Genomic DNA, 103335 nt, shown 5'->3' on the forward strand with positions numbered 1-103335 from the left:
CAAACAGTGGCATAATGATTCCTAAAACTATCATTAGCACAATAAAGCCGATGGAAATGCCACTCGTTGTTTTTGGTGGAGCCGAGAGATTTCCATTCCGTTTTCTTGATAGCCACATCTTGAAACCATAGAAAATCAAGGACAAGAATGCTAGACAGACGACAAGGTTAATGATTTTATTCGGCCAGCCGAACAAATGACCTTCATGCAATGGGATTCCCCACGTGAACCATTTTGCCAAAATCCCATAATCGCTGTAACCGACCTTTGAAATCGGATCGCCGCTGTATTGATCAAAATAAGAAGTCATTTCTTCTGTAGGGCTTACATCTAATCCAGTGACACCTGTATTACTTCCTTTTGACACAGTAAATACTCCATCTTCAGAAAAAGGATATACGATTGAATACGGCTTAGAAATTCCAGAGTCCTTCGCTTTAAGCATCAGTTTTTCAACTGGAATTCCAGTATTGCCCATATCCATTCCCGGCATATTCCCGTGCCCGGCATGATTTGCATGAGGATCCGGCTTATCTGACTCCGGCGCTTTCTCTTTGCGTGTCGCCCATGGAATTTCACTCATATCTGAAGTCGGTGGTTGTTGCTGTAGCAACGGCGTCCCGATAGAAGGGTGTTCTTGTGATGCTGTGTAGATGAAGTTCCCCATAAACGCAGACCAAGGAAGACCAGTAAAAATGAGGATAATCATAGGAATCGTAATAATTGTCCCGATGAGTGCGTGAATCCTTTTAAATTTTAAGCGGGGTGTCTCTTTTTTAGATTTCTTTAGCGCACGACTCTTGAAAGTCATATATAGTCCGGAAAATAGTAAGAAGATTGCCCAACATGCTGCTAATTCCACTAAGTAATTTACGACGGTTCCACCTACAAAGAGTGAACTATGAATGTTTCTCATAATATTCGCGTACGTATACTTCGAATTTTGAGAACCTACAATTTCATTATGTTCATCTAAAAATACATATTTCTCTTCGCCAGAATCTGATTCCATAGTAAGCCTAGTATTATAAGGTTCATCCATGATCATAATCTTAGCTACATCGAAACCAGTGTACGTATCCTTCACATGGGAAATCCCCTCGTCAATTGTCAGTTGTTGAGTTTCTTCACTATTGCCAAAGAAGAGATCTTTGTAAGCGACGTTTTCTACATTGTTATAAAACAAGTATCCAATTCCACTAAGTGTCAGCGTAATCAGAAGAGGTGCCATGAACAATGCACCAAAAAAGTGCCATCGCCAAAATCGATTATACGTGCCTTTTTTCATCTTGTTTCCTCCTCTTTCAGTTGGTCGTCATTTTAATAGCTAACGCAATCAATCTCACTTTGGATCAATATTTTTTCATAATAATGAGATGATCACAAAAGACAAAGAAAAAGTGGTTGCTTGCTTCCAGAATATCCGCCTAGAATTTTATAACATTCAATTGTGAACTATGAATGAACAGAAAAAACATTTTGTGATTCTTAACAGCTCATTAGAAAAAAACTATGTATTCTACTTTATAATCCTTTTGGGAGTACCCATGTATGGAATTTGCTCTATCCACTGATAAATGTAAGCGCTATACTAAAACAAAATGGTTGTGGAAGTGATGTCCATGTTGCGCTCTAAACTTCAAAAGAAAATTTTACGAATCGTAACGTCACTTATTATTTTTATAATGAGTCTGATGCTTGCGGTATTTGTCATTACAGACTATCTCAACTTATTTGAACGCAGTTACGCAATCAGTTTACAAACTGCTAAAATGCTGTCCTATATGGATACCGTACAAAAAGGGGTATCGGGGGATATAGGTGCTGAACAGGCTGGGGATTTGGAAGCAATTATTGACCATTATCAGAGTCAAGTGGATGCAACGTTCATCGTTATACACGATAAGAATGGTCGAATTCTTGCATCTCCTGAAGACAATCATGTAGGGCGGGTACAAGCATATGATGATGGGTTCAAAGCGATTGTTTTTGGGGCGAATTATTCTATGATTTCAAGTGAAATTCTTGGACCTTCGGTTATCAGTAAAGCACCGATTTATGCTGCTAATGGACAAATTATCGGCGTGGTTACCGTTGGATACCTCATTTCAGATTTACGGAAAATCGTCTACCATCGGGTTGAAAAGCTTCTTTATATTTCGTTATTCATCCTTGCTATAGGGATTTTGCTAAGCTTTTGGTTAGCACGTTCCATTCGAAAAGATATATTTGGGATGGAACCCGAACAAATTGCGGAGTTCTATATGGAACGTAAAGCAATTTTAGCTTCAATTGATGAAGGAATTATTGCGGTTAATCGTGAAGGTGAAATGACGTTGATTAATACTGCTGCACGGCACATTCTAGGCGTTTCAAGCAGTCGGAAAGGGGATTCCATCGATACTATTTTTCCAAATCTACCTGATGTTAAAGCATTTCAAAATCCTGCTGTGCAAGCAGTTGAACTGGCACGGGAGGACAAGCGTCTAGTTGTGAGTACTATGCCATTACGATTGAATGGTCAACACCGGGGGGAAGTCATCACATTTCGGGATAAAACGGAAATGACAGAAATTGTGAATACTCTTTATGAGGTTCGTAAGTATTCAGATGATTTACGTGCACAAGCACATGAATTTACGAACAAACTTTACTTAATTTCAGGTTTAATGCAGCTAGGGAAGTATGATGAAGCAATTCGTACTATACAGGCTGAAATTAGTGTTACAGACGAAACGAACCAATTTATCTTTGATTATATTAAAGATGCCCACGTCCAAGCAATCTTGTTCGGGAAAGTTGGGAAAGCTTCTGAAATGAAAGTTGGCTTTGATGTTGATGAAAACAGCAGTTTAGAATCACTTCCAGATTGGATTGGTACCGGAGCATTGACTGTCATTCTAGGCAACTTAATCGACAATGCTCTTGAAGCTGTTGCAAATGACCCCAATGGAAAAGTTTCGTTCTTCGCTCTCGACCTTGGGGAAGATATCATTTTCGAATTTTCGGATAATGGAAGTGGCATCAATGATGAGCATATGACAACTATCTTTCAACAAGGTTTCTCAACAAAAGAAATGGTCGGAAGAGGGTTTGGATTATCGAATGTCGAGCGAGCTGTGAATGCGCTTGGTGGTTATGTTCAAGTCACAAGTGATGAAGAAGGAACCGTTTTTGCTGTGTATATTCCAAAGGGAGAAAATAGGAAGAATGGGGGAATCGTATGATTCGTGCAGCTATTATTGAGGATGACTTTCGTATCGCAGCCATCCATCAGCAATTTTTAGAGAGTATAGAGGGTGTTAAAGTTGTAGGACAGGCGCTACGGGCTTCAGAAGCATGGACACTGCTTGAAAACGAGCCTGTAGATTTACTGCTCGTAGATATTTACATGCCGGATCAACTAGGAACAGATTTGGTAAGAGAGTTAAAAATGAAGTATCCACAATTGGACTTCATTATGATAACTGCAGCGAGTGATCGCGACCTTATCGCAAAAAGTATGGATGCAGGTGCATTCCATTATTTAGTGAAACCAGTTGAACTTGCTAAGCTGAACGAAGTCATGCTCCGTTATAAAGATAGAGTAAAGAAGTTGTCTGAAGGGAATTTGAATGATCAATCAGAAATTGATGCGTTATTTGGACACGGGAAGATGAGTAATGAACAAGTAATTGAACTTCCAAAAGGCATCCACCCGTTAACGCTTGAAAAAGTGATTGAACTGGTTGATCCACTAAAGGAGGGGACAAGTGCTGAGGAAATTGGGGAGCGCCTCGGTGCTTCACGAACTACAGCACGTCGATACTTGGAATACCTAGTCGCACAAGGCAAAATGCGTGCTGAACTTGAATACGGTATTGTCGGAAGACCAGAACGTAAATACTTTGCGAACTAAGAATAGCCTGCTCACTCGTATTTGTGGGTAGGCTTTTTTGTATATGTGCGAAACTCCTGTAATTAACCTTAAGGCCACGGGATCGCCAATTCTGATACAAGCGAAGGGGATCCACCAAATTATAAAAGGTAGTAAATTGTAGGCTGATGCCAATTAATTCTTCGATATTCCCGATTCTCTCAAGCCAGCGGAAGACCCCATGAACACAATGAACAAAATGCACGCAATGTAATTTAAATTTTCAAAATTGTAAACGGTTACAATTTGCGAGTTTACAAGTATGATAGCAATTAGATAAATAAAACAAAAGGGGAGAAACCAATTGAAAAAAATTCTTGGAGTGGCCGCAATGTCATTCGCACTCATTTTAGGGGCTTGTTCTTCAGATAACGCAGATGGCAAAGACGCAGACTTTCCGAAAAAGAATATTGAATTCGTAGCACCTGCAACGCCAGGCGGCGGATGGGATGCAACTGCACGCGCAATCCAGAAGATTATGAAGGAAGAAAAAATCGTTGACCAGAGTATGACGGTTGTTAACAAGCCAGGCGGCAGCGGTGAAGTGGGCTGGCAGTATCTATCTAAAAAAGACGCACACTCATTAGCAATCGATTCTAGTTTGCTTCTTACAAATAACCTGCTCGGCCAAAGTGATTTGACGTACGAAGACTTCACACCTATTGCAACACTTACAACAGAGTGGATCTCAGTTGCAGTACCGAATGATTCTCCTTATGAAGATGCAACTGCACTAATGGAGCAACTGAAAAAAGATCCAGGTTCCGTTAAGATTGGGATCGCACCTGGCCTTGGCAACAATGACCACTTGTCATTTGTAAAGGCTGCTAAAACTTTCGGTGTTGACGTAACAAAGTTGAACTTCCTTGTTTACGAAAGCGGCGGCGATGTGATGACAAGTTTGCTTGGCGGTCACGTGGATGCAGCAACTATGGCAGTTTCTGAATCACAAGAACAACACATAGCGAAAAAGTTCAAGATTGTTGCGATAACATCTGATGAGCGACTTGATGAAATTCCGGATGTACCAACATGGAAAGAACAAGGCGTCGACTTAGTATTCCCTCACTGGCGCGGAATTCTTGGACCACCGGACATGACAGAAGACCAAATCAAGTACTGGAACGATGCAATTGGCAAAATGGTGGAATCAGATGCTTGGAAAGAACTGCTTGAGAACAATGGATGGGAAGACTTCTATAAAGATAGCAATGAAACGAAGAAATTCCTAGAAGAGCAAAAAGGTATGTATACAGAGCTGATTGAAGAATCAGGGCTGAAAAAATAAGTGTTCCTGCAAAGGTAGAGTCCCGCTCCAGCGGGCTCACTTTTTTGATTTATGAAGATAAGGAGGAAGAATTTAATGATACGATACATAACCCCGTTGCTGTCCATCGTTGTTGGTATTGCCTTGCTGATTGGTGCCTTTACGTTACCGAAATCAACGTTGGGAAATCCGAACGGACCGATGTATTTCCCCGCTTTGATTGCGATTATCTTAATCCTCTCTGGGCTCGTTTACTTATTTCAAGAATTTAAAGCACGCGGTGTGAAATTTACTGACTTTACACAAATCAGACTTGGTAAATCACCAATGTATTTAGGCGTATCCCTTGTTTTGATGATTATTTACACGATTTTATTTGAACGCATTGGATTCCTATTTTCAACGATCATCTTTTTATTAGGACTTCTATTTATGTTAAATGGTCGAAAAAAATGGATCACAAATATTTTAGTCGCTGTTATTTTTTCTGTAGTGACGTGGTATGCATTCGGTACATTGTTGCAAGTAAGTCTGCCATAAGGAAGGAGGAAATCGTATGGGTACAGATATGCAAGTAGTGTTAGATGGTTTTTTAACAGCAATCCAGCCAGGGAATCTATTTTGGATTGCTCTTGGTGGTTTCCTAGGAACTGTTGTCGGTATGTTACCTGGATTAGGACCTGCGACTGCAATCGCACTTCTGATTCCAATTACATTCGGAATGGATCCAACGAGTGCGCTCATCCTAATGGCGGCAATTTACTATGGCGCGATGTACGGAGGCTCACGTAGTTCCATTTTGCTGAACACACCTGGTGATGGTTCTGCTATTGCCGCAACGTTTGATGGCTATCCAATGGCCCAAAAAGGGCAGGCGGGGCAAGCTCTTGCGATGTCAGCAATCGCGTCACTAATAGGGGGGCTTATTGCAGTCGTAGGATTCATCGTCCTTGCAAAACCACTGGCGAATTTCGCTTTGAAGTTTGGTCCAGCAGAGTATTTCTTATTGATGGTATTTACTCTATCTGCGATTGTTGCGTTGGCAAAAGGTGCGATGGTAAAAGGATTTATTTCAATGGCAATTGGTCTCATGATCAGTACGGTTGGGATAGACTTACAAACTGGTGTTTATCGATTTACAATGGGAAGTCCGCATTTAAGCGAAGGAATCGATTTCCTTGTTGTCATAATCGGTATCTATGCAGTTGGTGAAGTGTTGTATAACTTCTTGACGATAAATAAGCCAGTCGGAGAGAAAAAGAGTGTCGGCAAAAAGTGGATTACTAAAGAGCAATGGAAACGGTCGAAATGGCCAATTATCCGTAACGGTCCTATCGGTTTTGTCATCGGTGTTTTACCAGGAGCTGGTGGTGCAATCGCGTCCATGCTCAGTTATTCGTTTGAAAAACAGATATCCAAACATCCGGAAGAATTCGGTGAAGGTGCTGTTGAAGGTCTCGCTGCTCCTGAGTCTTCAAATAACGCTGCAGCTGTCGGGGCTTTCATTCCTATGTTAGCAATGGGGATTCCGGGTTCTGGAACAACGGCCGTTATTTTAGGGGCTATCGTTATGCTTGGACTAAAACCAGGTCCGTTGTTGTTTGAAAATAATCCAGATATGGTTTGGACATTCATCAATAGTATGTTTGTCGGAAACTTGTTCCTTGTAATTTTGAATATCGCTTTGGTCGGCTTGCTTGTGAAAATCTTGGATACACCACCACGCATCTTGTATCCACTCATTATGATGTTAGCGTTCATTGGAACGTATACACTTGGCTACAGTACAGTGGATTTCATCATCTTGATCATCTTTGGTTTTGTTGGATTGTTCATGAAGCTATTGAAATTTCCAGTGGCACCACTCATCCTTGCCGTCATTGTAGGCTCCGATATGGAACAGAACTTCCGTATGAGTCTTATCTCACATCCGGATATTATCGGAATCGCAACTGCATCGCCAATTACAATTGCGCTTGTGATTATGACAATCATTTCACTGGGCTTCCCGTTCCTTTCTGCTTGGCTCATGGATCGTAAAAAGGGGAAAACATCGGAAGAATCAATGTAATTGAGGATGTGTCAGTAATGACCCACACAAAACGAGTGATTTTTAGTATAAGCCTGCTGATCTACATCCTGGCGTTTCTTCCTTTCATGGAAACACCGGTTGTAGTGCAAGCAATTGCGAGCCTCATCATTATCCAAGTACTTTGGATTGGTGGGGTCTTTCCATTAGCATTTAGTTCTCTGCTGCTCATCTTATTACTTTCCGTACATTTCTTTACGTTTAAAGAAACACTCAGTTATTTCGGTTCAGAGATTGTTTGGCTGTTATTTGCCACATTCATATTAGCTGGTGCTTTCATTGAATCGGGTCTCGCGAGCAGGTTGTCTTTGAAGTTGCTGTCATTATCCAAAGGGTCCAGCCGAAAACTTGTTTTCTTCTCGTTCGTACTTATGTTTACACTATCGCTCTTCATTCCATCCAATGTCGGGAAAGCAGGGCTTGTATCCTCGATGCTAGATAGTATTGTGAAGCATTTGCAAGCGGTAGGAAAAGCGACTAACTTAGCGAAAACTTTATTTATTGGAGTTACGCTCATTGTTCCTATTTCAGGGGCTTTTGTTGCGACCGGAGCGAGCTCAACATTATACGCATATGGCTTATTGGGTGAATTAACGAGCGGTCTCGATTATAGCAAATGGTTTCTATACATGGGACCACCTATTATTGTTTTTATACTAGTACTTTATGGATTGTTTCTCATCTTGTTTCCACTGGAACAAATCGATGCTATCTTGCTAGAGAACGTTATTGAAGAGAAGTTACGCGGGCTTGGAAAGATGTCCCGTTCTGAATGGAAAGTACTTTTCATCATTAGCGTAACGGTTCTTCTTTGGATGACGGAAGGGATCCATGGCTTTCCGGTTGCACTCGTTGCATTATTTGGCGGAGTGTTGACGATTTTACCAGGGACAGGCATTTGGGCTTGGGAAGCGGCAAGTAAGAAAGTGAATTGGGATTTGATTATCTTTTTCGCTGCAACGTTGATGCTGTCGAATATGTTAATCAAAACGGGGACGGTCCAGTGGTTTGCTTCTTTACTGACGGACACGCTCGCTGAAGATTCCTATCTATTAGTAGTTCTTATATTGCTGGGCGTCACGGCGCTGCTCCGGCTGTTCTTTGTCAATGTACTCGGGTTTTTAACAATCATCTTACCTGTAGCCATTGCGATTGGAGAAGCGTTCCCAACACACGACCCGCTGTTTCTGGCAATGGGGGTGTTTCTAATGGGGATTCCAGGATTCATCCTAATCACCCAGTCACCCATTCACTTAATCAGTTATGATTACGGTTATTTCACGAAGCGGGACCTATTCCGAATTGGCTCTATCGCCATGTTCGTCTGGTTGGGTATAGTCACTGTAACCATGTACGGGTATTGGATGTTAGTTTATTAGTGGGGTCATTACTATTTTAAATATACTCTGTTGACCGGAGAGAAAGTCGTAACGAAGAACGACTTTTGCGAGTAAAAGCGAAGCGTTAGGAGCATAGCTGCCTTATTTTCTGCAAAGAACGCAGAAATACGGCTAATCGAACTCTTCGTGGTTCGATTGGCTGAGATCGAGCCCGCGGAAAGCGTCCGCCTGAAGCGCATGTCAACACCGTCTATTAGATTTCTATCACGATTAAACTAAATGAAAAGAGGAGATTATATGACGTGGTTAACACATGAACAGAAGACACAGAAGGAATTAGGGGAGAGGTTTCTTGAACTAATCCAAGCGCCGGATATTTTGAAAATCATGGGCACGCATGACGGCATGTCTGCATTGATTGCACAAAAAACGGGCTTCCAAGCACTTTACCTATCAGGGGCTGCTTTCACCGCAAGTCGTGGATTGCCTGATCTAGGAATCTTACATTCCCAGGAAGTTGCAGAGCGAGCGCGTGAATTGACGAGGGCTACTAGCATGCCATTACTTGTGGACATAGACACGGGTTTCGGCGGAGTTTTGAATGTAGCTCGAACAGCTAGAGAAATGGTCGAAGCGAACGTTGCAGCTGTTCAATTGGAGGACCAAGACCTACCTAAAAAGTGTGGACATTTGAATGGGAAAAAACTAATCTCTGCTGAAGAGATGGCTGCTAAAATCCGCGCCATTAAAGAAGTTGCACCCACTCTTGTTCTAGTTGCACGCACGGATGCTCTTGCGGTAGAAGGTCTTGATGCAGCTGTTGAACGACTGAAGTTATATGTAGAAGCTGGCGCAGATGCGTTATTCCCAGAAGCGCTTACAACAGAAGACGAGTTCCGTCATATGGCTTCTCAATTTGACGTTCCTTTGCTTGCAAACATGACGGAGTTCGGCAAAACGGATTACTATACAGCAGAACAGTTCCAAAACTTCGGATACTCCATGGTCATTTATCCCGTAACTTCACTTCGCGCTGCCGCGAAAGCAGTCGAGCGTGTCTGCCAAGAAATTTTTGAAAAAGGAACACAAGCAAACGTATTAGATTCCATGCAAACACGACGTGAGTTATACGAAACGATCGGACTGGATGACTACGAAACGCTCGATGGTAAAATTGCGAGAACCATTATTCCAGAGTGAATATAAGGAGGAGTTTGATGAAGCAGCGAGCAGTACCGTGTGTTGTCTATCGTGGAGGCACGAGTCGAGGGTTGTTTTTTAAAGAATCCGATTTGCCAACTTCCCGTGATGAGAGAAATCACATTTTCATGACGGCAATTGATGCCTACAATCCTTCTCAAGTGAATGGTCTTGGAAGTGGGACTTCTCATACGAGCAAAGTAATTACAGTGCGCCCGTCTGAGCGGGCGGATGCGTGTTTAATTTATACCTTTTATCAAGTGGGAATTGGACAAGCGATTGTCGATGCGGAAGGGACCTGCGGAAACTTGATGGCAGCTGTCGGAGCGTATGCTGTAGATGAAGGCTACGCGGAATGTCTATCCGGAAACGACTTCGTTGAGGTAACGGTGTTTAATGAGAACATCGAGAGGTTAATCCAACTAAACGTCCCAGTGGAATCGGGACGTGCTCAAGTGGAAGGAGATTACTTGATGCCTGGACTGGTCCATCCAGGGGCTCGCGTAGGTGTTTCAATTTTATCACCTGGTGGTGGAAAGACGGGAGACACGTTTCCAATAGGACGCAGAACAGAGCTAACTGTAGCCGGACAGAAAATTGTAGCAACGTTTTCTGACGTGGTGAATCCGTTCGTGTTCGTCCATTCTGAGACTTTTGGTTATACAGGTGCAGGTTCGAATACTGTATTAGGCACGGACTCTGAACTGCTGGAGCTGCTTGAAACGATCCGTGTAGCAGGTGCGGTTGCATCAGGTATGGCGGTTAGTTCGGAGATTGCAAGTCAAGTTCCTTCTATTCCAAAGGTTGCCCTTGTTTCTGCTCCGTGTGACTATGTGACAACTTCGGGGAAAACAATCCATGCTGAAGAAGTTGATATTATCGCCAGAATGATTTCTATGGGGAAGTTCCATCGTACGTTTGCAGGGAGTGGTCTCTATAATTTGGCAGCCATGACGCTTCTTGAGGGAACGGTTCCACATGACTGCTCAAGGAAGACAGTTCTGGGAATTGACAATGGAACCAAAAGATTGGTTCGCATAGGCCATCCAGATGGAGTAGCTGAAGTAATGGTTGAGTTGACGAAAGATGGTTCCGATGTTTCGGCAGTTGGACTAGACCGGACTGCAAGAAGGATTATGGATGGACAGTGTTATGTGCCGGATTGGACGTAATAGACAAGGGGTGATTAGATGAAACCTTCAAATCGTTGGAATCGAACAACTGCACAAGCGGAACTCCTGGTAGAGGGGAAGCGATATTCCTTCGTGTCGCTTACAAAACTTGAAGAACTCGGATTTTCTAAAATTGGCAGGCTCCCTCATACAATTCGACTATTGTTAGAAGCTGCACTTCGTCATGCGGACGGGACGTATATTACAGAAACACATATTCGTGAACTTGCAGAATGGACTGATGCAAGAGGAGGAAGTGAAACACCATTTAAGCCTTCTCGAATTGTCTTTCAAGACTTTACAGGTATCCCCGCTATCGTCGATTTGGCTTCTATGCGTGACGCCGTTGCAGATCGAGGCGGTGATCCAAAACGCGTGAATCCACAGATCCCTGTAGATCTTGTCATTGATCACTCAGTTATTATCGAACACGCAGGAGATGAAGAAGCTTTTGACCGAAATCTCGCAATTGAATATGAGCGAAACGGTGAGCGGTATTCGTTTGTTCGATGGGCACAAAAGAGTTTTGAAAACTTCAATGTCGTTCCTCCTTCAAATGGAATTGTTCATCAAGTGAACTTAGAGTACTTAGCGACAGGTGTTAGAACGGAAGAACACGATGGAGCGCAGTGGGTGTATCCAGATTCTTTAGTTGGAACAGATTCACATACTCCGATGATCAATGGAATCGGGACAATCGGCTGGGGGGTTGGAGGGATAGAAGCAGAAGCGGCAATGCTTGGACAACCGTTGTATTTCACAGTTCCCGATGTGCTAGGAGTAAAACTTTCGGGTTCTTTGAAAGAAGGCGTTACAGCAACTGATCTGGCATTGACGGTCACTGGGATACTCCGAAAGAAAGGCGTTGTCGGGAAGTTCGTGGAATTTTTCGGAGAAGGCGTCCGGAGGATTCCTGTAACGGACCGTGCAACGATTGCCAATATGGCTCCTGAATACGGGGCAACGATGAGTTTTTTCCCCTCCGATGCACAAACAATGGAGTATTTTAGACAAACTGGTCGTGATGAAACGGTGCCACTAACGGAAGCTTATTTACGTGCGCAAAACTTGTTTGTGGATGAACTCTCAAAAAATCCGATATTCACGGAAACTCTAGAAATCTCTTTAGATTCGATTGAGCCGACAGTGAGCGGACCAAAACGCCCCCAGGACACAAGTGCATTATCGGATATGAAACAAGAATTCCAAGAAGTTTTAGTGAAACCAGTATCTGCGGGAGGATATGGAGTAGGTGAAGCAGCTCTTGCAAAAGGCGATAAGTTGCGTAATGGCTCGGTTGTGTTAGCTTCGATTACGAGCTGTACGAACACATCGAATCCGTCTGTCATGATGATGGCAGGGTTACTTGCGAAAAACGCAGTGGAGAAGGGGCTAATGCCACCAGCTTACGTGAAGACGACGTTATCTCCTGGTTCCCGTGTTGTCACCCGTTATTTGGAGAAGGCGAATTTACTTCCCTCACTTGAACAACTTGGCTTTTGGGTGGATGGTTACGGTTGTGCGACTTGTTGTGGAAATAGCGGATCACTGCTACCGGAAGCAGAAGCTGCGATTGCAGCTAACGAGTTGGTAGCTGCTTCTATTTTAAGCGGGAATCGTAACTTTGAAGGGCGTGTACATCCGCTTATCAAGGCAAATTATTTGGCATCCCCACCTTTAGTCGTCGCGTTCGCTCTAGCAGGCCGCATCGACATTGATTTTACGAATGAACCGATAGGCATTGACCCGTCCGGAACGTCTGTGTTTCTATCGGAACTATGGCCAACCGCTGAAGAAGTTGAAAGCGTCATTGCTACTTCCATTGACGCTGACTTGTTCCGTGATGAGTACTCTTCGATTTATTCCAATGAAACATGGGAAGCCATTCCGTCATCAGAAGGCATGCGTTACGATTGGGATGAAACCTCAACGTATATTCAGCGTGCTCCTTATTTTGACAGTGCTGAAGAAATTATTTCAATAGAAGAACAAACTCAAGACATGGTGCCGTTGCTCGTGCTTGGAGATTCCATTACGACGGATCACATTTCTCCAGCAGGACACATTCCGTTACATAGTGAAGCAGGTAAATTTTTATCTTCACAAAGCATTGGTCCGCGCGAATTTAACAACTATGGGGCTCGGCGAGGGAATCATCATGTCATGATGAGGGGAACTTTTGCAAATATTCGGCTGAGAAATAAGCTTGTCGATGGAAAGGAAGGCGGCTTCACCGTCCATCGAAAAACGAAGGAAACAGTTAGTGTGTTTGAAGCGTCAGAACGGTATCGTAAAGAAAATCGCAATCTAATTGTGATTGCGGGCAAAGAGTATGGTACGGGAAGTTCAAGAGACTGGGCTGCGAAAGGAACGACTTTGCTTGGTGTGAAAGTTGTGCTCGCAGAAAGTTTTGAACGGATCCACCGCAGTAATCTTGCAGGGATGGGCGTGTTGCCAGTGCAATTTGCAGATGGATTAAGTGCAGCTGAGCTCGGATTGGACGGAATGGAAACGTATTCACTTCAAGAAGTTCGTCAAACGAATTTCCAGCCTGGCCAGCGGGCAATGATGCAAGCACTTCGCATGGACGGAAGTGAAGTCCGATTCCCAGTCATCCTTCGAATTGATAACGCGATTGAAAAGGATACGTATTTACAAGGAGGTATTTTACCAGCTATGGCTAAGAAGTTGTCTTATTGAGATAACTACGAAAGCATTGAAAAATACACTTGAGGCACCTGGTTCTTTACAGGTGTCTTTTTGTGTTTGATAAGTACGTGTGGTAACTAAAATATCCATTCAAGGAAGCTGTATAATTTTGTAGACTTTTCCATAAAAGTAATTATGATAGAAAGTAGCGAAGGGAATTCAAGTACATAGAAGTGTGATTTCAGAAGAATAGAAAGAGGGGATTCTATTGACGGAATTTATGACAGGTTTTTTATCAGGAATTTTGATCTATACAAAAATACCAATATTTTACGTGTTAATTGGATTAGTAGTTCTGAGAATGATTTATAAACTCAAACGACCTGCAATTAAAGGGGCTATCGGTGAGTGGAAGGTAAATCGAAAACTTGCAAAACTAGGGGATGACTATCGTGTTTTTGGAGATCTCTATGTCCTTAAAGTGGAAGGTGGCCACACCCAGGTTGACCACGTTGTCACTTCACGGAAAGGGGTTTTCGTCATTGAGACAAAGCATTACAGCGGGTGGATTTTTGGCAGTGATCGTCATAAGAACTGGACGCAAGTCATTTATAAACGGAAAGAGAAAATGTATAATCCGATTTGGCAAAACTTTGGTCATATACAGTCACTAAGGAGCTATTTGAACAATGAAGATCTGGACATGCATTCCATTATCACGTTTTCCAGTGATGCAACATTCAAATTCAAAGAGCCTTTCGAGACCGCACATGTAATTCACGTGAATGAGTTGGAAAAAGTGTTTGGAAAATATGAGGATATAGTAATGAGTGAGGGTGAGCTGAAGAAAATCAATGACTCACTAGAGCAATTAATTTTCACGGATAAACAAGAGAAAAAAAGAGTGAAGCAAGCACATTTAAAATCTGTGAAAAGTAAGCAAACTTCACAGGAAACTCAAAAGTCGAAGGTACCTAAATCTAAACTAAGAACTACTAAGAGCGTAAGTGAAAAAACGGAAACGGTGGTGAGTTTGAAAACTCCAGTAGACACTGCAACAAAAACAAGTTCTCCCGGAGGTTGTCCGCGCTGTGGGAGTGAACTCGTTCAACGCAAGGGGAAGTTTGGCGAGTTTGTGGGGTGTAGTGCTTATCCGAAGTGTCGATATACGTTGAAGAAGGAAGCGTAAAAGCACTGACTCTTCCTATTAAAAGATTTCCTCATTTAATCTATAACGTTTATCTCTGATCACAGTTTATTCTTATAAAAGGGGGAAGAATCATTGGAATACATACAAAATATGCGTAAGTTGATTGGACACGAAACACTCTTTACCGTTGGATGTGGCGTAATGATTGTTCAAAATGACGAACTGCTATTGCAACACCGCATTGATGAAGATAGCTGGTGTATTCCTGGGGGTGTCATGGAATTAGGAGAAACCTTTGAAGAAACTGCTAAACGGGAGGCACTTGAAGAAACAGGATTGTCAATCGATCGGATGGAGCTTTTTGGAATGTATTCCGGAGAAGATTGTTATGCCGAATACAGCAATGGAGACAAAGTCTACAGTGTCCAGGTGATTTTTAGTGCACATTCAATTACCGGAAAGTTGCTCCAAAAAGGCGAAGAAAGCAGGTAGCATCGTTTCTTTGCTCCACATAATTTACCGGATAATTTAAATTCAAGACAAAAATCGTTTATCTTAGATTGGGCTAAAGGAACAAAACTACCGGTTATACGGTAGTCATTTTCTATAACTTTCTTCAATGTTTCATCTCTCGTACTCAAAGGTACTTGAATAACAAACACTTATAAAGGATGAAACGTATGAACATTTATACGATCGGACACTATTCGCACACCAAAGAAGAATTCATTGGTCTCCTGAAACAAGAGGGGATTGAAAAACTCGTTGATATACGAGCTTTCCCAGGAAGCCGTAAATTCCCATGGTTCGCCAAAGAAAAAATGGCCGAATGGTTACCTGAATCAGGGATCGACTATGAGCATATTGAAGAACTTGGCGGCAGACGACAGTCCTCACAACTCGTCTCTCCCTTGTTGAATGATGGCTGGCAAAATCAGTCCTTTCATAACTACGCGGATTATACGTTATCGAATTGTTTTCAAGATGGTGTGAAGAGGTTGACTGAAGTCGCTTCTGAAAAACGTACAGCGTATTGCTGCTCAGAACGGCACCCTGCGCGTTGTCATCGATTGATCATTAGCAACTGGCTCACCATCCATGATTGGGATGTCACTCACATTGTTCCGAAAAGCGATGGTACAGGGGAATTGGCTCCCCATGAACTAGGAAAATGGGGAGCGATGCCGATTGTTGAGGAAGATCAAACTGTTGTATATCCGAAATTAGACTAACTACCACATGTAAACAGCCCTTCAGTCTAACAGTCTTAATAAGAGGCTGTTTTTTCTGTGTCTTAATAACCACACTGAAATTTCTAAAAATAGAACTGAGGTCTTGCCTGAATTCTTTTAATATTACTATAAAGACGCATAGTCGTATGTATAAGGGAGTGGTACGCTTAGATTGAAATTAGAATTCTACCAATAGATGGTTAGATTCTTCTGTTGAGCGAATTCATTCCAACGAGGAGTGTGAGGCAATGCACGGTCGAACGGGGAAGAAATGGTTAAACTCATTGATGGCTACAACACTTGTAGCAGGGCTAGTTGCACCAGTAGCTCCAGCTTATGCAGCAGAAGCAACAGTTGTAAAAGCAGCCGACTTACTGATTTCCGAGTATGTGGAAGGCACCGGATTCAACAAAGCAATTGAACTGTACAACGGGACAGGGGCTACCATTGATTTGAGTGGATATTCTGTTGAGCTCTATGCAAACGGAGCAGTTGTGCCGACGAACAAACTAGAGCTGTCAGGAACACTTGAAGAGGGAAAAACGTACGTCATTGTGCATAACCAAGCATCAGTCGAACTTAAAGCCAAAGCCAATATGGAAATCGGAAGCGTCACAAACTTCAATGGCGATGATGCCATCGTATTGAAAAAAGGGAATGCTGCAATCGACTCATTTGGACAAGTCGGTGCTCGAGAAAATTGGGGGACTGATGTAACGCTCGTTCGAAACGCGAATGTCACAAAAGGCGATGCGGTTGTGGATGATGCATTTGATCGGACGAAAGAGTGGACGGTTTATCCGAAAGATACGTTTTCTCATCTAGGGACCCACGAGTTGGATGGGTCTGGTTCTACGGACCCGGAAGAGCCTGAAGTACCAGTAGACGTTGTGTCCATTAAAGATGCACGTGCATTGCCAGCTGGGGATAAAGCGACAGTGAAAGGGATTGTCGCTGCAACACTTAAAAACACAATTTCAATTCAAGATGAAACTGGAGGAATCGCAGTTCGTCCAACGAGTTTAGCAGTTTCTGTCGGGGATGAAGTGACGGTGACTGGGAAGCTTGTCGACTATCGAGGGTTATTACAATTGGACGAAGCGGCAGTTGTTGAGAAGGTCGCGGGAACTAAGCCTATTGCGAAAACAGTAACTGGAGAAGCAATTGGCGAAGAGATTGAATCCCAACTGGTCACAGTGAATAATGTAACGCTTTCTGACAAAGAAGCAGGTCCAGGATGGGCTAACTTCATTGCCACAGATGGAACTGAATTCACGGTTCGGGATGAAAATGATAGCCTTGGTTTGCAAGCAGGCATGACATATGACTCCATCACAGGGATTGTTCAGCAATTTGATGATGTCTATCAAGTAATTCCGCGCGGTCCATCAGATGTTATTGCGGATGCCACAGTCGTGCAACCTGTTGTTGCAAATCCAGGAAGCGGGACGTTTGTTGAGAGTGCGAACGTGACATTGACGACTGGAACAGTGGACGCAGAAATTTTATATACACTCGATGGGACAGACCCAATCGAGAATGGCGCAACGTATGCAACGCCGCTGAAAGTCACTGATAACGTCCAGTTGAAAGCAGTTGCAAAAACGGAAGATGGACGGACAAGTGCTGTTCAAACGTTTGACTATACCATAACGGATGCACTGCAAATCCATGACATTCAAGGAGCCGGTCATGAGTCGCCATTTGCAGGACAAGTTGTAGACGGCGTTCAAGGGATTGTGACGTACAAATACGAACTGCAAGGTTCAACGTATTATCACATTCAAACACCGGATAACAAACGAGATGGTGATTTGAATACATCTGAAGCAGTCGTCTTATATAGCGGACGTGATGCGTGGAACTTGAAGAAAGGTGATTTGGTTTCCGTAACGGGACAAGTGAGTGAGTACGCGATTGATGGATTCTCTGACCGTCAAGAGACGGATTTGAAAACGACGCAAATCAACGTTCGGGAAGACCGCGGCGGCGTTGTATCCGTTGTGGATCGTAATGTTGAACTTCCTACACCGTTCGTTATTAATGAAACGAACTTGCCAAAAGATAAAATTCTTAGCGAAGGTCTAAAAGAATTCAATCCAGCGAAATATGCAGGCGATTTCTGGGAGAGCCGTGAAGCAATGCTCGTTGAAGTGGGGAATGTGAAAGCTGTCGCACCTCAGCAGAACGGGGATCTGGCAACTGTGTTAGAAACTCGTAAGACAGAAACGAAAAATGGCGGAATCTTGTTGAAGAAAGATGCTCCAAATGCAGATCTTGTACAATTTCGTATGGAACCAAACGGTCCAGCACGCGATTTTGAAGTGGCCACAGGTGATATGTTCAAAGGGCCTACTGTTGGAGTTGTTGGTTACTCCTATCAAAACTACAAGATTTACGTTGGACTCGATGACATGAAAGCGAAGTTTGTAAAAGGGAAGGCAGTTCCTGAAACGACAACAATTGTGAAGGATAACGAAAAGTTAGCAATTGCTTCGTACAACTTGGAAAACTTCTCGAACAATACAAAAACGACTTCTGCTGATAAAGCGAAGAAGTTGGCTCGTGCTTTCGCTGTGGATATGCAAAGCCCAGATATTGTGGGTGTTACTGAAGTTCAAGACAATAACGGTCCAGATGCGGGTGGTCCTGAGGCTAATCAAAGTTACGAGCGTCTAATACAGGCGATTGTAGAAGCAGGCGGCGTGAAGTATAAGTATGTCAACATTGACCCCGTAAATAACCAAGATGGTGGACAGCCGGATGCTAATATCCGAGTTGGCTTCCTGTACAATCCCGAGCGTGTTTCATTGAAAACAGGGGCACCTCATGGGGATGCAGTCACAGCTGTCGGGTATGAGAATGGTAGTTTGACGGTCAATCCAGGGCGAATCGAACCTACAAATGAAGCGTTCACTAGCAGTCGAAAGCCCCTGGCAGCAGAGTTCACGTTCCAGGGTGAGGATGTCATCCTCATTGCAAATCACTGGAATTCTAAAGGTGGAGACACACCATTATTTGGTTCAGTCCAGCCACCTGTGTATAAGAGTGAAATCCAGCGTAAAAAAATTGCACAACTTGTGTATAACTTCATCGATGATGTGAAGACGAAAAACCCGGATGCAAATATTGTATCGCTTGGCGATTTTAATGACTTTCAATTTACAGATGCGCTTAAGATCCACGAAGGTGAATTGATGACGAATCTTGTGAATAAAGTTGAAGAATCGGATCGCTATTCATATGTGTATCAAGGGAATTCTCAAGTGCTTGATCATGTACTTGTGTCGAACAATTTAGCAGAAGCTGCAGAAATTGATATGCTACATGTGAACGCAGATTATACGGATATGGCGGGCCGCGCGAGCGATCATGATCCAGTACTCGTACAGCTAGCGTTGAAGACAAAGAGCGAGCCTGACCCATTTGAGTGGGAAAAGGTGCCGGTTAGTAAGTATTACTTGTTATTGAATTACAAAAAGCCAAGTTTGACAGTCGATGCAAAAGGATCTTCGATTACGATGGATTATCGTTCTCGCGTAACGAATGGAATTACGTTGACGGGTCAGTATGCAATATTAAGCGGACTAGGCTTTGCGAATAATAAACTTATTTTGAAACCGACTGAAAAAGGCTTAACTGTTGATACGAAGTGGACGGTTCAAGGCAATGTCGTTGTCGACGGAACGAATCCGCTGCGTATTTATGGAGCTGAAAACGTTTTGAAGATTAGTTATGTGAACGGTGCAAGTGCTGCAAACGTGGAGTTCTATGACCGCTTTGGTCGTAAACTTACAAAGCCCGGCATCCAATGGCCGTGGTCTGGATTAGCAAGCTGAATAGTTTTTAAGGATAGGACGATACCTGCGGGTATCGTCCTTTTTTGCATTGTCGATCAGATGGGGGGTCCGACAGATTGGGTTGATTGTCGGACATTTATGGTGAATTCTCGATCACATCTAGTAGTTTGTCCGACACATAGCGAAATTTCTCGATAACGGGGCACAATTTAAGTGCGGAAAGGGATTAATTGGTAGCGCTGCGCTTGTTTAGGGAGGGGCTATCCCATGATGAACGTGGCTACCAAGTTGTCCAACAGAGCAGGTTGATTGTCGGACACTTATGGTGAATTCTCGATCACATCTAGTAGTTTGTCCGACACTTAGCGCGATTTCTCCGACACATGGCGAAGTTTCTCGATAACGGGACACAATTCAAGTGCGGAAAGGGATTAATTGGCGGCGCTGCGCTTGTTTAGGGAGGGGCTATCCCATGATGAACGTGGCGCGCAAGTTGTCCGACAGAGCAGGTTGATTGTCGGACACTTATGGTACATTCTCGATCACATCGAGTAGTTTGTCCGACACTTAGCACGATTTCTCCGACACATAGCGAAGTTTCTCGATAAAGGGACATAATTCAAACGCGTAAAGGGATTAATTGGCGGCGCTGCGCTTGTTTAGGGAGGGGCTATCCCATGATGAACGTGGCGCGCAAGTTGTCCCACAGATTAGGTTGATTGTCGGACACTTATGGTACATTCTCGATCACATCGAGTAGTTTGTCCGACACTTAGCGAAGTTTCTCGATAAAGAGACACAATTCAACACAAAAAAGCAGCCCCTCAATAATAATAAGGCTGCAGATAACTAATTTTTAAGAATGAGACAAAAATCCATGCTGACCCGCTGTCCACAAATCGCGAAACGCACGATTTACAGGAGAAGTTTCCAACACAGCCTGCATGCCTAGTCGGCGGAACAACTGGACCGCACAATCCGTTGCGATATTTGAGCTTTCCATGCATACAGCCGAAAGCTGATCAAGTTCATGATCGTCAAGCCTACCATTCAGGTGCATGTCCCAACGACGGTCGATGGCAGTATGAAAGAGTTGTTCAGCATCGTTAAAACGTGTTTGTTGTTCCTGCAGTAACCGCACTGTTCCAGCAATCTTTTCTGCATTCCAGCGGGACTTTGCGTGTTCTATGAACGAATAGGCTTCTTCTAAAAATCGTGCACCTAGTCCTAGACAAACAGCGGCAAATGAGACTTGTGAAAATTGAACGAATGGAAACGAATGGAAACGAATGAACAGGTAGACCGAGTGTGTTCTGGGTTTCTACGATTGAAAAAGTCCGGTCGTGTGGTACAAATGCACCTTTTACCCGGATCGTATGACTTCCTGTTCCTTTCAGTCCAAATGCATTCCAGTCTTCTATGACTTCAACTTGGTCTGGCATGAATATACACGCGCGCATTTCCTCTGTTTCTTGGCCATCGCGCCAAATAATAGTATTTGCAGTAAACATGGATGCATACGGGGCGCCACTACAATAGCGCCACTCACCCGTAACGTGATAACCGTCTTGATACGCATGCGCTACACCAGTCGCATATCCGCTACCTGCAATGACAGCATTTACTGGAGAATACAGTTCTTTTGCTTGCGTCTTAGTCATGTTTTCTAGAAATAAATTTCCTCCTGACCCGATTGTCGTTAACCAGCCAAATGAACCGTCTTCAAAAGAAGTGTCCTGGAAAACACGAGCAGCTTCGGGTAATGAGAGTGCTCGACCCCCTAACTCTTTCGGCAAAAATAGTTTGAATAACTGTTCTTCATAAGCAACTTGCAATAAGCCTTCAGGCAATGTGCCTCTCTGCTCAATTTCTGGCGAAGCAGTGCGAATAATTTTTGAAAGATCTTCAGATAACATAACAATCATCCTTTCTAAAAATAGTCTGTAAAAAAGAAGAGTGGAAGCGCTATCAACAAGCTGTCTGTTCTATCACTTCTATTCCCTATACGACAGGGATGTAAAGGGTTACAAAGATTTAAAATTAGTAGCAAAAGACATTGGAACTATCAGACAACTGTGGTATGTTTGAGTTGTATGAAAACTAAAGGTTGAAAGGGAGATGTTAATGTCATTGTTTAAAAGAATCGGCTTCAGTTTTCTTGTCGTTTTGCTGACCCTTGGTAGTTTAATTATACCTCAAGGAGCAAGCGCTGCTAAGTCAAATGAAGCAACTAGAGGAGAATTCGTCCAACAAGTTGTACAAGCACTTAATTTACCTACGAGCGATGGTTCAACGCTCAAATTTACAGATGTCGACAAACAGTTGGCCCCTTATGTGGAAGCCGCAGTGAAAGCAGGGTTGGTTCACGGACGTTCTGCAACAAAGTTTGACACAAACGGTTCACTCACTCGTGAACAGGCGTTTGTTATATCAGCACGTGCTGCAAAGACAGATAAATCTTATCCGATGACCCTCCTTGACCGTTTTAAGGACAAGCGAGACTTCGGTGCTTCGTTGCGTCCAGAAATGGTGAAAAGCATCGGTTTAGGTCTGATGAAAGGATATTCAGACCACACAGCAAAACCGCAACAAGCAGTGATGAAAAATGAAATGCGCGCAATTGTAAATCGTTTAGTAAAAATTAGTCAACAATACCCAGGTCAAACGCCAGGGACTGATGAAGCGACAGTATCCCTTCGTGTAATGGGGACAACTGATCTTCACATGAATCTGGTGAACTATGATTACTACCAGGATACGAAGGTTGAAGACTACGGACTAACTAAAGTAGGTGTATTGGTTGATGAAGCTCGAGCTGAATCAGAAAACACACTTATGTTCGACAATGGAGATTTAATCCAAGGGACTCCACTCGGTACATATAAAGTGAGTGTAGATCCGTTGAAAAAGGGTGAAGTACACCCTGCGTTTGCAGCTATGCAAGCACTTGACTATGATGTGATGTCTCTAGGTAACCACGAGTTTAACTACGGTCTGGAATATCTAGACCAAGTAATCGATGAGTCCGGTTTCCCTGTCATTAACGCAAACGTATACGATGCGAAAACAGGAAAAAACCGATACAATCCCTACATTGTAATGGATAAAGAAGTAACAGATTCTAAAGGCGCAAAACATACACTGAAAGTTGGTGTTATCGGAGTTGTAGCCCCAGGAATTCTTCGCTGGGATGGCGCAATTCTTGATGGAAAAGTGACTGTAGAAGATGGCTCAGATACAGTTAAGAAGTTCTTGCCTCAAGTTCAAAAAGAAGGCGCTGATGTTGTATTCGTAATTGCTCACTCAGGAATCGGTGATGAAGTTCATGAGCAAGGCGAAGACGATATTACATGGCAAATTTCTGAAATTGACGGAGTTGATGGAGTTCTAACTGGACACAACCACGCATTGTTCCCTGGGGACTTTGCAGACACGAAAAATGCAGACCAAGAGGCTGGTACGTTAAACGGAACTCCTGTCGTTATGCCAGGTAAGTTCGGCAGTCACCTAGGCTTGCTCGATTATGAATTGAAAATGGAAAACGGCAAGTGGAAAGTCCTATCTGGAAAAGGCTCACTCCGTGCAGTCCACAAAGATTCAGAAGAAATAAATCAAGATGTGATGAAGGCTGTTAAGGAAGCACACGAAGGAACACTTAATTACATCCGCACTCCGGTTTCTAAAACAACAGCACCGATCACAAGTTATTTCGCACTTGTGAAAGACGATCCATCGATTCAAATTGTTACAGAAGCACAGAAGCGTTATGTTGCAAGTCAGACTCCGGGTACAGAGTATGCAGACTTGCCTATTCTGTCTGTAGGCGCACCGTTTAAAGCGGGTGGCCGTTATGGATCTGATTACTATACAGATATCCCAGCAGGCGATATTGCTATTAAAAATATGGCTGACCTTTATGTATTCGACAACACCATTACAGGACTTGTCATGACAGGAGCCAATGTGAAGGAATGGCTTGAAATGTCAGGCGGACAGTTCAATCAAATTGATCCATCGAAGTCTGGTGAACAAAATGTATTGAACGAAAATTACAGATCATATTTGTTCGATGTGATTGATGGGGTTGAGTACGAATATGACGTGACTCAACCAAACAAGTATGATGGTGATGGAAAAGTAGTGAATGCCAATGCAAACCGAGTGAAAAACTTGATGTTTGACGGCAAGCCTATTGATCCAAAGCAGAAGTTCATTGTAGTGACGAACAACTATCGTGCAAGCGGGGATTTCCCAGGGGTGCGTAACGCGACAGATACAATTTCGTACCAATATGAAAACCGTGAAGCGATAGTCGACTACATGAAAGCAGTAGATCCAATCGATCCTTCTGCAGATGGCAACTGGTCCATTCAATCCGTGAGTGGAACAAACATGATCTTCGAAACATCTGAAAAAGGGAAGCAGCATATTGGTGATGATAGTCGTATTAAGTATGTTGGACCAACAAAAGATGGGTATGCGAAGTATGAATTGAAATAAGGGTAAGTTACTGGAGACGCACTCGCTGCGTCTCTTTTTTTTGATTTGTTAGCTAATAATAAGAGTTCTGAAACAGACATGATACTATATTATCTTAATATAATTTATAAATCAAAATTAATTTGTTCACCAAGTACTTTAAATATAAACAATCGAATTATTGAGCCGAAATTAAAGTGAAAGCTTTTACTACTATATAGAAATGAGAGATGCTTAGTGTCTATGGGGAAGAAGTTGTATGGTGGGTTTGGTTTGTTATTAATTGTAATTTTACTTTCATCATTCTACAGTTTTAGTCAAATTGCAAAAATAGAAAATGAATATAACTTTTTGTTAGAGAATCGTGTATCTCAAACTGTGCTGGCAAAAGACATCCAGACTGAAAGTGGTCTGCAAGGTGTGTACATTCGTGAGTATTTAATGCAAGGACGACAAAGTGATTTAGATAAATTCGATGAGCACTATGAAAAAATCAATAAATCCATTTCAAGCATGCAGCAACTAGCTAGTTCTGATGGAATGAAAAAATCATTGAGTGAAACTAAAGAGTTGAATACGAAGTTTTATGCGATTTCTCAAGATATTATTAAAATGACAAAAGAAGACGATTTAGAAGGCGCGATTCATCTAATGGATACTGAAATGCGTCCTATAAATGATGGACTTCGAGAAACATTAACTGAAATGATCAATTATCAAAACACACAATTAGGTATAGGGAATAAAAATGCTCTCAAGACAGCTAAAAATGCAAAACTAGGTTTACTTGGAGCCAGCCTCATTGCTTTAGTCTTATCTGCTATTATCGCTACAATCATTACCCGCAGTATTTCTAGACCCGTGACTTTGCTTTCGAAAGCAGTATCAGTTGTAGCATCTGGAAACTTGTCTGATGAGGATATTCATCTGAAATCAAAGGATGAACTGAATGATCTTGCGAATTCGTTTAATGAAATGAAGCAAAGCCTACGAACACTTATTGGTGGGGTGAATGATAACGCTCTGCATCTAACGGCATCCGCAGAAGAATTATCTGCGAGCACGTATGAAGTCTCCCAAACCTCTGAAGAAATGGCGAAGTCGATAGACTCTGTTGCTCAAGGTACACAATTATCTGCTTCTGCTGCAGGAGAAAGTTCAATTGCAATGGAAGAAACAGCTGTAGGCGTGCAACGTATTGCTGAATCTGCAACTCAACTTAACGACAGTGCTGAAAAAACGATGCATATCGCTACAGAGAGCGGTCAAACTATTGAAACAGCGAAAGAACAAATGGATATTATTTATCAATCATCCACTCAGACATCTGAGCTAATCCAACGGTTGAGCCACCAATCTGAAGAGATTGAAAATATTACGAATGTCATCACTGGAATTACAGAGCAAACCAACTTGCTGGCACTTAATGCTGCAATCGAAGCAGCTCGCGCTGGGGAGCATGGGAAAGGGTTCGCAGTCGTTGCAGATGAAGTTCGCAAACTGGCAGAGGAATCGAAGAAGTCCGCGAGTCAGATTGTTGAGTTAACGATGGCGATTCAGATGGATACGAAAAACGTGGAACAATCGGTCTCGGAAAGTATGGGGAATGTAGAACATGGTATCCGAGTCGTTGAAGACGCAGGCCGTACGTTCCTGGAGATCGTGAAAGCCGTTCAAATCATGTCTAATCAGATTGCAGAAATCTCCACAGCAACTGAACAGATTTCTGCAAGTGCTGAAGAAGTATCATCCTCTGTGAATGAAATAGCAGGTCAAGCTAGAAGCGCTTCTGCACAAACGGCACAGAACGCAGTGGCCATGGAGGAACAGATGGCAACAATTGAGGAAATCAATGCAGTAGCACAAGATTTGAGCAACAAAGCGGTGGATCTACAAGAAATGATTCAACAGTTTAGAGTATAATCCAGAAAGTAAAAGTCCTTTTGCCCAGTCAGATCAAACTGACTCAAGGACTTTTTTTATGAGATTCGAGAGAAAAACGAGTTTAATTAAAGAAAAAACCTTCACACTAATCCGGTGTTCCTGATCCCGGACACGAAAAAGCAGCTGTCTTCATTCGGACAGTTGCTTTTTCGTTAGGTGGAGGAACTAGGATTACGCCGCTTTCCTTGAATGGTTTGGCTATTGCGACATGTTAATGAATGAAACAAAGTAAGCTACGCTTATTCACTTCACACTTCAGTAAGTGAATAAACTCAGAACTTAGTTCTAGTTCCAGAGCTTTTACATACGATAGGATGAGCAGATCATCGGGGAGCCTGTTCACAAACACGACACCTTCTTCCTGCGTTGTTTTTATTCAATTTCCTCAAGTACGAGGAAAGCGGCTTGCTTCTAACTTATCAGATAACTAAATAAAGAACAACCGTTCGGTTATCCACATTCTTTAGTGGATAAAGTGTGGACAAGCTGTTAATAATAGCCAGCAGGTCTATTCCAATCGGTGTATAACGTGGAAAAGGTTATACACACTTGTGGACTGTGCGAATTTTGTCGAAAGGTTTTCTGGTTTCTTGAAAGAACATATTAAAACTTTTAAAAATTTTTATTGAAAAAACTGCGATGTGCAATATATCGCTTAGATAAAGCAATGTAAGCGTATACATTATCACTGTATATTCTAAATTGAAAAATTATTTCAAAAACATGGTTGACTCTTTATTTCTTTCGCTATATGATAACAACAATCTACTTCAGCGAAAGGTTGTTTGAATTACCTGGCTGTTGAAATTATTGTCCACCCGTTGGTGCCATTGTGAGGAGTGAGTTTCATTGAGAAGTGACATGATAAAGAAAGGTGTCGATCGTGCACCACATCGAAGTCTGCTATATGCGACAGGCGTCCGGTCGAGAGATATGGAGAAACCATTCATTGGAGTATGTAACTCATACATTGATATCATTCCCGGTCATATGCACTTAAACAAATTTGCGGAAGTCGTGAAAGAAGCGATTCGTGAAGCAGGCGGTATCCCGTTCGAGTTCAACACAATCGGTGTCGACGATGGAATTGCGATGGGACATATCGGCATGCGGTATTCATTGCCAAGTCGTGAACTCATTGCCGATTCTGCTGAAACAGTCATTAACGCACACTGGTTTGACGGTGTGTTCTACATTCCGAATTGTGACAAAATCACACCAGGTATGCTGATGGCGGCAGTTCGTACGAATGTACCTTCCGTATTCGTTTCAGGAGGTCCAATGGAAGGTGGGACTTCAGCTGACGGGAAGCCATTATCCCTCGTATCTGTGTTTGAAGGAGTCGGTTCTTACAAACAGGGAACTATGACAGCTGAAGAGCTGCTCGACATCGAACAAAGCGCGTGTCCAACATGCGGTAGCTGTTCAGGAATGTTTACGGCTAATTCGATGAACTCACTTATGGAAATGCTTGGTGTTACCGTGCCGGATAACGGCACAATCATCGCAACTTCGGATGAACGTCATCGGCTCATTAAAGAGGCGGCACAGCATCTCGTGAGAATGGTGAAAGAAGACATCAAACCAAGAGACATCATTACAAAAGAAACGATTGACGATGCGTTCGCACTCGATATGGCAATGGGCGGATCTACAAACACGGTCCTTCATACACTCGCAATCGCACACGAAGCTGAAATCGAGTACGATGTCCGTGATATTAATGAAGTCGCAAAACGGATTCCATATTTATCAAAAATCAGTCCGGCGTCCGATTATACAATGCACGACGTCCATCTGGCAGGTGGCGTCAGCGCCATTATAAAAGAGCTTTGCGAGATTGAAGGTGCGGTTCATCCAGATCGGATGACCATCACCGGAAAGTCACTCTATGAGAATGTCAAAGACCGGCCAATTAAAAATGATCAAGTAATCCGTCATAAAGAAAATGCGTATAGTCCAGTTGGAGGTCTTTCCGTTCTATTTGGAAATATTGCACCTGACGGCGGTGTCATCAAAGTTGGAGCGGTTGATCCTTCTATTAAAGAATTCAGAGGTGAGGCCATTGTCTTTGAATCTCAGGAAGCAGCTCAAGAGGGTATTGACGATGGTACTGTGCAAGCTGGCCACGTTGTAGTCATTCGTTACGAAGGTCCAAAGGGCGGACCTGGAATGCCTGAAATGCTTGCACCGACTGCAGCAATTGCAGGTCGTGGACTTGGAACAAAAGTCGCGCTCATCACGGATGGTCGATTCTCAGGTGCGTCACGAGGCATTTCCATCGGACACATTTCTCCGGAAGCAGCTGAAGGCGGTCCAATCGCCCTTGTGGAAAACGGGGATATCATTGCAATCGACTTAACCAATCGGACAATTGAATTGGAAGTCGATGTAGAAGAACTTGCAAAACGTAAAAGCCAATTGAAACCATTTGAACCGAAAATCAAAAAAGGGTATCTTGCCCGTTATTCTAAATTAGTGACATCCGCCAGTACAGGTGGAGTTATGAAAATTTAATAGATGAACTCGATGATGAGGTAAAAGTGTTTGGATCCTGCGTTCCCAGAGAGCCGGTGGTGCTGAAAACCGGTAATGCAGCCAACGCGATATCGCCTCGGAGTGAACAGCTGAACTAAGTAAGCTGTTTCGGGCAGTTGTGCCCGTTATGATAAAGGATGCGATTCAATCGCGTCCATGAGGCGGTGAACGTTACCGTAAACAAGGGTGGTACCATGAAAGCTTTTTCATCCCTTGCGCAATAATTTTTTGCGCGGGGAGAAAAGGCTTTTTATTTTTGAGTTAAATCGGATTCCCGATAACGCCATATAGAGATCGATGATGACAAGGAGAGATGCAAATGAGTACGGAATTGAAGTTAAATACGGCACCTGAAGTGAGGGAGAACGATGCGGCTCCAACGCGGCCAGCCAATGGAGCGGATGTACTGATCCGGTCCTTGAAAGAACAACAAGTTGAAATCATTTTTGGTTATCCAGGCGGTGCCGTACTCCCAATTTACGATGCACTGTATCAAAATCCTATCCAACACATTTTAGCCCGTCACGAGCAAGGGGCAATTCATGCTGCAGAAGGGTATGCACGAGTTTCTGGTAACCCAGGCGTCGTGATTGCAACTTCGGGTCCAGGCGCAACCAACCTTGTCACAGGTATTACAGATGCCATGATGGATTCTATTCCACTCGTTGTATTCACAGGCCAAGTCGCTAGTAGCGTCATCGGAACAGATGCTTTCCAGGAAGCGGATATCATAGGTATTACGCAACCCATCACGAAGCATAACTATCAAGTTAGTCGTGTGGAAGATCTGCCACGCATCATTAAAGAGGCCTTTCATATAGCCTCCACTGGCAGACCAGGACCCGTCGTCGTGGATATTCCGAAAGACATCGCCACAGCTTCTGCAGAAAATGTACCAGAAGCTCCAACTGAACTGTATTTACCAGGTTATCAGCCTACTGTTCATCCTAATTATCTGCAAATTCAAAAAACAATCGAATTACTCAAGCAAGCAAAGCAACCTGTGATTTTGGCAGGAGCTGGTGTGTTACACGCAAAAGCGACAGAACAATTGAAAGAATTTGCTGAAGTGAATCAGATTCCAGTTGCCAATACACTTCTAGGGTTAGGCAGTATTTCAGGGGATCACGAGCTCTTCCTAGGAATGGCTGGGATGCACGGAACGTACACCTCGAACATGGCAATCAGCGAATGCGATGTACTCATTAATATCGGCGCAAGGTTTGACGACCGATTAACAGGTAATCTAAAACGCTTTGCACAAAATGCTACGGTTGTTCATATCGATATCGACCCGGCGGAAATTGGGAAAAACGTACCTACTGCAATACCAATTGTAGCGGATGCAAAAGAAGCGCTCCTTGCATTATTAAAGCATCCAGCCTGTAAGCCAGACACCGAAGTTTGGTTAACGAAACTAGAGAGTCTGACTGAGAATTTCCCACTTTGGTATGTGGAGGACCCGGAGCATCTTCTTCCGCAACAAGCGCTTGAGTTAATCCACAAGATTACAGAGGGAGATGCAATTGTGACGACAGATGTCGGACAGCATCAAATGTGGACTGCTCAGTATTATGGACTGAATCATGCAGATCGCTGGGTAACTTCGGGAGGTCTTGGGACAATGGGCTTCGGATTCCCAGCAGCGATCGGAGCACAACTCGCAAAACCGGATGCACGTGTCATTGCAGTTGTTGGTGACGGTGGTTTCCAAATGACCGCACAGGAATTATCACTGCTGCAAGAACTACGAATTCCAGTGAAAGTCGTAATTTTGAACAACGAAGCACTCGGAATGGTACGTCAGTGGCAGCAAACGTTTTTCGAAGAACGGTATTCACAGTCATTAATTCCGATCCAACCAGATTTTGTGAAACTGGCAGAGGCTTATGATTTAAAAGGCTATCGAATTAGAAATGCGTCAGAAGCAGAAACGGTATTTACGGAAGCATTGTTATCCGATGAACCCGTTTTGATAGACTGTCGAGTAAAACGTATGGAAAACGTCTATCCGATGGTTGCACCGGGGAAAGGAATTCAAGAAATGATTGGAGTGAGTGCGCCATGAAGCGAGTCATTACAGTAACCGTTATTAACCAAAGCGGCGTGCTGAACCGAGTCACTGGATTGATGATGAAGCGGCAATTCAACATCGAAAGTATTACGGTTGGTCACTCGGAGCAATCGGGTATGTCAAAGATGACGTTTATCGTCCATGTGGAGGATGAGCAGAAAATCGAGCAACTCGTGAAACAGTTGCAAAAGCAAATTGACGTTATCAAAGTAAATGATATTACTGACAAGTCGATTGTGCTGAGGGAGTTGGCGTTAGTGAAAGTGACGTCGCCGCCGCATGCCAGGGGAGAGATGAACAGCCTGGTCGAACCGTTCCGGGCGACAGTCGTCGATTCTGGAAAGAACATCGTGACGTATCAAGTGACGGGGGATCCGGAAAAAATCGACGCATTCATTGCCTTGCTCAAGCCATATGGCATCAAGGAGCTCACACGAACAGGTACGGCAGCATTCGTGCGAGAAGTCCAAAAAGCTCCCTCTCCATTGTTATCGATTCTAAAATGATTTGTTTAGAGGACACTTTTGATACCAAGAATCTCCGTTGATTGAAGCGAAAGACGGCGACTCCTGCGGAATCAGCGAAGACCGAAGACCCTGGACTGAGCAAAGCGAGGGAAGCGGCTGAGATCGAGCCCGCGGAAAGTGTCCGTCTGTAGCGTAAATCAACACCGTCAAAAGTTTGATTTATAAATATAAAACCCACAAACCCTAGGAGGAATTCATTATGACAAACATGTATTATAACCAGGACATCAACGAGAAAGTATTGGACGGCAAGAAAATCGCGGTAATCGGCTATGGTTCACAAGGTCACGCACACGCACAAAACTTGAAAGACTCAGGATTTGACGTTGTTGTTGGAATTCGTCCAGGGAAGTCATTCGACAAGGCAAAAGAAGATGGTCTTGAAGTAGCTACAGTTGCTGAAGCTGCAGAACAAGCGGACGTGATCATGGTATTGCTTCCAGATGAACGCCAAAAGAAAGTATACGAAGAAGAAATCGCACCTGCACTGAAAGCAGGAAAGGCACTCGCATTCGCACACGGATTCAACATCCACTTCGGCCAAATCAAACCACCTGCAGAAGTTGATGTATTCCTAGTCGCACCTAAAGGTCCAGGACATCTCGTACGACGGACATTTGAAGCAGGTGCAGGCGTACCAGCACTGTTCGGAATATATCAGGATGCATCAGGTACGGCTCGTGAAACTGCTCTTGCGTATTCAAAAGGAATTGGATCTGCACGAGGTGGGGTTCTTGAAACATCATTCGAAGAAGAAACAGTAACCGACTTATTCGGTGAGCAAGCGGTACTCTGTGGTGGATTGACAGCACTTATCAAAGCAGGATTCGAAACTCTAGTTGAAGCTGGTTACCAGCCGGAACTTGCGTATTTTGAAACGCTCCATGAAACGAAACTCATCGTTGACTTGATGTATGAAGGCGGAATGGCAGGCATGCGTTACTCAGTTTCAGATACAGCAGAATGGGGCGATTTCGTTTCAGGACCACGCGTCATCGATGCAGATACGAAAGCTCGCATGAAGTCGATCTTGGAGGATATCCAGTCAGGGAAGTTTGCAAAAGAATGGATCCAGGAAAACGAAGATGGCCGTCCAAACTTCAACCGAATTGAAAAAGAAGAAGCTGGACACCAACTTGAAGAAGTCGGTGAAAAACTACGCGCGATGATGCCATTTGTTGCTAAAGGATTGAAAAAAGAGGAAGAGGTGACGGCTGGTGCGACGAATTGACTTTTTCGATACGACACTGAGGGATGGCGAACAGTCAGCAGGCATTAACTTAAATACAGCGGAAAAGCTTGAAATCGCACGCCAGCTTGAACGTCTTGGCGCAACGGTGATTGAAGCGGGCTTTCCCGCTTCGTCCCCCGGCGACTTCGAAGCAGTCGAGCGCATTGCAACAACAGTAAGAAACTCTACAGTGACGGGCTTAGCCCGTGCTGTAAAGAGTGATATCGATACTTCATGGGATGCGTTAAAAGGCGCAGAACAGCCTCACTTACACGTGTTCCTCGCAACTTCACCCATTCATATGGAATATAAATTAAAAAAGACACCAGATCAGGTCGTCGATATAGCAGTGGAAGCGGTCAAATATGCCCGCTCCAAATTCCCACTTGTGCAATGGTCTGCTGAAGATGCGTTCCGTTCAGATCCAGCATTTCTCGTCCGAATTTTGAACGAAGTCATCGCAGCAGGGGCAACAACAGTAAACATTCCTGATACCGTTGGATATGCGTCACCACAAGAATACGGAGCACTCTTTCGCTTCTTGAAAGAGAACGTCCGCGGGATTGATCGCGTTAAACTTTCTGCGCATTGTCATAACGACTTAGGGATGGCAGTCGCGAATTCTATCGCTGCAATTGAAAATGGTGCAGACCAAGTGGAAGGTACTATCAACGGCATTGGTGAACGTGCAGGTAATGCAGCGCTGGAAGAAATTGCAGTGGCACTTCATATTCGAAATGACTTCTACAACCTGGAGACGGGCATTCGTCTTAATGAAATCAAAAGAACGAGCGAACTCGTTAGCCGATTGACGGGTGTTATGATTCAACCGAATAAAGCGGTTGTTGGCAAAAACGCATTCGCGCATGAATCTGGCATTCATCAAGATGGCATGTTGAAAAATCCAGAGACCTACGAAATTATTACACCCGAACTTATTGGTGCGACGAAAGAGCCGCTTGCTCTTGGAAAACACTCAGGTCGCGCAGCATTTAAAGATCGGGCCATCACAATGGGCTTCACTTTAAGTGACGATCAGTTAAATGAAGTGTTTGTAGAGTTCAAGGAGTTAGCAGATAAAAAGAAAGAGATTACGGAAGATGATCTTTTCGTCCTCTTTACTAGACAACAACTTGAAAAAACGGAAACGCCAATTTATGACTTGGAAAATATCCAAGTGCAGTATGGAACGAATAACGTACCGACTGCGACTGTTACGAGCTCCACTCCTGAAGGAAAAACGGTCAGTGTTGCAACTACAGGAGCGGGATCAGTTGAAGCGATTTTCAACACATTGGAATTGCTTGTCAAAGGCGATGTGCACATTCTCGATTACCAAGTTTCTTCTATTGGTAAAGGGCGAGATGCACTCGGTCAGGCGGTTGTGAATTTGAACTTCAATGGAAAGCAGTTAACAGGTAGAGGGATTGCTCAAGACGTTTTGGAAGCATCTGCGAAAGCCTACTTGAATGCGATTAATCGACAACTAGTGCGACAGTCATTGGAAACTCAAAAAGAACTTGCAGTTGAAACTGTAAATTAATCCTACAAGGAGGAGACAACGATGGAAAAACGTATCGCAGTATTACCCGGTGACGGGATTGGTCCAGAAGTAATCAGTTCTGCAGTGAAGGTGCTTGAAGTAGTTGCTAGAAGATTTCATCATTCGTTCGAATTTGTCTATGGTTCTATCGGCGGGGCTGCAGTAGATGCTTTTGGCACACCGCTTCCAGATGAAACAATTGCACTTTGTGAAAAGAGTGATGCTGTGTTACTCGGCGCAGTCGGTGGTCCGAAGTGGGATCAAAACCCTGCTGAAACTCGTCCGGAAAAAGGCTTGCTTGCCATCCGTAAACATTTCGGGCTGTTTGCAAATATTCGTCCCGTAAAGGCGGTACCAGCTATTCTCCATCGTTCTCCTTTGAAAGAGGATCTTGTGAAAGACGTGGATTTAGTCATTGTTCGTGAACTGACAGGGGGACTGTATTTCGGTGAACCAAGCCGGAAAACACATGATGCTGCTGTCGATACACTCGTTTACACGCGAGTGGAAATCGAACGAATTGTACGATCTGCCTTTGACCTTGCACGAATGCGACGCGGAAAAGTAACATCAGTAGATAAAGCTAACGTACTTCAATCTAGCCGTCTATGGCGTGAAGTAGTGGAAGAAGTCCGTGCTGGCTATCCTGACATTGAAGTCGAACACCAACTCGTCGATTCCGCTGCCATGAAATTGATTACAAACCCAGCAGCATTCGACGTAATTGTGACAGAGAACATGTTCGGAGATATTTTGAGTGATGAAGCGTCAGTCATTACTGGATCTCTTGGGCTATTGCCTTCAGCTAGTGTCCGGACAGATGGTTTTGGACTATATGAACCGGTCCATGGGTCTGCGCCAGACGTAGCAGGAAAAGGAATTGCGAATCCTGCTGCGACAATTTTGTCCGCTGCCATGATGTTACGTCAATCATTCGGAATGGAAGAAGAAGCTGCTGCAATCGAGCAAGCCGTTCAGACGATTTATGAAGAAGGTCATTGTACCGCAGATCTCGCAGGACCAGGTGACCGTCAATTGTCAACAGAGCAATGGGCAGCACGCGTTGCTGAAGAAGTAGATATCCAGTCTGTTTCAAACAGTATCATGTGTTCATACGTATAACTAAACAACCGCGGCGTTTTGCATGCTGCCACTCATGGAAAGGGGAATTGGAAATGGTAAAAACAATTATTGAAAAGGTTTGGGATCGACATGTCGTGACAGAAGAAGAAGGGAAACCGGACTTGCTCTACATCGACCTCCATCTCCTCCATGAAGTGACATCTCCGCAAGCGTTTGAAGGATTACGGCTTGCGGGACGGCAAGTGCGACGACCGGAACGCTGTTATGCGACGATGGACCATAATGTACCTACACGTAATATTGAAACAGTAAGTGATCCGACCGCTCAAAAACAAATGACGACACTCGAAAAGAACTGTGAAGAATTTGGGATTGAGCTTGCGCATATGACGCATCCAGACCAAGGGATTGTCCACATTATCGGACCTGAACTAGGGCTTACTCAGCCTGGACGCACCATTGTTTGCGGAGATAGCCACACATCCACACATGGGGCGTTTGGTGCAATCGCATTCGGAATCGGTACGAGTGAAGTGGAGCACGTATTATCGACTCAAACACTTTGGCAGCGGAGACCTAAGACGATGGAAGTGAAAATTTCTGGCGAATTAGGTGCAGGAGTCACTGCAAAAGACGTGATCCTCGCTGTCATTGCAAAGTTCGGTATCGATGTAGGAACCGGACATATTATCGAATTTACGGGTGAAGCCATTCGCAACCTTTCAATGGAAGAGCGAATGACGATTTGTAATATGTCGATCGAAGCAGGAGCGAAAGCAGGATTGATCAGCCCGGATGAAACGACCGTTGAGTATTTAAGAGGCCGTCGTCATGTTCCTGAAGGAGCAGCATTTGAAACTGCTGCAGCAGAATGGTTGGCACTAGCGACAGATGAAGGTGCGGCCTATGACACAACGTTGAATCTCGATGCAGCTGACATTGAACCATTTGTAACGTGGGGAACGAACCCTGCGATGGGAACAGGAATTAGTGGTCACGTACCGTATTCATCCGATTATGCATCATCATCTGACAAAGAAGCGTTGAAAAAAGCGATCGCTTATATGGGATTGGAAGAGGGCATGCCACTATCCGATATTTCCATCCAGCATGTCTTTATCGGATCATGTACGAATGCTCGTCTAAGTGACTTACGGGCAGCTGCAGCTATTGTTGAAGGTCAACACGTCCATCCGACTGTAACGGCGATTGTCGTCCCGGGATCACGTTCTGTTAAGCGACTTGCAGAACAAGAAGGGCTTGACGAAGTATTTATAGCGGCCGGATTTGAATGGCGTGAGTCAGGATGCAGTATGTGTCTTGCAATGAATGATGACGTCGTTCCTGCGGGCGAACGTTGTGCGTCCACATCGAATCGAAACTTCGAAGGACGCCAAGGTACAGGCGCACGAACGCATCTTGTCAGTCCAGCGATGGCAGCAGCGGCAGCAATTGCAGGTCGATTTACGGATATACGGAAAGTACCTGTGCTACAGGACTGAAGGGAGGAGCATTCTATGGAACCGATTAATGTTGTCACAAGTCTCATGACCCCGTTAGACCGGAAAAACGTCGACACGGACCAGATCATATCCAAAGAGTTTTTAAAGCGAATTGAGCGTACAGGATTTGGAAAGTATTTGTTTTATCATTGGCGGTTTGATAGCGAAGGCAATGCAAATACTGAATTCATTTTAAATGATGCTAGATTTGAGAGCTCACAAATTTTAGTAGCGGATGAAAACTTCGGCTGCGGCTCTTCCCGGGAACACGCACCGTGGGCCATCCTGGACTATGGGTTCCGAGTAGTTATCGCACCAGGATTTGCGGATATCTTCTATAATAACTGTTTCAAAAACGGTATCTTACCGATTCGGCTTGCTCAAAGTGAAATCAATTCATTACTCGCAGATGGCCAAAAAACTCCGATTGAACTTACCGTGAACTTAGAGCATCAGACTGTCACTCGTATAGACACGGAAGATATCCTGTCATTTGATATCGATCCGTATTCACGTCAGATGTTGCTGAATGGCTGGGACGAAATCTCGCTTACATTCCAGTATGAAGACAAAATCACGGCATATGAAGAACGCATGGCCCGTTGAGATAACGGGCTTTTTTTCGTAATAAAGGAAATTACATGAACGATGTCGAATTTTTGTATGTACAACAATCTGATTATTGGGGGAATTTGATTGAGAAACGAAGATTTGCTACTTATACCTGGGCCAACGCCTGTCGTCGATTCAATTTACGACGCATTAGGAGAAGAAACACGCGCACACACAGACCCGCGATTTGTAAGTCGTTTTAAGAAAACAATTGAACGCACTAAACGAATTTTGAATACCGATGGGGAAGTATTTATCGTCGCAGGATCTGGAACACTTGCTATGGAAATGGCGCTCGTTAATACGATTGCCCCTGGGGAAAAGCTCTTGATCATCAGTCACGGGTATTTTGGAGATCGATTCATTAAACTTGGACAAGCATTTGGAATCCAAATTGATCTGCTGCAGGCAGAGTGGGGCAAACAAGTCGATTTAAAGCATGTCAAAGAACATTTTGAGAAAAACCAATATAAAGCAGTAACTGTGACGCATGCTGATACATCAACGGGCGTTCAAGCAAACTTAGATGAATTAATCCCGCTCATTAAACAGCACGGAGCTTTGGCTATTGTTGACGGAGTATGTGCAACAACAGCAATGCCGGAAGATATGCAACACAATTATGCAGGTCCAGATACAGCAATCGACATTGTCCTAACGGGTTCGCAAAAAGCGATTGGTGTGCCTCCAGGCGTTGGCATAGTTGCTTTCAGTCAAGCTGCATTGAAAGCGAGAAACGAAATGGAATCTGTATCTGCCTACTATTGTGACATCCATAACTGGATTCCTGTCATGCACGATCCATCCAAATATTTCGCAACACCGCCTGTCAATATGATCTACGCGCTTGAAGAAGGGTTGCGTATTGTCGAAGAAGAAGGACTTGAAGAACGTTACGTTCGACACAATGCTTATGGACGTGCGGTTCGTTCTGCATTACGAGTTTATGGGATGGTGCCGCTAGCTGAAGAGAAAGACGCTGCACCAACTCTTAGCTGTATCTACTATCCAGAAGGTGTAGACGATGCCGCATTCCGTGCGGAGTTAGCTAAAGAAGGTGTGGTTTTATCAGGCGCACTTGCACATCTTGCAGGGAAAGCGTTCAGAATCGGCCATATGGGCAACACAACTCCAGAAATGCTGGAAACCGCTATTCGAAAGATCGGTGAAGCGTTGCAAAATTGCGGGCGTGAAGTGGTAGTTGAAGAGGCAGTGGCAGTGTTACAAGAAACGTTGGGTTCGTTGTCTGTGAAATGAGTAGAATTCTTTGTATTATGTAAAAATTTTCATATGAAAAACATAACGAAAAACGCATTGGATTCCAATGCGTTTTTCGTTGTATCGTTTTTCTAGATTAAAGAATTTGTGATTACTATGAATGAGGTGGATTATTTTCTTGTTTACTAGGCATCTCCCATAACCAAAGGGACATCAAACCATATACTAGAGAACACAGTTGTAAGTTGCCCATCAAAAGCCTTGGAAATGAATTGAATGAGGTGGGGAGATGCAAGAAGAAACGGAGAAGTTTGAAGAAGCAGATGGGAAGTCATTTCCTGGACAAACTTATTCTGAAGTCCTGCTAAGACCATTATTTGATATGCAAAAGGATTATTTCTTTTACGCCATGCTAGCCGTGCATTGTGCTCATACAATTATGCTAGCAGAACAGAACATTATAAAAGAGGAAGAGGCGGAAAGAATATTAGAGGCAGTCAATGAAATTAATAATATGCATAAAGATGATTTCATTTATACTGCAGTACATGAAGATTTATTCTTCCTCGTAGAAACTAAAATCGGCGACATGATTGGTGAAGAGTTAGCAGGGAAAATGCACATTGCGAAAAGTCGGAATGATATGGGAGAAGCGATGTATCGTATTGTGTTACGCGAACACTTACAAGATACGATCGGATTGGCACGAACATTGGCTTCTACACTATTGAGTCAAGCTGAGGCTCATATTGAAACTATTATGCCAGCTCACACCCATACGCAGCCTGCACAACCAACTACGTTGGGGCATTATCTCGTAGCGATCTATGACGGTCTGTGCCGGGATATTGATCGCCTGGAGAGAGCCAGGTTAATCGTCAATCAGTCCCCCATGGGAGCGGCTGCAATTACAACAACAGGATTTCCAATCAGTCGGGAGCGAATGGTGAACCTTCTTGGATTTGAAGGGTTGATCGAAAACTCATACGATGCAATTGGTGCAGGCGACTATTTGCTGGAAGCTGCTCAAAGTTTGATCAGTTTGATGACCAACATCGGACGGTGGGTGCAAGAACTCCTGAGGATGGCATCTAAAGAAGTGGGGCTGTTACGAGTTTCGGATGCATACGTACAAATCAGCAGTATCATGCCTCAGAAACGCAATCCGGTGTCGCTGGAACACTCGCGTTCACTTGCTTCTAGCGCACTAGCAGAAGGGCTTGCCGTTCTGCATATGATGCATAACACACCTTTCGGGGATATCAATGATACGGAAGACGATTTACAACCTCATCTATATAAGGGGTTTGAAAAGGCAGATCGAGTTTTGAAGTTATTAAATGCGGTCATGATGACGATGGAGTTCGATAAGAAACGGGCGCATCAGCAAGCGAAAGAGAATATGATCACCATTACTGAACTTGCCGATGTGTTAGCTAGAGATTATGACGTATCGTTCCGTCAAGCGCATAGTCAAGCCGCTAAAGTAGCTGAAAATGCGGATGCACTTCAGAAGGAGCTATACGAAGTCCCCATCGATCTTATTAATGAATGGTTACTTGACGTTTCCCTATCTGAAGCAGACTGGCAGGCGATTATTGATCCTGTAGTTTTCGTTGAGCGCCGCAATATTACTGGTGGACCAAATCCTGAAACAGTACGTAGAATGATTACCAATCGAAAAAACAGGTTAGATTGACCGTTTTGCGTTCCGCTTCTCCAATTCAAAATAATTTCAAAGAAACCGCGCTAGTAATACAATAGCGTGGTTTCTTTTGGTATTTTTCCTGAACTTAGGCATTACGGGCATGTGAATCTTTAGAAAAGTGGTCGAAAAGTAGTGATTTATTATAGGTAAACAGATATAATCGAACTAGTCATAACTATTCAGACGATTGGTAAAGTTCATCGTTTCTGAAAAAAGAGATAAAGTGGGGTGGAATGGGTGAAGCGAACAATTGCTGGGAAGTTAAGAAACGGATTTTCGTTATTACTTGCGTTGCTAGTTGTTATTGGGGTAGCTAGCATTCTGTTGCTTGTGAAATTAAATAGTGATTATAGGAATATGCTTGATGATGAAGTGCATAAAGTGGATATCGTAGATGAATTTGTGTTGAAGCAAGAACAGATGCAAAGTGCAATCCGTGGATACATGCTCTATCAGGATGAGGCGATGCTTGAAAGGCGTCAAGAAAACTATGAGCGCTCCGAACTACTTCTAACTGAACTGGGGAAGATGATGAACGGTGCGAAGATGAAAAAAGAATATGACGCTCTCGTCGATTCGAACCAAAAGTCGATGACCCTTCAAAATAATATTGTCGATAACTTGGAACAAGGTAAAGATGATATCGCAAAATGGATGTCAGAAGCATCTAAAGATGTTGGAAATGTTGTCATGACACGTGCTGATTTGATAAAGGACAACCAATACAAAGTGCTTGAAACGAAACGGAAAGAAGTGAATCAGATGATGATGCAGTTAACGATTATCATCGCCGCAATTATAATCATTGCAGTCGTGGTAGGCATCCTGATTTCACAACGTATTAGCCGGTCCATCACTAAGCCTGTTGGCATTGTAACGGAAGGGTTGAACCAAATTGCAAATGGGAATTTCTCCATAGATCCGCTCGTTGTGCGTAGCAAAGACGAAGTCGGAGAAATGGCGAATGCATTCAACAAAATGGGCGCAGATGTAGCGAATATGATCCGTAAGATTAATGTCTCTGCGGAACAGTTGGCTATGCAATCTGAAGAGTTATCTGCAAGTTCAGAAGAGAGTCTAGCCTCGTCGGAGTTAATCTCCAGTACAGCAGAAAAACAACTCGAAGGCAGCGAACGTCAGCAACGGATCACAGACCAATCCACACAATCGATGAATGAATTGTCTGTAGGGGTTGGGGAAATATCAGAAAGCAATGAGGACATGTTGCGTTCGGCAGAAGCAGTTACACAACTTGTTCGTAGAGGCTCAGCATCCATGGATGAGGTCGTTGATGAAATGAAAACCATTCGGGAAACCATTCAAGAAACAGCGAAGATCATGAAAGAGATGGCAGATCACTCATCTGAAATCGAGAAAGTGACAGCAATCATTACAGGAATTGCAGAGCAAACGAACTTGTTGGCACTTAACGCAGCGATCGAAGCAGCTCGTGCAGGAGACGCAGGTAAAGGATTCGCAGTTGTTGCAGATGAAGTCCGTAAACTCGCGGAGCAGTCTAAAACGTCTGCATCCGAGATTGGGACTATGGTCAGCGACATCCAAGTATATTCGAAGAAAGCCACGAAATCGATTGAAACAGGCAGTGAAAAAGTTGAAAATGGCATGATAGCAACAGCAGAGTCCAACGCGGTATTCAAAGATATCCAGCAAGCAGTGGGGGATGTATCCGCTAAGGTTGAAACGGTTTCCGCGGCAATTGAAGAGATCCAAGCGATGGCCGATGAAGTGACAGATGGCGCACGCGAAGTCCAACGCTTAAGCGGACAAGCATCTGCTTCTGCGACGGAGACAAGCTCAGCTACGGAGGAACAGCTAGCTGTAAGCCAAGAGATTAGTGCAAGCGCACAGAGCCTTACACGCCTTGCTGACGAGCTCCAGCAAGAGGTTAGTAGATTCCAAGTGTAAATGAACAGTAAAAAGCGCATTCCCTTAAATAAAAAGGGAATGCGCTTTTAGTATGTTAATTAAAGGTAATCAGCATAAAGGTTTTGAAAAAATAGGTTTAATATAATAAAAACGTGGAAAACTCTATTGTAAGAGTTCCACGTTTTTTTATGTTATTTAAGGTTGTCCATAAAGCGTTGCATGTCTTGGAGTTTAACTTTATCATCTACACCGAAGTTACCGTTTGTGTAACCAGCAGTTACATCGTTTGCATAAAGTGCACCAACATATTTCAATGCCCAGTAATCAGAAGGTACATCTTTAAATGGTACATCAGTTGAAGTAGACAAGTTGAAGGCTTCCGTAAGAACTTTCGCCATTTGTGAACGAGTCAACGGATCGTTAGGGTTGAAGTTACCGCTGTTGTTTCCGCTAAAGATACCTGCTTCAGCAGCAGCCATAATTTCATTATAGTAAGGTGTTTTTGAATTGACATCAGGGAAACTCATATCACTACCAGTTCTGTGAAGACCTAGTGTTTTAACAACGATACCCGCAACTTGTCCACGAGTAGCATACGTTACAGTTGGAGCTGGTTTTGAAGCTACTGCTACTTCACCAAATGTTGCAGGACGTTTTGCGCCTACATAACGGCTCTTCCAGTAGTAAGGATCGTTAAGAGATGAGACTGTTACACCTTGACTAGTGGATGCGTGGATGAATTTGCTAGATCCGATATAGATCCCAACGTGTGAGATGCCCTTGCCGCTTGTGTTGAAGAATACAAGATCGCCAGTAGACAAGTTGCTTTTCGCAACTGCTTTACCTTGTTGGTATTGTTGACCAGTCGTACGTGGAAGTGAAGATCCACTTTTTTTGTAGACAAGTTGTGTATAAGCGGAACAATCGATACCTGAAGTGGTTGTCCCACCATAACGATAAGGAGTTCCAATATAATTCTTAGCTGTATTTACCAAGTTAGTTGCTGATAGTGTAGCGGCGGAAGCCATAGACGGTACGGACGTAGAAATTACTAAACTAGCGATTCCTAGTGCCAAAAGACGTTTCAGTTTCATAAGTTTCTCATTTTCCCCTTTCGCACCGTATCAAGGACAGTGTCTTTATCTGTGATTATCTTAGCATAGGCTAAACCTAATTTCGGTTACAGTTATATTACAATGGTGTTACAAATGGTCGGTTCATGTATAAAAGGCTGATTTAACGCGTTTTGTCGGATGTTGAATTCGATGAAAGCGTTTTTATTTTTGCACTAAATGGTTGTTCAACGTGAAAAAAAGACGAAAATGCGGTATCTTTGTAACCAAACTAATTGAAATGCTGGAACTTTGCTATATGAATCTGGCAGAACGGGGCTGACATGAAGAAAATTGTAGTATTTAGCAATATGTATCCATCCTCTGAACATCCTACGTACGGAATCTTTGTAAAAAACCAGGTTGAATTACTAAAAAAGTCTGGCTTAGTGATTGAAGTGAAGGCAATTGATAACCCAATAGGAGGGAAGTTTCAATCACTCTTAAAATATGGAAAGTGGTTTGCTAGCTCGGTTTTTTATTTGATTGGGAATCGTCAGAAAATCTCACTGACCCACGCACACTACGCGTTTCCGACAGGTCTTCTTTCATTAATAGGAAAACGATTGTTTCACCTCCCTTACGTGGTCACCGTTCATGGCGGGGATATCGACAAAATGGCGAAAAAAGGTGCTAGAATTGCTGGACTTACTCGCACCATTTTACAGGAAGCAACTCATGTCATTACAGTTGGGGAACGTCTGAAGCAAGAGGTTGTTACAAACTTCGGGGTTTCTGAAACAAATGTAACAGTGATGAGTATGGGGGTTGACCGATCGGTATTTCATCCTCTACCAAGAGCTGTGGTACGGGATGAACTTGGCTTACCAGTTCATGATCCTACAATCCTTTTCATCGGGAACTTGATTCGTGAGAAAGGGGTTCTGGAATTGGTGCAGTCATTCGCGACAATTCAAAAAAAACTACCGGAAGTTTCGTTACATCTTATAGGATCCACAAAATCTGAAGCTTTTGTGGAAGAAGTCAAACAATATATCACAATCCATCAAATAGAAGGAACACACTTCCAGGGGACGAAAACCCAGAAAGAACTTGCAAAATGGTTGGCAGGTGCAGATGTATTGGCACTACCGTCCTATCATGAGGGGTTTGGTCTTGTTGCACTTGAAGCAATGGCAGCGGGAACGCCTGTTGTCGCGTCTGATGTTGGGGGATTGTCCTATTTGTTAGTGGACGGAGCAGGGATTTTAGTTCCTGCTCGCGAAGTAGAGGGTCTTTCACAAGGGTTGCTTCAAGCTCTTTCTGGTGACCAAGTAACCAATGTTGAAAAGAGAGAACAAATCGTTCACGCACATTCCTACGAGATGATTTTGGAGAAACTACTAAAAATATATGGAGAAACAGAATATACACGTTAAAGGGGGGATAACGGAATGGCAGTCGCACAACAAATTAGAAACTGGTTTGAGCACTTTCATGCGAACCCGGAAGTGAGTTGGGAAGAAAAAGAGACGACAAAGGAAATTGAACGCATTCTAACTGAAATGGAAGTTCCTTTTAAGACGTTTGAAGATGTCACCGGAGCTGTGGCGGAGATTGGGGAAGGGGAGTCTGTCATAGCCGTACGAGCAGATATCGATGCCTTGTGGCAAGAAGTCGACGGTGTTTACCAAGCGAATCACTCGTGTGGACACGATGGTCACATGGCAATGGTGCTCGGGGCGCTCACTTATTTGAAGGAAGAGGATCTTGGGTGCAGAATACGGTTCATCTTCCAGCCTGCCGAAGAAAAAGGAAATGGGTCCAATGCGATGATTGACCGCGGAGTTGTAGATGGTGTGAGTTATATGTTTGGTATTCATCTGCGGCCTCAAGAGGAGCTCCCATTAGGCAAAGCATCCGCTGCGATTCGTCACGGTGCCGCTTATTTCGTAGAAGGGAAGATCAGCGGAGTGGATGCACATGGAGCTCGTCCGCATCAAGGTGTCAATGCCATCGATCCATTGCTTGCAATCGGTCAATTTTTGAAGACGATTCAATTTTCTCCATATGAAGCGTATTCCGTGAAATTGACGAACATTCAAGCAGGTGGGGAAAGTTTGAACATCATCCCAGGATCAGCGAAATTTGGATTGGATATCCGTGCTCAGTCTAACGTCATGTTACAACAATTACAAAAAAGAATAGACACAGGTATTCAACAGATTGCAAAACTTTACACAACTAAAATCGACTTGGAATGGACAGACTATACGCCGGCAGCTGAAGTGTCAGCTGAAGCGGCTGCAATCGCACGAGAAGGCATTCTTGGCGTCATAGGTGAAGAGGGATTGGCAGAAGACATCGTCACATCAGGTAGCGATGATTTCCACTTCTATACGATCCGCAATCCAAAGCTGAAGGCGACGATGATTGGACTAGGGGCAAATCTCGGACCAGGCTTGCATCATCCCGCAATGACCTTCAATAGGAATGCGCTCGTAACAGGTGCCGAAATTCTTGCTGAGACACTAAAACACGCAAGTTTTAAAGCACAATAAGTTGACAAAATGCCATTAATTTATAGCCTAATTCGTTAATGATAGTCGTCATTTTTATGAAGAATTGAAATATGTGTAATGAAGTGTCGTTGTTTGCAATGTGTGAAATTTAGGAGTACTATTTAGATGTTAAAACTTATTAAACACATACAAAGGAGCGGTTAAAATGGGTAGAATGCAAGATAAAGTAGCATTTATTACAGGTGGAGCTTCAGGCATGGGCGAAATGATGGTTAATTTGTTCACAGCAGAAGGCGCAAAAGTCATCGCTGCAGACATTAACACTGACGCACTTAAAGCAAAATGGGATACAAAAGAAAACGTTGAATATCTTAAGTTAAACGTAACTGACGCTGACAACTGGGAAGAAGCAATGAAAACAGCAGCAGATAAATTCGGTCAAATCGATATCCTTATCAACTGTGCAGGAATTTCTACTGAAAAAGCACCAGAAGACATTACACTTGCTGACTGGCAGCGCCTGCACGACATTAACTCGTTCGGTACTTTCGCGGGTATGCGTGCAGTCGTTCCTTACATGAAGAAAGCTGGCAAAGGTTCAATCGTCAACATTTCTTCTTACACAGCACTAGTTGGTATGGGCTTCAATCCATACTCAGCCTCTAAAGGTTCTGTTCGTGCGATTTCACGTGCAGCAGCAGCTGAATTTGGTAAAGACCAAGTGCGCGTAAACACAGTATTCCCTGGTGTTATCCAAACTCCAATGGTAGCAAACCTTGAGTCTTCTAAAGCAGCTCTTGAAGGCCTTATCAAAATGACACCACTTGCTCGTCTTGGACAGCCTGAAGACGTAGGTAACGCAGTAATGTTCTTAGCTTCTGATGAAGCATCTTACATCACTGGCGCTGAACTCGTAATCGACGGTGGATTCTCAGCACGCTAATTAATAGATGCATTAAGAAAGGCGCTTTCTCATTGAGAGAAGGCGCCTTTTGCTTTGTATAAAGTGAAGAACGTTTCAATCAACGGTGTATTGTTAGTAAAGTCATCATTTGTACGTTGGATAAAAAGATAGTGAAAAGTGATTAAAAACGATATTGTGTTAAGATGTTTTCGAGTTTCAGTGCTAAGCCGAGACTCCCTTTCACTTTCAGTTTCCCCATCATGAACGCAGTCGTGGTGTTTAACTTTCCAGCAAGTAGTTTATAGAAGTCCTCAACCTTCATCGTCAACGTACAATCCGCTTCATCCGTCTCTTTTGCAGTCACGCTTGCCTGATTGTCTGCAAACACTAATACATAATTCCCTGATTCCTCCCCAGACAAGTTAAAACCATAACTTACATTCAAGCCTTGTATAGGCGCGGAATCATCGTTCAGTTTCCGCTCAATCTCTAGCCATGTCTGTTGAAGACCTTTTTCGTATTCGATTACCAATTTCACAACCTCCTAAAAATGAATAGTGGCTCAGTATAAGTATAACAAAATAGCTAGGGGAAATGTACAGAGTTTGCAGAAAACTTTAAAGGACAAATCGTTGGTTTTGTCGAATTATATAATAATTATGAAGATGTAACGCGAACATTGATGAGAGCACACAACTACCGATATAAAGATGATTAGCAGAGCTTATTGAGGAGGTGCTTGAACATGGAAAGATCGAAGGAAGAACTCACTGAATTCATATCCAGAATGCAGGAACAGCAACAGAAATTGTTTAAACAAGCAAAACAATTAGAACTTACCCCGGAGTCCGTGAGAGATGTTTTGTACGAGCTGTGTGAAAATATTGCGCTGATTATGAAGGCTGATCGAGTGAGTATCTGGCTGTTTAATGATGATCAAACGACACTCACTGAGCACTTGACATATGCTGCAGATTCAGTAGCTATCCCAAGCATTCAGCAACTTGATGCAACCCATGCGTTGCCCTATTTTGAAGCTATTGGGAATAACCGTGTTAATTCAGTAGAAAACATTGCTACAAATAAGGCACTTCAATCACTTCCAACTAATTATTTTAGCAACTCGCCCATTACATCTTTACTCGAAGCCTCCATCATTATGAGCCGGGGAATTGGAGGGCTCTTGTGTTGTGAAACTGTGACCACACGCAATTGGTCGAAACTAGATGAAGTATTCATAGCCTCTTTTGCAGATATGTTATCCTTTGTATTTGATCGTTTGAACCGTTTGGAGATGGAGAATCGTGTTCATGAATTAGCTTATACAGATTTATTAACAGGTATCGACAATGAAAATGCATTTGTTGAAAAAGTGAATGACAAGATACATAAGATGGAACACGAGCTTTATGGAGCATTTTTATACATGAAAATTGATCAGTTCACCTCGATCCAAAGTGTGCTTGGGCCTGAAGGAACGAAGAGTTCATTAAAAGTAATTGCCAATAGAATACGCTCGCTTTTCCCGGATAATTCGATCTTTGCGCGAATCGCTTTTGATCATTTCGTTATATTTACTGAACATGATAATGATCATGAGAAAAGTAAAAGAGCAATGGAGCATATTCTTTCAGAGCTACGTAAACCAATTCTTATTAAAAGTCACGAGTTATTTTTGACGTTCAGTTACGGGGTTTCTCTTTATCCGGAGCATGTGAAAGATTCATATGAGGGGATTCATGCTGCGAAAATCGCTCTCGATTCCTCCCGTAGAATGGGAAATCGAAAAACCCGAGCAGTCTATGAGCCCCTTATGTTTGAACAATGGGAAGAGGAAATGCATTCGGAGATGAACTTAGGAAAAGGATTGGATATGAACGAATTTAGACTGTATTACCAACCTCAAGTAGAAAGTTTGTCTCACAAAGTGACAGGAGTCGAAGCACTAATCCGATGGCAGCACCCTGACAAAGGATTGCTGTTGCCAGCTGCGTTCATCAGCATTGCGGAAACGACTGGGCTCATCATCCAAATTGGTGAATGGGTCGTGAGTGAAGCGTGCCAACAATTGAACAGGTGGGAACAGATGGGACTGGGAGCATTGACGATATCGGTAAACATATCACCGAGGCACTTCCTGCATAATAGCTTTCTTCAGTTCTTGAACGATTGCATACACAACTATGGGATCAATCCTGGGAAACTGATTATAGAAATAACTGAGAATGTAGCCATCGAGGATTCGAATCTAGTAGAACTTCAAATCAGTAAAGTGCAAGAAATGGGCTTTTCAATTTCGATTGACGATTTCGGGACTGGATACTCTGCATTCATTTATCTAAAACGCTTCTCTATACAGGAAGTTAAAATTGATCGTCAGTTTGTAACTCAGATAGAAACCGATTCTAAAAGTCGGGCGATTGTCCGTGCAATCTTAACCCTTGCGAAGAGCTTGCATATGCACACGGTTGCAGAGGGAGTGGAAACGGAAGGTCAGTTGAAGAGGTTGGAAGAGCTAGGTTGCTTTGAAATTCAAGGATACTATTTCAGCAAACCCGTTCCTATTGAGGAGTTGAATAGATGGCTACTTGCCTCACCCAGATTCCCTTTCTTATATTTACCTAGGCTTCCCGCATAAAATGAAAACATCCGGACTCTAAGCATAGTCGCTTACAGTCCGGATGTTTTTTACATTCTTCCGATCGGCCATTTAAATGGAATAGATCCTGGAGGTGAATGTTTGATAATGTCGATCATTGGGATGGTATAAGCGAATGCAATCAGTGCAATCGTAATACCGATCCATAAATACCAGTTTTCAAGAATTTTAGGTGTGACTTGGGCGTCTTCATCCTCAGCAGCGATCGGGAATTCCTCGACCCCTCTAGGTGCGAAGAATGTAAGCTTGATGAAAATATATGTCATCAAGAGAATACCGATGAATAGAATAGTACCGCCGATCGCTTGAGCGAGCTGATAACCGATCCACGTATCGACTTGTGCACCACCCGCATATTCAGAGTATGCAGAACGACGTGGCCCACCTAGAAGCCCTTGAATGTGCATCGCAGTAGACATGATTGTCATACCAACTGTCCAAATAATCGTTTGAATGATGCCGAGTTTGTTCAATTGCTTCGTTAAGCGACGGCCAGTCAAGTGAGGCACTAGCCAGTAAGCGATACCGAAGTACGTCAAAATAACTGTTGTTGCTACCGTTAAGTGGAAGTGACCCGTAATCCAAATTGTATTGTGAACAAGTGCGTTCATTTGGTGAGACGCGTTAATAATACCGCCAATTCCACCTGGGATGAAGGCCACCATACCAACAAACGGTGCAAAGAAGCGTACATCACCCCATGGCAATTTCTTGAACCAACCAAAGAGGCTGCTAAATCCTTTTTTACGACCGGCAATTTCAAACGTTGCAAAGATCGAGAATGCTGTCATCAATGAAGGGATAACAACCATCATTGTAAGTACGACTTGAATGAATTTCCAAGTAGGATCAATTCCAGGCTCTGTCAACTGGTGGTGGAACCCAACTGGAATCGAGAACATCAATAGTAAGATGAACGCTAGACGGGCAAGGGAATCACTGAATAGTTTCCCACCGATAATTTTCGGAATGATTGCATACCATGCCATATAAGCAGGGAGTAACCAGAAGTAAACAAGTGGGTGACCGAAATACCAGAACAATGTACGACTAACTAGAACGTTGATCGTTTCAGTATATCCGAGTGACCAAGGGATGAACTGAACTACTACCGCAATTGCAACACCTAGGGATGCGATCACCCACATGAGCATGTTAATGACAACCATGAATGCAAGTAGTGGTGACTTTTCACCTTTATGAGCTTTTTTCCAAACATACAACTGTCTGAAGTTCGTAAATGCACCAACCCAACTGCCGATAATGACGAGTGCGAGACCAATATAGAAGGCCGGATGTGCTGCAAGAGGAGCGTAGAATGTATACAACACATTAGCTTGCCCCACTAGGATTGTGACAGCGGTCATGACTGTACCAACGAGCATCATCCAGAAGGAAACCCAGCCGGCATTCCGCTGTTTGTCCGAAATTCCGACTGTTTTCCCCATGAGAGCAAACTGGAATCCTAAAATGAAGAAAGTTGTCAACACGAGTCCAAGAATGACTCCATGAACCGTGAGAATCGTGTAGTAATTGATGTTGAAGGGAAGTGTGAACCTTCCAGACCGTACGAATGTCTGCAACAGACCCATAAGACCCCCAACTAGTAATGAAACAAACGTGACATACATAAATGACATGTAGAGTCGTGCATCTTTTTTAGGGAATAAGCGAAGGTTATTTTCAGTACCATCCATATTAATACACCTCTACCTTTCCGAACATCTGGTGGTGACCGATGCCGCAATATTCGTTACAGACGATTGTGAACTCGCCTTTATTTTTCATAACCGCTTCATAACGGCTAATATGACCAGGTTCCACCATCATGTTGACATTCGTTCCGGCCACTTGGAATCCGTGGACTACGTCTTTAGATGTAATTGTAAAGAGAACTGTAGAACCTTGAGGGACACGTATTGTTTTTACAGCCTTTTCATCTTTGTCGACACCGAAATCGTAGTTGAATGCAGATGCGACAATGTTGACTTTATATTTACCGTCTGCGACTTCTGTCAGACCTAAGTTTTCAGGCTTAAACGAATCATGTGCTTCCACATTGTTCTGATCGATAGTTTCCAAGTGACTTTGTGGATGAGTGCCTTTCCAAAATGCTGCAAATCCTATAATTAAAAGAAAAATAACTAATGATGCCATGCCGAACGTGAGCCATACTTTTTCGTATTTGTGCAAATGCATAATCTCTGTCCCCTTCTTTTCTTGTTATCTTGATATGAAAAGCCAATAAGCGCCAAACCATGCACTTACCATAAGTACCCCAAGGATCATTACCATAATAAAGGTTCCTTTTAGGTTCGAAGATTCTTCTGGTGAAGCGACTGTGTTACTTTTTTGCTTTTTTGCCATTTCAATCACCGCCTTTAAAAGCTGTTCTATATGCTCTGTAAGAACTACTTTCATCATATAAAATCTGAGAGATTAAAATACTAGGGAAATCCCTAATACTTTAGTATGTGAGGCGTATTTCACAAATTGTTCATAGTTACACCACATTTTAGACAAAAGCAAAAGTTGGAAAAATAGAAGCTTGTGAAAGAGTGGTCAGGGGAATATAGTGGGAAAAGGACTCCTGTTGACCGTAACAGCGTCACGCTTTACAATTAATGAAGAACTCACATAGAAAGTTGGTAAAATATTATGGGGAACATTCAAACAATTGTTGTTGAAAGTAAAGAACAAGGCGCGGAAAAGATAGTTGAACTTGTGCGCGAAGAACTAGAAGCGGGTCGTTTAAACGTTTTAGGACTTGCGACAGGAAGTACGATGGAGCCGGTTTATGAAAAAATAGTTGCATCTGATCTTGATTTTACAAATGTAACTGCATTCAACCTTGACGAATATGTCGGTATCCCAGCAACTCATAAAAACAGCTATGCGTATTACATGAACCATCTTTTATTCAACAAAAAGCCATTTAAAGAGACACATATCGAAAACGGGATGGCAGAAGATTTAGAAGAAGAATCTGTTCGCTATGAAACGCTATTGAAAGAAAATCCGTTGGATATCCAGTTTCTTGGTATCGGTGAAAATGGACATATCGCATTTAACGAACCTGGTACATCACCAGAATCTGTTACGCACGTTGTCGAACTAACAGAGTCAACGATTGCGGTAAACAGCCAATATTTCACAGAAGATGAAACGATGCCTGTCACTGCTTTAACAATGGGGATTTCATCAATCATGCAAGCAAAAAAGCTTATCGTTGCAGCATTCGGCGAGAAAAAACGTGCAGCACTCGAAAAACTATTCGCGGGTGTGGTGTCAACGGAGTGGCCGGTGACCTATTTGTTGGATCACCCAAATGTAGTTGTCATTACGGATTTGAAGCTGTAATAGAAGAAGTTTTAGGGAAGGCTGTCCAAAAGGGCAGTCTTTTTTGTGTGAAAGGAATTAAAAGTTGAACACAAAAATCCCTCGCACAATCGAAATTGTACGAGGGAGAACCGATTAATTATGCATTTTGCTGAGGAACACGGATTGTCCAACGCGAGAAGTCGGGCTCCTCTTTAGAAATCATTTCAGTTGGATATACAAATGTCCAAGGCTTCGTTGTATTCGCATTCACAGGAAGTGAACCGATATCAAACGAACCGCTCGCTACGACTTCACCGGTAGCGTCGATCAATTCAAGTGGCAACTTCTCGATATTAATTTGTTTGGAGTGGCCATTGCGGATGAAGACAGATGCAGCGATGCTTCCATCTTCTTGCTTTCCAACTTGGAATCCAGCGATGTTTACTTCACGCGGTTTCAACTTGGGTAAGTTCCCGACAACTTCTTCAAGTGCTGCTTTTTGCTCGGCTGGAAGGCTTGTCTCCCAAGATTCTTCAAGTTCTAACTTGTGAGGCACCATTGACTGGACGTTGAACGCAAGTTTCCAGTTTTCTTTAGGCGGTTCTTCAACAAAAAGATTTTCTTTCGTGAAGACGAATACCCAAGGGCGTGCACTACGTGGAGCGATCTCTCCAAGCTCACTTAAGTCGAATTGTTGAGATCCGAGTGTTTTACCTTCTTCATCCATCAGCATTAGTTCCACTTCACCAATTGTAATTGTTTGGTCTAATGAAGAACGGAAAAATGCTTTGACCAAAAATTCACCTGTAGCTGGTTCAACGTCAATATCGATACCAGACAACGAAATTTGGTTTGGTTTGAGAGTCTCAAGCTCGTTTGCAAGGAAACGGAACACGTATTCTTGTTCTTGCGGCAATTCCCACGATGGGTGAAGGGATAACGCTGTTTCGATATCCTCATCACCAGCGGGTCCGCCAGTACCAGCCATTAGTTCTTCAGAACCGATTGTACTGTCGCTACCTGTCTTTTCGGTCTTTTTAAACAATGAAAGAAATTTCATGAGTTAACCTCCTGTGATTGTTGTTCTTGCTGTTCTGTCAGGACTTTCATGAACTGAATGACTTCAGAAGCAATATCCCGACGCAGCTTTTGATAATGTTTGCCGAAGAGTTCTAATCCTTCACGTTGATAAATTCGCATTGGATCTTCTTGCCCGTAAGAGCGAAGTCCAATTCCTTCTTTCAACCGTGTCATCACTTCTAGATGCTTGACCCACATTGTATCGATGTGGCTCAGCATAACTTGTGGAATAAGTTGGTTCACTTGCTCATTATCCTCAAATGATTGGATGTATGCAACCAATTCGTCGAGAGGCTCAGCATAAAACTTAACAATTTGTGTTGGTTTTTCAAATGTAAGGGGCAGATGAATAGGTGTACGCAGCAACGAATTCATCGTGCGCTCAATACGCTCGTAATCCCATTGATCCGAAGTTTCCCCTTCTGGACAGCTGTCGAATACGACAAACTCAGTAGTTTCTTTCAACATCGTTTGCAAGAGTCCCATCACATCATTGCGATCTAGGACATTATCACGAAGTCCATATAATACGTTTCGCTGATCGTTTATCACGTCATCCAATTTCAAGTTGTACTCACGCATCGAGTAGTGAGCCCCTTCGACAATACGTTGGGTACGCTCTGTAAGCTCATTGACGTCTTTGTTACGGACTAAGCCATCGTCGTCGGTTTCTACTTTCTTTTCAAACTTTTCTATATCATCTTTAGCAAAGCGTTTGAACATATCATCTTCAAGAGACAAGAAGAAACGGGATTCCCCTTTGTCCCCTTGGCGACCTGAACGTCCACGTAGTTGGTTGTCAACACGTCGGCTTTCATGCTTCTCAGTACCAAGTACGAAGAGACCACCGATATCTTCTACCCCTTCGCCGAGTACGATGTCAGTTCCGCGTCCCGCCATATTTGTCGCAACCGTAATATGACCTATTTGACCTGCATTAGAGATGAGTTCGACTTCTTGCTCAACACTTTTCGCGTTCAACAAGTTGTAATCGAGTTTGTGTTCATCTAAATACTCGACAACTTGTTCCGATTGCAAAATTGAAGTCGTTCCGACAAGTACCGGTTGTCCAGATTTGTGACGTTCGGCAACTTCTTTTGCCATTGCTTTGTACTTTTGTTCAATCGTTTTAAAGACAAAGTCTTCTTGATCGACACGTTGACGAGGACGGTTTGTCGGAATTTGGATGACTTGCATGTTATAAACTTCACGGAACTCTCTTTCCTCCGTTTTCGCAGTTCCTGTCATACCGCAAAGTCTTGGGTACATGCGGAAATAGTTTTGAATGGTAATTTGTGCTTGAGCTTTGTTTTCATCTGTAATCGGAAGACCCTCTTTTGCTTCAATCGCCTGGTGAAGACCGTCAGACAACGTCCGCCCATCCATAATACGTCCGGTAAACATATCGACCAATTCAATCTTCTGGTCACGAACGATATAGTCAACGTCCCGTTTGAAAATGACATAAGCACGAACCGCTTGAATCATATAATGGTAGAGTGTCTGATGCTCGAGGTCATATAAGTTATCAACACCAAACGCCTTTTCAACTTTTTCAATACCTGTTTCAGTTAACGATGTCGATTTGGTTTCATCGTCAAAGTCAAAATCTACACCTTGTTTGAAACGTTTTGCTAGGCGAGCTGCAATCATATGGAGATCTGCATCTGCTTGCATTTTACCCGCAACAATCAATGGCGTTTTCGCTTCGTCAATCAACACACTATCGACTTCATCAATAATTGCGTAATGATAGGGACGCTGCACTTTTTGGCTAATATGCTGTGCCATGTTGTCGCGCAAGTAGTCAAAGCCAAATTCAGTACCGACTCCGTACGTAATATCCGCATTATACGCTTCTTTCTTTTCAAGCCCTTGCATCATCGGCACGTTCAATCCAACTGTTAGGCCAAGGAAACGATGGATTTGTCCCATCTGATCGAAGTCACGACGGGCAAGGTAGTCATTCACTGTAATGATATGAACGCCTTTACCTTCGAGAGCACGTACATAAGAGGGAAGGGAAGCAACAAGCGTTTTACCTTCTCCTGTTGGCATTTCTGCGATGTTCCCTTCAGTCAGCACCATGCCGCCGATTAACTGTACGTCAAAATGCCGCATGTGGAGAACTCGTTTTGAAGCTTCACGTACAACTGCGAATGCTTCTGGGATAATCGCTTGGACAGTTTCACCCTTTGTGAGGCGTTCTTTGAATTCATTCGTTTTTTCAGCAAGTTGTTCATCTGACAAGTCGACATAATTAAGTTCTATTTTATTTATACGATCAACGATTTTTCGGTATTTCTTAAGCTGTCGATCACTGGTTTGGTTTGATCGTCTAAAAATGGATAGCATATAGTTAACGCTCCTTTATATTGTCCATTCAACGGACACGACTCTATTTTATCAAACAAGAGCGGAAAAGACTAGAAGTGCTTGAAAGAACGTGTTAGATATTAGGATTAAACCGAATGAATAGCGGGTATTGGAGACTAATTCAATTGTTTTTCATAGAAAAATTGTTTCACAGAGTGCTTTCTTTCTATGGGCGTGTTATAATACGGTAGGCTTAAACTAAAATCGAGTACTACAGGGAGGAAGGACATGTTATTCCTTGCAATGGCTGCCGCGTTCGTTGGCGCCATCATACTAACTCCACTTGTCATAAAATTCGCGTTCCGTATAGGGGCGGTTGATAGACCGAATTACCGCAAAGTCCATGCTGCGGTTATGCCGCGTATTGGTGGTCTTGCGATATTTGGAGCATTTTTAATTGGGTATGCAATATTGTTACCTAAAGATGAACACGCTGTCGGAATCTTGATTGGCGCTGTGATCATCATCGCAATCGGGTTCTTCGATGATATGCTGGAAATTACAGCGAAAGCAAAAGCATTAGGACAGTTAGTTGCCGCAATTGTGGTAATGACAGTCGGAAATCTACAAATTGATTTCATTAACTTACCATTTCTCGGACAAATTGACTTTGGTTACTTGAGCATTCCAATTACGATCCTTTGGATTGTCGGTGTGACGAATGCCATTAACTTGATTGACGGGCTGGACGGACTGGCTGCAGGCGTTTCGACAATTGCGCTTATCTCCATTTCAGTCATGGCACTCATCATGGGCAATACATTCGTACTTGTTACCGCAGCAATTCTTGCGGCAAGCGCACTTGGATTTTTACTGTTCAACTTCCACCCCGCAAAAATCTTTATGGGGGATACGGGATCGTTATTCTTAGGATTCATGATTTCTGTACTGGCGCTTCTTGGATTCAAGAACGTCGCAGTCGTGTCACTCGTCATTCCAATTATTATGCTAGGTGTACCGATTTCTGATACATTCTTTGCGATTGTACGACGCATTCGTATGAAACAATCGATTACAGCACCCGATAAATCCCACTTGCATCATTGCTTGTTGCGTGCAGGGTTTTCACACAGGCAAACCGTGCTCGTCATATACGGCATTGCCATTCTTTTTGGAATTGCAGCAGTATTGTTCTCGCAAGCGACTGTATGGGGAGCGATTTTGTTACTTTTCGTCATCTTACTCGCTATCGAATTGTTCGTAGAAATCATCGGTCTCGCTGGTACAAATTACCGCCCGATATTGAACCTAGTCCGTATGATCGGAAAATAATTAAAAAAGGCTGTCCCAAGGATACTACTTGGGACAGCCTTTTTTATGGTTCAAAATCAAATTAAAACGCGAGAGGAAGGGTGCCTCTCGCGCGTGTTTGTTCATTCTTTAATTAGCATCTGTACCTTCTGAAGGGGAAATAACGACACGATTCGTCCTTCCTTCCGAAGAAGTTTCATCATCTACATTGGGTGTTAAAGAAGAAATCAATCCTAAGTGTGATTGAAGGATCAATCGCTTCTGTTGAAGATCTTCATCTTTCAACTTCCAATAGTATACTCCAGTCGACCAATCGTCATCACCTTCAAGTGTTAACGTATCGACGGATGGCATTCCGCCTTTTGCATACTCTAAGAAAGACAACATCTCTTTGTACTTCATATCCGTTTTAATATTATCTCCAAGTGCATCGATTACATCTCCAAATTTCGTAATGGCAGTAGGAGTTTTCGCTTGGTCCATCATCGCCTGGATAATCATTTGCTGACGTTTGCCGCGCTCAATGTCATTATCGAGTTTACGCGTTCTAGCAAGTGCAAGAGCATGTCGGCCGTCTAATACTTGAAGACCTGGCATTAAGTGGATCGTTCCTGCATCGGTTTCATCTTTTTCGATTCGTTCATAGGGAACTTCGACTTCGACTCCGCCGAGTGCATCCACTACATCGATGAACGCGTTGAAGTTCGTTTTGAAATAGTAGTCAATCGGAATGTCTAACATTTCTTCGACTGTTTCAATCGTGGCCTTTGTTCCACCATAAGCATTCGCGTGCGTAATTTTATCTTTATAATCGACTTCTGGAATATAGACGTAAGAATCACGTGGGATACTGAGCAGTTTGACCGTCTTTTGTTTAGGATTCAACGTAGCGACAAGCAATGCATCCGCTCGGCTGTTGCTGTCCCCCTGTTGACGGTCGTCACTGTCATCCACACCAATCAGTAACACTGAAACATTGTCTTTCGCAGGTTGGATGCTGTCCTCTTTTAAAGTCGTTCGGGGAGTGCGATCTTGAATCGGCTCATACGCTCTATCTGCAGCGAGTTCAGCCTTCTTGTGAAGTGTGACTCCGTAAGCTGCAATTGTCAAAAAAGCTGCAATCGTCAACACAAGCCCTATCTTCAAGACAAGTCTTGATTTTGAAGAGCTTCGCTTAGCTTTTTTATATTCATTTCGTTTCATATTCTATTTAGCCTCCGTTAATCCGTCCTTAATGTTGAACTCCAACATAGTGGAGCAGATGCTGTCAAATGATGGCGATGGCACTATCTGTCGAATGAGCTGTTTAGTTGCAATTATCAACAGTATACTATCTTTACGGAAGCGCGTACACCTTTTCAGACAGAAAACTCCAAGAATTTCTGTTCACCGTCAGTAATCTCGCCTTGGCCGTTCGTTAAATCTGCGATCCAAGTATGGAATGTATCTACGTCAACCACTGGAACCAATATGAATAATGTCACATGTTCTCCGTACTCGATATGCTCAAGGGGCCATGCAGATTGACGGACTTCATTTTCCACTTTCCCAAGGGCTGTGTAGTCGACTGTCACGCACATTGTATGATGAAGTACCCGTAAAACGGTACCCGCTGCTGCAACCCCTTCAGAAGTTGAACGTCCATATGCACGTATGAGACCACCGCCGCCAAGTTTAATACCGCCAAAATAACGTGTGACAACGACAGTTGTATCTTTCAAACCTTGTTTTTTTAGTACTTCCAGCATCGGGACACCAGCTGTACCTGAAGGCTCTCCGTCATCATTTGCTTTTTGAATATTATCGTGTTGCCCTATTAAATAGGCAGAGCAATTATGGTTAGCCGAAGGATGCGCTTGTTTTATTTCCTGAATGAAGTCAAGAGCCTTTTGTTCAGTTTCCGTCCGTTTTACGGATGTGATGAAGCGAGATTTATTAATGACGATTTCCGATTCACTTTGTTGTTTTACGGTCTTATAGTCCAAACTCATTGCAAGCCCTCCTTAATTTGTAATACAATTTTAATATGTTATGGGCATTAAGATGCTATACTAAATAAAGTGTATAGTGAATCCAATGTAATCGCAACAGCCTATGGATTCGAATAGGAGATTTAAGCATCGGTGGGAGTGTGAACAATGGATAAGGCGGCAATCGATATTCAAAAGCTTGAAGGTATTTTCGATAGCATGGTGAATGTAATGGATCAGTCCAAGAATGACATCTTCATGATCAGTGAGCAAAGCCGTCGAAGTTTTGAATCCATGCAACGTGAGCTCGTTCTTGTGAAGGAAGATATTTCCCGGGTAATAACCGAAGGAGATCACCTGGAAGAAATGACACGTCACTCACGCAGAAGGCTCGCTGATGTCTCGAAGAACTTTGTGGATTACTCGGAACAAGAAGTGCGAAAAGCGTATGAAGTTGCAAATGACCTTCTTGTTAGACTGTCCGTGAACAGGATGGAAGAAAAGCAATTACGTATTCAACGCGATGATCTGGACCGTCGTCTAGCGGAACTGTTGGAGACGATTGAACGAGCGGATCAGCTCGTCAACCAAGTATCCACGGTGGTCACTTACTTAACTTCGGATTTGAAGAACGTAGGGGAAGCGCTTGAGACAGCCAGACATAAGCAGGACTTTGCGATTCGGATCATTCAAGCACAAGAAGAGGAACGTAAACGGGTATCAAGGGAAATCCACGATGGCCCTGCTCAAATGATGGCCAGCGTGCTCATTCGTTCTGGACTCATCGAAAAGGTATATGAGCAAAAAGGTCCTAAACAGGCACTTGAAGAGTTTCAGGATTTAAAAGAAATGGTACGAAGTTCATTATATGAAGTACGACGTATTATTTATGATCTTCGCCCAATGGCGATCGATGATCTCGGTGTGATGCCGACATTGAAAAAGTACTTATCCACTCTTATGGAATATGAACCCGATGTGCGTATTCACTTTCAAAGCATCGGAGAAGACCGCCGATTCGAGTCGAGTTTTGAAATCGCGGTGTTCCGCTTAGTTCAAGAATCTGTAACGAATGCCATAAAACACGGGAAGAGTCGTGACATATGGGTGAAAGTTGAATGGTTACGGGAGACAATGAATGCAATTGTAAAAGATAACGGAGCAGGATTTGATCAAAACGAAGTAAAAGAAAAATCATTTGGGATTATTGGGATGAAAGAACGCATTGACTTGTTGAAAGGCGATTTTAAAATCGTTTCAGAAGTTGGTAAAGGGACAAGCGTATTCTTTAAAATTCCGATTAATCCTGGTAGTATAGGCAAATAGAGGCTTTGGAGGGAACGAACATGACAAAAATTTTGATAGTAGATGACCATCAATTATTCCGTGAAGGAGTCAAGCGTATCCTTGCGTTTGAAGATACATTCGAAATTGTCGCAGAAGGCGATGATGGTAGCGAAGTATTCACTTTGTACGAAGAGCATAAACCAGAAGTAGTACTTATGGATATCAATATGCCACGCATGAATGGGATTGAAGCAACTGAACAATTGATGACCAAATACCCGGATGCGAAAGTCATCGTATTATCCATCCATGACGATGAGTCATACGTTTCTCAAGCACTGAAAACCGGAGCACTCGGATATATGTTGAAAGAAATGGACGCGGATGCAATTGTCCAAGCCATTAAAGTTGTAGCAGCAGGCGGATCTTATTTACACCCGAAAGTTACGCATAACTTGGTGACTGAATATCGCAGATTGAGCGAACGGGAGTACAAAGGCTCGTTCCATCAACACGAAATCCGACGACCTTTACATTTGTTGACGAAGCGGGAATGTGAAGTACTTCAATTGTTGACGGATGGTCAAAGTAACCGTGCCATTGGAGAGACATTGTTCATCTCTGAAAAGACTGTAAAAAACCACGTTTCAAGTATTTTACAAAAAATGAGCGTTAACGACCGGACACAAGCCGTTGTCACAGCAATTAAAAATGGTTGGGTTGAAGTGAAGTAATACTACATGTATAAAAGGACCTCCAATCGGATGGTCCTTTTGCTATGAAAGGAGAACAATCATGAAAAAAACAACAGGACTTATCGGAGTGGCATCGCTTGCGCTACTGCTTAGTGCTTGCAGCGGTGATGATGACAGCGCCAAAAAGAATCCAGGTTCAATCGACGACGGGGAACAGACTAATGAATATGGTTCCATTGATCATGGAGTTACAGATAAGGGCGATAAAGCTAACGAAGACGGCGATGATGTTGGATTCAGTTTAGATGGTGGTAGTATTGAAGAAGCGGCAAACGTACCAGCTGAACAAAAGGAAGCGATTGTTCAAGCGTTCAATCAATACATTGATACGTTGAATGAAGGTGATGTGGATGCTTATCTTGAATCCCTTTCTTCAGATGGATATGATCTGGACGATGAAAGAGCGGCTACCGAAGAATTACTCGCTACTCGAGAACTGACACGTACACCAACAGAACTCACAATCGTGAAGTACTCTGAGGAAGAAGCACAAGTATTTACAACAATGGAAACTACAGTGAAAGATAAAGAAAGCGGCAAACAAGACGTCAGTAAAGGACGTCAAGTGACTGTGATGACAAACGAAAATGGTAAATGGAAAGCGAAAGCGGTCCATTACATTGGTGACCCGGAACCTCAATGATTAAAACAGATGTCAAACAGTGGATCAGATCAAGGTGATTACCTTTGATTTGATCCACTGTTTTTTTTGTTGCATTTATCTTTAAAGTGACATAGAATATGAAGTAAGAACATGCGTTCTATTAGGAGGTGGAGAAATGCCTGCATTAAAAAGTGAAGTGATCCCTTATTTGGAGAATATGATTTACTTGCCTATGGTTTTGACGATTTTAGAGAGGGATCGATTGCTTATTCAGCACGGGGATTTTAAATTGAAAAAACCGTATTTAGGGCTCGTGGATGGTGTCGCTAAACGCGTACACAAAGAGCTTGGAAATACGGCCGCATATTTACGTATGAATCAATTAACGGTTGTAAAGGGAAAAATGGATGACATTTTTACAGAGTACATTTTTGTCCATGACCGTCAGGAGGATTGTCGAAGATACTTGAATATACGCTTACGCAATCGAACAGAGGAATTGCTCACTCAGTATCTTCGGCAACCGGGTATTTAAACAATCCTTCCTGCGCAAGAAACGTTCTAGGTCGCTGCAACAAAAATTGTTTTTTTGCAAAATCTCGTTCCAATAGAGCGGCAAAAGCGAACTGACGCCACATAGTAGGGGTAGACACGTTCACTTTTATTTTATATCCATTTTCCAGCAAAACTGAACATCCGACGCTTTCTTCTTGAAAGTCAGCAATTGAATGATAGGAGATCCAGACGTTCTCTTCTGAATTAGGAGACATTGTCGGAAGAAAGATATAAGGCGTGTCGAATGCGTGCGCAACAACGATTGGTGTCTTATGGCGGTTGCCGAGTGCAAGGCGAGCCGTTAATGTACGTGTTTTTAACGAAGCACCATAAAGTTCACACGTTTTTTTGACGATTTGAATCGGTTTTTTAGGAAGATCGAATTCGGCATGACGTTCAATCACGCGTGTAGTTAATTTATAACCATCTCGAATCGGTTGTAACACAAATGTATCGGAATTAATCAGGTAATTCTCGGTTTTTTTTCGTGAATGCATCCTACTCACTCCTACTCACTAAGTAATAATTCCTATTATATAGGAAAAATAATGGAAAGCAATCGGTAAAAACGAAATAATCAGAAATAAAATACAAAAAAACTCTGCATTTGTCATTTCTTGAAACCTCATGTTGAAAAGGATTCAAAAAATGGAGCAAATTAGCAGAGTAGTTGATTACTGTTCTTGATAAGTGAGAGCTGCAGCCCCTAACGTTTTAGCAGCAGATAACATTGCAGATTCGTCAAAGTCGAATCGTGGGTGGTGATGAGGAAACGGTTTTTCAGGTTGTGCACCAGTGAAGAAGAACGTGCCCGGAACGTGTTCCAAGTAGTAAGCGAAATCTTCTCCGCCCATTTGAGGGATTGTTTCGATTACATCTTTTACTCCTGGAACTTCTTTTGCAACATCACGCAAAAAGGCTGTCTCTTTTTCATGGTTTACGACAGCTGGATAGCCGCGTGTATACGTAACATTGATTTCGCAGTTGTTCATAAGTGCGGTTCCGTCAGCAATTTTTTGTATCTCTGTTTCCATAAGATCCCGAATTTCAGGAGAAAACGTACGCACAGTGCCTTTGAGCTCGGCTTGGTCAGCGATAATGTTGAATGCGTTGTCAGAGACGAATGAGCCGATTGAAAGTACTGCAGATTCAATAGGATCGACACGCCGTGAGACAAGCTGTTGGAAGTTAGTTACGAGTTGGGAGGCAATCACGATTGCATCTTTTGTTTGGTGCGGAGAAGCACCGTGACCACCTGCGCCTTGAACCGTGATTTCAATACGGTCTGCAGCGGCCATGATCGGGCCACTTACGTATTGAATTGTGTTCGGCTCCATCATCGACCACAAGTGTGTACCGAAAATAACATCTACACCGTCCAGACAACCATCTTCGATCATTGAAATGGCACCGCCTGGGGCATATTCTTCTGCGTGTTGGTGAATGAAGACATATGTACCAGAAAGTTCACCTTTTAACTCATTGATTGCTTTAGCAAGGTGTAGCAAGGTGGATGTGTGGCCATCATGACCACATGCGTGCATGACGCCAGGAACGGTTGATTTGTAAGGGACATCTTTTTGGTCTTGTATCGGCAGTGCGTCAAAGTCAGCTCGAAGTGCAACGGTTTTACCGGGTTTTCCGCCTTCGATACGAGCGACAACACCATTTCCGCCAACGTTGCTCCTAAATTCTACCCCTAACTTCATATAGAAATCTTGGATGTATTGTGCAGTATTCGTTTCTTGGAATGACACTTCTGGATGCTGGTGCAAATAGCGACGAACGCTGACCATGTCATCAAAAGAGTTGTCAAGTAGTGTGTAAAGTTTTTCGTTCATAAGAGACAGCTCCTTTTTTGAATCTGGTATCCAGTATATCAGTGCCTATATAAACTCGCAATTGTTTGATAACGAAAAAAGAGGCACGCAGCCTCTTTTCGAATGTTTATTCGTTATCTTGATTATGAAGGGAACTGTAAAATGTTAGATAAGGTGCACTCGTGAAAATATGAAATGCTGGTCCCGCAACGATATCTTTACGTGTAGAATCGTAAGCTGCCTCAAACGCTGGGTTATGCTTATATAAATCGAATGATTTGCTGTCATCCCACTCTGACAAAAGAATATACGTATCCGAACCGATGGGGCGTAGCAATCTAAATGCAATAAATCCTGGTGTACTTTCCATCGCCGGATGTTCTCTTTTGAACCGATCTTCAAAAATAGGTTTTCCCTCATCAGAAATAGAAATGTTGTTTAATGCGAAGAATCCATGTTCTTGGAGTTGCCCCACTTCTGCAACAACTTCGTATCGATTTGGTGTCTGGAAGACTGTTTTGTCTTCTGTTTCGTGTAGCAATTGGGATCCGCCATTGCCATGCATTAAAATCATTTTCTCGCCTGGGTTCTTCTTTTTTATCTTCTCCATAAATTCCGCAGTGCCGCGTGTAATGTATACATTTTTCATAAAAAGTATCCTCCTTGGCTAATCTGTACAAATGTTTCCTCGTTATTAGTTATTTCCCCGGAATCCTACTCCTAAAACAAAGCATGTCAAAACAATGTCCGATTGTAGCACAAATTTATGACAATAGGTGTATATTGCTATACAACCCAACAGTTTACGTCTATATTGAAAACGATAAGCTACACGTAAATTGTCTAATTAGGTTCGCTAAACAAAGAATGGGGGATTTTGTTCATGGCTATAGTAAATGATACGCTTCTTCGGGCTGCTCGTGGAGAACATATTGATCACACACCGGTTTGGTACATGCGTCAGGCAGGAAGATCACAACCTGAATATCTGAAAATCAAAGAAAAGTATTCACTAGAAGAGATTACACACCAACCTGAATTGTGTGCATATGTGACAAAGTTGCCTGTCGACCAGTATGGAGTCGATGCTGCAATTTTATATAAAGATATCGTCACACCCCTTCCAGGAATGGGCGTAGACGTTCAGATTAAGGCGGGAATTGGACCAGTTATTTCGAATCCGATTAAAACAGTGGCGGATATTGAAAAACTGACAGCAATGCATCCAGAAGATGATATTCCATTCGTGCTGGAAACGATTCGTATATTGACGGAAGAACAATTGGATGTACCACTCATCGGATTTGCAGGAGCACCATTCACACTTGCAAGTTACATGATCGAGGGCGGTCCTTCGAAAAACTATGCACGTACAAAAGCACTTATGGTGTCTGAACCACAAGCCTGGTTCGCACTGATGGACAAACTTGCGGATACGATGATTGTCTATGTGACTGCACAGGTAAAAGCGGGTGCGTCTGCAATTCAACTATTCGATTCATGGGTTGGAGCATTGAATGTATCGGATTACCGTATTTTCATCAAGCCAGTGATGGAACGTATTTTTACAGAACTGCGTAAATTGAATGTTCCTTTGATTACGTTTGGAGTAGGTGCAAGTCACCTAGCAAACGAATGGCACGATCTTCCTGTGGATGTAGTCGGATTGGATTGGAGACTTTCTATTAAAGAAGCTGGTCAACGCGGATTAACAAAACCGCTCCAAGGGAATCTTGACCCTACATTGCTGCTCGCAGATTGGTCCGTCATTGAAGAACGTGCCAAAGTAATCATTGAACAAGGGGTTGCACATGGCAACCACATCTTCAACTTGGGGCATGGAGTCTTCCCGGAAATCGAGCCTGCCAAGCTGAAGAAACTTACTGAACTGATTCACACATATAGTGCAGAACTACGCGCAACTAAAAACTAATCTTGAGGTGAACAATATGGGAAAACGCACAATGGGACTTTTAGTAATGGCTTACGGAACACCTTACAAAGAAGAGGATATTGAGTCGTATTACACACATATCCGTCGAGGACGTAAACCTGCACCTGAGCAACTTGAAGATTTGAAAAATCGTTATGAAGCGATTGGAGGCATTTCACCACTTGCACACATTACTGATGGTCAAGCGCAAGCACTTTGTGATGCGTTGAACCAATCACAAAATGAGATTGACTTCAAACTATACATTGGTTTGAAGCACATCACACCATTCATCGAAGATGCAGTAGACCAGATGAATAAAGACGGCATCAAAGAAGCGGTCACTGTCGTACTGGCTCCTCACTATTCTACATTCTCAGTGAAATCATACAATACACGTGCGAAAGAGGAAGCGGACAAATACGGAATTTCTATTACTTCTGTAGAAAGCTGGTATAAGCAACCAAAGTTCTTGAAGTATTGGGAAGAAAAGATCCGCGAAACTTTCGACAGCATGAGCGAGGCAGAACGCGAAAAGTCAGTTCTTGTTGTATCTGCACACTCACTTCCACAAAAAATCCGTGAAGCAGGCGATCCATATCCCGATCAGCTGGAAGAAACGGCTAAGCTCCTTGCAGAAGCTGCTGATGTGAAAGAATACGCAGTTGGCTGGCAAAGTGAAGGACAGACTGGCGAGCCATGGCTTGGGCCTGATGTACAGGACTTAACACGCGAATTAAACGAGAAAAAAGGGTATACGTCATTTGTCTACACACCAGTAGGTTTTGTTTCGGATCACCTAGAAGTCCTTTTTGACAATGACTACGAATGTAAAGTAGTTTGCGACGAAATCGGAGCAACATATCACAGACCAGCTATGCCAAACACGGATCCACTCTTTATTGGCGCAGTTGCTGATGCAGTAATGGAAAAAGTAAACAAGTAAGTTGTGTAAAGGACGTGTGAAGGTAATGGACGAACAGCGTAAAAAGATTGTCATTGCGGGAGGCGGCATCACGGGTCTTTCTGCGGCATTTTACATGCAACAATTCATACGAAAGCAGAATCTTCCCATCGATGTAATCCTCGTGGAAGCAACCAACAGACTTGGTGGTAAGATCCAGACTGTCCGACGCAACGGCTATATTATAGAACGCGGTCCAGATTCCTTTTTGATAAGAAAGAAAAGTATGGACCGTCTTGCAGAAGAGCTCGGCATCGCTGATCAGCTCGTGAAAAATGCAACAGGACAGTCGTATGTATTACTGAATGATGAATTGCATCCTATTCCAGGCGGGTCGATTATGGGTGTACCGACAGAAATCGGACCTTTCCTTAAAAGTAACCTGTTTTCCTTAACTGGGAAGTTGCGTGCTGCAGGGGACTTTTTCTTACCGCGATCTGACATTAAAGGCGACCAGTCGCTTGGCGCCTTTTTCCGTCGACGTTTCGGAAATGAAGTCGTGAATAACTTGATTGAGCCGTTACTTTCCGGAGTCTATGCAGGAGATATTGATAATATGAGTATGGAGTCGACGTTCCCTCAATTTGTCAGTGTAGAAGAAAAACACCGGAGTCTCATTTTAGGAATGAAGAAAACTCAACCGAAGCCTGAACAGCTCCCGAACAAAGGGCATGCTGCCAAGAAAGAAGGTGCGTTCCACACTTTCCGAAATGGTCTCGAGACAATCGTAGAAGCTTTGGAAGAACAGTTGCCTGAGGTGAATTTCATCAAAGGCGTTCGGATTGAGAAAATCGATCAAGAGGAAGGTCGCACATTTGTTACACTCAACGAAGGCTCTGTGATTGAAGCGGATGCCATCGTTCTTACAACAGGTCATGCAGTCGCTCGTCAATTATTCGAGCCATATGGCGTTTTACAGGAGCTGGAAGAGGTCAAAACCTCATCCGTGGCGACGATAACACTCGCATTTCCGGCGGGTGCTGTAGTCCAAGATAAGGAAGGCACCGGCTTCTTAGTCTCCCGCAGTGGCGACTATTCGATTACCGCATGTACCTGGTTGAATCGGAAATGGCCGTCAACGACACCTGAAGGAAAAGTGTTGTTGCGTGCATTTGTCGGACGAATTGGTGAGGAAGCCATCGTTGATTTACCAGATGATGAAATCGAGGAGATTGTCCTAGGTGATTTAAGGAAAATCTTTGAAATCAATGAAGATCCTGAGTTCTCGATCGTCACACGCTGGAAGGATGATCGTCCTCAATACCGGGTTGGTCATAAAAAACTCATCGCAGACGCGAAAGAACAATTACGTACCGCATTTCCGAACGTAGAGCTCGCAGGCGCATCGTACGAAGGCGTCGGCTTGCCAGATTGCATCGATCAAGGGAAAGCAGCTGCGGAACGTGTTATGCAGCGATTGACTAAGTAAATTTGAATGACAAGAAAGACCTCCCACAGCCGAATCCGGCATGTGGGAGGTCTTTTTGGTTTGTTTTTACTGACTATCCGTTTAGCAGTCTAACAATTTTGGCATTGTCCGACACTCAGCACCGGTTCTCCATCACTCCTGGAGACTTCTCGATCAAGCCTATGGATTTGTCCGACACCTAGCCGAGTTTCTCCGACACCTAGCTGGATATCTCGATAACGGGATACAATTCAACTGCATTAAGGGATTAATTAGTAGCGCTGCGCTTGATTTTATTAGAGCAGTCGTCTGAAAGGTTAGTCGTCATGGACTCAATAGGATAATGGCATTGTCGGACACTCCGCACCGGTTCACGATCACTCATAGAGACTTCTCGATCAACCCTATGGACTTCTCCGACACCCAGCCGAGTTTGTCCGACACCTAGCTAAATTTCTCGATAACGGTATACAATTCAACTGCATTAAGGGATTAATTGGTAGCGCTGCGCTAGATTTTATTAGAGGAGTCGTCTGAAAGGTTAGTCGTCAAGGACTCAATAGGATAATGGCATTGTCCGACACTCCGCACCGGTTCACGATCACTCATAGAGACTTCTCGATCAACCCTATGGATTTGTCCGACACCTAGCTAAATTTCTCGATAACGGGACACAATTCAACTTCATTAAGGGATTAATTGGTAGCGCTGCGCTTGATTTTGTGGAGGAATGATTTTGTGATATTGTCTCTCACATACTAATTAGGGAAAGTGGAACAACCAAATCTAACAAGAATCTGTTTATTTCAGCGTAGGATGGCGACTCCTGCGGAATACGCGAAGAACGAAGACCCCGCAGACATCAACACCGTTCATTTAATCCTTATCCAACACAAAAAAACTGCCACAGAAGTCAGGGTGTACTGACGTTCTGTAGCAGCCAATCGATCTGAACTATAACAGCAACTCGTTATTCTGAGCACGATGGACATTTTGTTTGATAGCACTCATGTTGTTCTTCCATCTGTTCACCGCAAGTAACACACTGTTTCGGAGGCAAATTCTTAAAAAATTCAACGACGTTTTCAATCATTTCTCATCCGCTCCATTCATTTTGTGGTAGTACTACTTTGTCCAGTGACGAGTGTTGTACAACAGAGGCGACAAAAAAATTGGTCCTGCTCAGCTCCTTTGTACTAGCACTTTGACTTGTTATTCATAGTGTATTATAACAGACGAGCATTTGTCAATAGTTTTTGAACAATTTAGAAAAATGGTTCCATTTTCACATAGAGCTATCCTTCAATTTATCCACTAACAATCGCAGTACTCATGCATCACGAAACGAGAAAGGATATGGTAGAATGGCAATATGAGCTTCATATAAAGGAGAGAGCCGAATGCGTTTTGTAGATAACCAAGGTATTACAGATCCACGGATTAACCTAGCGATTGAAGAATATGTGTTGAACACTATGGATACTGATGAGGATTCATACTTGCTGTTCTATATCAACGAACCGTCCATCATTATAGGGAAGAACCAAAACACAGTGGAAGAAATTGATACAGAGTACGTCGACGCAAACGGGATCCATGTTGTGCGAAGACTTTCTGGTGGCGGCGCGGTATACCATGACAAAGGGAACTTGAACTTCAGCTTCATCACAAAAGATGATGGACAATCATTCCGTAATTTCAAAAAGTTCACGGAGCCTGTTGTGGAGGCACTCGCTAAGATGGGTGTAAAAGCAGAGTTACTGGGACGCAATGACTTATTGGTCGATGGTAAAAAAGTTTCCGGGAATGCGCAGTTTGCAACGCAAGGGCGCATGTTTAGCCATGGTACGCTTATGTTTGACACGGAAATTGAAGAAGTCGTTAATGCGCTACGTGTGAAAAAGGATAAGATCGAGTCCAAGGGGATTAAATCGATTCGCAGTCGCGTCACGAATATCTCGGAACACATGGACAAGACGATGACAATTGAAGAGTTCCGTATGCAGATTTTGATATCGATTTTTGGTGGGGAAGAGAACATCCAATACAAAGAATTGACAGAAGAAGACTGGAAGAACATTCACCTTTTGTCGAAAGAGCGTTATGGCAATTGGGATTGGAACTATGGCCGTTCGCCAAAATGTAACGTGCAGCACTCCCATCGGTTCCCGGTCGGCAGCATTGATGTCCGTCTGCAAGTCGAAAAAGGGACGATCCATGAAGTGCACATATTTGGTGACTTCTTCGGGATCGGCAGTGTCGCTGAAATTGAAGAACGCCTTGTGAATTGTCAATACGATCGCGAATCCATTACTGCTGCAGTCAGCACACTTGATATACCAAAGCTGCTTGGTGGTATTACGCAAGAAGAATTTGTGAATCTGATTTATTAACATCCAAACAGACTCCTTCCTCCCATATGGGACAAGGAGTCTGTTTTTCGTATGTGTGAACAAGGCGATTGAAGCGAATTTGCGTTATACTTAACCTACTTGTGAAGGGGGCGCGGATCTATGGAGAAACACCGGATTTTTATCGTTGAGGATGATCGTAAAATCGCGGAACTGCTAGCAGATACACTGAGGAAATACCAGTATGACGTAGCCGTTGCAGAGGATTTCGATCAAATAGCAGATGAATGCTTGTCGTTCGATCCACACCTGATTTTACTAGACATCAACTTGCCAACGTATGATGGTTATTACTGGTGCCGTCAACTAAGAACGCAAACGACGTGTCCAATTCTGTTCATATCGGCACGTTCAGGAGACATGGACCAAGTGTTTGCACTCGAAAATGGCGGGGATGATTTTATTACCAAACCGTTCCATTATGACGTGGTTCTAGCGAAGATCAGAAGCCATTTACGTCGATCGTTTGGCGAGTATGCTCCTGCACAATCGGAACGGATTGTAAAAGCGGGCACGCTGACGCTTTTTGCAGAACGTATGGAACTGCAATCGGGCGACAACATTGTTCCTTTGCAGAAAAAGGAATGCATTATATTGGAATTGCTAATGGAGGCCGCCCCAAAAGTGGTATCTCGTGAGACACTCCTTGAGGAATTATGGGACGATCAGTCGTTTGTAGATGAAAACACATTGAACGTCAACATTGCTCGTGTTCGAAAAAAACTCGCGGATTTTGATATTCTCTCAACCATCGATACTGTGCGCGGCGCAGGATATCGATTTGTATTGGCGCATGAAGAAGAATGAACAAATACAAGTTATTCATTAAAGAGCACGTACCGTTTCTGTTATTCCAAGTTGTGCTTCTGCTGTTCATCGTTCTATTGTTTTGGCTTGATGGAGTGCAGGACTGGAGCACTGCAGTCTATGCAATTTTAATGGGAATCATGTTAACGATCGGCTATTTGCTTGCGAAATTCATCCTACGTCGGTCTTTTTATGAAGTATACGAGCGGGAGCCGGGTCGTATGGAAGATGCGTTAATCGGTCGTCCTCAAACACCGGAGCATCGAATGACGGCGCAATATATGCGGAAATTGTACAAACTGTATCATAGTGACGTGCAAAAGCTCGATGCTGCACAACATCGGCAATTGCATTTCATTAATCAGTGGGTGCATCAGATGAAAACCCCGATTTCGGTCCTTGGACTGCTATTGCAAGAAGAAGAGATCGATCGGAAAAGTTTTCATGAAGAGTTGGACCGGTTGCAAGATGGGCTGGATGCGGTGCTTGTGAATGCCCGGCTGGAGACGTTTGAAGATGACATGCGAATTGAACGCGTCGTGTTGGAGGATCTTGTTCGACAAGTGGTGACGGATCACAAACGATTGTTCATCACAAACAGTGTGTTTCCTGAAATCCATGTGGATCCAGCATTTGTCGTGGCAACCGATCCGAAATGGATGAAAATCATACTTGGACAATTCCTCACAAACGCTGTGAAATATACGTTTGAAAAAGGGAAAAAGGTCTACGTGACCACCCACAATACATCTGAAGGAATTCGATTGACGGTACAAGACGAAGGAATCGGGATTCCTGAAACCGATGTGAAGCGAGTGACAAGAGCATTTTTCACCGGTGAAAACGGCAGGAAAACGGGTGAATCGACAGGGATGGGATTGTATATCGCATCTGAAGTGAGCGGGCGGCTCGGGCATACGCTGACAATTGAGTCGAAAGTGGGCGAAGGGACAGCAGTGACTGTGTTGTTCTCAAATGGAGAGGCGGTAGAAAACGATGGCACGAAAAATCGTCGAATTGACGGAAGTGACGAAAATTTATGAAGGCAAAGTGATGCATCGAGCGTTGAACCGTCTAGATTTTGAGGCGGAACAAGGGGAATTCATCGCCATTATGGGTCCTTCCGGAAGTGGCAAGACGACGTTGCTCAATCTGATATCAACGATTGACTTGCCGACATACGGCAGAATCGCCGTGAATGGGATTGAACCGGAAACGCTGAATCAGAATGATCTGGCGTTATTCAGAAGACGGAATTTAGGGTTCGTCTTCCAGACCATTAACTTACTGCAAATGCTCACTGTGGAAGAAAATTTAGTGTTGCCGCTGACGCTCGATCGGGTGGCGGTACCTGAGATGAAACGAAGAATTGCAGCGCTTGCGGACAAATTGTCATTGAACGAAATTTTATCAAGACGGCCGGATGAGTTATCAGGTGGTCAGGCACAGCGCACTGCTGTCGGACGTGCATTGATTCACGAACCGGAACTAATTTTAGCGGACGAACCGACCGGAAATCTCGACTCGAAATCTGCACGGGATGTATTGGAATTATTATCGAAAATTAATAAAACCGCAGGCACAACGATTATTATGGTGACACACGATCCGCTTGCTGCCAGTTATTGTGATCGTGTGTTGTTCATCAAAGATGGCGAGTTTTTCAATGAACTATACAAAGACGAACAGCGCCGGACATTTTTTCAGCAGATTTTGAACGTGCTGTCATTGCTCGGAGGGAACGTTAATGACCTTTCGTCAGTTCGCATACCGTAATGTCGTTCGGAATCGACGCATTTACGCAGCATTCTTCATGGCCAGTGCGTTTTCAGTTATGGTATTTTTCCTCTATTCGATGCTGTTATTCCACCCTGCGATGGAAGAAGGATTTGTGCAGGAAATTGCGTCCACCGGGATGATGGTCGCAGAATTTGTGTTGTTCATCTTCTCCCTGTTTTTCTTGTTTTACTCGATGCGAGCGTTTTTACAAGCCCGTACAAAAGAGTTCGGCATTTTGCTGTTACTAGGCATGGCAAGAAGTCAGCTTCAGCGACTCATCTTTCTTGAAACGATGCTGATCGGTGGGGTCGCGATCATTGCTGGAACGTTTCTTGGATTTATGTTCTCAAAATTCTTCTTGATGATTGTGAGGGAACTCATCCAAGTTCCAACGCTCCCCCTGTACTTCACATGGCAACCATTTGTGCTGACAGTCGGTAGCTTTGCAAGTGTATTTGTCATCATTTCTTTGCTCGCACCGATGTTCATCCGCACGGGGGAAGTATACGATTTGTTGCAAGGGGAAGTGGCTGAGCAAGATGCGTATTCGACGTCGAAATGGCGAGCACTTGCTGGGATTGTGTTGCTCGCAGCAACGTATACGATGGCGGTGTATGCCACGAATACATATGTCATCCGCGTCATCTTTTTGTTGCCGGCAGCAGCGGTGATTGGAACGTATTTCTTCTTTAGCGATTCTTTCCCGTATATGATTCAGCTTTTCCGAGCGCGAAAACGTCTTTATTGGCGACCCTTCTGGCTGTTATCTCTATCTGAAGGCGTTGTACGACTGAAAGAGAATGCGCGTATGTTCTTCATCGTCACAATGGTGTCAACGCTTGCGTTTATGTCCGTCGGCTTACTCGCGTCTCTCACATCGTTTGCAAACCAATACCGTGAGATCAACCCTTTAGGACTCGTCTATAAAAGTTATCCCGGTAATGTGCTGGAGCAAATTCACATTCGTGAGCTGACAGACGAGTTGAACGAAAAAGAGATTGATTACAACGTGGTCGCATTCCAGGTGCTAGAGCAAAAATCCTCATTCACCGATATGAACGTGTCAATCGTTCGTCTGTCGAACATTAACGCACTCGGCTATACGTTTGGCTATCCTGCAGTTGACGTAAAAGATGGAGAAGCACTCTTTTTGCCTCAGTCCGTATCTTCCTACCAACAATTGAAAGAACGCACTGTCAAAACTTCATTGGAAAAAAGCGGTCTGAAGGTGAATATATCGGGAGCGTACCCACACCAGGTATTTCCGCCGAATGCAATCGGCGCCAATGTGATTATTGTCTCAGACGCGGATTTTGAACGGATACTGATGGGGGAAGGCGGCGGGGAATCCTCGTTGTTCCGCTATTATGCTTTCAACATCGCAGACTGGCAACAGACGAAAGATATTGGGCGTGGGCTCCATCAAGACGAAGTACAATCCATGTTACTAGGCGCGGAATCCGGAACGCTGTTTTCGTTCGGTAATCCGGGCTTAAACTATTCCATCATCCGCACGACATTCTCGTTGTTGCTATTCATGGGATTAATGCTCGCCGCAGTGTTGTTCCTCGCTGCAGGTAGTTTCGTCTATTTCCGTTTGTATACAACGCTTGACCGTGACCGCAGACAATTTGACGTGTTACGCCGCATGGGGATTACGGATAAAGAATTGAAAAAGATTGTGAATCGACAATTACTCCCCCAGTTCTTCATTCCGTGGGGAGTGGCATTCGTGCATAGTGCGTTTGCATTCCTAGCGCTTCAAGTCATATGGGATGCACTCGCAGAAATTTCAATCGCAAAAGAGTTGACGCTTGTGTTAGGTGGGTTCGCGGTCTTACAGATCTCTTATTTCTACCTCATACGCTGGCGTTACCTCTCCCACATTCGGACACCGGAATAATCTCCGGTGTCTTTTATTATTGCGATAAAATAGTTGGAAGTTAAAATGTCGTAAAATAAAGGCTATTGAATTATTTAAATTTTTCTTATATACTAATAGTTGATGATAATGAATGACTATTCATTCAATAACGAAGGGTGGCAAACCGATGAATTTAGTAGAAAGAGTCCGTGCAACCGCTAAATCTCAGCCTGGAAAAACAGCTTATCACTTCACAGGCAAGGATACCTCTTACGCAGAATTTGACCAATCAGTCGCACAATTTGCATCCGCTTTACAAGACTTAGGGGTGAACAAAGGCGATCACGTCGCGTTATTACTCGGCAATACGCCACACTTTCTTATTTCGCTATACGCAACAATGCGTTTAGGGGCGACTGCAATTCCAGTCAATCCAATCTACTCGCCAGACGAAATCTCGTATATTTTGCAAGATAGCGATGCAAAAGTGGTGATTGCGCTCGAACAGTTACTACCACTCGTTGAAGCAGCTGCTGTTCAACTTCCAGCGGTCGAGCACTATATTGTTTGTGAGACGACTGAAGAGACTAGTGAGAAAGTGCATGCGTTATCTGAGGCGGCAAAAGCGAAAACGCATCTATTCACACAACTAGTAGCAAGTGGTAAGCCGGACATGGAGCCAGTTGCAGTAGATGAAAATGAAACCGCTATCATTTTGTATACGTCTGGAACGACAGGACGTCCAAAAGGTGCCATGCTGACACACCGAAACTTGTATTCAAATGCTAGTGACGTTGGAGAATACCTTGGCTTTTCGTCAAGCGATCGAGTTGTCGCAACGCTGCCGGTGTTCCACGTATTCGCACTGACGGTGGTTGTAAACGCACCTCTCGTCAAAGGTGCAACGATTGTCCTGATGCCAAGATTCAGTCCAGCTGAAGTGTTCAAAGCTGTAAAAGAACAGCAGGCGACAATCTTTGCGGGTGTGCCAACGATGTACAACTTCATGGTGCAATATCCAGACGCGAAGCGTGAAGACTTTTCATCGATTCGACTCGCGATTTCAGGCGGGTCATCCCTTCCAGTTGCGCTACTTGAAAACTTCGAAGAAAAATTCCAAGTGAAAGTGTCGGAAGGTTATGGTTTGTCAGAAGCGTCTCCCGTGACGTGTTTTAATCCGCTCGATCGGGAACGTGTTCCGGGTTCAATCGGAACGTCAATCTTGAATGTGAAGAATAAAGTCGTCGATGAGCTTGGAGATGAAGTGCCTGCCGGACAAGTTGGTGAGCTCATTGTCCAAGGCGACAATGTCATGAAAGGCTACTATAAAATGCCTGAAGAATCAGCCGCCGCTCTTCGCAATGGATGGTTGTATACGGGAGACCTCGCTAGGAAAGATGAGAATGGCTACTTCTATATCGTCGATCGGAAGAAAGATTTGATCATCGTAGGCGGATACAACGTCTACCCGCGCGAAGTCGAAGAAGTGTTGTTCACGCATCATGACTTAGTCGAAGCAGCAGTGCTCGGCGTACCGGATCCAGATTTCGGTGAAGAGGTACTTGCGTATGTGGTCGCAAAAGAAGGAGCCCATGTGACTGAACAACAGCTGATCGAGTTCTGTGAGAAACGTCTCGCCAAGTACAAAGTACCAAAGCACATCGAGTTTTTGGATGAATTGCCAAAGAATACGACAGGGAAAATTTTGCGTCGTTCCCTGAAGGATTATGTGAAAGCTTGAATTATAGGGAGAGACAGCAGAGGATGCGGACGCATCCTCTGTTTTATTTTTTCGACGAGGAACCCGCCCGTTCCCGAGGGCAACCCGCTCGTTTCGTCGAGGAACCCGCCCGTTCCCGAGGACGACCCGCTCATTTCGACGAGGAACCCGCCCGTTCCCGAGGACAACCCGCTCATTTCGCCGAGGAACCCGCCCGTTGCCGAGGGCAACCCGCTCGTTTCGACGAGGAACCCGCCCGTTCCCTAAGGCAACCCGCTCGTTTCGTCGAGGAACCCGCCCGTTCCCGAGGCCAACCCGCTCGTTTCGATGAGGAACCCGCTCGTTTCCACCAACAACCAACCCACTCCTGCGGCAAACTACCTTCTTGAACCCATCCCCAAGCTCGCGTCCAATAAACTTTTCCCAAATTCAAAACAAGACCAAACTTAATTTGTGTGCTCCGCTTCGCTACGCATTTAGGGACGGGAAATGAGGGAAGCTAGATGTCTCTAGGGAACGCGCCAATATTCTCAGTTAATCACTGGATTCGAACGGGTAAGCTCTCAAAATCCCCTCGAATAATCGCCACCTAAAATTTCAGAAAAATTAAAGTTAACACACTTGTCAAAACTCATGTCATTAATGTCGATATAAACAATATATACTAGAAGTAGGAAAATGGGGGGTGCCTTATGAAGAAGTCGGTGAAAGGGAAATTGAACGTTGTGTTCGGAACCATTTTGGTCTTGATACTCATCCTTGGAAGTATAGGGGTGTTCAGTTCGTACAGATTGAATGCGAACACAAAGGCGATTAATGAAGGGGTTCTGCCGAAGGTTCAATACAACAATGACTTGGAGCAAACTGTGCAGCAGATTTTGAGTAATATGCAGCGTCATCTCGTGTCAAAAGACCGGCCATTTGAAGAGAAGTATGAAGCGGAAATTGCTACGAATCAAGAAGAGCTGAAAGCGACTGAAATGGCTTACGAAAAAGTACTTGAATCTGATGAACAACAAGCATTCGACGTGGTTCAAACCCAACTAGATACATACAACAGTCAAATCAATGACTTGCTGAAAATGAGCGCGGCGGGAAATAAACAAGAAGCGATTCAAAAATCCTATGAAACCGGGATTACAATCGATGCCATCAGAGAAGATCTTCTTGAACTTGAGAAGACACATAAGAACGAGCTAAATGCAATTGAAGAAGAAGGAAAAGCCTTATACTTAAGCGTTTTAATTACAATGATTGTCGGTGCCGTTCTGGGTCTGGTGATCGCAGGGCTCGGTATAAGTTACTTGCAACGTAAAATCCAAATGCCGATTACGATGATTACGAATCGTATGAATGCGATGGCAGAAGGCAAACTGACCTTTGAACCGCTCTCAGTTGGCGATCCGGATGAAATCGGTCAGTTGACACAAGATGCGAACACGCTCTCTGACAACTTGTATCGGATTGTATCGGAGCTACAGACATCGATTTCGACAATTGCATCGACGTCCGGGGAATTGAGCGCTAGTTCGGATGAAACCGCTCAAGCATCCACCCAAATTACAGAGGACATTGTCGACATTTCAGAAGGTTCATCCGAACAAATGGAACATACGCGTTCCACGACGACGATTGTCAAAGAAATTACGCTAGGTATGGAACAGACTTCGACCGCCATTCATAAAGTGTCGGATTTAGCAATTTCAACAACGGAAGAAACACACAACGGGGCAGCTGTTATGGAGAAGACCGTTCAAAAAATTGAGCAAGTCCAAACATCGACGGATCATACTGCGAGTGTAGTAAACGAGCTTTCCAAGAAGTCTGAGGATATCGGGAGTATCGTTGCGCTCATAACCAACATTGCAGGTCAGACGAATTTGCTGGCGTTGAATGCATCGATTGAAGCAGCGCGTGCTGGTGAACATGGAAAAGGGTTCGCAGTCGTTGCGGGTGAAGTCGGGAAGTTGGCGTCGGAGTCTGCAAAAGCGGCTAGTGAAATCAACCGTTTGATCGAAGAGATTCAGATGGAAGTGAAGGGTGTCCAGCAGGCGACGGCAGTGACGAAGTCGAATGTTGCGGAAGGATTGACGATGGCGAATGATTCGGGAAATCGTTTCCGGGAGATCGCGAAAATGATTGGTGAGGTGTCGGCGCAGACGGAAGAGGTGTCTGCGATTAGTGAGGAGATAACCGCGAGTACGCATTCGATGGAGGCACTTGTTGGTCAGGTGGCGGAGTTGTCAGAGCGGTCTGAAGGAAGTGCGCAGAATATTGTGGCGGCTGCAGAGGAGCAGAATGCGACGATGGAGGAGATTTCAGCGAGTGCGCATGTGTTGAGTGATATGGCGGAGTCGTTGAAGGTAATGATTGATGTGTTTGAGTTGGAGACTGGAAGATAGTAGACAGGAGTTGATTTGCACTTCATGCGGACGCTTTCCGCGGGCTTGATCTCAGCAAATCGAACCACAAAGAGTTCGATTTGCCTTAATTTCTGAGTTCTTTACAGAAATTAAGGCAGCGGACTTCTCCAGGGTCTTCGATCTTCGCTGATCCGCAGGAGTCGCCGCATTACGTTTCAATCAACGGCGATTGTGGGACTTCGGATTCCTACACAAACGGGTGGGAGAGAAAAAAAGCCAAAGCCAAAAATGCATAGAAAAAGTTGCGATAATAAAAGGGAAAGTCTTCCGGGTGTCGAAATAGATGGCATTAGGGAGGAATGAAAATGACAGCAAAACAGATGGTTCAACAGGAAGACTTGTTTAAATTGAAGTCAGTGACGAATCCGGTGTTGTCTCCGGATGCCTCGCAAGCGGTGTTTATTGTGACGCAGATCGATCAGGAAGAGAATGCATATCATGCGCATTTGCATCATCTTGATATGGAGTCTGGTAGTTCGGCTCAATGGACGTATGGGAAAGAACGAGTGTCCCAGCCCCAATGGTCACCGGACGGGAGCCAAGTTGCGTTTTTGTCGACGCGAGAAGAGAAGAACCAACTCTATGTCATGTACGTAGCTGGTGGGGAAGCGCGTAAGCTGACAGAATATGAGACGGGCGTGAACAGCTTCCTGTGGTCGCCATGCGGTAAGAAAGTCTGGCTGACGAGTACATTAGAAGACGGAAAAACGTTTACGGATAAAGAAGAGAAGGACGAGAAGAAGTTGCCTGAAGCGCTCCGCGTTACGACGATGAAATATAAAGCGGATGGGGCAGGCTTTGTGAAAGAGGATCGTCATTCGCAAATTGGATGTCTCAATCTTGAAACAGAAGAAATTACAGCATTCACAGAAGAACCTTTCCATCATTCATTACAAACAGTTTCACATTGTGGCAAAAAACTCGTCATCGGTGTCAACCGAGCTGAAAACAAAGACTTCGACTTCCGTCAGCCTTTGGCGATTGTGGATGTCGAAACGAAAGAAGAAACAGTTCTTGCCGATGAACAAGGCTATTTTGGCGGTGCAACTTTCTCAGAAGACGATCGCTATATCGCATATGGTGGATCGGACCGGACGTTTGAAAACGCAACCCACTCTGAGCTATATGTCTATGACTGTGAAAACAAGTCGACACTTAATCTGACAGAAGCACTCGATGCACCAATTGGTGACGCGGTTGTCGCAGATCATCAGCAAGGACCTAATCCACCTGAAGCGGTTTGGACGGAAGGGAACTACTTGTACTTCCAAGTGACGACAATGGGCGATGTGCGCTTGTACTTCGCAGATTTAGAAGGCAGTCTGTACCCTGCAACGCCAGAGTCGGAGCATGTCTATGACTATGATGTCTCAAAAAATGGTCAGTTCGCACTCGCTGCAATCAGTGATCCAGTGAATCCAGGAGAATTGTACCGTATTGATATTTCAACGGGTGAACGGAAAGCAATGACTTCGTTCAATGAAACCTATGTGGCAGAAACGATTCTCGTACAGCCTGAAACGGTTCATCTGGAAGGTGTTGGCGGTTTCGATGTTCATGGTTGGATCATGAAACCCGCAAACTACAAAGAGGGAACCCAATATCCTCTCGTTGTGAATATTCATGGAGGTCCGCACGCGATGTACGGCAACTCATTCTTCCACGAAATGCAAGTACTCGCAGCACAAGGGTGGGGTGTTCTGTACATCAATCCACGTGGCAGTCATGGCTACAGTCAAGCCTTTGTCGACGCAGTACGCGGCGATTATGGTGGTGGTGATTACCAGGACATTATGGATGCACTTGACAACGCTTTAAACAAACACGACTGGATCGACAAAGACCGACTCGGCGTGACAGGCGGAAGCTATGGTGGCTTCATGACGAACTGGATCGTCGGACACACCAACCGTTTCAAAGCGGCGGTTACACAACGTTCCATCTCCAACTGGATCAGTTTCTTCGGCGTGTCGGATATTGGTTATTACTTCAGTGACTGGCAGATCAAGGCGGACATGACGGATGTCGATACATTATGGAAGCATTCGCCGCTGAACTATGCAGGAAACGTGACAACGCCGCTGCTCATTCTTCATTCGGAAAATGATTTGCGCTGTCCGATTGAACAAGCTGAACAGTTGTACATCACTTTGAAAAGCATGAAGAAGGAAACAGAGTTCGTGCGGTTCCCTGAATCTGACCACAACTTGTCCCGCACAGGAAAACCTAACTTGCGGATCACGCGCTTGAACGAGTTGACTGGCTGGTTCGAAAAGTATTTATGACAAAGTAAAACGCCTGTCCCGGGGGAGGGGACAGGCGTTTTTTGCGAGGAGGGATTCGGGTTATCGTTTGCAGCAATCTCCGATGATAGGTTCTGGGTCAACTTCAATTCCATCCATTTCCATGCCAGCTCTCATTTTCTCAACAATCGCATTCTCGATACAACAAACGCCTTTTAATACTTCAGCGAGGGCTTTGTTGAACTCGATCTTTTCGCAAGGTGTAGTAATATTCTCGTTGAATTCCTGAAACTTATAGACCTCTTCAAACAAAATTAAAGTCGTAGCGAATTCTGTAAGCAAAGCAGAAACAATCGTAACTTCACCTAGTGTGACAGTTGGTCTTTGGAGGGCATCTGCTACTTTCAATTGAAGCTGGTTAAGCATTTTATCGTGATCCATTGTTGTTCACCTCCTTCATAGCTTGATGCGTCCGGACAATGCAAGTTTATATCGCTCGCTTTGTGCTCATTGGACAATCGTCCGAGGAGGGTTGTGGATGTTTAATTTAACGATTTATCGATTCTAGTAGGATTTAATCGTCCGAACATTACTACTATATGCAGCTTGTTCACTGGCAGTTGGACGAGCGGCGGGGGCCAACTGTCTTGTCGAGTCAAAGTACTGGGGTGAGTGCGTTTCAAGCATGTTTCATCCGAACACATCTACTATATTCCGTTGTAGAGACGGAGAAGGGACAGAAGACTGCGGACAAACTTCTTACGAGTACTAGGAATTGCGGGGAAAAGAAAGCGATTGCAACACGTTAGGAAATATTGTAGGATGAACGTATTAGAAGGCTGTCCAAACTTTTCCAGATTCCCTGAAGACTTGGATAGCTATATAGAGTTGTGAAGGGAATTCGAATGGAGGAGAACGCAGTGGGAGTCCACAATGTAATGGAAGACGTCGTTCGAGACACCTTATTGTCGTATAAGAATAATATGAATCTTACGTGTCACTGTGAGCAATGCTTGAATGACATTTCAGCACTTGCTTTAAACGAGTTGCCGCCCCGGTATATTGCAAACTCGAAATATAGCCCGTACGTCCGTGCGTCCCATGAAGCGGATCACCAAGGGAACACAACGATTGTAGCCGCCATCGCAAAATCTGCCGCCCTCGTGTCGAAGAATCCGCGCTGTGAGACGTTTGCGATGAAACCAGGGCACTAAAAAACACCGAAGCGTAAAGAGGCTTCGGTGTTTGCGTGTTACTTCAACAATCCAAGTGATTCCTGCAACGTGCTATTGACATGCTTAATGAGCAACTCATCGCCCTTTTTACGGATATCAGATCCGACAAAGTCCATCATCTCTCTTGCCATGTCGGCGTCTTCCAACAACGATAACGACTTATTCAAGTTCACTTCAAAAACGCCAGCGTTCGATAAATGATGCTCGAGCGATTCCATTTGCGAACCGATTTTCGCTAAATATCCGCTAACCGTTCCAAGCGCACTATCGATCGTGCTGATCAACTTCTCTGCACCCTCTTGAGTCGCTATAGTTGCACCCCCAAGACCAATTGCATCCGTATGAACATCAAACAAGTTAATCTTCATATGCTGCGCAGCATTCCCGCCGACTTGTAGCGTCATCTCCGAGTCTTCTCCAAGAATCTTCATCGTATTAAACTCTAGCTTATCCGCAGTATCATTGATCCCCGCAAAAATTTGCTCCAGTTCCAATCCACTTGCAACACGGTCTGAATCCGTAAACGTTCCATTCGCCGACTGGACTGCCAATTCTCGCGCTCGCTGCAACAAGCCGTTCACGTTGTTCATCCCTTCGTTCGAAGACTCCAGCACAGACAACCCGTCCTGCATATTGCGTTGGGCTTGCGAAATCCCGCGGATCTGTGCGCGCATTGTCTCTGAAATCGCGGAGCCCGCTGCATTGTCAGCACTCGTTGCGATTTTCAATCCTGTGCCTAGATGGCGCAACGACTTCTCGATCTGCTTGTCGTTCCTTACCCCGCGGTTTGCTGCCGACTGGATTTGTTCATTGCTATTTATACGCACGTGGCTCACCTCGTCTATGTAAATAATCGCTTCCTACGTTATATCGACCGAAAGTCATGAAATTGAATGCGAACTTGCCGATATAGAAAATAGAACGGAGGCGGAGTGGATGATCACTGTTAAACAAGCGGCCACAGCTTATCGCAAAATGAATGCCACATCACTACCGCCACTCACCGCAGTATGCCAAGCACTTGCAGCAATTGACGAAAAACTGGATGAGGCACATCACTACCTAGAACAAAGCGACGAACAGTGGCGGGACGGACTGTTGAAGGCGCAACAATTGATTTTCGAATTAATGGCAATGACCAACGCAACCTCTATAGAAGGAGAGCGCCTGCTGACCCTTTACATCTATGCCAATCAAACCTTAGTGACTTCCTCGCTTAAAGCGGACGCGAGCGGTATCTTGGAAGTCCAGTCGATTGTGAGAAGCCTCCATGCCGATTGGCAGCACGCACAGAAGAAGCAAGTGTTGACACCCTATATTTGAAAAGCTGCCCGAAGATCGTGGCAGCTTTTTTGTATGGATAGAATGGCGTCGGGCAGGGAGAAACGAGCGGGTACGGATGTTAAACGAGCGGGTACGGAGGGGAAACGAGCGGGTACGGAGAGGAAACGGGCGGGTACGGAGAGGGAACGAGCGGGTACGGAGGGGAAACGAGCGGGTACGGAGAGGAAACGAGCGGGTGCAGAGGAGAAACGAGCGAGTACAGAGGGGGAACAAGCGGGTACAGAGAGGAAACGAGCGGGTACGGAGAGGAAACGAGCGGGTACGGAGAGGGAACGAGCGGGTACGGAGAGGAAATGAGCGGGTACGGAGGAGAAACGAGCGGGTACGGAGAGGAAACGAGCGGGTACGGAGAGGGAACGAGCGGGTACGGAGAGGAAACGGGCGGGTACGGAGAGGAAACGAGCGGGTATGGAGGAGAAACGGGCGGGTACGGAGAGGGAACGAGCGGGTACGGAGAGGAAACGGGCGGGTACAGAGGAGAAACGAGCGGGTACGGAGAGGAAACGAGCCGTTACCGCAAAACTCCTCCTCCTCTCCCACAAAAAAAACACGAATCCACCAAAAAGCAGATCCGTGCCTCCCCCTCTTAACGTCCTTTAAACTCTGGCTTCCTCTTTTCCGCAAACGCATTCAACGCTTCAATCCGATCTTCTGTCGGAATCGTGATTTCATACGCTTTCCGTTCAATCGTAAGTCCTGTCGCAAGATCCGCCTTCATTCCTTGTTTAATCGCAAATTTCGCCTGTTGTACGCCAATTGGCCCATTTGCGAGAATTTTGTCGGCAAACGCCTGAGTCTCTTCTTTCAACACAGCATCTTCGACAGTACGTGTCACGAGTCCGCACAATGCGGCATCAGATGCACTCAATCGTTGTGCCGTTAAAATGAGCTCAAGCGCCTTTGCTTCTCCGACGAGACGAGGCAAACGTTGAGTACCGCCCGCACCTGGAATGATCGCAAGTCCCGTTTCTGTCAACCCCATAACCGCGGACATCGCAGCGAAGCGGAAGTCACAAGCAAGTGCAAGTTCCATCCCACCACCGAACGCAAAGCCATTGATCATCGCAATCGTTGGCTGTGGTAGCTGATCAATCATCGTGAACACGTCACCGATTTTGTTCAGATTTCGTTTCACTTCAACGTCTGTTAATGTCTTTCGTTCTTTCAAATCAGCCCCCACGCTGAGTGCACGATCGCCGGCCCCAGTCAACACAACGACTCGTACTTCCGGATCAATTCGAATCTTTTCCACTGTTTCACCGAGTTCTCGAATCATGTCGTAATTGAACGCATTCATCGAATTAGGTCGATTCAACGACAGCCAAGCAATTCCAGCGTGCTTTTCCAAAATAATCGTTTCTATTTCTACACCCCCAACGTTTTTCAACCACTTCAAACATACCATTCTAAGGATTTTGAATCCACAATGTGTACACTATTCTAACATAACGAACTTGCAATATAGTTCTATTTTGCTACAATATAGGAAAATGGACTAAGTTAGGTGGAATCCCAGTGGAAGCAAGTGTATTTGTAGGCAGACAGCCGATTTTAGATCGAGATGGAAACCTTTTCGGCTATGAGCTTTTGTATCGTAACAGTGAAATTAACCGGTTTCCTAACGTCAATCCAGAAAAAGCGACAATCGGCGTGCTAGTGAATACCTTCCTTACAATTGGCGTGGATCGCGTTTCTGGAGCGTATCCTTCCTTCATCAACTTTACGGGTGAATTATTGGCTCAGGATCTATATGATCACTTAAATCCCGCACGAGTCATCATCGAAGTGTTGGAAGATGTCGAAATAACCCCAACATTGCTCACCAAATTACGCAAACTAAAGAACCAAGGATTCCGAATTGCACTGGATGATTTTGTCCTGACCAAGCAATACGAAGTCGAAAAAGGGTTGTTCCCTCTTATCGATTTTATCAAAGTGGATTTCATACAATCCGATCGTCAAGAGCGCGAACAGATTCAAAATTTCGTCCGTGTCTATCCAAACGTACAATTACTCGCTGAAAAAATTGAAACTGAAGCCGAATTTGAAGAAGCGAAAAAAGCTGGCTACACACTTTTTCAAGGATATTTCTTCGCCACCCCGGAAATAGTTATGGGTGCTGAAGTGCCATCGATTGAACAACACAACTTCCGTATTATGGATCGACTGAATACCGAGTTGCCAAGTGTCCGGGAAGTGGCGGGGCTCATTACGCAAGATATGTCACTCACTTACAAACTACTACGCTTCATCAACACCTATGCGTTTGGTATCCCAAGGAAGATCACATCGATTCAACAAGCAATCGTACTCATCGGATTACAAGAAACGAAAAAATGGATCTATATTATTACCATCCATCAAATGGGAATCGGAGATGGGAAAGGGCGAATCAAAGCGCTTGTCGATTACTCCCTCGTCCGAGCGAAACTTTGCGAACTGCTCGCAAAAAGGCAAGGTCACCAAAACTCGGACGAATTCTTCCTAGTCGGCATGTTTTCTATGTTAAACGTGATTCTCCGGCGTGATTGGCACGAAATCGAACACGACATTCCACTGTCAGATGACGTCATGCACACGCTCATGGGGGAACTGACAAAAATGTCTCCATACCTTCAAATCGCGGTTGCCGTCGAACGACTCGACTTGCCGCGCATGAAAGTGTTGTGCACGGAACTCGACATCCCGTTGAATGATCTGTGTGTGTATTCCCAACAAGCCATTCGTTGGGGACGTCAACTAGACTAAAAAACTTTCAATTTCCTTCACATAGCGTTTCCTTATTCTATAGCTATTCGTTAGAATGAGGAAAGGAGTTGATGAGATTGAAAATTGCAGTTGTTACAGACAGTACGGCCTACTTACCCGAAGACTTGCTCAAGCGGCTACAGATCCATGTCGTTCCGCTCGCAGTGACAATAGATGGACAAGATTATGACGAAGAAATCGATATAACGAGTAAAGAATTCTACGACAAAGTGCGTGGTGACGGTCCGTTACCGAAAACATCACAACCTTCTGTCGGTCAATTCGCAGAGAAATTTAAAGAACTGAAAGACGCAGGTGCAAAGGCAATCGTTTCAATTCACTTATCGAGTGGCATCAGCGGTACATACGCAGGCGCTGTCCAAGCCGGTGAGTTGGATGAAGAGCTGGACGTTCGCGCATTCGATTCCGAAATCTCCTGTTACATGCAAGGGTTCTATGCCATTCGTGCAGCGGAACTTGCCCAAGCAGGTGCTTCGTTGGACGACATCATGAGAGAACTCGATGAAATGAAACAAACGATGCGTGCCTACTTCATGGTCGATGATTTATCACACTTACAACGTGGCGGCAGACTCTCCAGTGCACAAGCATTGATTGGCGGCTTACTTCAAGTCAAACCAATCTTGCATTTTGTCGATAAAGTCATCGTGCCATTCGAGAAAATCCGGACACGTAAAAAAGCGATGAAGCGGATTGCAGACTTGCTCGCAGAAGATGCAGCGAAAATGCATCTTGAAGCCTCAATCATTCATGGCAATCAACCCGAAGAGGCTGAAATTTGGCTAGCAGAATTGAGTGAGCGGCTCCCTGACGTCAAATTCACCATCAGTCATTTCGGCCCCGTCATCGGTACCCATCTCGGGGAAGGCGCCATGGGACTCGGTTGGGTCAAACGAACAACGAACAACTAAACAGTAGGGGGTGTGAGGATGAACAAACCATTCGATCCGGCCGTCAGAGACTTTCTAGACGGTCGCATTTGGTTGCGTCAGCACACCCCTTTTCTTATGGAGAAAATTGACGAGCATATCAAAAAAGGTATGATCGAAACCATCCCTGGAGTTACGATGAAAAAAGGAACGTTCGGTCAGCCGGATTGTAAATGTGCACGATGTGAAAATGAAGATTCCCATCTATTTACGAGTTTCCATTGTTTACGATGTGAAGGTCCATGTGCGTATTGCCGCAACTGCCTGCAAATGGGAAGGGTGTCAGTGTGCACAGAGCTCATCATTTGGAAAGGCCCGCAATCGGAGTACCCCACAGAACACGCATTAGCCTGGGAAGGAACATTGACGAAACACCAGAAACAAGCGTCTGAAGAATTATATGAAAGTACCGTGAAGGCACGTCCACACCTCATTCACGCAGTGTGTGGATCCGGAAAAACGGAAATCTTATTTGAACCAATCCATAAGTTACTGACAGCGGGGAAGCGGGTTTGTATCGCTGCGCCTCGTGTTGACGTCATTTTAGAACTCGAGCCCCGTTTACGTGCAGCGTTCCCATCGACAAAACTAGAAGCGCTCTACGGAGGAGCAGACGTCAAAGCATTCGACGCTCAACTCATTCTAGCCACTACACATCAGCTCTACCGATTCCGTCACGCATTCGAAGTGATCTTTGTCGATGAAGCGGACGCCTTTCCTTATACAGCAGAGAAAACACTGCAGCATGCCGTACGAAAAGCAGCAAAGCCCGAAGCACCGATCCACTTCGTCACTGCAACACCGTCAGACAAACTTCTGGCGGAAATCAAGAAAATGGGTGCGGTGTCCACCATCTATCGCCGATATCACGGGCATCCACTACCGGAACCACGAACTGAACCACTCTGGAACTACTCCAAACAGCTATCCAAAGGAAAATTACCGAAAGCACTCGAAAAATGGATTACAAAACGACTCGACCAAAACGAACCATTTCTAGTATTCTTCCATGAAATCGAATTGATGATGAAAGCAGAGAAAGCCTTCCGCCAACTCGACGACCGGATCCGAGCTGTCTATTCAGCCCATCCGGATCGCAAACAGCACGTTCAAGACTTACGAGCAGGAACGATTCCTGGATTACTCACAACAACCATACTAGAGCGCGGCATTACGATTAAAAACATCCAAGTGGCGGTCGTTGGTGCAGAACAATCCATCTTCGATTCAGGTGCACTCGTCCAAATTGGAGGACGCGTCGGTCGCAACGTTAACCATCCGTCAGGTGATTTCGTCCTGTTCCATAACGGCATCAGTTATGCCATGGATGGCGCACGTCGAGAAATAAACCGGTTAAACTCGGGAGGCGAACCAAAGTGAATCCATGCTTACTCTGCATGAAACCAATCAAAGATATTACTTCCTGGCAATCGTTTTTCGGTCTAGAAAAGAAAAAGACACTTTGTGATGACTGTTCAAAACGCTTCGTTCGTGCCGACATAAAGGAAGAGGGCGATGTGTTGGATGCCGTTCATTCACTATATAAATACGATGACGCGATGCGCGACTGGCTCCATCAATACAAATTCCTGCAAGATGTTGCCCTTGCGAAAGTATTTGCAAAAGAACTTCGACAGTCGTTTTCAAATAAGGAAACAATCGTACCAATCCCGATTCATCCTGAACGTGCACGACTTCGAACTTTTTCACACGTTGAAACGTTGCTAGAGGAAGCAAAACGCCCCTACATCCAACTACTTGAAAAAACGAATACGGGTGTCATGGGTGAAAAGTCAAAACAAGAGCGACTCGAGATGGAGAACCTATTCGACCTTGTCCCAGGCGCGAGTATACAACCAATCACGTATCGGCTAGTGGACGACATTTATACAACAGGGACAACACTGCGCCAAGCAGCGACTGTCTTGAAACAAGCAGGCGCCGCTCGAGTAGAAGCGGTGACCTTAATACGATCCATTCAGAAATGATTCTAGGAGGAACTCAATATGGCAGAACTTAGACATTGTCCATCATGTGACGATTTTTTTAACTATACAGGCGTCCGCGAAGTATGCGGAAAATGTGGAATGAACGAAGAAAAAGTATACGAAGAAGTGTACCGATTCTTACGCAAACGTGAAAACCGTGCAGCAACAATCGAACGTATCGTCGAAATGACAGAAGCAACAGAATCCATGCTTCACAAATGGGTACGCAAAGGACGCTTGCAACCCGCAATGTTTCCGAATCTAGGCTATCCATGCGATAATTGTGGCAAGCTAACAGCAAAAGGGAAACTATGCGACACGTGTACAGCAGACATCAAACACGACCTAAAAACATTCGAAGCCGCAACAGAATTCAGAGAAGCCATTCAACAAAAAGAACAAGCAACCTATCTATCTGAACGTAAAAGATAATTAAATGGCAGTATATTAGATAGTTAACGGTGTTGATTTACGTTGCAGGTGGACGCTTTCCGAGGGGCTTGATTTCAGTCTCCTCGATCGCTGCGCTCACTGCGGGGTCTTCAACCTTCGCTGATCCCTCCGGAGTCGCCACCTTCCACTTCAATCAACGGGATTCTTGAAAAACTAGGGTTGTCTACACTATAATATCCGTCTAATGAATTAGTTTTAAACTTATAAAAAAGGGTATGTGTAAAGCGCTACCAAACCAGTAGGTATAGAGGTTTATATATCGGTCAAACTGTAATTTCGTACGAAAGACCCTTCAACTACTCGGAATTCATCCGAAATAGTAAGTAAGAGTAAAACTATTCCAAAGGAGCGAGAACGCATGAAGATTAATAATAACCCTATCCCACCTGTGAACCCGTACCGGGCGAATCAAGTAAAGAGTGAAAAAGCAAGCCTTGAGAAGACTGTTCAAAGCGACAGATTGGAAATTTCGAAAGAGGCAAAATCACTATCCGAACCGAGCCTGATTACGTCACAACGTAATGAAAAAGTCAGTGCATTGAAAGCTCAAATTCAAGCGGGTACGTATAAGGTCGACGCAGAAAAGCTCGCTTCAGATCTGATTGGATATTACCAACCTAAACAGTAAGCGAGCGCATTTAATAGTAGAAAGCAGGGAACCTCATGACAATTGAAATGATTCTAGGGCAGCTCGACCAATTGGAGAAGCTTCATAGAAGCCTGCTGCGTATCGCAAACGAAAAAACCACACTCATTAAGAAAAACGACATTAGCGGACTCGATCAGCTGCTAAAAGACGAGCAAGCACATCTCGCTGCAATCCTGCAGACAGACAAAGCTCGTGAAACAGCTGTTATCGCATTTTTCACCGAACAAGGACGTCCGGTACCGCTTCAATCGACCATTACAGATGTACTCAGCATCATCCAAGAGCCTGAACGCACACAGCTCAAGGAGGCGAAGGACCGTCTCCTGCACGCGATTCATGAATTGAAATGGCAGAACGATTTAAACCAGAAGCTCACCTACCAATCGCTTCAATTTGTGAATCTGTCGCTGGACATGGTCCGACCACGGACCGAATCCGTGAACTACTCGAAAAACGAAGTACAGGGAAAACCCCTAACAGAAAAAATCGCATCATTCGATTCGCAAGCTTGAGGAGGACACAATAATGGGTTCCACATTTATGGGATTAGAAACAAGCAAACGCGGCCTGCAAACCCAGCAGTCCGCTCTTTATACGACAGGGCATAATATTAGTAATGCGAATACGTTGGGCTATTCCCGTCAGCGGGTTAACATGGAAGCGACGTCAGGATTTCCTGGAGTTGGACTGAATGCGGGTACGATGCCTGGGTTCTTAGGGACTGGGGTACAAGCTGGATCGATTCAACGAATTCGGGATGGTTTCGTGGACAAGCAGTTCAGAGATGAAACGAACAAATTAGGCTATTGGGAAGCACAAACAGATGCCATTTCTCAAATGGAAGACGTACTTGCGGAACCGTCTGATTACGGTCTTCAGCAATCACTTACAGATTTTTGGAAATCTCTTGGCGTGCTCTCTACTGATCCTGAAAATGGCGGCTCACGTGCGGTAGTTGTAGAACGTGGAGTTGCAGTTGCAGACTCATTTAACTACATTCATAAATCAATGAAAAACATTCAAGACAATCTTGGAAAAGAGATTGGCGCTTCAGTTAATACCATCAACTCTATTTTGAAACAAGTCGGAGATTTAAATAAACAAATTTCAGAAGTAGAGCCTAATGGATATATGCCGAATGATTTGTATGATGCACGAGACAATCTACTAGATCAGTTGTCGCAATTAGTCCCAATTGAAGTGAAGTATGAAAAATCGGGTGGGAATGCACTAGCGATTGCTGAAGGTAGTGTAACGGTAACAATCAAAACTAAAGACAGTGAAGGTTTAAAAGTGGTAGATGGTAAAGAGTTTGCTCAGATGCGGACTAAGTCTGCAGTGACATCTACTGACAACGTGAACCCTAACGGTGCGATTGAAGGATTCTACTTAGTTAAGCTAAATCCAGATGGCAGTGATATGAAAGTTGACAAGAATATGGTTCAAGAAACGGGTACATCAACTTATATTAGGCATGAAAGTTTCCTTGACCAAGGCAAATTAAAATCGTTAGTAAATTCTTTTGGGAAAACAGGAGAAGTCGCTGGTTCTAAAGTTGAAGGTCTATATCCCGATATGATTGCCAAATTGAATACAATGGCACAAAAATTTGCCGAAAAATTTAATGAAGTTCATATGAGCGGTACGGATAGCGATGGAGATAAGGGTGAGGCATTCTTCACTCCTTATACTGAAAATGAAAAAGGTGAAATTACTGCAGAAAACATAAAAGTAAACTCAGCAATTTTAGAAGATCCAAGTAAACTAGCAGCCTCTGATTCAGCAGTTGGTTCAGCAGAAGTCGGAAATGGTAATAACGCTAAAAACCTAGGAGATGTTCTTTTCGATAAGAATATTGACCTTGGCAATGACAGTGTACAATCCTACTTCTCAGGTAAAATTATCGGAGAACTCGGAGTCAAAGGTCAACAAGCCATCAACATGACGAAAAATGCTGGAACACTTCTGGGTGCTGTATCTAACCGACGCGATTCAATCAGTTCAGTATCTCTCGACGAAGAAATGACGAACATGATTCAATTCCAACAAGCGTACAACGCATCGGCTCGTATGGTTACTGTTGTAGATGAAACATTAGATAAAATCATCAACGGTATGGGAATCGTCGGTAGATAATAAGGAGGAATCACTGTAATGCGTGTTACACAATCAATGCTTTCAAATAATATGCTGCGCAATCTATCTAGCAGTTATAATAAATTGGGTAAACTCCAAGAACAAATCAATACAGGGAAAAAAGTGAGCCGTCCTTCTGACGATCCCGTCGTCGTGATGAAAAGTTTAGGCTATGGTATGCAAGTGGAGAAAGTGGATCAGTTCCAAAAGAACTTAGGTCAAGTGAACAACTGGCTAGATAGTTCTGAGGATGCTCTGGACGGAGTTGGTTCGATTTTACAACGTGCTAAAGAACTCGCAACTAGCGCGGCAAACTCTGGTGCAATGACAAAAGAAGATCGTGATAAAATTAAAATTGAACTGAACCAACTGCAAGAACAAATGCGAGACTTAGCGAATACGAAAGTTGGAGATAAATATCTCTTCAGTGGGACGATGACGGATAAACCGTTATTTGATAAAACTGCAAATGCAGGCGAAGGTGGCTACCCTGATCTGCCTACAGATGTCCCTGCACCTACAGGACCTATAGTGGATGGGTATACGAGTAACGTTGAAATTGAAGTATTTGACTCAGTTTCGTTACGAGTTAATACAAATGCAGCTAAAATGTTTAAAGATATCGATAAACTATTTGACGGACTCAATGAAAAATTAGTATCTGGTGAAGCGAATGACGACATCGACTTCGGTGCCGCAATTTCCAATATCGATAAACAACTAGACGTTGTATTGACAAAGCGTGCTGACATCGGTGCACGTTCCAACCGTGCAGAGCTTATGCACAATCGTCTGGAAATGCAAGAAGGTGCAGCGAAAAAGCAACGTTCGTTAAACGAGGACGTTGATATGGAAAAAACCATTACAGAAATGATTACGGCTGAAACCGTTCATCGGGCTGCTCTTTCAGTAGGCGCACGAATTATTCAACCATCATTGGTGGACTTCCTACGATAAAATTTGAAAAAGGTAGACACTAGATATAGAAGTGTCTGCCTTTTTTGCTACATATGATAATGGAAGGTGATTAACGTGAATATTCCACAACTTCAAATTCAAACCACATCAGCTAAACTCGGATTGCAAATCACTAAACCTGATCAACAAATCGAACAACCGAAAGCCACCCAGCAAATCGAGCAACCTGCGGCTATTTTAGAAATGTCTACTACACGTCCGCAGTTATCACTCGATACGACTGAAAACCGTGCAGACTTAGACTTGAAGAGTGTATTCAGGCGTAGCAGTGAAAATGCACAATACGGCATGCAACAAGTAGCTGAAGGAACAGGTCGTCGTGCGCAAGAAGGACAACAACTGATGAAAATTGAAAATGGTGGCAACGCTATTGCAGACATCGCAAAACAAAACACAGCTCTGCCTGATGCACCCATCGGCATTCGATTCGTAGGTGATCGAACAAAAATTCAAACCGATATTACACCAGGTTCGCTCACAATTAATGTAAGACCGCAACAAGTTATTCATAACTCACAAATTAATAAACCTATCCATACGTACACACCAGGGAATGTAACTGGACAAATGGAACAACACGCATCCATCCAGATTGACTGGAAAGGATGAATATGAACGACAAAGGAGACTCACTCATGACGATTCAAACGAAATTTCACGGAGAACTAGATATTCAAGGCATTCCACAATGGACTTTTCCAAATGGATTGCCAGGTCTAGAACAAGAAAAGACATTCGTCTTACTACCAATAGAAGGAAACAATACATTCCAAGTGATGCAGTCAACTAAAACACCCATCATCGGACTCATAGTTTCGAACCCGTATCCATTGGTGCCAAACTATTCGTTTGAAATCGACGATCCGACAATCGAACTTCTCGGCATCGAATCGCAAGAGGAGTTGATGGTACTTGCAATCATGTCGTTAAAGCTACCCTTTAAATCATCTTCACTCAATCTTCAAGGACCACTAATCTTTAACACCAACAATCACAAAGCAAAACAAATGATCTTGAACGATACAACCTACAACCTACGTCATCCAATTGGTGAACTAGCAGAAAAGGGGGCGCAGTAATATGCTCGTCCTCTCACGTAAGCCAAATGAATCGATTCAAATCGGTGATAACATCGAAATTCGTATCATTGAAGTAAAAGGAGATACCGTTCGTATTGGTATTGAAGCGCCAAAGTCAGTCGACATCCTTCGTGGTGAACTCGTTCAATCGATATCCGATAGCAATACAGAAGCGATTACAATTGACCTCAATGTATTCGAACAACTGAAGAATAAAGACTAAGAAGAGCTGTCCAACGCGGTTCTTCTTTTCTTTTGAAAACTTTATTAAAAACTTCTAAAAAAGACTAAACACTTACAGACCCAATCCGATATTAGTAGTGTAAGCAAGAGAAGGATGGAACGGCCGACATCCTGACTCAAGCTGACAATAAAATTATCCGGTTCACAAGGACGTGAACCTCAAAACTCAAGGAGGAAAACACAATGATTATTAATCACAACATGGCAGCTATGAACACACATCGTCAATTAGGATCGAACAACGCAGCAGCATCTAAGAACTTGGAGAAACTATCTTCTGGTTTGAAGATTAACAAAGCCGGAGATGACGCAGCAGGTTTGGCAATCTCAGAAAAAATGCGAGGACAGATTCGTGGACTAGACATGGCACAAAAAAACTCTCAGGACGGAATTTCTTTAATTCAAACTGCTGAGGGTGCATTGAACGAAACTCACGATATTCTTCAACGTATGCGTGAACTTGCGGTCCAGGCAGGAAATGATACAAACACAAAATCGGACCGTGGTGAAATTCAGAAAGAAATTAACTCTTTGACTTCTGAAATAAACCGTATTGGTAATGCAACTGAGTTTAATACACAGAAACTATTAAATGGTGATAAAGCAGCAGAGTTTACAAGTGTATCTAGTGTAGAAGTAGATTTAACAGGCATGACGGCTGGAAAAGTTACTGTTATGGGTAAAGAAGTGACATTCGTTACTAATATAAGTGATACAGGTGATGCAATAGCTGCAGCTATAAACGGTGATGCTGCGCTATCTGATAAATTTACAGCGGTTAATGCTGCAGGTAAAGTTACGATCACTACAAAGGAATTTGCTTCTTCTGAAGGACTGACATCAGATCTCACTACTGCGACTAGTATCACAGGAACAGCTACTATCACTGAAGGCGAATTTGATGATAGTAAAGCTCTTGGTTTCCAAATTGGCGCCAATCAAAATCAAAGTTTACAACTTGATATTTCTGATATGCGTGCTAAATCTCTTGGCATAACTACTGCTGGAACAGGTGCTGGCTTAGGTGTTACTAACGGTACTAATAGCGATATTACTGAGCAAGCTCTCGATGTTTCAACACACGCACTTGCCGCTACAGCTGTAACTAAGATTCAAGATGCTATTGATACAGTATCTGGAGAACGTTCTAAATTAGGTGCTACACAAAACCGTCTAGAGCACACAATCAACAACCTAGGCGCATCTTCTGAGAACTTGACTCAAGCTGAATCACGCATTAGAGATGTGGATTATGTTTTATCAGTGGCGTAAGCAACTGAGACAAACACAGTCGTCCTGACTGGTAACGGTCAGAGAGTACGATCGGGTGAATTGCTGGAAACCCCTGAAACTGTTCTTGCTACAACGTAACTGGAAACGGTCAGCGTGAACGCTTGAAAAAAGAACAGATTGGGCAATCAGCAGCCAAGCTCCTGTCTCGAAAGAGTGGAGAAGGTTCAACGACTAGGATAGACCATCTACCGCGAAAGCCATGATGATGAAATCCGTAGGGACTGCAAGACTGAGTATCTTGCACAACCGAAGTGCCCGACCCCTACCGCATACGGAGGGTGAAGATATAGTCTAGTCATTAGTGAAAGCTAATGTTCGCACGATGGCGAAAGAGATGATGGACTTCACAAAGAACAACATCTTAACTCAAGCAGCACAAGCTATGTTGGCTCAAGCGAATACAGCACCACAAGGCGTGTTACAACTCCTTCGTTAATGTATTCACGGGCGTCTTACTTGGTAACGAGTAAGAGCATCACTGGGTGAATTGCTGGAACCTCCTGAGAGCTCTTCTACCACAGCGGAACTGGAAACGGTAAACGTGAGGGTCTGAAAAAGAAGAGATTGGACAATCAGCAGCGAAGCCCCTGTCGGGAAACCGTGGGGAACGTTCAACGACTAGGATACACCGTCTAAGGCACACGCTATGACGATGAAATCCGTAGGGTGTTACGAAACGTAACATTCGAAGTGCCCAGCTCCTGCGAACGCTGCAGGATGAAGATATAGTCTGACCTTTATAGAAATATATAGGACGCATCGCAAGCGAACCAGCAGCCTCAAGGCGTACTTCAATTACTACGTTAATCTTGATACAAAAACGCGATCCGGATTTCCGGATTGCGTTTTTTAATAAAACATAGAAAGAAAGGTTGCTTATGAAAGATTACAAAAATATTACACTTGAATCAGAAATTGTGAAGAAAATTAATTCTTTTAATAAAACAAGAGAAAATAGAATTGAAATGAGCAAAAGATTAAAAAAGTACAATAACCAATGGCAATTCATATTCTTTTTCTTAAATATAGAAGCAGTTGCTTTTATACTATTATCTATAGGTGGAATGAATGTTAATAACTTGTTTGGAAGTCAATTATTCATTATATATACAGGTATATTCTCAATATATGTAATTTTACTACAATATTATGTATCCTGCTTGAATTATAATGAAAGAGCATTAAAATTGCATTATCATCAACTAGAAATAGAAGATCAGATATTAAAATTAAAAGAGCTTATTATAAACTCGAAGGAATTAGAAAAAGGTGGAGATTATAGACGTATAGAGATATTTAATTCAATAATGTATAAATATCAATTATCACTTAAAAACAATGAAAATCATAAAAGTATTGATTTCAGAATTGCTGAATCTAATAATACTAAAAGAAAATCAGAAGATAATAATACGAATAACGATAGCGAAAAGGAAATTAAAACTAACAAATTTAATATCAGCACTGTAGATAAAAGCTTAGATAATATTTTGGTTAAAATTAATATGTTGTTCATTTTTATTGCAATTGGTTTGATATATTTTTTATAAACGAGGTGGTTATATATCTATGGGGAATATTGATCTTTCAGAGTTAAGTTATTTATATGTGGAAACTATGTCTAAAACTAAACAATATAATCCACAAGCAATAGCAAACAACAAGATAATAGGAGAATTAGGTAAGGAAAATATTATTAGGATACTTAATCTTGACATAGATGTATTTTGCACTAAATACAAATCTAGTAAATGCAGAGACTTTATTTATAAAAATGACTATCTAACTCCGCGGAATATGTATCTTGTTAATCCTTTATACTATCTCAAGTATACCCAAATAGTATTTGAAATAGCAGAAAATTACTTAGAATATAAAAGCAAAGAGCTGAATTTTAAAGATGATAATATAAAGGTTTTTTATTCCGGGCTCTTTTGTCTAGATAAAAAAAAAGAGACTGTGAATATTAATGCTGTTTTCAATAATAGTTATTCTGATTTTCAGAAAGAAAGAAAAAAATATTTTGGAAATTATGTTCTTAAATTAGATTTACAAAATTTTTTTGATTCTATAGAAATTAAAGAACTATTATCTAAGTTGAGAATAAAGCTAGGCTCCCTTTCTGTTATTGATGAATTAGAGATTATGTTAAATAGTTGCCAATTCACCACTTTGCCACAACTTCATTATTCTATAGCATCATCATTATTATCTCAAATGTACTTAGCGGATTTTGACAATGGAATACAAAATATACTGGCTAGGGAAAATTTAGAGTTAATTAGATTTGTAGATGATATTTATATTATACAACCTCATGGGGAGGTTAATGAAAAAGCGATTAATAATTTAATAAATGATGTAAGCTTTTTGTTATGGCAAGAGAAATTAAGTTTAAATAATACTAAAACAGAGCTATTGACACCGGATGAATATGAAAACAATTTTGATTTGAAAGAGAATAAATATGATTATAGTCCTACATCTTTTTCTACAGAAAAAATTATAGATGAAAAAGTATTGTCTTTAATACATAGTGGTGATTTAATCACTTATATAGAAAAGTTATGTGAAATCGAGAAAACTTATGGGATAGATTTAAAAAAATATCATGAGTTAACTGATAAATATATTTCTACTGTTAACGGTGATAGTAACAAGGTTATAAATGGATTAATTTTTTCTGGAAAGTGGAGATTATTGAGTGACAATGAACTTTTTGAAATAGTAAGTGAGTGGAAATATGTATTTTTTAATCCATCACAATTCACTATTTTGTACATTCTAATTTGCCGTTATTTAGAGAACAAAAATGTTATAGGGAATAGTAGAATTATGTCTTTATTAAGCTACTTATTTACATCTGAATCATATAATTTTAGAGATACTTTGATTGCGATTTCATATTTATTTCAAAGTAAAAAAAAGAATGTGTCTATTTTATCTCAAATTAAGACTATAAACCCTGAATATGTCAATTTCGTGGAAAAATATATTTGAGATTATAGAAAGTTGATCAATATGGCTTGCGCTGCCTATGCACGATGCAATTCAAACACAATTCATTATAAAAATTGTGGAAAAAAATAAGCAGTTAGATTTAACGTAATCATTTAACTTAGTGATTGTGAGCATCATATAAATAGACGAGATACTTATTTGATTTTCTCTTCTGCTAAGCTCTCTGTAAGAAAGTGAGTGACCAGTTCGCTGATTGTCAATCCGGTTGTCTGTCGTAATTGGGCTAACCAGACTCTATATTCCTCTGGAATTTTGATTTGATAGGGTTTTTTTGTGGATTGTTTCCAACGTTGTTTAAGAATTTGTAAGATGATTAAGTCGTTCATTTCCGTGCCGCTTATATTCCCATATTCGATTGATAGGTGCCGAAGACTATCATTAATTTCTTGTGTAGGTCGGATGAGTTTGAAGTCTTGTGGTAAGTATACTGTCGTTCTGTTTGCAATTGGTTTTATCGGAATCGGATAATGTGCTTTTCGCGACATACTGGGTTGTAGATACGGTGATACTATCTGAAGGAATCGAATGATTTGCGCTTGTTCGTACAGAAGTAAGCGGTTTTGTGCGTCTATTGCGAAACGTAGGTTGAATTTTTTGTAGGCCAGCTGAATGAGAGTGGAGTTTTCTTCGCTGCTGAAATTGTCAGTAGATAAGATGATTTTCTTCATAACTCCATTGTGTATGTTCAAATGACCGTCATCCTGGTACCACCAAGCGAGTGCTTCTGCGTTTAGGTGAGTTTGAATGAAAGAAAATGGTAGTTGCTTGATGTCATTTGGGTACCAGATAGTTCGTAGTTCGGTGATAATCGCCGATGTTTTACTTTGTACCATTATGCTTTCTGTATATCCTTTCGTCATTCGTGGATCCATCGTTTTTCGGTAGAACGGTAATGCTAATGGAATATAAGGTTTTAATTTTTCGTAGCAATACTCTGACCATTGTTCATCCTCTAGACGATGAATGAATTGAAATCGTGGCTTTCGTCCCTCTTGCTGTACAATGCATCCATCCCCTAAAAGCTTCCCGCACATTCTTGAAAGAAAATCTGATTTCATGATCGGATACCTCCCTTATTCTTTTACACTCATTATACAGTGAAACGAACTAATGTTCTATTGCCTATTTACTTCCACTCTTTAGATGTTAACTGAATTACCGATAGTAATAGAAAGTATACATAAGTTGGGAGAAGTTGCGATGTCTAATATAACAGCGCAACAAGCAGGACATGTTCGAGAAAATGTCATCATATTAGTGGAAGCAACGGAGCATCTACAAAGTTTAGTAAAGGTGAGAGACTTGTCAAATAGTGTACGTTCGTTCAGTGTTGTTGTGGAAGGGAATCAAAGTATCTTTGAATTCAAGTATCTTTGAATTCGGTACCTGGACCACATACAATTCAGACACTATTCTGTTTATTTGTATGAATCTATTTAGAACACATTCTGCTGATTTTAGCTTTCTACATGATTCGATTTAAAGCAATAGGCAACAAGCTCGCTGATTGTTAAACCCGCCTGTTGACGTAATCTGGCTAGTGCAACTTTATACTCTTCTTGTATGCTAATTTGATAGGACTTCGTAGGTTGTTTATTTTTTCGATTCGTTATAATAGCGACAAGATCTGAATCTTTGATTGCAAAGCTGTCTTCATGATTATGAAAGCATGACAAGGCTGCTAACTGTTTATTGATTTCTCTGGTAGGTTGTCGGAGTAGAATCTGTTGTGGTAAATAAATTGTAGTTCTAGTAGCTATCGGTTTTATTGGTGGAAGACGGTATGCTTTTCTATTCATGCAAGGCTGCACGTAAGGTGTGACGATATTCAAGAACTGAATAATTTGAGCTTGATCGTAGAGGAGCAGCCGGTTTTGAGAATCAAATGAAAAGTGTAGGTTGAATTTGTTTTTCAGTAATTGAATTAGCCATAGATTCTCATTAATTGTAAAGCTGTCTGTTGATAACACAACTTTTCTCATAATCCCGTCTTCAACTTTTAAATGTCCGTCGTCTTGATACCACCATGCTAGTGCTTCAGCATTGAGGTAAGTAAAGTTAGTAAAGTTTTGGTACCTGGACCACAAACAATTCAGACACTATTCACCACTCTGTTAATTTACATAGTGGATTTTTCTATATAGGAGACGATATTAAACAGAGAATATATATGAGAGGTGCGTTCCGATGATTGATAGGATACCTGATGAATTAGAGATCACCAAGCAGCAATTGGCTTTGTGCAAGCAGCAGGATTGTCTGCTTGAGAAGATTGAAATGAAATTACATGCGATGAAGAAAATTGCTCAGTATGCGGCGGAGCATGAGCTTACTCTGGAGGAGAGGACACGGCAGAATAAGGAACTCGAAGAGCATCAATCGATTATAAGAGGGTTAGAACAGGAGTACGGAGAATTATTGAAGCAAAGGAGAAACGACTTCCCCTTGCAGTAAAGCTCCCCCCTAGTGTTGGATACCTGTGCACCAAACTTTAGTGTTTGTTCAACCATTCACGTTTGTTTCATGCGCGGCCAAACTGAACTCTGTAGGAGTCCCTTGGGTTTCAACTGATCAACGAGTATGATTCAGCCGAGGATGTATTCAAAAGGGTAAACTCCACGCAATCCTAAAAGCGGCTTCCCATTACCGGGAAAGCCGCTTTTTTGCCGTCTGTTGTTCGAGTGTAATCGGCATATGCTCTGCCGCGTTGCCAAGTCCATACTGCGGCATGTTGACATAGACGGATTCGTATTGTCCTTTGGAAAGGATATACGTTTCATGATAGATACCGACTGCATCATTATTGGCGGTAAGCCGGTTGAACTTTTTCCAAGCCTTCAGGTGCTTTCCGTTTTTTGAATAGGCGAGCAGGTCATCGAGGGACCGCCAATATTGGATCATTGCGGTAGTACGCAGTCCGAAGTAATTTTCGGCTGATTGAAAACCTAGTTCACTTTTATGCGTGTATAGCTCCTTTACCATGCCTGGCATTGAGAGAAAAACGGGCAGCCATCTGTGGATGGAAAGCCTTTTATTGATGCGCATACCGATGATAAAGACGACGATATCTTCCGAGTTATCGGCTGTATGCCTACCGGTAAAAATAGATGATGGCATTGGGTTAATCCTCCTTCAATTAGTTTTGTACCACGTTTTTATCCACCACTACAGTTCCATTTTTATCCCGTCAGAGTAACCATCCTGTAGAATAAGTAGTGGACTTGTGTAGTGCAAGATAGAAGTACAGAGTTTTGAAAGGAATAAGTACATAACGCTGCAATTGTAAAATAATAAAAAAAGGCTTGCCAGCCTTCCAAAATTTCTCTACTGTATTGGTGTCGAATCAAAT

92 protein-coding genes, 1 pseudogene and 1 other annotated feature (1 of these 94 cut by a window edge) are annotated in these 103335 nt (G+C 43.3%); of the genes and pseudogenes, 69 read left to right on the top strand and 24 right to left on the bottom strand.

The window, feature by feature from the left end:
• A protein-coding gene (locus DVB69_RS06595; protein ID WP_116017802.1) for a PepSY-associated TM helix domain-containing protein crosses the window boundary here: on the bottom strand, positions 1-1288 show its 5' portion. Its footprint begins 83 nt before the window's first position; the window shows 1288 of its 1371 coding nt (coding positions 1-1288); it begins with the start codon at positions 1286-1288; the stop codon falls past the left edge of the window.
• 334 nt (positions 1289-1622) lie between these two features.
• Between DVB69_RS06595 and DVB69_RS06600 the strand changes: the two genes are divergently transcribed.
• From DVB69_RS06600 to DVB69_RS06660, 13 genes are all read left to right on the top strand, one after another.
• Complete coding sequence (locus tag DVB69_RS06600; RefSeq protein WP_158541050.1) at positions 1623-3227, top strand: sensor histidine kinase; 1605 nt, start codon at positions 1623-1625, stop codon at positions 3225-3227.
• Positions 3224-3898, top strand: coding sequence for a response regulator (locus tag DVB69_RS06605; RefSeq protein ID WP_116017806.1), 675 nt, complete (start codon positions 3224-3226; stop codon positions 3896-3898). Before DVB69_RS06600 ends, DVB69_RS06605 begins: the two co-directional genes overlap by 4 nt.
• Before the next feature lie 322 nt (positions 3899-4220).
• Positions 4221-5204 (top strand): tripartite tricarboxylate transporter substrate binding protein, encoded by a 984-nt coding sequence (locus DVB69_RS06610; RefSeq protein ID WP_233505344.1) that lies wholly within the window; start codon positions 4221-4223, stop codon positions 5202-5204.
• Between the two features lie 75 nt (positions 5205-5279).
• The gene (locus DVB69_RS06615; protein WP_116017808.1) at positions 5280-5723 is read left to right on the top strand and encodes a tripartite tricarboxylate transporter TctB family protein; all 444 of its coding nucleotides are present in this window, start codon (positions 5280-5282) and stop codon (positions 5721-5723) included.
• A 16-nt stretch (positions 5724-5739) separates the two neighbouring features.
• Entirely contained in the window at positions 5740-7254 is a 1515-nt protein-coding gene (locus DVB69_RS06620; RefSeq protein ID WP_116017810.1) for a tripartite tricarboxylate transporter permease, read from the top strand.
• A gap of 17 nt (positions 7255-7271) precedes the next feature.
• Positions 7272-8651 (top strand): SLC13 family permease, encoded by a 1380-nt coding sequence (locus DVB69_RS06625; protein ID WP_233505345.1) that lies wholly within the window; start codon positions 7272-7274, stop codon positions 8649-8651.
• Between the two features lie 258 nt (positions 8652-8909).
• A complete protein-coding gene (gene prpB / locus DVB69_RS06630; RefSeq protein ID WP_116017812.1) occupies positions 8910-9812 on the top strand; it encodes a methylisocitrate lyase in 903 nt (300 codons plus the stop codon).
• Between the two features lie 17 nt (positions 9813-9829).
• The gene (locus DVB69_RS06635) at positions 9830-10984 is read left to right on the top strand and encodes a PrpF domain-containing protein (RefSeq protein WP_116017814.1); all 1155 of its coding nucleotides are present in this window, start codon (positions 9830-9832) and stop codon (positions 10982-10984) included.
• Between the two features lie 18 nt (positions 10985-11002).
• On the top strand, positions 11003-13684 hold the full coding sequence (gene acnA, locus DVB69_RS06640) for an aconitate hydratase AcnA (RefSeq protein WP_116017816.1): 2682 nt from the start codon (positions 11003-11005) through the stop codon (positions 13682-13684).
• Between the two features lie 217 nt (positions 13685-13901).
• Entirely contained in the window at positions 13902-14822 is a 921-nt protein-coding gene (locus DVB69_RS17785; RefSeq protein WP_116017818.1) for an NERD domain-containing protein, read from the top strand.
• Positions 14823-14915: 93 nt separating this feature from the next.
• The gene (locus DVB69_RS06650; protein ID WP_370452926.1) at positions 14916-15275 is read left to right on the top strand and encodes an NUDIX hydrolase; all 360 of its coding nucleotides are present in this window, start codon (positions 14916-14918) and stop codon (positions 15273-15275) included.
• 188 nt (positions 15276-15463) lie between these two features.
• A complete protein-coding gene (locus tag DVB69_RS06655) occupies positions 15464-16015 on the top strand; it encodes a DUF488 domain-containing protein (RefSeq protein WP_116017820.1) in 552 nt (183 codons plus the stop codon).
• A 248-nt stretch (positions 16016-16263) separates the two neighbouring features.
• Entirely contained in the window at positions 16264-19854 is a 3591-nt protein-coding gene (locus DVB69_RS06660) for a lamin tail domain-containing protein (RefSeq protein WP_116017822.1), read from the top strand.
• An 817-nt stretch (positions 19855-20671) separates the two neighbouring features.
• On the opposite strand, the gene DVB69_RS06665 is transcribed toward DVB69_RS06660, so the two are convergent.
• Both DVB69_RS06665 and DVB69_RS17790 read right to left on the bottom strand, forming a co-directional pair.
• A complete protein-coding gene (locus DVB69_RS06665) occupies positions 20672-21004 on the bottom strand; it encodes an acyl-CoA dehydrogenase family protein (RefSeq protein WP_233505348.1) in 333 nt (110 codons plus the stop codon).
• Entirely contained in the window at positions 20922-21731 is an 810-nt protein-coding gene (locus DVB69_RS17790) for an acyl-CoA dehydrogenase family protein (RefSeq protein ID WP_233505346.1), read from the bottom strand. The genes DVB69_RS06665 and DVB69_RS17790 overlap by 83 nt, the downstream gene beginning before the upstream one ends.
• Positions 21732-21939: 208 nt before the next feature.
• On the opposite strand from DVB69_RS17790, the gene DVB69_RS06670 reads away from it, so the two are divergent.
• Both DVB69_RS06670 and DVB69_RS06675 read left to right on the top strand, forming a co-directional pair.
• The gene (locus tag DVB69_RS06670; RefSeq protein ID WP_116017826.1) at positions 21940-24315 is read left to right on the top strand and encodes a bifunctional 2',3'-cyclic-nucleotide 2'-phosphodiesterase/3'-nucleotidase; all 2376 of its coding nucleotides are present in this window, start codon (positions 21940-21942) and stop codon (positions 24313-24315) included.
• 222 nt (positions 24316-24537) lie between these two features.
• Positions 24538-26217 (top strand): methyl-accepting chemotaxis protein, encoded by a 1680-nt coding sequence (locus DVB69_RS06675; RefSeq protein ID WP_255415303.1) that lies wholly within the window; start codon positions 24538-24540, stop codon positions 26215-26217.
• 232 nt (positions 26218-26449) lie between these two features.
• Here the strand turns inward: DVB69_RS06675 and sda are convergent, their stop codons facing one another.
• Positions 26450-26587 carry a sporulation histidine kinase inhibitor Sda gene (sda, locus tag DVB69_RS06680; RefSeq protein ID WP_370452927.1) on the bottom strand — a complete coding sequence of 46 codons (138 nt, stop codon included), beginning with the start codon at positions 26585-26587 and terminating at the stop codon, positions 26450-26452.
• A gap of 500 nt (positions 26588-27087) precedes the next feature.
• Between sda and ilvD the strand changes: the two genes are divergently transcribed.
• The 11 genes from ilvD to DVB69_RS06735 all read left to right on the top strand — a co-directional run bounded on the left by ilvD (position 27088) and on the right by DVB69_RS06735 (position 42200).
• Positions 27088-28755: a dihydroxy-acid dehydratase gene (gene ilvD, locus DVB69_RS06685; protein ID WP_116017830.1), complete on the top strand. Its 1668-nt coding sequence runs from the start codon at positions 27088-27090 to the stop codon at positions 28753-28755.
• Between the two features lie 3 nt (positions 28756-28758).
• Positions 28759-28993, top strand: a binding site (T-box leader).
• A 102-nt stretch (positions 28994-29095) separates the two neighbouring features.
• Entirely contained in the window at positions 29096-30844 is a 1749-nt protein-coding gene (ilvB, locus tag DVB69_RS06690; RefSeq protein ID WP_116017832.1) for an acetolactate synthase large subunit, read from the top strand.
• Entirely contained in the window at positions 30841-31356 is a 516-nt protein-coding gene (gene ilvN, locus DVB69_RS06695) for an acetolactate synthase small subunit (protein WP_116017834.1), read from the top strand. Before ilvB ends, ilvN begins: the two co-directional genes overlap by 4 nt.
• Before the next feature lie 220 nt (positions 31357-31576).
• Complete coding sequence (ilvC, locus tag DVB69_RS06700) at positions 31577-32608, top strand: ketol-acid reductoisomerase (RefSeq protein WP_116017836.1); 1032 nt, start codon at positions 31577-31579, stop codon at positions 32606-32608.
• Positions 32595-34151: a 2-isopropylmalate synthase gene (locus DVB69_RS06705; RefSeq protein ID WP_116017838.1), complete on the top strand. Its 1557-nt coding sequence runs from the start codon at positions 32595-32597 to the stop codon at positions 34149-34151. Before ilvC ends, DVB69_RS06705 begins: the two co-directional genes overlap by 14 nt.
• A gap of 21 nt (positions 34152-34172) precedes the next feature.
• Positions 34173-35273 (top strand): 3-isopropylmalate dehydrogenase, encoded by a 1101-nt coding sequence (gene leuB, locus DVB69_RS06710; protein ID WP_116017840.1) that lies wholly within the window; start codon positions 34173-34175, stop codon positions 35271-35273.
• Positions 35274-35326: 53 nt separating this feature from the next.
• Positions 35327-36736 (top strand): 3-isopropylmalate dehydratase large subunit, encoded by a 1410-nt coding sequence (leuC, locus tag DVB69_RS06715; protein WP_116017842.1) that lies wholly within the window; start codon positions 35327-35329, stop codon positions 36734-36736.
• Positions 36737-36751: 15 nt separating this feature from the next.
• Positions 36752-37342: a 3-isopropylmalate dehydratase small subunit gene (gene leuD / locus DVB69_RS06720; protein WP_116017844.1), complete on the top strand. Its 591-nt coding sequence runs from the start codon at positions 36752-36754 to the stop codon at positions 37340-37342.
• Between the two features lie 90 nt (positions 37343-37432).
• Positions 37433-38605: a pyridoxal-phosphate-dependent aminotransferase family protein gene (locus DVB69_RS06725; protein WP_116017846.1), complete on the top strand. Its 1173-nt coding sequence runs from the start codon at positions 37433-37435 to the stop codon at positions 38603-38605.
• Positions 38606-38855: 250 nt separating this feature from the next.
• The gene (gene argH, locus DVB69_RS06730; protein WP_116017848.1) at positions 38856-40265 is read left to right on the top strand and encodes an argininosuccinate lyase; all 1410 of its coding nucleotides are present in this window, start codon (positions 38856-38858) and stop codon (positions 40263-40265) included.
• Positions 40266-40511: 246 nt separating this feature from the next.
• Positions 40512-42200, top strand: coding sequence for a methyl-accepting chemotaxis protein (locus tag DVB69_RS06735; RefSeq protein WP_147300760.1), 1689 nt, complete (start codon positions 40512-40514; stop codon positions 42198-42200).
• 152 nt (positions 42201-42352) lie between these two features.
• Here DVB69_RS06735 and DVB69_RS06740 read toward each other — a convergent pair whose 3' ends face one another.
• The gene (locus tag DVB69_RS06740; protein WP_116017852.1) at positions 42353-43255 is read right to left on the bottom strand and encodes a C40 family peptidase; all 903 of its coding nucleotides are present in this window, start codon (positions 43253-43255) and stop codon (positions 42353-42355) included.
• 302 nt (positions 43256-43557) lie between these two features.
• Here DVB69_RS06740 and DVB69_RS06745 point away from each other — a divergent pair, with 302 nt between their 5' ends.
• From DVB69_RS06745 to DVB69_RS06755, 3 genes are all read left to right on the top strand, one after another.
• Entirely contained in the window at positions 43558-44652 is a 1095-nt protein-coding gene (locus DVB69_RS06745; protein ID WP_116017854.1) for a glycosyltransferase, read from the top strand.
• Between the two features lie 15 nt (positions 44653-44667).
• Complete coding sequence (locus tag DVB69_RS06750; RefSeq protein WP_116017856.1) at positions 44668-45774, top strand: amidohydrolase; 1107 nt, start codon at positions 44668-44670, stop codon at positions 45772-45774.
• Positions 45775-45940: 166 nt separating this feature from the next.
• Positions 45941-46678 (top strand): SDR family NAD(P)-dependent oxidoreductase, encoded by a 738-nt coding sequence (locus DVB69_RS06755; protein ID WP_116017858.1) that lies wholly within the window; start codon positions 45941-45943, stop codon positions 46676-46678.
• A 142-nt stretch (positions 46679-46820) separates the two neighbouring features.
• Here the strand turns inward: DVB69_RS06755 and DVB69_RS06760 are convergent, their stop codons facing one another.
• Positions 46821-47171, bottom strand: a complete 351-nt coding sequence (locus DVB69_RS06760; protein WP_116017860.1) for an SCP2 sterol-binding domain-containing protein — start codon at positions 47169-47171, stop codon at positions 46821-46823.
• Positions 47172-47384: 213 nt separating this feature from the next.
• Here DVB69_RS06760 and DVB69_RS06765 point away from each other — a divergent pair, with 213 nt between their 5' ends.
• Complete coding sequence (locus DVB69_RS06765) at positions 47385-49277, top strand: sensor domain-containing phosphodiesterase (protein WP_116017862.1); 1893 nt, start codon at positions 47385-47387, stop codon at positions 49275-49277.
• 50 nt (positions 49278-49327) lie between these two features.
• Here DVB69_RS06765 and DVB69_RS06770 read toward each other — a convergent pair whose 3' ends face one another.
• From DVB69_RS06770 to DVB69_RS06780, 3 genes are read right to left on the bottom strand one after another with little or no spacing between them, the layout of a single operon-like run.
• Positions 49328-50995 carry a b(o/a)3-type cytochrome-c oxidase subunit 1 gene (locus DVB69_RS06770; protein ID WP_116017864.1) on the bottom strand — a complete coding sequence of 556 codons (1668 nt, stop codon included), beginning with the start codon at positions 50993-50995 and terminating at the stop codon, positions 49328-49330.
• Between the two features lies 1 nt (position 50996).
• Positions 50997-51497 (bottom strand): cytochrome c oxidase subunit II, encoded by a 501-nt coding sequence (locus tag DVB69_RS06775; protein ID WP_116017866.1) that lies wholly within the window; start codon positions 51495-51497, stop codon positions 50997-50999.
• 24 nt (positions 51498-51521) lie between these two features.
• On the bottom strand, positions 51522-51665 hold the full coding sequence (locus tag DVB69_RS06780) for a cytochrome c oxidase subunit 2A (RefSeq protein ID WP_116017868.1): 144 nt from the start codon (positions 51663-51665) through the stop codon (positions 51522-51524).
• A gap of 300 nt (positions 51666-51965) precedes the next feature.
• On the opposite strand from DVB69_RS06780, the gene DVB69_RS06785 reads away from it, so the two are divergent.
• Complete coding sequence (locus DVB69_RS06785) at positions 51966-52658, top strand: glucosamine-6-phosphate deaminase (RefSeq protein WP_199562820.1); 693 nt, start codon at positions 51966-51968, stop codon at positions 52656-52658.
• A gap of 118 nt (positions 52659-52776) precedes the next feature.
• Here DVB69_RS06785 and DVB69_RS06790 read toward each other — a convergent pair whose 3' ends face one another.
• A complete protein-coding gene (locus DVB69_RS06790; protein WP_116017872.1) occupies positions 52777-53679 on the bottom strand; it encodes an accessory Sec system S-layer assembly protein in 903 nt (300 codons plus the stop codon).
• Positions 53676-56054, bottom strand: a complete 2379-nt coding sequence (gene secA2, locus DVB69_RS06795) for an accessory Sec system translocase SecA2 (RefSeq protein ID WP_116017874.1) — start codon at positions 56052-56054, stop codon at positions 53676-53678. Before secA2 ends, DVB69_RS06790 begins: the two co-directional genes overlap by 4 nt.
• Positions 56055-56303: 249 nt before the next feature.
• On the opposite strand from secA2, the gene DVB69_RS06800 reads away from it, so the two are divergent.
• Positions 56304-57347, top strand: a complete 1044-nt coding sequence (locus DVB69_RS06800) for a glycosyltransferase family 4 protein (RefSeq protein ID WP_116017876.1) — start codon at positions 56304-56306, stop codon at positions 57345-57347.
• A gap of 108 nt (positions 57348-57455) precedes the next feature.
• Here the strand turns inward: DVB69_RS06800 and DVB69_RS06805 are convergent, their stop codons facing one another.
• Positions 57456-58529: an LCP family protein gene (locus DVB69_RS06805; protein WP_116017878.1), complete on the bottom strand. Its 1074-nt coding sequence runs from the start codon at positions 58527-58529 to the stop codon at positions 57456-57458.
• Between the two features lie 155 nt (positions 58530-58684).
• A complete protein-coding gene (locus DVB69_RS06810) occupies positions 58685-59317 on the bottom strand; it encodes a YigZ family protein (RefSeq protein ID WP_116017880.1) in 633 nt (210 codons plus the stop codon).
• A gap of 147 nt (positions 59318-59464) precedes the next feature.
• On the opposite strand from DVB69_RS06810, the gene DVB69_RS06815 reads away from it, so the two are divergent.
• The 4 genes from DVB69_RS06815 (at position 59465) to DVB69_RS06830 (ending at position 62477) form a co-directional block, all read left to right on the top strand.
• Positions 59465-60622, top strand: coding sequence for a sensor histidine kinase (locus DVB69_RS06815; RefSeq protein ID WP_116017882.1), 1158 nt, complete (start codon positions 59465-59467; stop codon positions 60620-60622).
• 20 nt (positions 60623-60642) lie between these two features.
• Entirely contained in the window at positions 60643-61317 is a 675-nt protein-coding gene (locus DVB69_RS06820) for a response regulator (protein WP_116017884.1), read from the top strand.
• Between the two features lie 61 nt (positions 61318-61378).
• The gene (locus DVB69_RS06825; RefSeq protein WP_116017886.1) at positions 61379-61981 is read left to right on the top strand and encodes a nuclear transport factor 2 family protein; all 603 of its coding nucleotides are present in this window, start codon (positions 61379-61381) and stop codon (positions 61979-61981) included.
• Positions 61982-62117: 136 nt separating this feature from the next.
• Positions 62118-62477 (top strand): YhjD family protein, encoded by a 360-nt coding sequence (locus DVB69_RS06830; protein WP_116017888.1) that lies wholly within the window; start codon positions 62118-62120, stop codon positions 62475-62477.
• Here the strand turns inward: DVB69_RS06830 and DVB69_RS06835 are convergent.
• The 3 genes from DVB69_RS06835 to DVB69_RS06845 form a co-directional block, all read right to left on the bottom strand.
• Positions 62446-62994 (bottom strand): competence protein ComK, encoded by a 549-nt coding sequence (locus tag DVB69_RS06835; protein WP_116017890.1) that lies wholly within the window; start codon positions 62992-62994, stop codon positions 62446-62448. The two genes, DVB69_RS06830 and DVB69_RS06835, sit on opposite strands and share 32 nt — an antisense overlap.
• Positions 62995-63171: 177 nt before the next feature.
• Positions 63172-64338, bottom strand: coding sequence for a M20 metallopeptidase family protein (locus tag DVB69_RS06840; protein WP_116017892.1), 1167 nt, complete (start codon positions 64336-64338; stop codon positions 63172-63174).
• A 106-nt stretch (positions 64339-64444) separates the two neighbouring features.
• Positions 64445-64966: an antibiotic biosynthesis monooxygenase family protein gene (locus DVB69_RS06845; RefSeq protein ID WP_116017894.1), complete on the bottom strand. Its 522-nt coding sequence runs from the start codon at positions 64964-64966 to the stop codon at positions 64445-64447.
• A 234-nt stretch (positions 64967-65200) separates the two neighbouring features.
• On the opposite strand from DVB69_RS06845, the gene hemE reads away from it, so the two are divergent.
• From hemE to hemY, 3 genes are read left to right on the top strand one after another with little or no spacing between them, the layout of a single operon-like run.
• Positions 65201-66250 (top strand): uroporphyrinogen decarboxylase, encoded by a 1050-nt coding sequence (gene hemE, locus DVB69_RS06850; RefSeq protein WP_116017896.1) that lies wholly within the window; start codon positions 65201-65203, stop codon positions 66248-66250.
• Between the two features lie 16 nt (positions 66251-66266).
• Positions 66267-67196 (top strand): ferrochelatase, encoded by a 930-nt coding sequence (hemH, locus tag DVB69_RS06855; RefSeq protein WP_116017898.1) that lies wholly within the window; start codon positions 66267-66269, stop codon positions 67194-67196.
• Positions 67197-67221: 25 nt separating this feature from the next.
• Positions 67222-68643: a protoporphyrinogen oxidase gene (hemY, locus tag DVB69_RS06860; RefSeq protein ID WP_116017900.1), complete on the top strand. Its 1422-nt coding sequence runs from the start codon at positions 67222-67224 to the stop codon at positions 68641-68643.
• A gap of 949 nt (positions 68644-69592) precedes the next feature.
• Here the strand turns inward: hemY and yhfH are convergent.
• A complete protein-coding gene (gene yhfH, locus DVB69_RS06865) occupies positions 69593-69715 on the bottom strand; it encodes a protein YhfH (protein ID WP_081760271.1) in 123 nt (40 codons plus the stop codon).
• 307 nt (positions 69716-70022) lie between these two features.
• Here yhfH and lplA point away from each other — a divergent pair, with 307 nt between their 5' ends.
• From lplA to DVB69_RS06895, 6 genes are all read left to right on the top strand, one after another.
• The gene (gene lplA, locus DVB69_RS06870) at positions 70023-71015 is read left to right on the top strand and encodes a lipoate--protein ligase (protein WP_116017902.1); all 993 of its coding nucleotides are present in this window, start codon (positions 70023-70025) and stop codon (positions 71013-71015) included.
• Positions 71016-71135: 120 nt separating this feature from the next.
• On the top strand, positions 71136-71840 hold the full coding sequence (locus DVB69_RS06875) for a response regulator transcription factor (protein WP_116017904.1): 705 nt from the start codon (positions 71136-71138) through the stop codon (positions 71838-71840).
• The gene (locus DVB69_RS06880; protein WP_116017906.1) at positions 71837-72883 is read left to right on the top strand and encodes a sensor histidine kinase; all 1047 of its coding nucleotides are present in this window, start codon (positions 71837-71839) and stop codon (positions 72881-72883) included. Before DVB69_RS06875 ends, DVB69_RS06880 begins: the two co-directional genes overlap by 4 nt.
• Positions 72837-73616 (top strand): ABC transporter ATP-binding protein, encoded by a 780-nt coding sequence (locus tag DVB69_RS06885; RefSeq protein ID WP_116017908.1) that lies wholly within the window; start codon positions 72837-72839, stop codon positions 73614-73616. The genes DVB69_RS06880 and DVB69_RS06885 overlap by 47 nt, the downstream gene beginning before the upstream one ends.
• A complete protein-coding gene (locus DVB69_RS06890) occupies positions 73588-75522 on the top strand; it encodes an FtsX-like permease family protein (RefSeq protein WP_116017910.1) in 1935 nt (644 codons plus the stop codon). Before DVB69_RS06885 ends, DVB69_RS06890 begins: the two co-directional genes overlap by 29 nt.
• A gap of 148 nt (positions 75523-75670) precedes the next feature.
• Complete coding sequence (locus DVB69_RS06895) at positions 75671-77224, top strand: fatty acid--CoA ligase family protein (protein ID WP_116017912.1); 1554 nt, start codon at positions 75671-75673, stop codon at positions 77222-77224.
• Here the strand turns inward: DVB69_RS06895 and DVB69_RS17460 are convergent.
• The gene (locus DVB69_RS17460) at positions 77209-77433 is read right to left on the bottom strand and encodes a hypothetical protein (RefSeq protein ID WP_147300761.1); all 225 of its coding nucleotides are present in this window, start codon (positions 77431-77433) and stop codon (positions 77209-77211) included. The genes DVB69_RS06895 and DVB69_RS17460 overlap by 16 nt on opposite strands.
• A gap of 462 nt (positions 77434-77895) precedes the next feature.
• Between DVB69_RS17460 and DVB69_RS06900 the strand changes: the two genes are divergently transcribed.
• Both DVB69_RS06900 and DVB69_RS06905 read left to right on the top strand, forming a co-directional pair.
• The gene (locus DVB69_RS06900; RefSeq protein WP_116017914.1) at positions 77896-79605 is read left to right on the top strand and encodes a methyl-accepting chemotaxis protein; all 1710 of its coding nucleotides are present in this window, start codon (positions 77896-77898) and stop codon (positions 79603-79605) included.
• Between the two features lie 326 nt (positions 79606-79931).
• Entirely contained in the window at positions 79932-81911 is a 1980-nt protein-coding gene (locus DVB69_RS06905) for a S9 family peptidase (RefSeq protein WP_116017916.1), read from the top strand.
• 60 nt (positions 81912-81971) lie between these two features.
• Here DVB69_RS06905 and DVB69_RS06910 read toward each other — a convergent pair whose 3' ends face one another.
• Complete coding sequence (locus DVB69_RS06910; protein ID WP_116017918.1) at positions 81972-82310, bottom strand: alpha-helical endospore appendage domain-containing protein; 339 nt, start codon at positions 82308-82310, stop codon at positions 81972-81974.
• Positions 82311-82789: 479 nt separating this feature from the next.
• Here DVB69_RS06910 and DVB69_RS06915 point away from each other — a divergent pair, with 479 nt between their 5' ends.
• Positions 82790-83083 (top strand): late competence development ComFB family protein, encoded by a 294-nt coding sequence (locus DVB69_RS06915; RefSeq protein WP_158541052.1) that lies wholly within the window; start codon positions 82790-82792, stop codon positions 83081-83083.
• A gap of 38 nt (positions 83084-83121) precedes the next feature.
• Here the strand turns inward: DVB69_RS06915 and DVB69_RS06920 are convergent, their stop codons facing one another.
• Positions 83122-83931, bottom strand: coding sequence for a flagellin (locus DVB69_RS06920; protein ID WP_116017922.1), 810 nt, complete (start codon positions 83929-83931; stop codon positions 83122-83124).
• A gap of 109 nt (positions 83932-84040) precedes the next feature.
• On the opposite strand from DVB69_RS06920, the gene DVB69_RS06925 reads away from it, so the two are divergent.
• From DVB69_RS06925 to DVB69_RS17545, 3 genes are read left to right on the top strand one after another with little or no spacing between them, the layout of a single operon-like run.
• A complete protein-coding gene (locus tag DVB69_RS06925; RefSeq protein ID WP_116017924.1) occupies positions 84041-84427 on the top strand; it encodes a flagellar protein FliS in 387 nt (128 codons plus the stop codon).
• 33 nt (positions 84428-84460) lie between these two features.
• Positions 84461-84745, top strand: coding sequence for a hypothetical protein (locus tag DVB69_RS17540; RefSeq protein WP_158541053.1), 285 nt, complete (start codon positions 84461-84463; stop codon positions 84743-84745).
• The gene (locus tag DVB69_RS17545; RefSeq protein WP_158541054.1) at positions 84742-85038 is read left to right on the top strand and encodes a hypothetical protein; all 297 of its coding nucleotides are present in this window, start codon (positions 84742-84744) and stop codon (positions 85036-85038) included. The genes DVB69_RS17540 and DVB69_RS17545 overlap by 4 nt, the downstream gene beginning before the upstream one ends.
• Here DVB69_RS17545 and DVB69_RS06935 read toward each other — a convergent pair.
• Complete coding sequence (locus DVB69_RS06935) at positions 85035-85811, bottom strand: enoyl-CoA hydratase-related protein (protein ID WP_116018029.1); 777 nt, start codon at positions 85809-85811, stop codon at positions 85035-85037. The genes DVB69_RS17545 and DVB69_RS06935 overlap by 4 nt on opposite strands.
• 152 nt (positions 85812-85963) lie before the next feature.
• On the opposite strand from DVB69_RS06935, the gene DVB69_RS06940 reads away from it, so the two are divergent.
• The 16 genes and pseudogenes from DVB69_RS06940 to DVB69_RS07015 all read left to right on the top strand — a co-directional run bounded on the left by DVB69_RS06940 (position 85964) and on the right by DVB69_RS07015 (position 99965).
• The gene (locus tag DVB69_RS06940) at positions 85964-87196 is read left to right on the top strand and encodes an EAL and HDOD domain-containing protein (RefSeq protein WP_116017926.1); all 1233 of its coding nucleotides are present in this window, start codon (positions 85964-85966) and stop codon (positions 87194-87196) included.
• Positions 87197-87273: 77 nt separating this feature from the next.
• Positions 87274-88128 (top strand): DegV family protein, encoded by an 855-nt coding sequence (locus DVB69_RS06945; RefSeq protein ID WP_116017928.1) that lies wholly within the window; start codon positions 87274-87276, stop codon positions 88126-88128.
• An 18-nt stretch (positions 88129-88146) separates the two neighbouring features.
• Entirely contained in the window at positions 88147-89526 is a 1380-nt protein-coding gene (locus tag DVB69_RS06950; RefSeq protein ID WP_116017930.1) for an ATP-dependent helicase ComFA, read from the top strand.
• Complete coding sequence (locus tag DVB69_RS06955) at positions 89523-90134, top strand: ComF family protein (RefSeq protein WP_147300762.1); 612 nt, start codon at positions 89523-89525, stop codon at positions 90132-90134. Before DVB69_RS06950 ends, DVB69_RS06955 begins: the two co-directional genes overlap by 4 nt.
• A gap of 18 nt (positions 90135-90152) precedes the next feature.
• Positions 90153-90566 carry a TIGR03826 family flagellar region protein gene (locus DVB69_RS06960; RefSeq protein ID WP_116017934.1) on the top strand — a complete coding sequence of 138 codons (414 nt, stop codon included), beginning with the start codon at positions 90153-90155 and terminating at the stop codon, positions 90564-90566.
• Positions 90567-90945: 379 nt separating this feature from the next.
• A complete protein-coding gene (gene flgM / locus DVB69_RS06965) occupies positions 90946-91215 on the top strand; it encodes a flagellar biosynthesis anti-sigma factor FlgM (protein ID WP_116017936.1) in 270 nt (89 codons plus the stop codon).
• Positions 91216-91250: 35 nt separating this feature from the next.
• Positions 91251-91748: a flagellar protein FlgN gene (locus DVB69_RS06970; protein WP_116017938.1), complete on the top strand. Its 498-nt coding sequence runs from the start codon at positions 91251-91253 to the stop codon at positions 91746-91748.
• Between the two features lie 13 nt (positions 91749-91761).
• On the top strand, positions 91762-93372 hold the full coding sequence (gene flgK, locus DVB69_RS06975; protein ID WP_116017940.1) for a flagellar hook-associated protein FlgK: 1611 nt from the start codon (positions 91762-91764) through the stop codon (positions 93370-93372).
• Between the two features lie 18 nt (positions 93373-93390).
• Positions 93391-94329 (top strand): flagellar hook-associated protein FlgL, encoded by a 939-nt coding sequence (flgL, locus tag DVB69_RS06980; RefSeq protein ID WP_116017942.1) that lies wholly within the window; start codon positions 93391-93393, stop codon positions 94327-94329.
• A 75-nt stretch (positions 94330-94404) separates the two neighbouring features.
• The gene (locus DVB69_RS06985) at positions 94405-94959 is read left to right on the top strand and encodes a DUF6470 family protein (RefSeq protein ID WP_116017944.1); all 555 of its coding nucleotides are present in this window, start codon (positions 94405-94407) and stop codon (positions 94957-94959) included.
• A 26-nt stretch (positions 94960-94985) separates the two neighbouring features.
• On the top strand, positions 94986-95429 hold the full coding sequence (gene fliW, locus DVB69_RS06990) for a flagellar assembly protein FliW (RefSeq protein WP_116017946.1): 444 nt from the start codon (positions 94986-94988) through the stop codon (positions 95427-95429).
• A gap of 1 nt (position 95430) precedes the next feature.
• Positions 95431-95652 carry a carbon storage regulator CsrA gene (gene csrA / locus DVB69_RS06995; protein WP_116017948.1) on the top strand — a complete coding sequence of 74 codons (222 nt, stop codon included), beginning with the start codon at positions 95431-95433 and terminating at the stop codon, positions 95650-95652.
• 203 nt (positions 95653-95855) lie between these two features.
• Positions 95856-96944: a flagellin N-terminal helical domain-containing protein gene (locus DVB69_RS07000; RefSeq protein ID WP_116017951.1), complete on the top strand. Its 1089-nt coding sequence runs from the start codon at positions 95856-95858 to the stop codon at positions 96942-96944.
• Positions 96945-97287: 343 nt separating this feature from the next.
• Positions 97288-97401 (top strand): annotated as a pseudogene (locus DVB69_RS07005) (flagellin); the annotation flags it as partial.
• Between the two features lie 442 nt (positions 97402-97843).
• The gene (locus tag DVB69_RS07010; RefSeq protein WP_116017953.1) at positions 97844-98515 is read left to right on the top strand and encodes an SLATT domain-containing protein; all 672 of its coding nucleotides are present in this window, start codon (positions 97844-97846) and stop codon (positions 98513-98515) included.
• A 19-nt stretch (positions 98516-98534) separates the two neighbouring features.
• Positions 98535-99965: a reverse transcriptase domain-containing protein gene (locus tag DVB69_RS07015; protein ID WP_116017955.1), complete on the top strand. Its 1431-nt coding sequence runs from the start codon at positions 98535-98537 to the stop codon at positions 99963-99965.
• Between the two features lie 155 nt (positions 99966-100120).
• Here DVB69_RS07015 and DVB69_RS07020 read toward each other — a convergent pair whose 3' ends face one another.
• Positions 100121-101044: an endonuclease gene (locus DVB69_RS07020; protein ID WP_116017957.1), complete on the bottom strand. Its 924-nt coding sequence runs from the start codon at positions 101042-101044 to the stop codon at positions 100121-100123.
• Between the two features lie 142 nt (positions 101045-101186).
• On the opposite strand from DVB69_RS07020, the gene DVB69_RS17550 reads away from it, so the two are divergent.
• Positions 101187-101363: a hypothetical protein gene (locus DVB69_RS17550; RefSeq protein WP_158541055.1), complete on the top strand. Its 177-nt coding sequence runs from the start codon at positions 101187-101189 to the stop codon at positions 101361-101363.
• An 80-nt stretch (positions 101364-101443) separates the two neighbouring features.
• Here the strand turns inward: DVB69_RS17550 and DVB69_RS07025 are convergent, their stop codons facing one another.
• Positions 101444-102073 carry a hypothetical protein gene (locus tag DVB69_RS07025; protein ID WP_158541056.1) on the bottom strand — a complete coding sequence of 210 codons (630 nt, stop codon included), beginning with the start codon at positions 102071-102073 and terminating at the stop codon, positions 101444-101446.
• A gap of 100 nt (positions 102074-102173) precedes the next feature.
• Here DVB69_RS07025 and DVB69_RS07030 point away from each other — a divergent pair, with 100 nt between their 5' ends.
• Positions 102174-102440 (top strand): hypothetical protein, encoded by a 267-nt coding sequence (locus DVB69_RS07030; protein WP_116017961.1) that lies wholly within the window; start codon positions 102174-102176, stop codon positions 102438-102440.
• A 189-nt stretch (positions 102441-102629) separates the two neighbouring features.
• Here the strand turns inward: DVB69_RS07030 and DVB69_RS07035 are convergent, their stop codons facing one another.
• Positions 102630-103103, bottom strand: a complete 474-nt coding sequence (locus DVB69_RS07035; protein WP_116017963.1) for a DUF4188 domain-containing protein — start codon at positions 103101-103103, stop codon at positions 102630-102632.
• Between the last annotated feature and the right edge of the window lie 232 nt (positions 103104-103335).

The organism is Sporosarcina sp. BI001-red (assembly GCF_003384035.1).
Taxonomy (GTDB): Bacteria; Bacillota; Bacilli; order Bacillales_A; family Planococcaceae; genus Sporosarcina.

Excerpts from the sequence above, each read along its gene's own strand:
- DVB69_RS06600 (WP_158541050.1), top strand. The coding sequence starts at position 1,623 with ATGTTGCGCTCTAAACTTCAAAAGAAAATTTTACGAATCGTAACGTCA.
- DVB69_RS06605 (WP_116017806.1), top strand. The coding sequence starts at position 3,224 with ATGATTCGTGCAGCTATTATTGAGGATGACTTTCGTATCGCAGCCATC.
- DVB69_RS06615 (WP_116017808.1), top strand. The coding sequence starts at position 5,280 with ATGATACGATACATAACCCCGTTGCTGTCCATCGTTGTTGGTATTGCC.
- DVB69_RS06620 (WP_116017810.1), top strand. The coding sequence starts at position 5,740 with ATGGGTACAGATATGCAAGTAGTGTTAGATGGTTTTTTAACAGCAATC.
- DVB69_RS06625 (WP_233505345.1), top strand. The coding sequence starts at position 7,272 with ATGACCCACACAAAACGAGTGATTTTTAGTATAAGCCTGCTGATCTAC.
- prpB (WP_116017812.1), top strand. The coding sequence starts at position 8,910 with ATGACGTGGTTAACACATGAACAGAAGACACAGAAGGAATTAGGGGAG.
- DVB69_RS06635 (WP_116017814.1), top strand. The coding sequence starts at position 9,830 with ATGAAGCAGCGAGCAGTACCGTGTGTTGTCTATCGTGGAGGCACGAGT.
- acnA (WP_116017816.1), top strand. The coding sequence starts at position 11,003 with ATGAAACCTTCAAATCGTTGGAATCGAACAACTGCACAAGCGGAACTC.
- DVB69_RS06655 (WP_116017820.1), top strand. The coding sequence starts at position 15,464 with ATGAACATTTATACGATCGGACACTATTCGCACACCAAAGAAGAATTC.
- DVB69_RS06660 (WP_116017822.1), top strand. The coding sequence starts at position 16,264 with ATGCACGGTCGAACGGGGAAGAAATGGTTAAACTCATTGATGGCTACA.
- DVB69_RS17790 (WP_233505346.1), bottom strand. The coding sequence starts at position 21,731 with ATGTTATCTGAAGATCTTTCAAAAATTATTCGCACTGCTTCGCCAGAA.
- DVB69_RS06670 (WP_116017826.1), top strand. The coding sequence starts at position 21,940 with ATGTCATTGTTTAAAAGAATCGGCTTCAGTTTTCTTGTCGTTTTGCTG.
- DVB69_RS06675 (WP_255415303.1), top strand. The coding sequence starts at position 24,538 with ATGGGGAAGAAGTTGTATGGTGGGTTTGGTTTGTTATTAATTGTAATT.
- ilvB (WP_116017832.1), top strand. The coding sequence starts at position 29,096 with ATGAGTACGGAATTGAAGTTAAATACGGCACCTGAAGTGAGGGAGAAC.
- ilvN (WP_116017834.1), top strand. The coding sequence starts at position 30,841 with ATGAAGCGAGTCATTACAGTAACCGTTATTAACCAAAGCGGCGTGCTG.
- ilvC (WP_116017836.1), top strand. The coding sequence starts at position 31,577 with ATGACAAACATGTATTATAACCAGGACATCAACGAGAAAGTATTGGAC.
- leuB (WP_116017840.1), top strand. The coding sequence starts at position 34,173 with ATGGAAAAACGTATCGCAGTATTACCCGGTGACGGGATTGGTCCAGAA.
- leuC (WP_116017842.1), top strand. The coding sequence starts at position 35,327 with ATGGTAAAAACAATTATTGAAAAGGTTTGGGATCGACATGTCGTGACA.
- leuD (WP_116017844.1), top strand. The coding sequence starts at position 36,752 with ATGGAACCGATTAATGTTGTCACAAGTCTCATGACCCCGTTAGACCGG.
- argH (WP_116017848.1), top strand. The coding sequence starts at position 38,856 with ATGCAAGAAGAAACGGAGAAGTTTGAAGAAGCAGATGGGAAGTCATTT.
- DVB69_RS06740 (WP_116017852.1), bottom strand. The coding sequence starts at position 43,255 with ATGAAACTGAAACGTCTTTTGGCACTAGGAATCGCTAGTTTAGTAATT.
- DVB69_RS06745 (WP_116017854.1), top strand. The coding sequence starts at position 43,558 with ATGAAGAAAATTGTAGTATTTAGCAATATGTATCCATCCTCTGAACAT.
- DVB69_RS06750 (WP_116017856.1), top strand. The coding sequence starts at position 44,668 with ATGGCAGTCGCACAACAAATTAGAAACTGGTTTGAGCACTTTCATGCG.
- DVB69_RS06755 (WP_116017858.1), top strand. The coding sequence starts at position 45,941 with ATGGGTAGAATGCAAGATAAAGTAGCATTTATTACAGGTGGAGCTTCA.
- DVB69_RS06765 (WP_116017862.1), top strand. The coding sequence starts at position 47,385 with ATGGAAAGATCGAAGGAAGAACTCACTGAATTCATATCCAGAATGCAG.
- DVB69_RS06770 (WP_116017864.1), bottom strand. The coding sequence starts at position 50,995 with ATGGATGGTACTGAAAATAACCTTCGCTTATTCCCTAAAAAAGATGCA.
- DVB69_RS06775 (WP_116017866.1), bottom strand. The coding sequence starts at position 51,497 with ATGCATTTGCACAAATACGAAAAAGTATGGCTCACGTTCGGCATGGCA.
- DVB69_RS06780 (WP_116017868.1), bottom strand. The coding sequence starts at position 51,665 with ATGGCAAAAAAGCAAAAAAGTAACACAGTCGCTTCACCAGAAGAATCT.
- DVB69_RS06790 (WP_116017872.1), bottom strand. The coding sequence starts at position 53,679 with ATGAAATTTCTTTCATTGTTTAAAAAGACCGAAAAGACAGGTAGCGAC.
- secA2 (WP_116017874.1), bottom strand. The coding sequence starts at position 56,054 with ATGCTATCCATTTTTAGACGATCAAACCAAACCAGTGATCGACAGCTT.
- DVB69_RS06800 (WP_116017876.1), top strand. The coding sequence starts at position 56,304 with ATGTTATTCCTTGCAATGGCTGCCGCGTTCGTTGGCGCCATCATACTA.
- DVB69_RS06805 (WP_116017878.1), bottom strand. The coding sequence starts at position 58,529 with ATGAAACGAAATGAATATAAAAAAGCTAAGCGAAGCTCTTCAAAATCA.
- DVB69_RS06810 (WP_116017880.1), bottom strand. The coding sequence starts at position 59,317 with ATGAGTTTGGACTATAAGACCGTAAAACAACAAAGTGAATCGGAAATC.
- DVB69_RS06815 (WP_116017882.1), top strand. The coding sequence starts at position 59,465 with ATGGATAAGGCGGCAATCGATATTCAAAAGCTTGAAGGTATTTTCGAT.
- DVB69_RS06820 (WP_116017884.1), top strand. The coding sequence starts at position 60,643 with ATGACAAAAATTTTGATAGTAGATGACCATCAATTATTCCGTGAAGGA.
- DVB69_RS06825 (WP_116017886.1), top strand. The coding sequence starts at position 61,379 with ATGAAAAAAACAACAGGACTTATCGGAGTGGCATCGCTTGCGCTACTG.
- DVB69_RS06830 (WP_116017888.1), top strand. The coding sequence starts at position 62,118 with ATGCCTGCATTAAAAAGTGAAGTGATCCCTTATTTGGAGAATATGATT.
- DVB69_RS06835 (WP_116017890.1), bottom strand. The coding sequence starts at position 62,994 with ATGCATTCACGAAAAAAAACCGAGAATTACCTGATTAATTCCGATACA.
- DVB69_RS06840 (WP_116017892.1), bottom strand. The coding sequence starts at position 64,338 with ATGAACGAAAAACTTTACACACTACTTGACAACTCTTTTGATGACATG.
- DVB69_RS06845 (WP_116017894.1), bottom strand. The coding sequence starts at position 64,966 with ATGAAAAATGTATACATTACACGCGGCACTGCGGAATTTATGGAGAAG.
- hemE (WP_116017896.1), top strand. The coding sequence starts at position 65,201 with ATGGCTATAGTAAATGATACGCTTCTTCGGGCTGCTCGTGGAGAACAT.
- hemH (WP_116017898.1), top strand. The coding sequence starts at position 66,267 with ATGGGAAAACGCACAATGGGACTTTTAGTAATGGCTTACGGAACACCT.
- hemY (WP_116017900.1), top strand. The coding sequence starts at position 67,222 with ATGGACGAACAGCGTAAAAAGATTGTCATTGCGGGAGGCGGCATCACG.
- yhfH (WP_081760271.1), bottom strand. The coding sequence starts at position 69,715 with ATGATTGAAAACGTCGTTGAATTTTTTAAGAATTTGCCTCCGAAACAG.
- lplA (WP_116017902.1), top strand. The coding sequence starts at position 70,023 with ATGCGTTTTGTAGATAACCAAGGTATTACAGATCCACGGATTAACCTA.
- DVB69_RS06875 (WP_116017904.1), top strand. The coding sequence starts at position 71,136 with ATGGAGAAACACCGGATTTTTATCGTTGAGGATGATCGTAAAATCGCG.
- DVB69_RS06880 (WP_116017906.1), top strand. The coding sequence starts at position 71,837 with ATGAACAAATACAAGTTATTCATTAAAGAGCACGTACCGTTTCTGTTA.
- DVB69_RS06885 (WP_116017908.1), top strand. The coding sequence starts at position 72,837 with ATGGCACGAAAAATCGTCGAATTGACGGAAGTGACGAAAATTTATGAA.
- DVB69_RS06890 (WP_116017910.1), top strand. The coding sequence starts at position 73,588 with ATGACCTTTCGTCAGTTCGCATACCGTAATGTCGTTCGGAATCGACGC.
- DVB69_RS06895 (WP_116017912.1), top strand. The coding sequence starts at position 75,671 with ATGAATTTAGTAGAAAGAGTCCGTGCAACCGCTAAATCTCAGCCTGGA.
- DVB69_RS06900 (WP_116017914.1), top strand. The coding sequence starts at position 77,896 with ATGAAGAAGTCGGTGAAAGGGAAATTGAACGTTGTGTTCGGAACCATT.
- DVB69_RS06905 (WP_116017916.1), top strand. The coding sequence starts at position 79,932 with ATGACAGCAAAACAGATGGTTCAACAGGAAGACTTGTTTAAATTGAAG.
- DVB69_RS06910 (WP_116017918.1), bottom strand. The coding sequence starts at position 82,310 with ATGGATCACGATAAAATGCTTAACCAGCTTCAATTGAAAGTAGCAGAT.
- DVB69_RS06925 (WP_116017924.1), top strand. The coding sequence starts at position 84,041 with ATGATCACTGTTAAACAAGCGGCCACAGCTTATCGCAAAATGAATGCC.
- DVB69_RS17540 (WP_158541053.1), top strand. The coding sequence starts at position 84,461 with ATGGATAGAATGGCGTCGGGCAGGGAGAAACGAGCGGGTACGGATGTT.
- DVB69_RS17545 (WP_158541054.1), top strand. The coding sequence starts at position 84,742 with ATGAGCGGGTACGGAGGAGAAACGAGCGGGTACGGAGAGGAAACGAGC.
- DVB69_RS06950 (WP_116017930.1), top strand. The coding sequence starts at position 88,147 with ATGAACAAACCATTCGATCCGGCCGTCAGAGACTTTCTAGACGGTCGC.
- DVB69_RS06960 (WP_116017934.1), top strand. The coding sequence starts at position 90,153 with ATGGCAGAACTTAGACATTGTCCATCATGTGACGATTTTTTTAACTAT.
- flgM (WP_116017936.1), top strand. The coding sequence starts at position 90,946 with ATGAAGATTAATAATAACCCTATCCCACCTGTGAACCCGTACCGGGCG.
- DVB69_RS06970 (WP_116017938.1), top strand. The coding sequence starts at position 91,251 with ATGACAATTGAAATGATTCTAGGGCAGCTCGACCAATTGGAGAAGCTT.
- flgK (WP_116017940.1), top strand. The coding sequence starts at position 91,762 with ATGGGTTCCACATTTATGGGATTAGAAACAAGCAAACGCGGCCTGCAA.
- flgL (WP_116017942.1), top strand. The coding sequence starts at position 93,391 with ATGCGTGTTACACAATCAATGCTTTCAAATAATATGCTGCGCAATCTA.
- fliW (WP_116017946.1), top strand. The coding sequence starts at position 94,986 with ATGACGATTCAAACGAAATTTCACGGAGAACTAGATATTCAAGGCATT.
- csrA (WP_116017948.1), top strand. The coding sequence starts at position 95,431 with ATGCTCGTCCTCTCACGTAAGCCAAATGAATCGATTCAAATCGGTGAT.
- DVB69_RS07000 (WP_116017951.1), top strand. The coding sequence starts at position 95,856 with ATGATTATTAATCACAACATGGCAGCTATGAACACACATCGTCAATTA.
- DVB69_RS07010 (WP_116017953.1), top strand. The coding sequence starts at position 97,844 with ATGAAAGATTACAAAAATATTACACTTGAATCAGAAATTGTGAAGAAA.
- DVB69_RS07015 (WP_116017955.1), top strand. The coding sequence starts at position 98,535 with ATGGGGAATATTGATCTTTCAGAGTTAAGTTATTTATATGTGGAAACT.
- DVB69_RS07020 (WP_116017957.1), bottom strand. The coding sequence starts at position 101,044 with ATGAAATCAGATTTTCTTTCAAGAATGTGCGGGAAGCTTTTAGGGGAT.
- DVB69_RS17550 (WP_158541055.1), top strand. The coding sequence starts at position 101,187 with ATGTCTAATATAACAGCGCAACAAGCAGGACATGTTCGAGAAAATGTC.
- DVB69_RS07030 (WP_116017961.1), top strand. The coding sequence starts at position 102,174 with ATGATTGATAGGATACCTGATGAATTAGAGATCACCAAGCAGCAATTG.
- DVB69_RS07035 (WP_116017963.1), bottom strand. The coding sequence starts at position 103,103 with ATGCCATCATCTATTTTTACCGGTAGGCATACAGCCGATAACTCGGAA.